We start from the raw sequence: 115,343 nt of genomic DNA, 5'->3' as shown, positions 1-115,343 counted from the left end.
CAGGGCGAGGCGTTTTTGCTGCAAGGCGGTGACTGCGCCGAGACGTTTAGCGAGTTTAACGCCAACAAAATCCGCGACACCTTTAAGGTTCTGCTGCAGATGGCCATCGTTATGACTTTCGCAGGCCAAAGCCCAGTGGTGAAAGTTGGCCGCATGGCGGGCCAATTCGCGAAGCCACGCTCATCAGATACTGAAACCAAAGATGGTATTGCGCTGCCAAGCTACCGCGGTGATATCATTAACGACATCGCGTTCACCGCGGATGCCCGCACTCCAGATCCAGAGCGCCTGCTCAAGGCCTACCATCAAGCGGCGTCGACACTCAACCTACTGCGCGCTTTTGCACAAGGTGGTTTCGCGGATCTTCATCAGGTACATCGCTGGAACCTTGGCTTTGTTGAGAAAAGTCCACTGGGCGAAAAGTACCAGCACCTATCTGACCAGATCAGCCAAACGCTTGAGTTTATGAAAGCATGCGGTATTTCATCGGATAATACGCCGCAAATTTCTGAAACCACGTTATATACCTCTCACGAAGCCTTGCTGCTTGGCTATGAAGAAGCATTGACACGCCAAGACAGCATTTCAAATGACTGGTATGACTGCTCTGCTCACATGCTGTGGATTGGTGACCGTACTCGCCAACCCGACCATGCACACGTTGAGTTCCTGCGGGGCGTGAAAAACCCTATTGGTATCAAAGTGGGCCCAACAACTCGCCCAGAAGACCTTATTCAATTGCTTGATACCCTAAATCCAAACAACTTGCCGGGCCGCATCACACTCATCGTACGTATGGGTGCTCAGAAAATTGCCGACCACTTCCCTGCTCTGCTGCGCGCAGTTCAAGCAGAGGGGCGCAACGTTGTGTGGAGTTCAGACCCGATGCACGGCAACACCATCACAGCGTCAAGTGGCTATAAAACACGTAGCGTCGAAGCGATCTTGGCTGAGATTCGTGCCTTCTTTGAGATTCATCAGGCTGAGGGTACCCACGCTGGTGGTGTACACCTAGAGATGACTGGCCACAACGTAACTGAGTGCATTGGTGGTGCATTTAAGATCACCGAAGAGGGGCTAGCGGACCAGTACGATACATTCTGCGATCCACGCCTAAACGGTGAACAAGCACTTGAGCTTGCATTCCTGATCGCTGAAACGATGAAAGCTGCAAAAGGTAAAGCATGAGTCACCACGACCAACTAAGCGGCGTACTCAGCCAAATAAAAGCGGAGATGCAAGCTAAGAAGCTGTGGCAAGCGACTCCGCCATCTGCTGAAGCGATGGCTAGCCAGCAGCCTTTCTGCGTAGACACGTTGACGTTTTGTGAGTGGGTGCAGTGGATTATGCTGCCGCGCTTTGAACAGATGCTCGCCGCAGGTATGCCATTACCGAGCAACAGCGATATCTACTCAATGGCAGAAGAGGCGCTGAAGCTTGAACCGGTTGAAACCAGCCGTTTGGCGAAACTTTTTTTAGATCTCGATAACTGTCTACGCACGCCCCACTAGACCGTATCAACCTAAAAGGCCGCGTTAAATATGCGGCCTTTTTTATTCTGGCAATTCAAGCAGCACCGCTGCTTGCTGGCTCATCGAGTGTAATGCGGCTCGCCCGTCGCGCCAGCTTTGCACGACGAATCGCATCGTAGCTAAACACCACAAAGCCGATCCATACCAAAACAAAGGTTGTGAGCCGCTCCTGATCGATAACCTCACCAAATACGAAGACAGCCAACATAAAGTAAAGTGTGGGCTCGATATACTGCAAGATGGCAATCGTTGAGAGGTTCTTCAGCCGGGCAACGCCAAAGGCAAACAACCCGAGCGGCAGTATCGTCATCGGAGCCGTTAACATCAGTAAAATCTGTGTATCAAGCTCGCTCTGCTCCCAATGCGTCTGACCGGCGTTGCCGATAAGATAGAACACCGCAAACGGCACCATGAGCAAGGACTCAGCCGCAAGCCCATTAAGTGTATCGATACGGACCTGTTTTTTGATGATGCCATAACCACCAAAAGCCACTGCGATACCGACCGTTAACCAAGGGAAGCTCGCAAGGTTCAAACAGGCGTAGAGAAAACCACCTGCACAGAACAATAAAGCCACTAGCTGCAGCCGTGTTAGTGTTTCTTTCAGGTAGAAAACACCCACTAAGATACTCACCAGCGGGGTAAGAAAGAACGCCAAGCTCACCATCAAAACTTGGCCATTAGTGGCACCCCATGTGTTCAAATACCAACTGGTCGATATACAGGCAGTCGATACAAACAACCATGCGAAGGAGCGTGGCTCCATTAGCAGCCGAAAAACACGCAGCGGTGTTGATGTTATCCACAGCAGCAGCGCCATCAGCGGTACCGACCACAACACGCGAAATGCGAAGATCTCCATCGCATCAACGCCTTTCAAATGCTGGTAGAACAGTGGGATCAAGCCCCAAACAACATAAGCGCACGTTGTCCAAGCCAATCCACCTTGGAGAAGATGGGATAGATTCATGAGCGAAAACTAGGAAAATGGTCGTAGTTAAAACAGGAACGCGCATTATCCCGATCGCCTAGAGCAGGTCAATTCAGTTTATCTAAAATAGATATAAGAACAGATTATATTGTCGAATGAGATGCTTTCACCGAAGAGGTCAAAGAGGGAGGAATTGGCAGGCGAGTACGCTTACCCACCTGCCAGAGGAGCATTACTGTAAGCCCGCTAGTACAATCTCATTGTAGCTAACAACACCCACCACTTGGCCCTGCTCGATAACCGGCGCAGTCGATAAGCCGAAGTTATCAAACAGACGCGCGCAGTAACGCACATCCATGCGCGGCTCGACGCTGATCACCGGTTTCGCCATCACCTCATACACGTTCACACGCTCTGGTGAACGGTCTTTAGCGAGCACATCTTTCGCAATATCGGATAACAAAACTAAACCAAACTCGTCATCTGCATCTCGCTTTTTCACGATTAACAAAGAGGCCTTCTCCTCCTTGAAGATACGCAACGCATCTTTTACCGACATCAGCCCATCAACCATGGCGTAGTCTTGCATCATGACATCCGCAACACGCACCAGATTACGCTCTGTACTCATATTTCGTCCTCCACAAAGGCCGTCAGTTTTTCTATTTGATGCCCAACACCTACCGCATCTTCGACATCGATCTGTATTGCCACGCCTTGCCCTGGTTCTTCATCAAACTTGGCTGCGGCGCTAATCGTCTCGAGGATCTTGCGGCTTAAATGCTCCTCAACAATAAATAGCAGCACATCACGCTGTGTCTCTAGCGAAAGACCAAAAAACGTCTTGGCTCGATTCACACCCTCACCGCGAGCGTTATTGATTATCGTCGCCCCTGTCGCACCCGCGTCCCGTGCCGCCTTCATGACAAGATCTGTCTTGCTATCTTCTACAAATACAACCAGTAGCTTAAAGTGCATTATTCACTCCCTCGTTTTCAGCCAACACGCGTTTCTGTTTTTCGCGGGCAGCTAGGTATTCTGTAATCTGCGCGTATCCCATCACCGATATCATGGGGAATAAGCTTGCAAAGGCGATAAGGCCAAAACCGTCAATTAACGCACTGCGCCCCGGTACTGTCTCCGCTAGGCCAAGACCTAACGCAGCCACTAATGGAACGGTAACCGTGGAGGTGGTCACGCCACCTGAATCATATGCCAACGGCACGATGAGCTTAGGCGCAAACGTAGTTTGGATCACCACAACGATATAACCGGCGATAATGAACCAATGGATGGGGTAACCCGTCACAATGCGCCATGTTCCTAACGCAATACCAACAGCCACACCCAGTGCTACGGCTAATCGCAGCCCCCAGACACCGATCGCACCACCTGATACCTCATTTGCCTTAATCGCCACCGCAATTAACGAAGGCTCTGCAATGGTCGTACTCGCACCAATCGCAAAGGCGAATAAAAAGACCCAGTAATAATCACTCCAATGCAGTGCAGTAGATTGATCTAAACTCCCGGACCACTCACGAATAAACTCTGGATTGGTCAACTGCTCAGCCATCAAGCGCCCTATCGGAAATAGTGCTTTTTCAAGCCCAAGTAGAAAGAGCGTTAGGCCTATCAACACATAAACAAAACCAATTAGGACTTTGCTAAACCTTGGAATCTGTCGGCGAATAACAAGCAGCTGGAAACCAAAGATGATCACAACAATCGGCAAAACATCCTGAATCGTAGCTAAGAAGACGCTAAAAAAGTCACTCAGTAGCTGGTTCATGAAATCACCATTCCATAGCCCATCACAAAGATCATCGGCGTCAATGACGCAAATGCTATCAGCCCAAATCCATCCACCATGGGGTTACGCCCTTTAATAGAGGAAGCCAGCCCAACACCCAGCGCAGTTACCAAGGGCACAGTAATCGTTGAGGTTGTAACACCGCCTGAGTCATATGCGATACCGATAATTTCGCGTGGCGCTAACGTCGTCATCAATACCACTAATACGTAACCACCAATAATCATGTACTGGATAGACCAACCTTTGAGAATCCGTAACACACCTAGCACGATGGCTAAGCCTACAGAAACGGCTACGGTTAACCGCAGACCCGTCGCATAATCCGCTTGCGCCTGCTCGGTGGTTTCAATCATGCCACCCTGCGCCGCGATACGTGCAGCTTCAGCAGCCACGGCGATGAGCGCAGGCTCTGCTACGGTCGTGCCAAAGCCTAGAGCAAACGCAAATGTCAGCAACCAAAAGACACTCCCTTTGCGCGCAAAAGCCTGCGCCATGGATTCTCCAATGGGAAAAAGCCCGAGCTCTAGGCCATAGATGAAAAAGGTTAACCCGAGTGTGACACAAGCAAGGCCTACAATGAGATTGGCGAAGTCGGGAATAGGTTGTTGCAGGACCGCAATCTGAAAGAAACCGATCACCACAACAATGGGAGCCAAGTCACGTAAGCTACCTAAAAGTGAGTGAAAAAGCGCTATCATTCGTCTCCGTTGAAATATATCTAAGCAATTGATTCTTCAATAAGTTTAGTTCACATTGCAACGATACACTCAGCTTCGTAGTGCTACTTCACACCGGCTTGATCCAAGTCACATTCCACCTGTCATGTTTTTGCAATAAACCCGACTCAAGAAGCACTGAAGCAACCTGCTAATACTGGTAAACTTAGCGTCTTTGTCTGGTTTAACTTTCTTGCTGAGGTATCGATGACGCAACTTTCCAGTATCAGTAAACTGCTCCAACAAAGTGGTGCTCAATTTCGAATCTTTGATATGGGACGACGTATCAGCAAGCTGACCACTGACCAGTTCGATAAGTTCGAGCAAGGCCTTATCCCCTACCCAACACCCTACTTACACCATGCTTGGCTCGCACTCATGTTGTGGAACCCAAAGCATAAGCAGCAAAATGTGGTTTGGTTTCTGAAGTTCCCACTGGATGAACAGGGCTTTCTTGTACAAGCGGTACGTGATGATTTCTTGGGTCGTTTAATGCAAAACATCCAGCAAATGCTGGATAACAACGCGATCTCCGAAGCTAACGACGCACTCAAGGACAACCCCTTCTCCTTCACACCCGATCAAGAGAAGATGGCGATGTTTCATGCCATCGCTGCACACATTACACAGCAGCCTGCGAGCCAGTTTTTAGCGGGTGCAAAAGCGTACTTCAGTGGTGATTTGGGCTGGGATCAGTGGTCAGGCGTGGGTTACCAGGGCATTGCCGATCTGGTCGCTGACCTAGAATCACAGCAGCAGTATCTGCTTAACGCAATACCAAACATACCTAGCGAACCCTTGGTTGCGCTAGCCACCTGTTTGGAGCACTCCAAGCCTGATCATAAGATCGCTGAAGCGCTGCTCGCCCGGCTTAAAAAAGCAATCGCTGAACCCGAGCAAGCAAGCTTAGTCGCGGCGCTACTCAGGGGGCTATCCAACACTCATAGCGATACGCTACGCTCACAAGCCCTGCAGCTGACTTTAAACTCCCAATATCAAGGAAGTGCAGAGGTGATGGCCGCTATCGCAACACGCTGCAACGAGTCACTACAGCACCCCGAACTACTGCATCTATTTCTTGAGCGGCTCGCCGTTTCGGAAGCAGGACAAGCAGGATTTTCGCGCATTCTCGCTGATCTGATGTTTATTCCGGTCATGCGTATTTTGGTACTGCAACAGTTCCGTAATGAAAACCGCAGCGAAGCACTTAGCAAGGCGGTTGGCGCCATGTTCGGAAAGAAATTCAGCTAACACGACTTAAAAGCAAAAAGGCACCGTGTCACGGTGCCCCTTTTTTACGCTTACCACTCTAATCGGGCAGCTTAACACTTAACCCTAACTCGTCTGCCTTTTGCTGTGATTTATGACGGTAATTTGCCCGCGATCTTGAGCCTTCGGGCTTCGTGAGATAGTAAAGCAGCGACGCCGCTACCTCTTGCGAGATATTGTTGCTATCACCAAATGCTTTAACGACATCACATACCGTTAGCTCGCGCTTATCTTCTAGTGCACGCGCGGAGGGTTCTTCAAGCGGCTCACCACTGTGAAAACGGCGCTTAACCATGTCGTAATGGTAGCGGAACACCGGAAACACCTCGCGCTCTTCCTGCGTACGCAATCGAAACCACTCGGTTTCTTTGCCGGCATGGTAGACCACAGGGTGCGACCAGTTCGCTGTCGTGGGCTGGCCCGCATATCGGCATGCCTCAACATAGGCGTCCCAAACCGTTGGCACACCATCGCCACCATCCAACTGGTCAATAATGGCCAGAAATTCTGAGATCGACGGCATCCACGCCAAGGTTTCTTTACAGCGGTCAACCGCAGCAACGAGCTGCGCTTCGCTAAACCCTGATAACGAGAGAGCCCATTCTCGTTTGGCTATCCGAATCTCATCTTCTGTTTCAAAGCAGCTCTTAAACTTGTGGCCGTAGATCGCCATAAATCTAGCGAAGATCATGTTGACCATCGCCTTGGTTTCAACACCAATTTGGCGCCCCGAGCCAGATGGTTGGCCCGAGTTACCAGTCGGTGTCTTTGATATCCATGATGGCTGCTGTAACCCGTTTGCGTTTCTCGCGAGTATCTCTGCGGGGGTTTTCATGCTTATTACCTGAATATCCTGAGTTATCTTTTTGCTGCTCGCGAGCATCACGGCTCTGCTTCTGAACCCACTCGCGCTTCACCCATGCTAAGAACTTCTGATCCCAGTTGCTCTCACGCCGGTCTTTATCGATATAGTAAAGGGTGAACTCGTCGATACAACCCTCAACAAACTCTGCAGGAATTTGGTGACGAGGTAACATCGAAAAAAACATCTCCGATGGCCGCCAATTTAGCTCCATCTTATGTAGCTGCTGGTTACGCTCCTCGTGGCGATCAAAAAGCTGCTGTAACTCGTCTTTTTGTCGATTCCAACCTAGGCTACCACCAAATGCTGGCGCAGGTCCCCGTTCACGCATATTGTTCCGGGAAGGCAAGGGCCTAGGCGGTGGTGGCGGGGGCACATCCACAACAGGAAGTGTATCGAGCGCTTCACGAGGAGGCTCGTTAGGCTCAGCAGGGGGGACTGACTCAGAAAAATCCGCTAGCGTCACCGAACCATTACTGTGCAATGTAATGCTCAAAGCGCGTTTATCAACCAACAGCGCGACCAATTCATGAACACGCTGAGGCTCCCAGTAAGCAGTGAGCTGCTGCCACTGAGTGGCGGGTAAAACCTGTACACGAGCGCCTAAACGGTCTGAGCGCTTAGTACTCAGCGCCTCGTAACAAAGACTGAACAGTAAAGCCCCTTCAACACCTAATAATTGAATATGCGAGGGGTAGAGCAAGTGGGGCTTTTCTGGAATAACTATCGACATACACCTACCAAAAGGCCATTAACAACAGCGGCCTCTCCCTAGCTGCTGCCTAAGCATCAGATATGTTGAGCAAACTCTTCAACAGCACGCAGCACATCGCGACGGCTGATCTGCCCAACTAACTTACCATCATTAATCACCGGTATCCTGCGACGGCCTTTATCAATGAATAGTTTTGCGACTTCAACGATATTGGCATCATGCGCCACCGTTTCAACGTCAGTTGTCATACAATCTTTAACCTGACCACCAACCTCTTCTTCATGATAGGTGAGCGTCAGAATAGCACGCAGGCAGTCAACTTCAGACAACAAGCCAACCAGCACACCGTGCTGATCGGTTACTGGCGCTCCTGAGATACGATGCTCCAGCAACAGATTGATCGCTTCAAATAGATCTGTTTCTGGGCGAAAAGTTACCAGACCTGTCGCCATATAATCTTGAACTTTTACGGACTTAAGCATGAATACTCTCCATCTTAGCGGGTGGAGTGATCACACTACGATGCGATCAGTAGCCCCACCTTTTCCATATTAGATCAATATTATTTTCGCTGATACCGGATCTTAGTTAAAGACCACTGTTTTATTGCCGTGCACGAGAATACGGTCTTCTAGGTGCCAACGCAGACCACGTGACAACACATTTTTCTCGACATCACGGCCGAGGCGAACCATCTCTTCTGGGAGATCTCGGTGGCTGATACGAATCACATCCTGATCGATAATCGGCCCGGCATCGAGATCTTCTGTCACATAGTGGCAGGTTGCTCCGATAAGCTTCACGCCCCGCTCGTGTGCCTGATGGTAAGGCTTGGCGCCCGCAAAAGATGGCAAGAAGCTATGGTGGATGTTAATCACACGGCGTGCATAAGTTTCACACACATCTGCAGGTAAAATCTGCATGTAACGAGCCAATACGATCACATCCGCTTGATAGTTCTCGATCAACTCACTGACCTTATCAAAATGCGGTTGCTTATTCTCTTTGTCCACCGGAACATGGTGGTAAGGAATGTCATGCCACTCCACCATTTTGCGCAGGTCATCATGGTTAGAGATGACACATACGATCTCACAATCGAGTTCTTTGTCGTGGTAGCGGTGCAAAAGATCCGCCAAACAATGGGATTCTTTACTCGCCATCAGAACAACGCGGCGCGGTTGCGCTGAGTCTGAGATATGCCAGTCCATGTTAAATGACTGCGCTATCGGATCGAACGCTTCGCGCAGAGCATCGATATCAAACGGTAACGATGCTGCGCCAATTTCCACACGCATGAAAAACCAACCCGTCGTTGGATCAGAGTGCTGGTTGGCATCCTTAATTGAGCCGCCGTGACTGGAAATAAAGTTACTAACCATTGCGACAATACCCACACGATCCGGGCACGATAACACCAGTCGAAAGCGACGTTCCATTTTCTTATCCACTCTTAGTCAAACTTGGACGTTTTGCTATGCGATCAGCAAAACTCAAAGCGCAACATCATAACAGCAAAAACCCTTATAACACAGGCTTTAAGCGTCGCGGCCATCAGTGACACAACCTTCCGAAGCCGCATGATATGATGGCAATATGGAAAAACCTGAACTGATCTGCGGCCCTGACCTTTCGCTCTATTTATGGCGTGACTTTTTAAACGCCGATGAGCAACAGAATCTCTTACATAGCTTACGCCATGACATTGAGTGGCGTATTGATAAGATCAAACTGTTTGGCAAAGAGCACTTTATTCCCAGACGCCAAGCCTTCATTGGCGACCATGGTCTTAGCTATCGCTACTCAAAGCTAACGCTCACTGCTGACGCATGGCCGACCCCTCTAGATAGGCTGCGTAATACCGTCAGTCGGCAATGCGACACACCTTTCAACTGTGCACTGCTCAATCACTATCGCGATGGCCAAGATAAGATGGGATGGCACAGTGATGACGAGCCCGAACTCGGCCAAAACCCTGCGGTTGCATCAATCAGCCTCGGCGAGGCTCGGCGCTTTGTTTTACGCCACAAAACGATGAAGAGCTGCGAAAAAGTGGACCTAACCCTGACCAGCGGTTCACTGCTATTGATGGCAGGAACAACGCAGCACTTTTGGCAACACTCTGTTCCCGCCTCAAAAAGAGTGCACCAAGAGCGCTACAATTTAACATTTCGCTACATTCGATAAAGGAATTGCAATGAACGCCACCATCGACCTACTCAATGCTCACCGTTCTATTCGCGCTTTTACTGATCAACCGATCGAAACATCCGACCTGCACACACTCATCCAGGCAGGCCAAGCAGCCGCGACATCGAGCTTTATCCAGGCGTGTACGGTTATCAATGTCACTGATGCTGAAAAACGCCAAGCATTAGCACAGTTCGCCGGTAACCAAGCCTATGTGGCTGCAGCTCCTGTATTTTTGGTGTTCTGCGCGGATATGAAGCGCCATCAACTGGCTTGTCAGATGCATGATGCTCCGATGCAAAGCGGCTTTACCGAGCAGTTCATCACCGCCACAACAGACTGTGCACTCTTCGCACAAAACGTTATCGTTGCTGCCGAATCACTTGAGATGGGCGGTGTTTACATCGGCGGCCTGCGCAACAATATCGCTGCGGTCAGTGAGCTATTGGAGCTTCCTGAGCTAGTTTATCCGGTATTTGGTATGTGCTTGGGTTACCCCGATCAGAACCCAGAGGTTAAGCCTCGTCTCCCCCTCCCTGTCGTGCTCAAAACAGACCGTTACACCGATACTGACGATCAAGCTCACTTAGCTGAGTATGACGAGGTGATTCGGGAGTACTACAAAACCCGAACCGGTGGCCAAAAAGATATGAGTTGGACAGAGCAAATCTCAGGCATGCTTGTAAAAGAGGCTCGCCCGCATATGCTGCCGTTCCTGAAAGAGAAGGGGTATCTTCTTAAGTAGCCTTTGCTCGGCCATAAAATGTCTATACTCTAACTTAGTAACCACAAATTTTATGGGACAACATGGAAGTAACCGAGGATCAGGTGCCATCATGGCTACCGGAACCGTCGCGCAGTAGCGATAGTCAACCCAATGTGCAGGAGCTCAATAGGCTCCTGCAACTGCAGCGCGACCAATTGGGAAATATCACCCAAAACTTGCCCATAAAAACGATACTTCACAGTATCTGTCAGGATATCGAAGCATTGATCGCTGGGAGCTACTGTTATGTGATGCTGCTACACCCGCTTACAGGCCAACTGAACCTGAAGTGTGCGCCGAGCATAGACAGCTCACATCGAGAGCTTTTTCGAGGAGTCATACCGGGGCCTAAGTCGCGAGCTTGTGGCACCGCCGTCTTCGCCGATCAACCAGTGTTTTGTTCGCACCTTAGAACGGATCCTAGATGGAAAGACTCATTAGCTATTGCTGATATCCTGGCCGTCGAATCCGCTTGGGCGTACCCACTTCATGATGCGAATCAGCACCCCTCTGGCGCGATTGGAATACTCTTTGAGACGTCAAAACAACCGTCACCGATAGAAGCGCGTACGCTAGAAACAGCCGCATATCTGTGCAGCATCGCACTGAACCAGCATATTAGTTCCCGAGACCTGAAAGCATCAGAACAACGCTTTTCTCATGTTGCGGCATCGATACCGGGAGTTGTCTTGCAAGCGGAGTTTACCCCCAAAGGTTTGCCCTACTTCTCATTTGTTAGCTCGGGAATAGAGGCGTTATGCGGCGTGACCTCAGATGAAGCCTACCGCAACTTTAATAGTGTCTGGAAACGTGTTCCCCAAGAGGATCAGCAGCGTATCTTCAAGCACTTGGAGAACCCAGCATCTGCACCTTGGTCTGTGGAGTGCCGTGTTACCGATGGGAATGACCAACTTAAATGGGTCCACCTTGCTGCAACACCCGAGTGGCGCCAAAACGGTAAGTTACACTCCCTCAATTGCATCCTGCTAGATATCTCTAGAGAGAAAGAAGCACATGCTCAGCTCGAACTTGCTGGGATCGCCTTCCAGTCCACAACTGAAGGGATCGTGGTTACAGATCATCTATGTCAAATCGTAGATGCCAATCGTGCCTTTTGCGAAATGACAGGGTACAGCCGTGCCGAGCTATTAAGAGAAACACCACACCTGCTAAGCAGTAACACCGCCTCAAAGCAGCAAATCGATGCTATCTTCAAGCACGCACGCAGCGTCGGCCATTGGCAGGGAGAGGTCTGGCATCGCCGCAAAAATGGCGCTAGTTACCCCCAGTGGATGAACATCAACGCAGTCTATAACGCGCAACAAGCAGTAACGCACTTTGTTATTGTTGCGGCGGATGTAACAGATATCAAAGAATCGGAGGCGAAACTCCGACACCTCACACACCATGACGCATTAACCGACCTCCCTAACCGCAAACTCTTTAAAAAACTCGTCGATCACGTAATTGATACGGCATCTGATGCGCAGCACTGCGCTGTATTGATGATTGATCTTGACCGCTTTAAACATGTCAACGAGACAATGGGACACCAAGAGGGCGACCAACTGCTGATCCAAGTCGCGAGGCGGCTGCAAGAAACGCTCGATGATACAGCCATTCTCGCCCGCATTGGCGGCGATGAGTTTGCGATATTTGTAGAGCAGTGCGCTCACTTCGGTGCCGCCGAAAAGATCGCAATGCAAGTCGTTGATGCGATGGAGTATACGTTTGAGCTTGGCGGGCGTAGCTTCTTTACGACGGCAAGCCTCGGTATATCCCTCTTCCCCGAGCATGGTTTTGATAGCGAAACACTGATAAAGAATGCCGATACCGCTCTACATCAGGCCAAATCCGGGGGGCGTAACAAATACGCATGCTACCAACCAGAGCAAACTGAGCGCATAGAGCAATGGGTTCGGCTAGAACCTGCGCTGCGTAACGCTCTTGAGAGTGAACAGTTCGAGGTGTACTACCAGCCGCAAATCGATGCATTAACCGGCAAGATATCAGGCGCTGAAGCGCTATTGCGCTGGAATCACCCCACAGAGGGACTGATTTCTCCGGGCCAGTTTATTCCTATCCTAGAGGAGATAGGACTTATGACACGTGTGGGAAACTGGGTGCTCGAGCAAGCTGTTAAGCAGGCGCTTGTATGGCGTCAGTCGGGATTTCCTAACTTCCGTATCGCGGTTAATATCGCAGGGCCTCAAATCTTGAGCGGCGGTTTGGTAGAACTCGTCGAGAGACTTCTAAAAGATTCACACCTAACCCGCGACCTTCTCGAATTAGAGATTGTCGAGACCATGGTGATGCAACATGCTAACGCAGCCCAACCTGTTCTGCAGAGGCTCCGTGAACTTGGCGTGCGGATAGCCCTTGATGACTTTGGCACTGGTTACTCCTCACTGAGCTACCTGAAAATGCTACCTGTGCAAAAGGTTAAAATTGATCAGTCTCTCGTTAGAGATATACCCGAAGACCCAAATGATGAAGCAATTGCTCGCGCAGTCATCGCACTGAGTCACAGCCTCAACCTCAGTGTATGTGCTGAAGGGGTTGAGACCTACGAGCAACAAGCGTTTTTACGCCGGGAAAACTGCGATCAGTTACAAGGCTATTTAATCAGCCGCCCTATGTCAGTGGCTCAAATGAATCTGTGGCTACAGCAGCAAATCAGCATCGCGTTATAGCGTATCGAGCAGGCTATTAACCCAAGGGATGATGAGTTCTTCTGGATCAGAGACCTCGGCAGCGTCGATCACCAAACGTTCAATGGCCGGCTTCATCTGCATGTCATGGAGTAACTCCTCAAGTTGTAGCGGAGCTTCGATAAAGGTCTCATACGAGCTATCTCCAAATGCAACCATCGCATAGCGCTGCCCTTCGCACTGGGGCAGCGTATCTTTCAGCTCGCAAAACAGGGGCATTAAGTTGCTGGGTATTTCGCCCATGCCGATCGTGGCACACGTAACCACCAAGCAATCAACTGCCGAATCGGTTACCGACTCGGCAGTTGGACTATGCAAACACTTAGCATCATGCCCAAGCGCGGTAAGCTCGTCGCAAATATCTAAAGCAGCCGTTTTCGCACTGCCATACGTTGACCCGTAAATCACTGTAAAAGTGGCCATTTCATTCTTCCTCAATAGCTGAGTTGCCGTTATAGCAAGAGAGCCTTAGTTGCGAAACCCTTGATGCAATCTAAACTGAAGCTAGTGCTGGATTAACATAGGATCAGACTTATGGCACATACACCTCTCGCAAAACTGCTCGAGCAATGGGAACAACAAGCCGCCACTAAAGAGGACCAACAAGCATTAACATGTACCATTAATACCGCCGATCATATTCGCTTGAAGGCGCTCGCAAGCACCTACAACTTATCTCTCGATGAAGTTATTACCGCTCTGCTCCACACCTCACTCAACGAAATAGAACAACAAATGCCTTATGTGCCTGGCACCCATGTTATTAGAGTGGAAGATGGAGAGAATATTTATGAGGATATTGGCCCAATGCCGCGTTACTTAGCCGCGCAAAAATCACTCAACAATAAATAACAAACCGTATCCTTTTAGGAACAAATAAACATTAAGTCGAGCTCACTGACGCTTACCCCTTAAGCAAATTAAAACATTCGTTTAAATTTGCTTAAGGAACACGACCCGTGGCCGTAAAGCCTACTAACTTAGACATCACCAAAGCCGCCTTTAAATAGCGTAGCTACCCGAGTTCTGGCTGTCGCAATAATGCGTAATTACCGCTAGAATGATCCAAATTTGTTTTGTAACGGACGCAAAAACACTATGAGTTCTTTTTTTAGGACAGTTAACCGCAAAGCCCTCTCCTACTCACTCACTACCGCTCTTTTAGCAGCAATGAGCACCCCGCTCCACGCAGAGCAGGAGTTTTGGGAGTATGAGATGCAACCTGGCGATAACGTCTGGAAGATTGCTCATGAAATGTTAACGGATTGGCGCGCTTGGAAAGAGATCACGCAGTTAAACAATGTAAGTAACGACCGTTTAATGGCCGCTGGTACAACACTGCGCATTCCACGCTCTTTAGTGAAAACGCGCAACGCAGAAGTCGACTTACTCACAGTTTCCGGTGAGGTCCAGATACAGCGCAATGGAAGTAGCACGCGTGAAGCTCTAACGGATTCACTCGCACTGGCCGAGGGCGATCGCCTGTTAACGAGTGCAAACTCCAGCGCACTCATTGAGTTTGAGGACAAGTCCAAAGTTTTGTTGACGCCAGATAGCGAGCTGGTGATCAAGCGCTCTTCCGTTATTGGCGCGCAACGCAAAGTTATCGATATTAATGTTGAGCTGGCAGAGGGCGAAGCAGAGATTAGAGCAAACCCGAACAAAACAGACAACTCTCGTTTTATTATCGAAACACCATCCGCTTTCGCTACCACGCGAGGTACCGTGTATCGAGTACGTGCCGCCGGTGACGAAACCGCAGCTGAGGTTACCCAAGGAAAGATCGAAGTCGGTAACGCCGTTGGTTCGCGTTATATTCCTCAGTCGTATGGTGTGATCACCCAAAAAGACGCCCCGATTCAACCGCCGAAAAAGCTTCTCGACGCGCCTCAATTACCGGCGCTGGGTACGGTTCGTTATCTGCCCGCAAAACTGCAGTGGGATAAAATCAACGGAGCTGTTGCTTACCGTTCGCAAGTATCTGAGGGCGAAACGTTTAACAGCCTAGTACTGGATTCTATTGGACCTGCAAACAAGGCTAACCTGCCTGTCGCGCTAGCAGACGGCGTATACTGGCTGCGCGTAAGAGGTGCAGACTCTGAAGGATTGCAAGGCAACGAGAGAATCGCGCAATTTACTATTGATGCGCGCCCATTTCCGCCAGTGATCCAAAAACCCCGCACGAAGGATAAGCTTTATTCTGGCCCAGTAGATTTTATCTGGACGGAGCCTGAAGGTGCTGACAACTATCGCTTCGAGTTAGCAGCCGATGAAGCCTTTACAAAGATCGTCACAACCACAACGGTTTCTGATACTTCACTGACACTTGAGCAAGTTCAAGAAGGCAATTACTTCTGGCGCGTTACCAGCATTACCGATGAGGGTAAAGTAGGCCCGGCGGGCTATAGCACAGCGATCAATGTAAAACCTGTACCAAAAACGCCCGAGCTAGCGGAGCCATCGATTGGCGAAGATCAGATCAGCCTAGCGTGGCAACCAGACCCAAATACGCAGTACTTCCAGTTGCAAATAGCCTCTGACAAAGCGTTCGAAAATATCATTGTTGATACACGCTCTGACAGTGCCGATGCCGAGATACAGAAGCCAGAACCTGGTAGCTATTACATGCGTGTTCGTGGCTTTGACAATGACAACTATGCGGGCGCTTGGACAAGCCCACAAAAGATTGATGTCCCTATCGAAAACTTCTTACCAATGATTCTGTGGGGAATCTTCTCTGTAGCCATCTTCCTCTAGGATGTACCTATACGCATGGATTTGTTGCGACATAAAGATATAGGATTCTTACTCTGTTTAGCGGTGGTTCTATTGGTGGCGTTCAGCCCCATAGGACACCGCTTAGACAACACACTGTTTGATCTATGGCCATTTGAGCAAGCCGAAAGTAACAGCGACATCATCGTCGTTGAAATCGATAATAAGAGCCTCTCCGCACTCGGGCGCTGGCCTTGGGAGCGGCACCTACATGCTGAAATGATCCACCTACTCGACCAAGCCGAAGCCAACCAAATCGGCTATAACGTCGCTTTCGTAGAGCCGGATACATCACCTAACTCGGAAGACCACCTGCTTCTTACCGCCATACGGAATAGCGGAAATGTCGTTCTCCCCGTCTTTGCTGAGGACGGCAAGACAATCATCCCATTTCGTAATAATACTGTTCCGGAAGGCGCGAGGCTTGGGCACGTGGATGTTGAGGTCGATAGCGATGGCTATGTGCGGCGGGCGTTTTTATATGCTGGCATCGATAAAGCGCGCTGGCCAAGCTTCGGTTTAGCAACCGCCGGGAGCTTGGAAACACTTGGGCAAGAGGGCCGCTTACCTGGAACACGTTCACCCGAAGCCCATATGGGCACCAAGCGTAAATGGACGCGTGATCACGAGGTATTAATGCCTGCGTTTACCGGGCCTATTGGTATTCAGCGCTATAGTTTTATTGACGTGTTAGAGTCACATATTGATCATGAGATCTTTCGAGGTAAAGATGTCTTCGTAGGTATTCAGGCCACTGGATTAGAGCCCAAGTTTTTAACACCCGGTACGCAATACCCTGAAATGTACTCTGGCACTAGCTTAGCGGCCGGGCTGCATATGTCGTTAAAATCTCGGCATATTCTGACGCCAATTTTACCCATTTGGGGCCTAACTTATGCACTAGTGATCTTAATATTAGGCTATGCCGCGATATTTCTAACAGGGTACCCTCTACTGATCCGTGCACCTATTGTTCTTACGTTAATCGGCACATTAAGTGTCCCTGCATTCGCTATTCACTTTGGCTACTGGCTCCCAACAGGCCCTGCGGCGGCAGCGATCATAGCGATGGTGACTCTTTATTTCCTAAAAACACTGTTCTTCAACGATACCCGTAAGCGCAGCGATGCGATCACAGACCTATCAAACGCGAAGATGTTCAAGGAAACATTAGAGATTGAATGGGAACAGTGCCTAATCAAACGCATTCCAGTATCGGTGATCCTTATCGAAGTCGATTACTTTAAACGCTTTGTCGATACATTTGGCGAAGAACGCGGCAACTGGGTACTGGCACGCATTGGTCCAATTTTGCAATCACATAAACGCAAGACGCGCGATTTAGTAGCACGTTACGAACATGAGAAATTTGCCGTACTGCTGCCGATCACACCCAATAATGTGGCGCTCTCGATTGCTGAAAAGATGCGCGCCGAGGTAGAGCAACTCGACATTGAGCACAGCGGTTCAGAAAGCTCAGACGTGATCACACTGAGTGTCGGTGTTGCCACCAGTACTCGGACGATGGAAAGCAAAGAGGACCTTATCGAACAAGCAAAAGCGGCTCTCGCACACGCCAAACAATCGGGCGGAAACAATGTCGTGCAAGCAGAACCCGAAACTGCCTAAACTGCTATGGCTAACGTATAGCATCGAACAGCTATAAAAAAAGCGGCATAAGCCGCTTTTTTTAGGGGAGGATGTGATTAGAGCTTCGTAGCAATAATTTCTTTCCACTTAGCCGGGCCTGTTGTGTGTACAGACTCACCGTTCGTGTCGACTGCTACGGTTACCGGCATATCTTTCACTTCAAACTCGTAGATCGCTTCCATACCCAGTTCAGGGAACGCCAACACCTCGGCGTTCGTGATCGCTTTAGATACCAAGTATGCAGCGCCACCCACAGCCATTAGGTAAACTGCCTTGTTGTCACGAATCGCATCGATCGCAATCGGACCACGCTCAGACTTACCAATCATTCCCATCAAGCCAGTGCTCTCGATCACTTGACGAGTGAACTTATCCATACGCGTGGCGGTCGTAGGTCCTGCTGGGCCTACAACTTCATCACCAACCGGATCAACAGGTCCGACGTAGTAGATAAAGCGGCCTTTGAGATCAACCGGTAACTCTTCACCGTTGTTTAGCATCTCAACCATCTTCTTGTGAGCTGCATCACGACCAGTCAGCATTTTACCGTTGAGCAATACTGTCTCGCCCGGCTGCCAGCTCTCAATCTCTTCTTGCGTCACGGTGTTTAGGTCAACACGGCGTGTTGTTTCACCCACTTCAAACGTCACTTCTGGCCATTCATCTAGGCTTGGTGGCGTCAATACTGCTGGGCCGGAGCCGTTAAGCGTAAAGTGAGCATGACGAGTTGCCGCGCAGTTTGGAATCATGCAGATTGGCAAAGATGCCGCATGTGTTGGGTAATCCTTAATCTTAATATCAAGAACTGTCGTCAGGCCACCTAGGCCTTGTGCGCCGATACCTAGCTCATTGACCGCATCCATGATCTCTAAACGCAGTTCTTCCACACGGTTCTGTGGGCCGCGTTCACGCAACTCATGAATATCGATAGGATCCATCAAGGACTCTTTAGCCATGACAGCCGCTTTCTCGGCTGTACCGCCGATACCAATACCCAGCATGCCAGGCGGACACCAACCCGCACCCATTGTTGGTACAGTCTTCTTGACCCACTCAACAATGCTATCTGAAGGATTCAGCATCACCATCTTCGACTTGTTCTCTGAGCCGCCACCTTTGGCTGCTACATGTACCTCAACTTCGTCACCCTCTACGATTTCGTAATGGATAACCGCTGGTGTGTTGTCTTTGGTATTTTGGCGCTTACCTGCAGGATCAGCCAAGATAGAAGCACGCAGAACGTTATCTGGGTGTGTGTATGCTTGTCGCACGCCTTCGTTGATCATATCAGCAACGCTCATCGTTGCATCAGACCACTGGACGTTCATGCCCACTTTGATGAATACCGTCACAATACCGGTATCTTGGCAGATTGGACGGTGTCCTTCGGCACACATGCGAGAATTAATAAGAATCTGTGCCATCGCATCTTTGGCAGCAGGGTTCTCTTCTCTTAGGTAAGCTTCGTGAACGCCTTTCACGAAGTCGATCGGGTGGTAGTAAGAAATAAACTGCAACGCATCAGCAACACTGCTGATCAGGTCGTCTTGGCGAATTACGCTCATTCGAGGCTCCACGGTTCTCTGTCGTTTCTTGTCTGACAAATCTACCGAGGATTATACAACAAATGCCCCCACAGTTCGGCACTGCAATAGCAGCAATAGTCCTAAAGTCGATGCTGATAGACCGTAAATAAGCGCATTGATATCGGCTGCGATATCACTCAAGATTCACGATCGTCGAGCGAATAGCGGCACGAGTTTTGTCAATAGAGGCCACGATTTCGTTGACCGCTTGCGTATCAACAGACATCTGCTGCCAACGCTGTGTCCAAGTGCTGTGTAGGAGCGCAGCTTGGCTCTCAACTTGGGGGCCAATCAGCATACTGAGCTCTTGGACTAAACCCACTTTCACCCAGCCAACACGAGGATTGCCGCGTACAGTATCGGCATCGTAATGGGCGGCATAAACCAGCTGCTCAAGCTCAGCAAGCTCCTTAACAACTTCAAACGCAGCGGTGCGGATCGTGTTGTTTTGCTCAGATATCTCCATCCGCCACACGTTGTAAGAGAAGCCAATCAAAGCAAAGATCACACTGAAGATTGCAGTTGCCTGATATGCTGACATACGTCGTGCCAAACTCGCTTGCGCCATGAATGCTCCCCTCTATCGATACACCCTCTTTATGATAGTCGCCAAAAAGCGCTATTCACCATGTTTCTTTTGGCGAAAGTGCGTTCACTTAGATACATTTTTCTCTAAATTAGCTATGGTTAAGTTAGTACCCAAGTATAACTGTAGGTAACGCAATGAAATTCATTACGCTACGTATCGTTGTCAATCAGGTAGTATTTGAGTTCAGCGCAAACGCTCCACGCGCGCCCAAAGATGCAGTCACCCAAGAGTTAACCACTCTGCTCGATGACGTACGCCAAAGTCAAAAGCTGGTTTCTGACCCCCATCTCGCTATGATGCAGCGCTTCTATGTTGAGTTCTGTGAACGATCATTAGCAGCATTGCAAAATGATGAGCCACTCCAGTCGATTGCATTCGACATTCCACCAGTGATTACCGAACATAGCCTGAAGATGCCGCTACGCTGCACGATACTCGAATCACCCAAGACCGAGTGCGAGCAGGTATAAAGTGCCGAAGCAGAGCAGCAAGCGGCCACACAGTGGCGGTAGCTTTTCTCTTGGCTTATCGAGTTGTGCTTGCACTAACAACGGCCTCACAAAAGGCACGCTCAGGAGCGTTACAGCCAGCAGTGGTAGCGCAAAAATCATGCTATTTAGCAACGTTAAGAGATAGCACAACGCCACCATAACAAGGAATAAGCGCCTACCAAAAGCAAAGCCACGGCGTACCGTGAGCGTCGCAATCTGATCAGCCCGATCTGCTTCATAATCACGTAGCTCGTTACTAAGCAACAGCGCTGCCACTAGGCAACTGACCGGCAAGCTCATTATGACCACCCGCCACTCAAATAAGCCGGTAAGCGCGGTATAACTACCGCTGACCATCAGAACACCCATCAACCAAAAAACAAGAACGACGCCCAACCCCTTCGCTTTATAGTTAATTGGCTGGAGCGTGTAGCCAAGCGCACCGACAAGGCCAACGATACAGAGCAGCAAAAACGGGAAGCCCACCAGAGCGGCGAAGTAAACACCCACCCCTGCTGCTGCAAGAAAACAGCCTAAGCCAGCCGCAAAGTTGCGCCGAATACGGCGACGCCTGACGACATCTAAGCCAATCAGCGAGAGATCCGCATAGTCATTGATAAGGTTGACGCCCGCCTGCAATAAGAGCCCGCCAAGCAAAATAAGCACGCCATGTTCCACCGCAACGCGACTCTGTTGGGCCGCAAGAACCCAACCTAGCCCACATGCTAACAGGGCAACAACAAATGAAAACGGACGCAATGAAGCGAGAAAACTGTAATCCTTACCCATCTTTATTTGATCCATTAAAAAAGGTGCCTAAGCACCTTTTTATCTGTAATACATAGCTTTAGCGCTGTGGAGCATTCGGTAGATCGCGCATGAGCAGACCATAGGTCATATCGGCATCAACATCGATTGGAATCTGCATAACATGGCCTGAACCCGGTGCTACATCAGCATCCTCGCCTTTCTTGTTGACCATGTTTTGCAGTTGAAACTTGCGATTGCCAGCCGGCGTCATCAGCTCCAGCGTATCACCCACAGCAAAACGGTTTTTCACGTCAACATGCATGACGCCTGCACTGCGATCGTACTCGAGTACTTCGCCCACAAACTGCTGATGCACGCCAACAGAGTTACCTGTCTCGTAGTTCTGGTACTCATCATGCACGTGGCGGCGATAAAAGCCTTCCGTGTAACCACGGCTGGCCAAATTCTCGAGTTCATCCATCAAGGACATATCAAATGGACGACCAGCAACCGCATCGTCGATCGCTTTACGATATGTCTGCGCAGTACGCGCAACATAGTAGTGCGACTTAGTACGCCCCTCGATCTTGAGCGAGTCAACACCCATCGCAGCGAGGCGGTGCACGTGCTGAATCGCGCGCAAGTCCTTTGAGTTCATGATGTACGTACCGTGCTCATCTTCAAAGGCAGGCATGTACTCACCAGGGCGAGTTTCTTCTTGCAGCAAGAAGATCTTGTCGGTTGGTTCGCCAACACCTAGATCTGGCGTCGCAGCTTGCGGATCAAAGCTCTGTACCGGAATAATATCGCCAGATTCACTCTGTGTTGCTTCGTGCGCATCATACTTCCAACGGCACGTGTTGGTGCAAGTACCCTGATTCGGATCACGCTTGTTAATGTAACCGGAGAGCAAACAGCGGCCAGAATAAGCGATACACAGCGCGCCATGCACAAACACCTCAATTTCCATCTCTGGGCAACGTTGGCGGATCTCTTCTACTTCATCCAGTGAGAGTTCACGGGACAAAATCACTCGCTCAATGCCAGCTTGGTGCCAGAATTTCACCGCCGCCCAGTTCATCGTATTGGCCTGCACCGACAGATGAATTGGCACATCAGGAAAGTGTTCTTTAACCAGCATGACGAGTCCAGGATCGGACATAATCAGCGCATCAGGACCCATCGCGATAACCGGTTTAAGATCATCAATGTAGGTTTTGAGCTTGCTATTGTGCGGCAAGATGTTACTAGCGAGGAAAAACTTTTTACCTTGCTGGTGTGCAATATCAATCCCTTCTGCCAGGTTATCCATGTTGAAATCGTTGTTACGCACACGCAAGCTATAACGGGGTTGCCCGGCGTATACAGCATCGGCACCGTATGCAAAAGCGTATTTCATATTTTTAAGTGTCCCGGCAGGGGACAAAAGTTCTGGACTTAACATATGCACTGGAATCTCGGAGATGGGTTAATCATGCAAGGTCTTGCAATTCGACTTCGAACAGAGGTGTATATACTGAGCCATGCTCGCCGCGTTTGCTCTGAAACAGAACAACTGAATCGGCCAAACTGAAGAGATCCAACTCTGGCCAGCAGCACGGATGCTCAAAGCGGTTATCAGCAGGCATTCGTCCCAACGTTATATGGGGTTTAAAGTCCCCTGCATCAGGGTTAATGCCCACCCGCTCAACCATATCAGCAACGTGCTGTTGCAAAGCAACCAGCTCTTCATTAGCTGATGGAAGCGCTGCAATCAGCGCAAGCTCTGGGTTTACTTGGTAGTAACGAATACGGTCCAAATGCACTTGCAAGGAGAACTCATCACTCAGTGCCCGCTTAGCCTCATCCTCTAGCTGGTCTACTTGCTCAAGCGTTGTATCGCCTAAGAAGCACAGCGTTAAGTGGTAAGCATCAGAGTCGACCCAGTCGACCTCTAGCTGCCGATCATGTCCACACATACCATCGGCACAGTCCGCTAGCTGCCTAACAACCTTGTCGTTTAGACGCAGCGCAAAAAAAGTTCGAATCCTCATGGGCTCCGGGCATACACCTTCTTCATTCGAAACGAGCTATTTTGCCTACCAAGGCAGCGTAGCGCAAATATTTATCAACGACGCATACGTGCAGTCACACGTTTGTTCTCTTCACTTGAAAGCATCATGCGTAACCAGCGTTCAACCGCTGGGTATGCAGAGTAATCAAACTTCGCCAGTTTCGGCCAACTGAGGACTAAAGCACCGTGAATATCTGCAAAGGTTTTCTCGCCACATAAGTAGTCTTGCTCAGCCAAACGCTGCTCCAACACAGGCAGAAAGCGCGTTAACTGCTCTGCTGCCTTTGCCAGTGCGCTCTGATCAGGAGCGTCACCGGCATACTTAACCTGCAATAACATCTCCAGCGCAGGCGCTTCCAACTGATTACTAATAAAGAGCGTCCACTGCCAGATACTTGCCTCGCCCGCTGGCGTATCAGCCCAAAGCTTGCCATTGCCGTACTGGCGCACCAAGTAATAGAGAATCGCCTGTGTTTCAAAGATAACCACATCGCCATCCACCAGCGTTGGTACTTTTCCTGTTGGATTAAGCGCCAAGTAGTCAGCGGTTTGCGTTTGCGGGCTGCGGGGCAACATCTCTTCCACCTCATACTCGAGGCCAAGGGTCTCTAACACAACCATTACCGCTGCCCCTCGGGACAATGCACTTCCATATAGCTTGATCATTATGGCTACCTATTAATTACCGATACGGGCTTGTAAGTTGTTAATGCGTTTTTTGATCGCCAACAGTTCACGATTCACATTGCGTCGGCTAGCATCAATCGCATTAATATCGTTTTCTAATGCCTTAACACGCTTGACTACCGAGCTATTGTTGGTGGCGCGAGGCTGCTTTTGTAACTGCGCAAGCTTAGTGTCTTGTTGCTTTAGGACAGTGCGTAGATCAACGAAATCATCTGCGACCGACTCTTCTACCACGGCAATATGCGTACGCAGCGCAGCAAGAGCATTCTGAATATCAGTAAGTTGCTGCTGTTGTTTGGCGTGCTTAGCGCCAGCTTGCTTGGCAGCGGCTTCTTGACTTGTTTGTAACGACACCATGGTACTTTCCGCGGTTTTCAACTGCCCTTCTAGGGCCGTTAAAGCCGCCTGCAAAGCCTGTACCTGAGTGAGCTGCTGACTTAAGTCGCTCTGTGCTTGGCTCAGCTGCTCAAGCGTACCCGCCTGGCTCTGCCCCGCTTTTATGGCCTGCGTGATAGCCTCATTCACTTCAACAATGGCACTGCTGTTACTGGCTATCTGCTTTTTCACTTGCGCAAGATCCGTGTTAACCGATTGATTAACCGCTTCCCACAACTTCGCCGTCTCGGTATCTAGTTTCGCTTGTTGCGCGGCTTGAAGATTTTCTAGCGTTTGTAGCTGAGCAACCACACTCGGGGTATCTTCAGCTGCATTGTCAGGATCTACGCTCAACATAGTTTCCAGTGCAGCAATGCGTTGCTTTGCTTGATCGAGCTCCGTTTGCAGCACAAATTCGCGAAGCTCACTTTTCTGCTGCGCGTCAAACACCAAGTAACCCAACCCACTACACGCTGCGGTAAGTAAAATTAAAACAAGCGACGTAAACCAACCGCCACGACTTGCCTCAGAAGCGGCAGGGGCAGCAGGCTTGCCACGATGGGCAGCATCAGGAGTAGCGACAGATGAAGGCTCTTTGGCGGGGCCTAGGTTGGGCACATTTAAGTGAGGGTCATGCTGGCTCATGGTTTTGTCCATCGGAAAACTCAGAGCAAAAAAGTAGCAGCTTTATTAGCGCAACAAAAGGCCTTTGCTTGGCCTCTTGCTGCACCGAGGCTCACTAGCGAAGCGCAGAAGCTGCGAACGCATCGCGTGTATAGTTCTCCGCGCCGTTGGCTTTGACACAGATGTTGTCTTCAATACGAATACCACCCCAAGGCAACAGGTGCTCAACAAGCGACCAATTCACATGCTGATGCAGCGCCGTTTCCTTGAGCTGAGCAAGCAAACTCGGAATAAAATAAAGGCCCGGCTCAATCGTGACCACCATGCCCTCTTCTAACGTGCGAGTTAGGCGCAGGAAGGGGTGCGCTTCTGGCGGCTCCACGATGGCACCGCTAGCGTCATGCTGCCAACCACCAATATCGTGGACCTGAATACCCAGCAAATGACCAAGGCCATGTGGAAAAAAGGTCCGTGTTAACGCTAAACGCTCAGCGTCGTTTTGCAGCTCGGTTGTAATCACGCCAGATAACAGCAGGATATCAAACAGTTTGGCGTGCATCTGTTCGTGCAAAGCCACAAACGATGTCCCCACCTTTGCACTGGCAACAATCTCTAGCTGCGCACGGTCCAGCTCCTCGATTAAGGCGGCAAAGGCTTGATCCCCTTGCGAGGTGGTACGGGTAATGTCTGCCACATATCCCCAGTGCGTTGCGCCTGCGTCCACCAGCATTGACCGGTGATTTCCCGGCAGGGCTGTCTCTTTGTGTTGATAGTGCAACACAGCCGCGTGTTCATTGAGGCCGATAATATTGTTGTAAGGCAGTGCCGTCTCAAGTTGCTGCGTGGCGCCCAAGTACATTTGGTGAATTTCGAACTCGGATAAGCCCTGCGAGAAGCCAAGCTGTGCAGCTTGATGCCCTAGCGCAGCAACCCGGTTCGCCTCACGAATACATCCCTGTTCAAACTCCGACTTCGTAGCACGATCATGGTGAATTGCGGCTAACAGATCTGCAGCGTTAACGGAGACATTCGGCGGCAAAGCATCAAGATGATTACCACTAACCAGCGCAGTACGACCCATGCTAGGCAATTGACTAATCAATACGTTCGCATCGGCAAACAACGTAATATCGTAGTGCTCGCACCAAAAGGCATCAGGTTGCGAAGGTGTTACATGCCAAAAATCATCCGGTGAGTAGATAAATAGCTTGGGCTTGCCCTCATTGGTTATCAGCACCCAGCTCTTAGGATGATCTGTTAAGAAAGGCATCCACTGCACAAAGTGCGGATTCGCTTTAAATGCCGGCGCATAGTCATCAAGAAAGTGGTTCTCTGTATGGCCTGAGTAGACGAGTAAACTATCAAACTCAAACTGCTCCAATATGCGGCGCGTGCGCTGCAACATGTTTGTCAGGTGGCTATCAAATAGAGACAACATATTTCTACCTTTTATACATTAATCAGTTTGAGGCGCTTGCTCAGCGGCAAGCTTACGCCAGAACGGCTCAAGTGAGGCATGATGGTTACTTCGCAGGCGATACAAACGCACCTGCAGTGGAATATTCCAGTGCTCATCGCCCGCCGCAGCTAAACGGCGATAGTTGAGGCTCTCCTCGGCCAAGCGCTTCGGTACCCAGCCAACACCAAAGCCCTCTTTAATCATCGCTTTTACACTCACCGATGCCATATTTTCGTTAATCGTCGTTAGATGCGGCGTATCAGGTGTGTTTTGTAACTTATGTTCAATCAGAGGTCTTAAGAACGAGCTTGGGTGGTAGTTGATATAGGGAAGTGGATCACGTTTGCTACCCGGTAGCTGAAAAATAGCCTCACCAGCCTCGTTGGTCGCCGATATGGGGATCAGTTCTTCATCGCATACGACGATATGCTCAAACTCATCGCTCTCCAAATCCTCGATCACGTCAATCAAGGGATGCCAATAGCAGAGTACCAAATCGCACTTCCCTTGCTGCAGAGCGTTCACAAAATCGCTCGCGCCCCAAGCGGTGGAGGTCAGATCAAGATCGATATCAACCCCATGGCGCTCTGAAGCAGGCATAAGCCAGTTGCGATAGAAGAGCAAGTACAGTGTTTGCGTTGTAGCAAAGCGCAGCCGACTCTCTTGAGCCTCTCGTATCTCGCGGCAGCGCGCTTTCGTGTCTTGGGCAATACTCGACATCTGCCGCGCGCCCAGCAGGAAAATTTCTCCGGCTGGAGTGAGCGTCAGAGGCAATGTATTACGATCAATGAGGGTAACTCCCATCTCCTCTTCAAGGAGTTTGATGCGCCGGCTCAACGTCGGCTGAGTGACGTTTCGCTCCTCCGCAGCACGCGAAAAATGCCGTGTCTGCGCCAGCGCGATAAAGTCATCTAACCAACGAAGTTCCATGCTCCCCCCGATCTAAGCCAAACTAAGTGACTTTTTCTAAGCACACTGCAACCATTCATAGATAGGGTGCAGTATAGATGCTCCAAGCGTAATGGAGCGCTGAGGAGACCAACCATATACCGGATCAGGTTTTAGATCGTAGTCTTTGAATGGCATCTCTAATGTCATCGCTGGGCAGCGGAAGTGTCCCCCCACCCAGAACGAGGCTATCGTCATCATCTCTGGACCAAACTTGCCCACTTCATAGCCGCGCTCCATCTGGAAGTCAGGATTTGCACGCATCAGGTCAAGCCGGAACTGGGTTTCCTGACGCAAGATAGCATCATCAACCGGCGCTCCTTCTTGGCCAGCAATAAAGTTCACCGGTAGTGCTTCATCGCCGTGCAGATCAAGGAACAGACTCACGCCCACCTGCTGCATTTTCTGACGCACATAATAGACCTCAGGGCTGCGCTCCAGCGTAGGGGTTTGCCACTCACGATTCAAGTTTGCACCGCAAGCGTTGGTGCGTAGATGCCCACGCACTGCGCCATCAGGGTTCATGTTCGGTACAATCCAGAAGGTTGCGTGCTCAAGCAGCGCTTTGCTCAATGCGTCGTTACCATCAAGCAACCGCTCCAGCAGCCCTTCAGCACACCACTGAGCCATGGTTTCACCGGGGTGCTGGCGTGCTGTGACCCAAATATTCGCTTTTTCAGGGGAACCATCACCCACCTGTAACAACGTAATATCGCGCCCATCTAGCGTCGCACCTAGGTCATGCTCAACCACCAGCGGTGATAGCGCACAGCGCGCTATCAGGTCTAGGTGCCGTTCATAACTGTAGGGCGCAAAGTAAGCATAATAAACGCTCTGTTGCTCAGGGGTGTGTTGAATGACTAACTCACCATCTGTGTAGTCAGTGGGCACACGAAACCAGCTTTTACGATCATACGACGCGACAGCACGATAGTCGGGCCAGCCGTCAACATACGCCGCTTCATTGGCATTGAGTAGCCGGATCTTCAGTGGCTCATTTTGCGCACCTTGTAGGCGGAAATAAAACCACTGAAAAAACGCTGACTCATTGTCCAAACGAATCTTCAGCTGGATATCTGCTGGGTTATCCACCGCAACCGTTTCGATGTTACCCGCATCGAATTGGCTTGAGACTCTGATCATTTAGATACGCCCCTCTTCAACCCCGTGGCATGCGACTTGAGAACCATCGGCTAACGGAATCAACGCGGGAATCTCTTGCTTGCAGCGCTCATTCGCATGAGGGCAGCGGCCATGGAATACACAACCTGATGGCAGGTTAACGGGTGTAGGTACCTCGCCTTGTAGGCGAATAAAATCAGGACGATCATCTTCTAAACGGGGGATCGCCGACAGCAGCGCGCGGGTATACGGATGGCGCGGTTCAGCAAATAGATTTTTCGTGCTCGCCAGCTCACATAATGTGCCTAAGTACATTACCGCAACGCGCGTACCAAAGTGCTCAACAACCGCTAAATCATGGGTGATAAAGAGGTAGGTGAGATTACGGCTCTCTTGCGCATCCATCATCAAATTGAGTACCTGAGCCTGAATCGATACATCCAATGCAGAGATCGGCTCATCAGCAACGATAAACTCAGGATCCACAGCCAGCGCACGCGCGATGCTGATCCGTTGACGCTGACCGCCAGAAAACTCATGCGGGTAACGCTCGCCCCACGAGGGATCAACCCCGACTGAGTGCATCACTTCATGAATCTTATCGCGCAGCTCAACCGCAGAGAGCGATGGATTATGGAACTGCACCGGTTCGCGCAGAGTTTCCATAATCGTCATTCGCGGGTTTAATGATGCGTACGGGTTCTGGAAGATCATCTGCATCTTCTTTCGATAGGGCAACAGCGCTTTGTCATCGAGATTATCGATACGCTCACCACGGTACGACACTTCACCTGCTGAAGGCTTCAATAGCCCCATCACGGTGCGAGCCACGGTGGATTTACCACACCCCGACTCACCTACAACACACAGCGCCTCACCCTGTATAACATCCAGGCTAACACCATTGATCGCGTGAACATGCTCCTGCTCACGCACAAGCTTGCCGCCACGGAACTTGATCTGATCGAGAAAATCCCCCGAGATCGAAAATCGCTTATACAGGTCTCGGATTTGAACAAGCGAGTTATTTGTATCTGTCATCACTACACCTCGTCTCCCATCGCTTGCTCACGCTTCATTTCTGCCACCATATGGCACGCTACACGGCAGTTACCCGACACGGTGGAGTCAGGCAGATTATGGCGGCAGATCTCCATAACGTATTCACAACGTGGGTTAAACGCACAACCAGTCGGAATACGTTGCAGCGGCGGCATAGCCCCCTTGATTTGGTTCAGCTTCTGCCCTGCTTGCGCCATTTGCGGCAGTGCATTCATCAAGCCTTGGGTATATGGGTGCTGAGGATCATTGATGATCTCTTTCGTTGGACCCCGCTCAATCACACGGCCAGCGTACATAACCATCATGTTTTGCGTGACTTCAGACACTACGCCCAGATCATGGGTAATCAGGATCAGCGCAACGTTGTTCTGCTCGCACAGGTTTAGCATGAGATCCATAATTTCAGCTTGGATCGTTACATCAAGCGCCGTCGTTGGCTCATCAGCAATAATGACATCGGGATCAAGTAACAAACCGATTGCGATAACAATACGCTGACGCATACCACCCGAAAGCTCGTGCGGGTACTGATCTAAACGCGTTTCTGGCGAAGGAATCTGGACCTGCTGTAGCTTTTGGAGCGCAATTTTACGCGCATCCGATTCCCGCATTTTACGGTGAGCTAACAAACACTCGACCATCTGCTGCCCAATCGTGAGCACCGGGTTGAGTGTCATCATCGGGTCTTGGAAGATCATCGAGATACGGTTACCGCGAATTTCACGCAGCTGGTGCGGCTTCAGATCAGCTAGGTTTTGGCCTTCAAAGTTCACCGCCCCCTTACTGATATAACCGGGACGAGAGATCAGGTTCAGAATAGAGAACCCCAGTACCGATTTACCTGCACCGGATTCACCCACAATACCAAGGCGCTCGCCGCGCTCCAGCGAAAAGTTGATCTCCCGAAGCGCCTTCACTGCACCAGAACGCAGGCCAAAGCACACCTCAAGGTCTTTTACTTCTAACAAAGCCATGTGCTTTTACCCCTTGTACAGTTTCGGATTCAATACATCACGCATCCAGTCGCCTAGCAGGTTCATCACCAACACTAGAACCACCAGCACGACGCCAGGAATGACCGTGATCCACCAAGAACCGGAGAAGATATACTCAAATCCGCTCGAGATCAGCGAACCCAGCGAAGGTTGCGATACGGGCATCCCCAAACCAAGGAACGAGAGTGACGCTTCAGAGATAATGGCGTTCGCTACCTGTACCGTCGAAATAACCAAAATAGGCGACAGCGTGTTCGGCAAAATATGGCGGAACATAATACGTAAGCGGCCAAACCCCATGACACGGGCAGCATCGACATACTCTTTCTTTTTCTCTGCCAACACCGATGCACGGATCGTACGCGCGTACTGAGGCCATTCAGCAATACCAATCACGAGTATCAGCATGATCATGGCCAGATCCTGATAAAGCTCAGTGCCGAACGTAGCCTGAAAAACTGCCAAAACAATAATGGCTACCATCATCGTGGAGAAAGAGAGCTGTATATCTGCAAAGCGCATCAACAAGCTATCGACACGGCCACCAACATAACCTGCGGTTAAACCGATCACTATCCCTAAGAAGGCCTGCAACAGCACAGCACAAATGCCAATTGTTAACGAGACCCGCGTGCCGTAAAGGATCGTCGATAACATATCGCGGCCCTGAGCATCTGTTCCTAGATAGAAGCGCTCATCCCCTTCCTCTTCCCAACTGGGTGGAATCTCAGAGTCTAAGATATCCACTTGGGACAGATCATAAGGGTCGTAAGGGGACAGTAGCGGTGCACCTAACGCTAAAATCACGTACGTGATGAAGATCAGGAAGCTCAGCTGCGCAACGCGATCTATTTTAAAACTATGAAAAAAGTGGGAATCCTTAAACCGTTGCCAAGCTGACGGCTGAGGATCCATTTGGAAGCTTGTATCACTCATGATTATCGTCCTGCCAGCTTAACGGTTGGGTTTACAAGACCGTAGATCAGGTCTACCAAAGTGTTGGTGACAACAAAGATCGCACCCACCACGATCAAATACGCGACAATCAGCGGCGTATCAACGCGGTTAACAGCCTCCAAGAACAGGAAACCCATCCCCGGCCACTGGAACACAGTCTCGGTAAGAATGGTGTAGGCCACCATGGTGCCAATCTGGACACCGCCCACAGTAATCACGGGAAGCATGGTGTTTTTTAGGGCATGCAAAAAGTAGATGCGACGTGGCGAGATACCCTTCGCCCATGCAAACTTCACATACTCCGATTGCAAAACCTCCATCATCTCCGCTCGAATCAAGCGGATAAACAGCGGTAGCATGATGGATGCCAAGGTAAAGCACGGCAAGATGAGGTGCTCTAAGCCATCTTGAGTAAAGAAGCCGCTCTCCCAAAAACCAAGAATCTCAACGGTTTCGCCACGGCCGTAAGATGGCATCCAGCCCAGCTCAATTGAAAAGAGGTAAATTAGTCCAATCGCCGTCAAGAACACGGGGATCGAAATGCCCACGATGCTAAAGCCCATAACAGCTTTTGAAAAAACACTTTGCGGCTTGATAGCGGAATAAACGCCCAAGGGTACCGAGAAGAGAACGATGATAAAGGTTGCACCGATCACCAGCTCTAACGTTGCTGGAAACTTATTGAGGATCACCTCAAGTGCCGGTTCTTTAAAAAAGTAAGACTCGCCAAGATCGCCTTGCAGAGCATTCTTCGCGAAGCGCACATATTGAACCAAAAACGGGTCATTCAACCCCATCTCATCGCGTAATGCCTGACGCTCCTCTTCAGACACCGCTTGTCCTACCAGCTCACGTAATGGATCACCGAGGTTATCCTGAATAGAGAAGCTGATAAGACTAATTACAAACATCACGACAACGGCTTGGAAGAACCGTTTAATAAAAAACGCAATCATGATAATCAGCCTTGGTTGGCAGTTTATGGCTAAACGCCGATTTGGAAGACTTGGCCGATAACGCTCGCACCCGCCATCACCCTCGTTTCTTTCTTATATTTTTGCGCCCGAAAACAAAAAGAGCCCGGCCAGTTCTTAGTCAACCGCCCAGGCTCCCTCCGGACTTAACGCTTACTCTTCGACTACCAAGTCTCCGAGGTAAGGGAAGTTCATCACATTCACAACTGGGTCGACATTCACCCCTTTACGTGCACCCCAGCTCAAGTTCTGCCAGTGCAATGGGATAAAGCCCGCTTCGTCGTAAACGATCTTTTCCATCTCTTGCATGATCTTCGTACGCTTCTCAACATCAGTTGTTGCGTTCGCTTCAGCAATCATGCTGTCAATTTTCTTATTACAGTAGTTACCGCTGTTGTACTGCCCCCAACCGGTATCCTTGTTAGGACACGCCGACAAGAACTCGAAGAAGTTGTTGGTATCTTCAGTATCTGAGTGCCAACCGATCATCATCATGTCAGCAGCACGCTTGTCGAACTCAGGCCAATACTGAGCCTTCGGCATCGTTTTCAGATCGACTTTAATGTTGATCTTAGACAGCATCGACGCAACGGCTTGTGCAATTTTGGCGTCGTTCACGTAACGGTTGTTTGGTGCCATCATCGTGATGTTGAAGCCGTTCTCGTAGCCCGCTTCTTTCATCAACTGCTTCGCTTTTTTCAGATCATAACGTGGCGTCAACGCTGGGTTATGGCCCAAGTAGCCTTTTGGCGAGAACTGAGCGCCCGGCGTTGCAAAGCCTTTCATGATCTTCTTAACGATACCCTCTTGGTTGATTGCGTATGCAATCGCCAAGCGTACTTTTGGATCTTTAAACGCCTCAACACGTTCTTGGTTCATCTGGAACGTGATAATACGCGTGCCGCCTAGCGTCACAAGATCAACTTTATCGCTGCCCTTCAAACGCTTGTGATCAGTCGGAGGTACCGGTGCGATGAAATCAACATCACCTGAAAGTAGCGCTGCAACACGTGTTGGCGCCTCTTTAATTGGCGTTAGTACGATCTTATCAACGTTGCCAGGAGACGCTGCATCCCAGTAGTCCGCAGTACGTTGGAACTCAACTTTAACGCCTTGCTGGCGCGAAGATACCGTGAATGGCCCGGTACCAGAGATATTGCGTGATGCGAAAGAGTCGCCGTGTTTAACCAACAGATCTTTCGGCTTACCGTTGGCATCTTCACCAGAGAAGAACTGGCTATCCATCGGGAAAAGGTAAGTCATGTTGTTAAGAACCAGAGGGAATGGCTCTTTCGTCACCATATCGATGGTGTGATCATCAACAACTTTGAGTTCTTTGAAAGGTGCAAAAATCCCCTTGAAGTCAGGTGAGTCTTGCAAACGCTTAAAGGTGAACGCAACGTCTTTAGCAGTAAAGTCGTTACCGCTGTGGAATTTTACGCCCTTGCGCAAGTGGAAACGCATAGTGTTGTCATCAACACGCTCCCATTTTTCAGCCAAGCGCGGTTCAAAACCTAGGTTACGATCCCAACGCAGCAGTGGGTCGTGCGTAAGATGGGAAAGCTGTAACGTACCACCAGACAGCTGCTCATATGGATCAAGAGAGACAGGGTCTGCATCGTATGCCATTTTCAACGTTGCAGCCTGTGCACTTGCAATGCTCAATGCCAGAGCAGCACCCGCCAAGATAGATGCGGTCTTTTTCATCACGGTATCCCTTTTTGATTATTGTGTTAGGGTTCTCAAGTAACAGAAAAAGACTACCGGATCGTCACAATCGCACCAATCGAAATTGTAAGTAGCACTATGCGAGATTTAAATAGGAGATAAAACCATTACAAAACAAAACGTTGGAAGTGCATAGAAAGCGGCACTAAATTGCCGCCCTCTAACATTGACTAAAAATCAACCAAGAAAAACACATTGGCGCTTCTCTTCAGCAAGCCCCAGCGCCTGATAAAAAGCATGAGTTTCCGGACGCTCAACATTGCTACGCACCCGCAAACCAAAGCCGGATTCATTCGCCCAGTCACGCACATGCTCCACAAGCTTCGTGCCGACACCTTGGCGACGAACTGAATCATCCACCACGATACCGCCAATCTCTATAAAGGGATCAGAAGCGACCCGCAGTGAAATAAAGCCATGAATCCAGCCCTTTACTTCATCATCTTGCTCAAAGACCCAAACATGATTAGTGTTGCTGGCGTTCAGCACTTTGAGTAGCCGCTCACGTGCATGCTCCTCAGAAGCCACCTCATAACCTAACGTAGCGCCTAAACGGTTAATACCTTCGAAGTCGTTGATGGTTGCCATTCTGATCATATCCCTGCCCCTTTATTGATTTCATGCTGTGTATCAATTAGTTAGGTTTCATAAGTGAACTATAGTTCAAACAAAAAGAGACTGCGTAAATGGCACGATTAGAACGCCGCAATGCTACTGATTCACGAAAACGCCTCTTGGGAATCAATAAACAAAAAGGCCCGTAAAGCTAAGCTTTACGGGCCTTCAGAAACAGCATGTGTTTCAGTGGAACAGCTACATGATGATTACATCATGCCGCCCATACCACCCATGCCGCCCATGCCGCCCATATCAGGCATTGCAGGACCGCCTTCTTGTGGCTTATCAGCAACCATTGCTTCAGTTGTGATCATCAGACCTGCAACAGACGCAGCCGCTTGCAGTGCTGAACGCGTTACTTTAGCTGGATCAAGGATACCCATCTCCATCATGTCGCCATAAGTCTCGTTACCAGCGTTGTAGCCGAATGCGCCTTCGCCGTCACGTACTTTAGAAACCACAACAGAACCTTCGCCACCAGCGTTGGATACGATTTGACGCATAGGTGCTTCCATTGCGCGGCAAGCCAGCTCGATACCAACTGTTTGGTCGTGGTTGTCACCTTCCAAACCTTCAACTTTCGCCAGAGCACGGATCAGAGCAACGCCACCGCCAGGTACAACACCTTCCTCTACCGCAGCGCGTGTCGCGTGCAATGCGTCTTCAACGCGTGCTTTCTTCTCTTTCATTTCCACTTCAGTGGCTGCACCAACTTTGATAACCGCAACACCACCTGCCAGTTTAGCTACACGCTCTTGTAGCTTCTCGCGGTCGTAGTCAGAAGAAGTTTCTTCGATCTGCGCACGGATCTGTGCAACACGGCCATTGATTGCGTCAGCTGCACCAATACCATCAACAATGGTTGTGTTCTCTTTCGTGATCGTTACACGCTTAGCTTGACCCAACTGCTCCAGAGACGCTGTCTCTAGGTTCAAGCCAACCTCTTCAGAGATCACAGTTCCGCCTGTCAAGATAGCGATATCTTCTAGCATCGCTTTACGACGATCACCAAAACCTGGTGCTTTAACAGCAGCTACTTTAACGATGCCGCGCATATTGTTCACAACCAACGTTGCCAGCGCTTCGCCTTCCACGTCTTCTGCGATGATCAACAACGGACGAGATGCTTTTGCCACTTGCTCTAGGATTGGCAATAGATCGCGGATGTTAGAGATCTTTTTATCAACCAACAGAATGAATGGCTGCTCAACTTCAGCAGACATGTTGTCTTGGTTGTTTACGAAGTATGGTGACAGGTAACCACGGTCGAACTGCATACCTTCAACAACAGATAGTTCGTTCTCAAGGCCCGAACCTTCTTCTACCGTGATAACACCTTCTTTACCTACTTTTTCCATCGCTTCAGCGATGATTTGACCCACAACTTCGTCAGAGTTAGCAGAGATCGTACCAACCTGCGCAATAGCTTTAGAGTCTGCACATGGAACCGCCATACCACGCAGTTGCTCAACAACAGCAGCTGTCGCTTTGTCGATACCACGCTTAAGATCCATTGGGTTCATACCCGCTGCAACAGACTTAAGGCCTTCGTTTACAATCGCTTGCGCCAAAACTGTTGCTGTTGTTGTACCGTCACCGGCTACATCGTTTGCCTGAGATGCAACTTCTTTGACCATCTGCGCGCCCATGTTCTCGAACTTGTCTTCTAGCTCGATCTCTTTCGCTACAGATACGCCATCCTTTGTTACCGTAGGAGCACCAAATGCTTTATCTAGAACAACATTACGGCCTTTAGGACCTAGTGTTGTTTTTACTGCGTTAGCAAGAATGTTTACACCTTCCAGCATGCGCTGGCGAGCATCATCTCCAAAACGTACGTCTTTAGCAGCCATGATTTCTTATCCTTTACCTTAAAAATTCGTTAACTTGAGGATGTCTAAGTCGTGCGCTGGATTAAGCTTCCAGAACGCCATAAATTTCGCTTTCGCTCATGATCAATAGTTCTTCACCGTCGATTTTAACAACGTTAGAACCTGCATACTGACCAAATAGAACTGTATCGCCGACTTTAACTGTAAGTGGCTGTAGATCACCGTTGTTTGAAATACGGCCTTCACCGACAGCAACGACTTCACCTTGATTCGGCTTTTCCGCAGCAGAACCTGGCAGAACGATACCACCTGCAGTTTTAGTTTCTTCTTCACTGCGGCGGACAACGACTCGGTCGTGAAGTGGACGAATTTTCATCTGATCTCTCTCCTGATGGTTTGATCAAAAAGTGGTATTAACTATTTGATTAAGTCAAAGACCGTAACCATCTGGTTACCGGTTCTTCGATTAATGTGGGCGGGGTTTATGAATTCAATAGCCCCACTTAAAAAAAATCTATTTTTTTTCGTCATCGCGGGTAAAGTCACCCTCGAACACATCACCTGCCCGCGGGCTATCTTGATCATTGTGAAAAGGTGAACGATCCGAACGCGTTTGATGCTCAAAATTAGAGTCGTGCGATTGAGGTTGAGCGCCAAAAGGGCCAGAGCCTGAGTGCTGTGAAAAACCCGCTTGGTTCATCGTCACCACTTTTGCTCGCGCCATTACGCCACGCACAAACGCTTGACGGGTAAACGGGATTAAACAGCAAAACCCAACTGCGTCTGTGACGAAACCCGGTGTCACTAGCAACGCACCACCAACCGCTAATACAAGACCTTCTATCATCTCCTGCCCTGGCATCTCGCCGCTTTGCATACGCTGCTGTGCCCGTGCTAGCGTGGAAATCCCTTGATAACGCAACATGTTAACGCCGATAAAAGCAGAGAGCAGCACCAGCGCCACGGTGTACCAAGCACCAATCGCTTCACCCACGTTAATTAGTATGGTGATCTCGATAATCGGGACGATAATAAAAAGAAGAAACAAAAACGGCATGGCAACCTACCTCTGCAGGGTATTAGCACGCGGCTATATGAGCGCCTAAACGCTCACATAGCCGCCAGTTTGCTAATAAAATTCGATACACAGCGGCATCTCGATACGCTTAGATCCACCGCCTTATGCCCTATTCTTTGGGGCAAATTCACTCATTTCAAGCATAGCCGTCAGAGAGACGACCTTAGTCGCGTCTTAAAAATATCATTGGACAGGTAGCGCTTGGCTAATATATGTTTGCTGCACCGCAACATGCTGCATTGCAGCATTTTTTGAACGAGATAAGGTAAAGAGAGATGAAGCTAAATAATAAAGTCATCGTCATTACTGGTGGCGGCCGCGGCCTTGGTCGCTCTATGGCACTAGAACTGGCAAGCCAAGGTGCACAGCTAGCACTCGCAGATCTCAACGCAGAAGATCTAGATGAGACAATTAACTTGTGCGCAGAGAAAGGCGTTGTCGCGCGCGGCTACGTTGCCAATGTTGCAGACGAAGCTAGCGTAGAGAAGCTGTTCGATGATGTGATCAACGACTTTGGCGAGCTCCACGGTTTAGTGAACAACGCTGGTATTACGCGTGATGGTTTGTTCGTAAAAGTGGACCGTGAGACCGGCAAAGTGACGAAGAAGATGTCACTGGAGCAGTGGAATCTTGTGATGGACGTTAACCTAACCGGCTCGTTCTTGTGTGGTCGCGAAGCTGCGATTCGCATGATCGATGGTGGAACGCAGGGTTGCATCATCAATATATCTTCAGTTTCACGCTCAGGTAACATGGGGCAAACGAACTACACTGCAACCAAAGCAGGCGTTCAGGCTATGGCTGTGACTTGGTCTAAAGAGCTAGCTCGCTATGGCATTCGCGCAGCATCTATCGCACCAGGCTATATCGGTACTGAAATGGTTATGAGCATGAAGCCAGAAGCGTTGGATAAAATTGCTGCCGGTATTCCAGCGAAGCGCCTTGGTACCCCTGAAGAGATCGCGCGCACTGTGACCTTCATTTTTGAAAACGACTATATCAATGGTCGCTGCATTGAAGTGGATGGAGCTCTGCGCATCTAACGGCTTGATACCCCATCAGAGGCCTCTGCGTAGGCCTCTCTCGCTTTTCAGCGCGAATTCAGCGTCACTTATCGATAGTAGCGGTTTCGATCAGGTGAGTTTTTACACGCAAAGCATGATTTTCAGCGCCCTTTCACGTAAAATTTCGTCTGAATTTATCCACAAACTCAAAGGTATCAACTCCAATGCAACTGCTTAGCCAGTTTCTACGTCGTAACGAAACCGACGAACAACTGTCCGACCTAATCGCTACTCTAATGGTCGCCTGTAAAGAGATCGCACTTAAGCTTCGCCAAGGTGCACTTGCAGGGATTCATGGCTCAACTGACAACACAAATGTTCAGGGCGAGACCCAGAAGAAGTTGGACGTAATCTCCAACGAGATTTTAAAAACTGTGCTGCTAAACCACTCTTTGGTTGCCGGTGTTGCATCAGAAGAAGAGAGTAATCCGGTTCCGGGTAATAAAGATGGCCGCTTCTTGGTTATCTTCGACCCACTGGATGGCTCTTCAAATATCGATATCAATGTGTCTGTTGGTACAATCTTCTCTATTTTAGAAGCACCTGCTGGGGAAGATTTTGCGAATGAAGCGGCATACCTGCAAAGTGGCCGTAAGCAGTTAGCATCTGGCTATGTATTGTATGGTCCATCCGCAACTCTCGTGCTGACAACAGGCCATGGCGTTAACATGTTTACGCTATCTCATACAGGTGACTTCCTATTAAGCCGTGAAAACGTCTTGATCCCTGAAGAGACAAAAGAGTTTGCTATCAACATGTCTAACCGTCGCTTCTGGGAACCTGCGATGCGTAACTACGTTGATGACCTGCTCGAAGGCGCTGAAGGCCCACGTGGTAAAAACTTCAATATGCGCTGGGTCGCTTCCATGGTAGCCGAGGTTCACCGCGTTCTCACTCGTGGCGGTATCTTTACCTACCCGTGGGACGAGCGCGCTCCCAAGAAGCCTGGCAAACTGCGCCTAATGTACGAAGGCAACCCAATGAGTATGCTGGTTGAGCAAGCAGGCGGCCTGGCAACAAACTGCTACCGCGACATTATGGATGTTGAGCCAGACGATATTCACGAGCGTGTTTCTGTCGCGCTTGGCTCCAAGAAAGAGGTTGAGGCGCTGATGAGCTACCACACAGGCGAAGAGCCTACTCAGGTAGACTAATAGCGTATAGTCGTATTCATTGCACTGGATACGACTTCTATAATCGAACAATCTATTCCCTTATATTTCAGCATAGGAAGAAAACGCATGAGCTTTGCAAAAGTGCCTGCAGGTAAAGACCTACCAAACGACATCTACGTAATCATCGAGATTCCAGCAGAGAGCTCGCCGGTTAAGTACGAGATCGAAAAAGAGGAAGATGCACTTTTCGTTGACCGTTTCATGGCAGCGCCAATGTTCTATCCTGCAAACTATGGCTACATCAACAACACGCTTGCTGATGATGGCGACGCGGTAGACGTGCTCGTACTGACACCTTACCCAGTTGTGCCGGGCTCTGTTATTCGTTGCCGTCCTGTTGGCGTTCTCAACATGACTGATGAAGCGGGTGTTGATGCGAAACTGGTTGCTGTACCACACGACAAGCTGACTAAGATTTACAAAGACGTTCATGACGTAACAGATCTGCCAGAGCTGACTCTTGCACGTATTAAGCACTTCTTCGAAAACTACAAAGGTTTGGAAGAAGGTAAGTGGGTTAAGGTTGAAAACTGGGAAGGCGCTGAAGCCGCTAAAGCGGTTATCGAAGCAGGCGCAAAAGCGTACGAAGCAGCTAAGTAATCCCTTTGTTGTTTATAAAGCCCCCATTAGGGGGCTTTTTTATTGCTTGCCATATGGCCCTTAGAGGGGCTAACGCAGTGAAAGCAAATATCGTCGGGATGCTGGTTAACTATTGAAAGTGCACCAATAAAAAAGCCACCCTTTCGAGTGGCTTTTTAGTATGGAACCTAACTAAACCTTGAACTTACCGAGAGTACGATCTTGGTCAGACGTTTGCTCAACCATACTGTTGCAGAGCATTGCTTGATCTTGAGCACTCTCAGAAACCATCTGACTGATATCGCGAATATTCGACGTATTGCGATTGATCTCGTCTGATGTTGCGCTTTGCTCCTCGGCGGCAGTCGCTATTTGAATTGTCATTTCGCTAATATGGCGAATACCATCGCGAATATTCTCAAGTGACTGATTTGCATTTTGCGCAATACTACAAGCTTCATTAGCGACATCTCGACCACGGCTGATAGTCTGCTCTGCTTTGGTCACACCACCTTGCAACTGCCCTATCATCTTCTGAATCTCTTCAGTCGACTGCTGAGTTCGTGACGCCAACGCACGGACTTCATCCGCAACCACCGCAAAGCCTCGACCTGCGTCACCCGCACGTGCCGCTTCAATAGCAGCGTTTAGAGCGAGCAAGTTGGTTTGCTCCGCAATACCCGTGATCACTGTAAGAATAGATTCGATGTTATTGCTGTAGCTTGCTAGTTCGCTAACAGTTGATACAGCACCGTCCATGTCACCGACAAGCGACTCCATCGCCGTGGTTGTCCGGCTGACAACACTCGCACCTTCCATCGCAGCATCATCAGCACTTTGGGCCGCCGATGCTGTTTGTTGCGCACTGCTAGCAACCTCGGTTGCCGTCGCTGACATCTCATGCATCGCCGCAGCCAACTGGTCGAGCTCATTAAGCTGTTCATTGAGCTGATTTGATGCGCTATTCGCAGCGTGTGCCGTTTGGTCTGTACTGCTGCGGATGTTCCGCGACGCTTCCTTAACATCGTGAATAATCTTTTGCAGGAAGTCTAAGAACTCGTTGAACTCGTTCGACAGCGCGCCAAACTCATCTTTCGTTTCAACAGAGAGGCGGTGCGTTAAATCCCCATCACCGGAGTTCAACTCACGAATTGACTCCCGCAGCGATAGCATCGGTTGTAACAGCTTGGTTGATACTAAATACAGCGCTAACGAGGTCAGAATAATGCTGACAATTGTGCCGACAACCGCACTTATGCCGAATTTAGTCGCTGGCGCCATCACCATGTCTTTATTCAGCACTGCAGCCACATACCAGTTACTCCCCGGCAAACCCTGCAGCTCTTTAAACGTGACAAATACGTCTTCACCCCCGATTGATGAAGGCTGGAAGCCTCCTGTAAAGCTCGGCTGCTTGCCGTTAATCAACTCACCGATCGCTTTACCATTAAAGGCTTCGTCAGGGTGTGAGATGATCTTTCCTGATGCATCCAGCAAGAAGGCATACCCTGCTCCATCGAAGTTCATTGTGTTTAGCGCATCAGCAACGGTTGCTAGACTTAAATCTCCACCGAAGGCGCCTTTGAAACTTCCTTTGTCTTTAAATTTCGCTACAGCAGAGATCAGTATCTCACCCGTAGCGGCATCGGGATAAGGCTCAGTTAGCACCGCCTGATCGTGACCACGTGCATAGGGATACCAAGGACGCTTACGCGCATCCCAGTTCGCGGGATTCCAGCTCGGGTCATTCGTGATGCGTGCACCATCAGTGTCTAGGCCGCCGAATATCAGAATAAACTCATCTTTCAACAAGGGTGTATCGAAAGTTTGCTGAATAGTCTGTCCAGAGAAATCAGCGTCAATGGTTTCTGCCATCATATTGATCAGAGCCAGCTTGCCATTCAGCCAGTTAGTGATCTGATGAGAAAGCACCACCATACTCTCTTGGGTGCTGCTCTCGGCTGCATCAACCAATGAGTTTTTTACCGACTGGTATTGAATCCAAGAAAATAGACTAAATACCAATACCACGACAGTGGAGGCCACTAAGGCCAGTTTGTGAGAGACTTTCATCACTACCTCATCTTTGTGTGACGTAACATAGACTGTCCCTGTCGAAGTAAAACAGAGCCTTATCACTCTGCTTGCTAAGCGAACTTAACGTATTCTTCAGTGTAGCTATGATTCAAATTTGCATAGCCCTTACTAGGCTAACCACCAGACTTAAGTACTGATATAAATCAAATAACCGTAAGTCTTTAGTTTAATAATTAAAGCCTAACTTTGTGAGATTGCGAGTTTTTTTTCCAACTAAGATGCACTTTTAAAAAGTGTTCATTTAGCTCATTATTGCAGTCTCTTTTCCGGTACTAAGGTGTTCCTAAAATGTTACGATTTTTCGCAAAAGTCATAGCTATCTTCTGCATAGCTACCCATCTTTACGCAGCTAACCCGCAAGTCGAAATGACGACCAATAAGGGAACGATTGTTTTAGAATTATTTGCTGAGGAAGCGCCTATTACAGTCGACAACTTCTTGCGCTACGTCGACGATAACTTCTATGCAGGCACAACCTTCCACCGGATCATTGACGGTTTTATGATTCAGGGCGGCGGCTTTACTGAAGACTTCAGCCGCAAAGAGACACTCGCGCCTATCCAGAATGAGTCAGCCAACGGCGTTGGCAACGATCGTGGTACGATTTCAATGGCGCGTACACGCAACCCACACAGCGCCACCAGCCAGTTCTTTATCAACCTTGTCGATAACTTCAACCTCAATGCAGCGGGTAACCGCCCAGGCTATGCAGTATTTGGTAAGGTAGTGTCAGGCATGGATGTTGTAGATAACATCGCAAAAGTAGAGACGGGTGCGAAAGGCGGCCACCGTAACGTGCCGAATACACCCGTGGTAATTCAAAGCGTTAAACGCTTAGCGAACTAATTACTGCCTTTATTGCGGGGCACTGCGGGCAATTGCCACGTAGTTGCCCTGCATCTCCAATGTGGTCTCACCTTCGCAGATAATCTGGATAGTAAGGGCCAGCCTAGCACGGCCTTTTTCGCTCAGGCGCTGCAAAAATTGATCGATACTCGGCTGCTCAGGCACCACGACCTGTGAAGCAAACGCCGCTTTCACAGGTGCTAGATAGCTCATATTGCAATCGCGAATCATCACATCACAGTCGTAATCATGATCTCTCAGTAACAGCGTTGTTAGACACCAGCCAGAGATCGTTGCTAACGTCGCTAGCGAACCACCAAATCCTGTTCCCTTATCGTTGATATTAGGCTCAAGCGCGGCGGGAATTGTGAGCACCTTCCCATCATAAGCTAGCGCCCCTAACCCCATATGATTAAGAAGTGGAATTTGCGTTTTCAGCCAAATTAGAAACTGTTCCGTGTCTTGTTGCGTTGCCATAAACCCCTCTATACCTTTGGCTGCCATTGGGTAACGTTCTCGGCCCATTGCGCTGCAGGAACACCTTTTTGAGCCATTGGCGTACCAATATAGATAAAGCCAATCAGCTTCTCATGGCTCGCCAATCCCAGTGCGTCCATCACGTGCTGATTGAAAGCAAGGTCGCCGGTACGCCACATCGCACCCAATCCTTGAGCATACGCTGCTTGAACAACCGCCTGCGCGGCGCAACCGGCCGTAATAACCTGCTCAATTTCTGGGACCTTTGGATGAGTATGCAAAGTAGCAACGGCAACAATGATCATTGGCGCACGATGGGGCATACGCCGCATCTTGGCTGCTTTTTCATCGCTCAGGCCGCCATCACAAACAGCGGCGCTAGCAGCGACGAAAACCTCCCCAAGTGCATCCAAATCATCACCAGCAACCTCAATGAAGCGCCAAGGCCGCAAACAGGCATGATCAGGCGCACGCAACGCCGCTCGATACATAACATCGAGCTGCTCCGGCGTTGGCGCAGGTGCTTGTAGAGCGGGTGTTGAAGTACGGTTGTGAAGCAGTGTCAGAGCATCCATAGCCTATCCTATTGTCTGCCTAAACGGCGATTATGAGGCGCACTTTCCAAATGGCTACTGCGGAATGGATTGATATCCAAACCACCACGGCGCAAGTAGCGCGCATAAACCGATAGCTTTTCAGGTTCACAGCGCTCCCAAATATCCATAAAGATATTTTCTACGCATTGCTCGTGAAAGTCGCCGTGCTCGCGATAAGAGATGACATACTGTAAAAGCCCTTCGCGGGAGATGGGCTTACCTTTATAGGCCACCACAATTGATGCCCAATCAGGCTGCCCTGTCACTGGGCAGTTAGACTTAAGCAGATGGCTATACAACGTTTCCTCAACCGGCTGATCAGCAGTGGTCGTTAATAAGCTTGCGTCCGGAGCATAGTGCTCCACTTCAATATCCAACTCATCGATGCAGACACCTTCAAGTGGCTTAATCTCTTCAAGCGCATCAGGATGCTGTAAAAAAACCGCCACTGGCGCGCCCGCAGCAGATGACAGGTCTCGCGTCATCGCATCGATCACCAACTGCTCTGTTTCGAACCGGCTGAGGTTGAATGAGTTGAGGTAGAGCTTAAAAGACTTTGACTCAATGATATTGTGTGACGAAGCAGGAATATGGAAGCGCGCTACGCGCACAACCGGTTTTCCCTTGGTATTCAACCAAGAGACCTCATAGCCATTCCAAATATCCTCACCTTTGATCGGTAATGCACCGCGCTCTATACCACGAGTTTGCCAGTTCAACTGACGCGCAATGGGGAAAAGCAATGAGGCATCGTATTCATTAACGTATGCCGTATCGCTACCTAATGGTGAAGCCTCTAGGGTTTGTTCTTCATTCATTAATGTCTAATACCTTTACCAGCACTCAACAGTTTAAGTGCGACCGTAAACAGAATGATATTGAAAAGCACTATCATACCAAATGCGACACCAATATTGATGTCACTCACCCCTAAAATCCCGTATCTGAATGCGTTGACCATGTAGAGAATCGGGTTCAACTGGGATACACCCTGCCAAAACTCGGGGAGTAGCTGGATCGAGTAAAACACACCACCCAAGTAGGTCAGTGGCGTGAGAATAAAGGTCGGGATAATGGAGATGTCATCGAATGAGTTGGCAAACATCGCATTAATAAATCCACCCAGCGAAAACAGCGTTGAAGTCAGTACGACGACCGCAACCATCACCGCGAGGTTATGGACCTGCAATGACGTAAAAAACAACGATAGCAGGGTTACGATCACACCTACTGCCAGTCCACGAGAGACGCCACCGACAACATAGCCAGATAAGATCACCCAGTTCGGCGTGGGCGACACTAGCAACTCTTCAATATTGCGCTGAAACTTCGTGCTGTAAAACGACGAAACGACATTGCCATAAGAGTTAGTAATGACAGACATCATGATCAATCCTGGCACGATAAACTCCATGTAATCGAAGCCGCCCATCTCACCGATTCGGCTACCAATCAAATTGCCGAAAATGATGAAATATAGCGTCATCGTAATAGCTGGCGGCAGCAACGTTTGCGCCCAAATACGCGTAAAGCGGCGCACCTCTTTGATGACAATAGTTAAAAACGAGACCCAAAGCTCTTGCGCTTTCATTAAGACGCCGCCTCCAAGTTTTTCTCTACCATGTTCACAAACAACTCCTCTAGACGGTTGGCCTTGTTACGCATACTCACTACCTCAATCTGCTGTGTTTGTAACTGCGCAAATAACGAGGTTAACCCTTGAGACTTCTCCACCTCAACGATCAAAGTGTGCGCATCCTCTAGACGCGCTTTGTACCCTGAAAGTACCGGGAGCTCTGAAATATCTTGCGCAAGATCGAGAATAAACGTCTCGCTATTGAGCTCCTGAAGTAGCGCTTTAATCGAGGTATCCTTAACAATCTGCCCCTTATCGATGATAGCGATATTTCGGCACAGGCTTTCCGCCTCTTCCAAGTAATGGGTGGTCAAAATGATGGTCGTGCCAGCAGCATTTATCTCCTGCAAAAATGCCCACATCGAGCGGCGTAGCTCGATGTCGACCCCTGCCGTGGGCTCATCTAAGATCAGCAGCTTGGGCTCATGTACCAGTGCACGCGCTATCATTAAACGCCTTTTCATACCACCTGATAGCATGCGCGCTGCGTCATTGCGCTTATCCCAAAGACCCAGCTTTCTTAAATATCGCTCTGCACGCTCTGCAGCGACAGAAGATGGGATGCCATAGTAGCCCGCTTGAGTCGTGACAATATCAATCACCTTCTCAAACATATTAAAGTTGAACTCTTGCGGCACGACACCCAACGAGCGCTTAGCGGCTGCGGCATCTGTATCCAAGTCGTGGCCAAACACCGAAACTCGGCCATCAGTTTTGTTAACAAGTGAAGACACGATACCCAGCGTCGTTGATTTACCTGCTCCGTTTGGGCCAAGCAACGCGAAGAAGTCACCTTGCTCCACACTGAAATCGATCCCTTTAAGGGCTTCAAATTGATTGTCATAGACTTTACGCAAACCCGATACTACGAGCGCTTTGGTCATAGCGAAATCCTGCCTAAGCTTTAGTTTGTAGAGAGTTGATGAGGATGAGAGAGATTATTTCAACCGTTAAGCTAGTCTATCAGGTAATATATACGCCTTTAGACTAGCAACAGAGTTATTCCAGATGGGAAACAGTTACCTTCAGTTTCATATCGAGCTACTCAAGCAGACACACAACCAACTGCTTACCTATCCGCCGTTCAAAGATGCAGAGAACCCTGACGATGAGGCATTTTTGGACGCCCTCGTCGCCGTTATCACGCTGACCGAGAACCAAGAGGCCGATTATCTATCACATGGCCAAGACCTTTTAACACAGTGGATACGCCGCTATCCCGATACGGCCCCACTTATTCCGCGCGACCTTTTTTGGTTTTACGGCGGAGACTGCCTGCACTTTATGCCTGACGAAGAGATCAACCTGTTTCAGCAGCTAGACGAAGCGCGCTGGGAAGCTGAGCAAACGAATGAGCCCTACGACTACGCTCCGATGCGTGCACGTATTCTAGGTCTGACAGCACTCCATTAAATGCTCGCTGGGTACTAGTACACATAACCGCTGACTAACGATAAAAGCGATATTGATTAGTACCCTCGCGTTGCGCGAGATGCAAAGCGTCTTCAGCGCAATCTAACAAGTTCGCCACATCGCCACCGTGGTTTGGCCAGATACTTATCCCGACTGATATGGACGCCACTTGCTCCTCCCCGTTGACATAGAAAGGAACGCTGAAGGACATCATCACCTTTTCACACACCCGTTCAACCTGAGAAGCGTTCTGAAACCCTTTCATCAATACAACAAATTGATTTTCCGTAATACGAGCCAACACATCATTCCCGCGTAAGCTAGCAGATATACGCTCAACCACCGCCCCTACTAAATCATCATGCTCGCGAATTCCAAGAATAAGCCGCTTACCAAACGGGTCCCGAACCTCGCAGTAAAGTAATGCCAGGAGGTGCTCATGCTTTTCACAGTCTTTAAGCATCTCGGGCAAGGCGTCGAGTAACTTTTGCCGGTTTTCACTGGCAGCAAGCGGGTCATGGTATTCGAGCCATGACAACCGCTCTTCAGAACGTTTCTGATCTGTGATATCAACACCCATCGACAACACAACAGCGCCTTGATCAGACCAACCATCCATATAGGAGTGAATCCACGACATATGGCATAACCTGCCATCGCTATCGATAAACTGGCTCTGGGAGCGGATCAAGTTAGCTTGTCCCAAATAGAGCTGGTTAACGCTATCCACGATACCGTCAGGGTCATCACATACATGGAACAGATCAAAAAAACTCAAGCCGCTCGATAACGATAACCCCTGCTGCTCGAGCATGCGGCTACCTAAATCATTAACAGAGTGAACGCGGCCCCCTGGCCCATGCGTTACAATGATGCTGGCAGAGCTGTTAAGGAGCCCATCCACAACATGCCTTTCCAATCGCAAAGCACTCGCCATCTGGTCGTACTGCTCACTGACCTTCCGTTCATCGATCAAATACTTCTTAAGTTGCCCAAAAACCCCGAGGCTAGCGCTGTAGAGCCCCTCCAACTCACCGGCTTTAGCGGCGTCATAGCTGGGCTCAGTATCTAAACGTGCACTGAGATATAAAAAATCTCGAAAGCTCGCCAAGCGAGCTGCTAGCCGACCAACAAGCATAGCTGCCAAAAGAGAGACGGCCGTGAAGCTTATCACTAGAGCCCACAATAGCTGATCCTTACGTTGCGCCAAACGCAACTGTGACGTTGTCATATCTGAGATCGTAACCCAAAGCGCTCCTAGCACATCGGATGGATCTAACTTCGAGAAAACAACTTCGTTAATTCGACCGAACGCTTCGATTTGGTAGGGCTGATTAAGCTCGACCTGCGGCTCACGCGATAGTAATAACTTAATAACCTGCGAGTTCTGGCTACGCTGAGTTAAAATGGGAAAGTCTAGTTGTTCGCTGTTAAGCTCTCCATCCCCTTGCTCTCCTGTTGGCGGGGCAACACCAATATCGGTCCCTGTGGACGTTTTATATGCCAATATCATGTCTTGAATATTCAAGCCAATTACCAGCACAGAGTGCACCTGTCCGCCGCTAAGCAACGGAATAGCCAAATAACGTGAACACGTTTTGCTACAGTGTAACTGACTGACGGGCCGCTCGTTCTCGAACGCGCGATTTACCATGACAGGGTACCGGGCCTCTGCGGCGCCCCAACTCTCAGTTAAATTGAGGGTTTTATCGAACAAGGCTGCGCTATCTAGTAACCCCTGAAACTCAAACTGCTGAAAGCTAGCATCCATAACGGCAGACACAGCAGATATATCCTGCCCTTGAGCCGTAGATACTAATGACAGAGTTTGTGCAATATCCAACAGCTTATGATAAGAGTTAGAAAGCGCACCATTGAGGGCACGCTGATTTAGCTCTCTTAGCTGCTGCTGACTACTGTCTAACTGCAGTTCATACTCATTAGATAACCAAGTGTAGATCGCAGTGTGAGATACCAATAAGAAGACAAGCACGGGTATTAAAGTCGTCCGGTAGACGCTTTTAGCTAACCACATAGTATCTCCTTAGAAACGATAAGCGAGCTGCAGCAGATAGAGAGACCAGTCCTCTTTCGTTTTGCTTGCGTCAGTGTTTTCACGCCTAGGCAGCCAAGCAGTACCGTTGAGACGATGTACCTCTGCTCGGAGACTTAAGCGCTCTGATATCTGCCACCCCAAACCCACAGTAAAGTCTTTAGTCCACTGAGAATGAGCGGGCAACCCCAACACGGCTGGAAGCTCAGATCCGTCTCGATCGTTTCGGTCATAGAAAAACTGATCATAGCGCAGCAAAAGCTCCCAGCGCTCTGTAAAACGGTAAACCCACTGAAGATAATATGACTCTAGGTCCGTTTCCGGCTTAACGCTAAAGATCCCTCCTAAATCAGACCAATCAATCTGCTGCCTCGCGTACTCAGCAGTTAGAGACCAACGCTCAGTATTATACTCCGCCCCAATGGTCGCTAATTTGATGTCCAACTGGCCTTTTTGCAGGCCAAGCTCGCGGGCGCTGCCGGGGCGGTAGTCTAGTGCAATATGACCGAGCGTCGAGGTCAGTCGCCAACGATCTCGCATGTCAGAGAAGTCGAGCTTTGAAACAACGCCCAGTGCGCGCGAAAAATGCCCAGATAACCCGGCTCCCAGATAGATATACTCTACGTTGTCATCTTTCTCAGGCTGACCAATCAGGAGGCTGTAATCTAAACGATGCTCTTCAAATGGCACCGACACATAGCCCATAACGCCGTCGGCTGACAGCATGAGATCGCGAGCCTGATCAAAATAGATTGACTGCGGAAGAACGATTGAAGGCCGTGTAAATGGCACGTCACGTGTGTCATTGTAGAAGCCATAAGGAATCTTTAAACGACCAACTCGCGCACCCGCTGAGATGCACTCACAGCTATCAAAGCGAAAGTCCGCCAATAGATAATCAATTCGCGGCGAGCCATCACTCAATGACCCAGACCGGCGCGACATCAACTGTCCCGACACATGCAATCTCGAACTTGGTCGCCACGTACCGTATACGGCCATTTCGCGTAACGAGGTACTGATATCCCCATCACTCCCGCCAGCAAAGGTATTCTCTTGCGTGGTCGTTACAACCCCCTGTGAAACAAAACCACCCCAGTAAAAATCAGTTGCTGTGTCAGCCCAAACAGACATCGAGCTAAACAAACCTGCAGCGAGCAAGCTACCTTTACTTAACTTCGACAATCTCAACCCCTTTGAGTATCGGTTTACTGGCGTCGTCAACATAACCGATGGCTCCTTCCACTTTTTGAACTTGATTAATCATCTCGGTAATGGATACCACCTCTATCGGTGGATAACCCGTTCCACTGAACGCAGCGCGATCCCACACCATTCTTAATTGATAGGGAAACATCTCTAAATCCTGCTTCACAAAGGACTTGTGAACAGCATGTTTATCAGACAGCACAAAGACGCGCATCGGCTTTTGGTCTGGCCAACGCGTTGTTCGCATCGTAAAAATTGAACGGAGGTAATTTGCTGAAAACAGCGTCGTATCTGTCCCGGGATGGACAATAACGACCTCTGCCTTGCTAAGTTGCGAAAACAACAGCAAGCAAGTAAATAAGAAAGTTCTAAAACTTAGCGCCACTACATTCCCTCGCAATGAAATCCATCTTAACGCTGTGCGCTTAACATGCGGATATTATAAAAGAGAAGGTACTGATAAGAATAGCAGAAATGGCGTCCCATAGGGGGTTCGAACCCCTGTTACCGCCGTGAAAGGGCGGTGTCCTAGACCACTAGACGAATGGGACATCTAATCAAGAAGCGCGCATTTTATAGCTATCAGAATCTTCCGTCAACAAATTAAAACTGTTTTTGATAGATCACACGGTCGTGACTACGGTAGCGGCCGAATATCGCCTCGGCAGAAACCTCCGTATCGTCAGCTCCATCACCATCCCAGTCAAACTGCAAGTAGGGGGCACCAGAAAGATCCACATCAATCGCCACCGTACCTACTTGGCCAGCGCCCGGCGCGGCTAAACTTGCTCCTGCATCACCATCGATAACTTTAAAATCACTGGCTGCATGGGCAAAGGAGATCGACGTCAGCCCTCCCCCAACTAAACCACCCGCAACATCACGCAGAGAAACCTCACTATTTAGCCACTGCGAGCAACTATCCAGTGTATTAGTGACAAACGCAGAACCATCGTAATACTGCGTTAGCCATGACAGCGGCAGCGCTGCCGTCTCAGGCCCGTATGCATTCGCTAAGTAGAGACGGCCATAGCGCACTTCAGGGCCAGCAATATGATCGACCCACTCATAAGACAAACATGACGAATCAACAACACTGTCGCCATCCGTATCGACCCGGTAGCACACGCCATCCGTATCGGTAAGATCTGCTTCATCGAACTCAAGTCCAACAAGCATATCGAACGGAGCTTCCAAACCATTTTTCACGTAAGTCACTGCGTCATCCGCTAGACTAAGCACCCCTTGGCCATTAAAGCTCTGATTCGTGCCATTCCAGCTAGGAGTACCCAAACTCGGCACCAGCGAAGCCAGAGAACTCGTTTGATTAGTATACGTACGGCCTAATGCATCTTCAGCAAGTTTCCAATCCGCACCGCTATAGTTATTCACCACCTGCCCATTTGCCCCATGCGCTGTCACAGTCAACTCCGGATGTACCGAGAAACCAATCGCGCGATTCTGATAAGCAAACTGATCTGCCGAACAATGCCCCTCCCAGCGCGGGCCGGATAGCGCTGCATTCTGAGCTAAGGAGAAATAGCTCGGAATAAAACGCCCCACACTCTCTTCGCTCTCAGCGATGCTATAACCCATATAATCGGTATCACGCGCCAAAACGAATAGCGTTCCCACCTCCGAGTAGGTCACATCGCTGCGCGTCATAACGCCACCGGAAAAGAGCGATGAGATATCACGCCACTGCTTATCATCAGATACCGTAACAGACGACTCCACAACCCACTCACCACCCTTTGCGCCTTCAGCCTTGGTGGGTGTTTGCATATAGACACCAAGATCAGCATTTGAAGGTTCGTAATTCGGCGTAACCGTCCCGTTGCTGCATTGTGCTGTAACAGATAGCGTAAACGGAGCAGACGCAACATGTGTGGCGCTCGCACCGAGCAATGAAGTATTACTCGAGTTCAGTGCCGAGATGGCCAGCTTGGCGGGATAAGCAATAAACGTATCGCTGCCAGAGATCGTCTTGCCGTCCAATACAACACTAATATCAAGCTGAACCTCCCCAGCATCAGCATAGCTGGCAGAGAATGTCGCTTCGCCACTTGAATTAAAGGTTGCCGGCACCGTTTGAGGTGCAGCACTAATGGCATAACTGGAACCTTGTGAGTTCAATAGCACGGAGCGGCTTCCACTCGCCGGCGAGATATAACTCGATGTAACTGATAGATTACGCTGCCCTACTACCGCAGCTTCACACACCCGCTGGTTATCTGTCGCTCTCACAATCGACACGGTGAAGTTTGGTGTGACTTCGCACGACTGCGTATCAGGCACATCAAACAAAAGACCGACGTCCGAAACCACCAAATCGCGATCTTCAGGACCTCCATCCCGTCGGTCAGTGACCACACCGTCAGTGACATCGAAATTAATTGTTTCAGAGGAGCCAACCAGATCTGGATAGCGGAACGATAATGTTACAGACGACTCGCCATTGTTAGGAAAACGATACGTTGCTCTACCTCCCGATAAAGCCGTGAGTACTCCACTTCCCTGAACAACCCCCTCCCACGAGCCTTTGCCCGAGGATGTACTGATCGTGATGGTTCGGTCCTCAGCATCCTCAGCACCGTTTTGGTCGTTTCGAGCCGTAATGGTGACCTGCTCCGTCAAGCAGCTCACCAAACTCCCACTATGGCTGATAGAGTAATGATCGATGGTTACTGGAGCCGTGCAATTACAGCTGCGTGCAGTACCGTCATAATTGCGCTCAGCAAGTTCATTGGCATAAATCTGCTCAACCTCTTGGGGTAGCAAGTCCACATCAAACAGTTTTACCTCATCAATATCGCCCGGAAAGAAACGACTGCTCACCCCTTGATCTTGGCCAATTTGTAATGGGTTGCTATTTGTAATTAGCTCACCCTCAAAGGTACCCGTCGCAACTGCGTTTCCATCAAGGTAAATCACCTGCTTACCGTCCATGTAGGTGATGGCAATGTGGTGCCACTGATTTAAGTTAACCCGCGCAGAGGAGGTCAGGGTTCTTACCGTCCCGGTATTGTCATTCCACCACCAGTAAACACTGCCATTGGCAGTGATGTGGTACTCGTAGTTGGTATCTTTCGAGACAACTGTGCTGAGCGATGACGGCAGGCGCTCCAATCGAATCCAAGAGGTAACCGAAAAGCGCTCGGTTGGGCTCACCAAACTATTGCTAGGTAAGCGAATATAGTCATCGAGGCTATCAAAGTGGGCCAGCCCGCAAACTTTACCGTCGATTGTCGAAAGTACGCCGTTTTCAGCATATGCATCCAGCCCATTCGGGCCGGAGTCCACAACATCTCGGCCATCACTCCAGTTGCAGCTATCGAAGCGATAATCAAAGACGGGAGCGGGTATTTCACAGCGCCGTTCTGAACCGTCATAGTTCTTTTTCGCTAACTGATTGTTGTATATCTCACGTACGTGCGACGCACCAAGCTCCTTATTGAAGAGTAAGGGCTCATCGATATACCCATCCCAATCTTGTCCCGAATCGAAACCACCTTGCAGCGTGTCTTGCTCTTGTCCGAGTATCACACCGCCTGGCGAAAAGTTAAGCGCTCCCGAATCAAGCCCGTAGCGACAGCCCTGCAAAACACCATCAATATACAGGCAGTTTTTTGAGCCATTGCGAGTATAAACGAAGTGATGCCACTGATTATCCGCGATATCCGGTGTCGTAATCAGATTTTGCTGTGAAAACGAGTTGCGCTTTATTAATGGCTCAAAGCGCTGACTATTCCAAAAGAACAGTAGCAACTCGTTATTGAACTGAGGGCCAAAGCCAGAGAACAACGCCTGCGTTTGATTACGCTGGGAGGTTTTACCCCATACGGAAAAGGACATTTCCGTAAGCCCCTGAAATGCTTGATAATCCAGCGAGATAAAATCATCTAACGCAGTGGGCGTGAAATCAGCAGCTCGGCATACCGCTCCCTCCTCGACAGTTGGCATCGCCTTGCTCGCCTGACCGTGATAACTGTTACCACTATAGTCTGTTATCTCATCTGCAATCCCCGCCCATTGCGACTCATCCAGATGCCAGTCGCCTATCGGCTCAGGTAGGTCACCGCTCGGAGGTCCTCCAGCACAAGCACGCGTTGAACCGTCCCAGTTAAGCTGATTTAACTGGTTGGTATAGATAGACTGCACTTCGCCATCATTCAGCGTGCTGCGAAAGATTAACAACTCATCGAGTAAACCATCCCAATCTTGCGACGATGTGAAGCTCCCCCCTAATGAATCTTGCTCTTGGGCAATATACAGCCCTCCATCGGAAATACGCGGCGCTCCGCCATCTGATCGACTGCAGGTTTGTCGAACACCGTCCAAATAGAAACAGTTATTACTGCTCGATCTTGTCCATACAAAATGATGCCACTGGTCATCATTGATCGGTGCGATGTTCGCCGATAAAAAGTTACGCTGAGCGTAGTAAAGATTAACTCGCCGAGGATTGCTGAAAAACAGCAAAACACTATTATCCCAAGCTCGCCTATTGTCGCGATATGCGCCGGAAAGAATAGTTTGTGACTGCGTTGCGGAGGTCGGTAGTTTACCCCAAACAGAAATAGAGAAGTTATTCTCTCGATCGAGAACATCAGCATCTAAAATAACGCCATCGGTTGTTGAGTTCTCGGAGAAGTCCGCGGCGCCACACACAACGCCCTCGCTTGAATTGACTATCGACTTTGTTGCTCGTCCATCAAAGCCATTCCCGCTTGAGTCGATAACCTCGCCCGCAACACCAGACCATTGAGCTTCATCAAAGTACCAGGCGGCCTGCAGCGTCGTTTGGCCATAGCTCACGCCCGATAGACTTAGCGACAAAAGCAATAGTGCAAAGCGAACATTCGCAGCAAAAGAGAGAACAAACTTCATAAGAGAAACCAGCAAAACTTAACAACCCGTACAGTGTAGTGGCTTATCAAATTTTTTGCGTATTAGTGGCTAAAAAACTAGCAAATACAACGAGAAGGGATAGAGAGAAGAGATGGCGTCCCATAGGGGGTTCGAACCCCTGTTACCGCCGTGAAAGGGCGGTGTCCTAGACCACTAGACGAATGGGACGTATAAATTTTTGGAGCGGGAAACGAGACTCGAACTCGCGACCCCAACCTTGGCAAGGTTGTGCTCTACCAACTGAGCTATTCCCGCACATTCCTAAATAGGAAATGGCGTCCCATAGGGGGTTCGAACCCCTGTTACCGCCGTGAAAGGGCGGTGTCCTAGACCACTAGACGAATGGGACGTATAAATTTTGGAGCGGGAAACGAGACTCGAACTCGCGACCCCAACCTTGGCAAGGTTGTGCTCTACCAACTGAGCTATTCCCGCCCAATTCCTAAAAGGAAATGGCGTCCCATAGGGGGTTCGAACCCCTGTTACCGCCGTGAAAGGGCGGTGTCCTAGACCACTAGACGAATGGGACGTTGCACATATGAAGCGTTGCCTCAAATGCGGGGCGTATCTTATGCTCCATAACGATTGGCGTCAAGCGTTTTTTTTAAAGGCTTTTCCTATAAAATCAAATACTTCAAATTGGCTAGGATTTGCACACCATGACTCCCGCCGAAACAGGCTTTGTTATCATTATTGTTGTAATAACGCTGGCAGGCGCCGCTTTTGTCGTGCAGTCATTAGAGAATCAGCGCCAACAGAAACGCTCTGCTCTACGTGCATTGCGCGCCGATATTCGCTACGCAGAACAGATTCGCGATGGTTTCCCCAGCGAGCTTATGTCGCCGCAGTTAGCTGAGTTTTTATCTCACTACCTCACTGCTCAATGGCGCAAACTTTTAACACTGGATAACTCAGCAGCTATGCAAAATGCTGCCAAAGCATCAGTGTCACAACAACCCTCCCCGCCCACTCCATATAAAGCGGGTTCGCTAACGCGCTTACATGATAAAGATCAAGCCCTCAAAGCCGCAGCGATGAGCAAAGAGCTCGCAGCGTGGTTAAAGAACTTAGCCAATCGCAACCGTCAATCAACATCAACCATTAGTGAGCTGCTCAAATACTGCCACTACTGTGTTCAGCAAGTTGCCGTTGACGGGCTGGTTTTCGATGCGCTGGAGTACCAAGCCGTTAAAGGCCCGAAGCCCGCATTGCACCAGTTCAAAAATTGCCTGCACACGCTTGAGCGCATTGATCACCGCCACTTTACTGACCGCCAAATCTATGAACTGCGCACCTATGTAACCGAGCTTGAAGCATCACTTCAAGATGCAAAAGACCCAGCCTCTCCCGATAACATTGAAGAACAAGAAGGATAAACAATGACCCCTACACTACACGGAGCCCCACTCTCACCGTTCGTTCGCAAAGTGCGTTTTGTACTGGAGCACAAGCAGCAACCTTATGAGTCCAAGATGGTCGTACCCTACGCAACGCCCGAGGAGTACAAAGCGCTCAACCCGCTACGACGTGTTCCTGCTCTAACCATCGGAGACGATATTACGCTGGCAGATTCAGCAGTGATTTGTCACTTTTTGGATGACTACTTCCCCGAAGCGCCCACGTTACCCGACACCCCGTACCTGAGCGCACGCTGCAAATGGCTTGAGAAATACGCCGACTATGAGCTAGCGCCTCACACGACATTTAGTATCTTTTTCCAAAATATCGTGGCACCACTCAGCGGGAAAACGCCCGATCATGAGAGGATCAAAGCTGCGATTAATGAGAAATTGCCGCCGCATTTTGACTATCTCGAAGGCGAGCTTAAAAACGCGTTCTTTCTGGGTGATAAACCATGCCTTGCCGATTTCGCCATTTGCTCACAACTTATTAGCATGGCACATGGCGGGGAATACATTGACGCCGAACGTTGGCCGAACTTAGCTGACTGGTATACGCGTATGACAGCTATGCCCTTTATCGCTGCGATGATCGACCAAGAGAAGGCAGCGATCACCAAGCTTCAGGGTCAGCAGTAGCTTAGTTGGCTGGTGCTGCGTGATTAGGTAAACGCACATACCGAGACCAAAGGGAGCGGCGATCCGCCCCCCACTCTCGGTCAACGAGTGCATCAGTTGCCGCAGCACCGGCCCACATCGCCGCAAGCGCCACCCAAGCGGTAATCGAAAACGCTGACCCTCCGGTTAGGCCAGCACCCACCGCGCAACCTCCTGCTAACATGCCTCCCATTCCCATAAAAACAGCGCCGAGAATATAGCGCACCATACTGCTACCATCTTTAAAGCCTTGCAGTTTCAAGTTGCGCGACAGTAAAGCGGCCATAAAAGAGCCAAGAAACACGCCCGGTACCAAGCCCACATCAAAGTCGAGCTCCGCACCACTGGGCAACAAGAAGTACATTAAGGTATCAGCTGAGGGCCCCGTAAACGTCATACTTTCCACTTGGGTTGGATCAAAGGTTTGGTAAGAGAGATGATAGGTAAACCACCAGCCGCCAACCACCATAGAGCCAACACCTAGGGCACCTAGCCACGCCCAAAATCCTAGACGGTTCCGGATACCAAAATAGATAGCGATAGCAAAACACGCGACACCCAAGTAGATGCCTGTGTATGAGCCTAGCCCAAGGAAAGAGATCAGCTCTAACCCACCATCATTGTGCAGCAACCACGCATTCACCACGCCCTCGCGAACAGGTGCAAGTACACCACGCAATGATGCCTGCGCGACCGCGGCAAATAGCAACCCAGAAAACAGCGCACGTAAATTACCGGTGGCCGCCAGCACTAAAAGCCGCGCACCACACCCACGCGCCAGCACCATCCCAGCACCAAATAAAAGTCCACCCACAATAGCGCCAGAAAGGCTGCCATAACTTGCGAGCATTCGAGAGTCGGATATATCTAGCGCCCCATAAGTGATCAGTGCTTGAGTACCCCCAACAGCCGCAGCGAAGGTGAGTAGCCAAATGGCTACCTTGGGGCCAATTTGACCGCGAGCAAACTCAACAACAGCAGCACGTAAACAAAATTGGCTCTTCTGGGCGAAAACCCCAAACATAATCCCAAGAACCAGCCCCCCTAACGCGGTTGTGCCAGCTTCACCAAAACGCTCGATTAGAAAGTCAAAATCCATACACTAACCACACATTTAAGAATTAGGATATATCAATTAGATATATAAAATATGAAGCACAAAAAAGGGCTACTCTCATAAGCAGCCCCAACAACCCGCGCTTTAACTGATCATAGTTTAACCAAGCAGCCTCTTTTGCTGTTATGCGCTATATCAAGGTTCTAAACACTCTTCGTGACGAATCGCCAATGAAACTTCAATACACACACCATGATCCCCACTAATTTTCAGCTCAGCGCCCATGTATTCGCAGCGCTCTTTTATGCCGAGCAAGCCAAAGCCGCCAAATTGCTCAATCCCCTTCGATTCGTCAAATCCTGCCCCGTCGTCACAAATCCGCAGCAGCACATGAGTCTCTTCTTGCTTGAGCACGACATTAGTGCAACTGGCATGTGCATGCTTTAAGACATTGGTCAGCGCCTCTTGAATAATGCGATACAGGTGAATATCAGCATCCCCAGGCAGCACAACGTCCTCGATATCTAGAAACACCTCGACGCCCGTCTGTTGCAAACTTTTCAATGCTGCAATCTGACGAATCGATTCACTTAACCCCATATCGTCTAATTCAGCTGGGCGCAGCGCCATAATGCGGTCGTAGACGGTTTCATACATATCTGCGACAAGGTGTTTAATCTTATCGATATGCTCCAATGCTTTGTCTTTTGCATCCACGTCGTACTCTAGCAGTACGGTCTCAACACGCACTGCCGTTAGCAACTGCCCCAGCTCATCGTGAAGTTCATGAGCAAGGTGGTTGCGCTCTTGCTCTTGGCTGTGGATAAGCTGATGAAGGATGGCGCGCTTTTCACGCAAAGCCTGCTCCAAACGCTCATTCGCCACGTGCAGCTCGCTGCGATGGGACGTTAACGCTTGCACCATCGTATCGATCTCTTTACCTAAATGATTAAACTCGGCGATTGTGCCGGCATTCCACTCACCTTTGCTGCTCGAATCAACCGTATCGCGCACATGCCGGAGCAGCTTTTGCAGTTGCTTGTCTAGCGCACCTGATAAAATTAGCGCGATAAACGCACTCACCAATAAACCGACTAGCACACCGCCAGCGATTAGACGTAACATCTGCTTACCGAGCACGCCAATCTGGTCCGCATTGACATCCAGTTGTAGCCCCAAGCTACTGCCTAAGTTAGGCAACGACAGCATGTGCGAGGTTAACTGGTTGGTTGATACCGCCTGATTTGGGTCGTATTGACTGATTGCAACACCATCGAATAACAGCTGGGCACCATGGATCTGAGCCGCAGACCTGTTCACCAATTGACTTAAGAAAAGGCGGTTATCCGATAACTTAATGCCTCCGATCACCCGACCGACAACACGGTTATCGGTATCAGTAATCAGGTAATCTTTCCCAAGCAAAACGTGAGTACCACTACGGAAGCTACTCCAACCCTCGGTTAGCGCCTGCGAATAGGCGCGGTATATCTGTTCACACGAGCCAGAGCCGATCTCCAGCAGGCGGCTCTTTAAGACATAACAACGCTCGTAGTTGAATGAAGAAACCACCAAGAAGTGGTGGCTCTTGATCTCAGCACCGTGTAAGCCAGAGCCCTCGATACTCCGCTGTAACTGCAACGCAGAGCCGGTGGTAACCGCTTCACGCATCACATCGGTCATGGCTAATGCTGCCAACTCTTGATCCAGCAGCCGTAACTGTGCTTCTAGCTCGCGCTGTATCGCGGCAGCACTTTGCTGCATCGATGTTTTCGCCTCTTCACGCAAGATACTCTCTGCGGCACTGAAAAAGTTGAGCGAAAAGATCGCCAGAAAACCGGACAAAATAATCAGGAATAGAAAGAAGATCAGCGTACGAAAGCGCAGCACCATCACGGCATCCCTCCCGAGTAACGAAACGCACGCTCCAGCAAATGTTCTAAAGCGCCCTCTTCCATACTCTGGGTTAACACCTCAAACTCCCCCGAGAAGACCAATGGAATCTGATAGCCCAATCGATCTAGGCGTATCGCTTCTGCCATCGCGATGCCGTTTTGATCATTCATACGCATCAACACGACACCAAGCTTTTGCTGACGAAACATCTCTAGCTCAGCTTCACCGCCTCCCCACCCATTCACAGTAATGGGCGGATCACCTAGCTCACGCAACGCATCAAGGGCCCCCAAAGAGACATCGGTGGCACAGGCGTAGATATAGCGAATGTCTGGGTATTCACGAAGCATTTTCAGCGCGGCATGTTTAGCGGAGATACGGCTAGCGTCAGTAAAGTAACTGGCTTTCAATTGGTGAGTTCGCTCTACCTCTTTGAGAAACACATCACCCCGCTGTTCACTCACCACGCCTTTATCCCAATAGAGAAGACCAAAGGGTGTACCCTTGGGATATCTCCTTTTATAGAACTGCGCTAATTTTCGCGCGCCCGCAGCATGGTCAAAGCCGATATACATGAGCGGCTGCACATCAAACCACTGAGCAACGGGCTGCGTCAGATTTTGAATGATAACTTTGGGGCGTTCGCGCTGCAGCAGGTACTCAACCACGCGACGCTGGCGGTCCGAATTGATGGTGTACACAAGGTAATCAGGATCATTCTGAAGAACCTCTAATAACTGGCTCTCTTGCAAGTCTTGCTGGATATAGGGGCGCGAAAAACGCACATCAAGCTCGTACGCCAAGCCGTGATCATCCAACCGCCCTTGCAGCGCTTTAATACTGCGTAGCCAATAATCAGACGTTTGTAAGCCCGGGTAGACGATGGCAATTTTAATCGGCTTTTTGTTAGCGCCACTCGGCGCATCTACAGACCGTTCGACATACTCACGAAAGCGATCCAGTGACACACTATCTTCTGCCTGCACCGTCAGAGGCAGGCTACCCAGTGCCAAAAGTACACTAAATAGCAGTAAACGAGCCCAACCGCTCAGATTCACATACCACCCCGCCAAACTATGATGCCGATGCCAACTGAGTTTCATCTCGGATAGGCAAGATAATAATAAATTGACTTCCTTTACCCAGCTCACTTTTCACTTTTATCTCACCGCCATGATCTTTGGCGATTCCATAGGCCATCGCTAAACCTAAACCTGTACCCTCACCCACAGCCCGCGTGGTGAAGAATGGATCAAACACCTTATCAAGTTCCTCAGCGGCAATACCGGTGCCTGAGTCACGTATCGATACGATCAAGCGCCCAGACTGCTCTTTGGTAACGATATCAACACTGCCCTGCTCGCCGACAGCTTGCAGGGCATTTTGAATCACATTCAACAGCGCCTGATTCAGCTGCGCGGCGGCGCCATACGTTAAGCTCAAAATACCAAGACTCGTGCGTACTTTGCACCCAGACGGGATACGCCCCTGCAGAAGCTGCAAGGTGACTTGAATACACTCGTTGAGATCAACCATGCCCCAGCTGTCATCTTGGTTAAGCTGTGCAAACTCCGATAAACCAACCACAATATCGCGCACCCTTTGAGTGCCCTGTGCTGAATCCTTTAAGAGATCTTCAACATCCTCTTTGACAAATTCATAGTCTAGCTGATCTAGCTTCGCCTCAATCTGTTCCAACTTGGCTTGGCGGGCCGCATCGTCAGGTTCATCCTTGAGCGTATGATAGTTATCAATCAGAGCTTCATAGTCGTTAATATATCCTGATAGCGACTCTAAGTTACTCATCACAAAAGCAATTGGATTATTAATTTCATGAGCAACCCCGGCCGCTAGAACCCCCACGGATGCCAATTTTTCTGATTGCAGCAACTTTGCTTGAGTATCCTTGAGGGACTGATAGGTCTCTTGCAGCTCAACATGCTTCGCTTGTAATGCTCGCGTCCGTTTGAGCACACGCTCTTCAAGCGATTGGTTCAGCTCCAATAACTCACTCTCATATTGGTCGCGCTGAGTCTGCGCCGACTTTAGGCTCGTAACCATGCGGTTAAAAGCGGAAGAAACCTCTCCAATCTCGTCCCGCGTTTTGACCTCAACTTGCACATCAAAGTCACCATCGGTCACTTTACGGGCCGTTTTTCGTAGCACGTCTAATTGCTTAGTGAGGTAGCCACCTAAAACAAATGAAAAGAGCGCCACCAACACCATCTCGAACGATGCGAGCGCAATCCCCCAGCGATTAATTGCCGCAATAGACGCATTGATTGCACCTATATCTAAACCCACCTGCACATACCCGTATACTTCACCTCCCTCAGCAATACTGCCCGAGATGTCGTATACGTTGTCATCAACGTTTGCAACCTCTGTATCGGCAGCGAATTTGCCTGCCACAAAGTGGCTTATTTCACCGCTCTGAGCGAAAACTTCGCCATCCGGCGTCACTATGCGGGCGTAGCGCAGATCTTCGTTGCGCAAAACTTCCGAAACAAAGGCTTCGAGCGAAGCCAAGTCATAGGAGAGCACCGCGTCTTTGGTCATGGTAGAAAACAACGTGACCGTGGACTCAGCACGTTTTCGCAATGCTTCATAGTTCGAATCTCGGATAAAATCCATCATCGTAATAAGAAGCACCAACAAGAGCGCACCTTCGATCAGTGCGATACCGAGTATGGTTTTAAGCCGTAGTGACATAAATGGTCTTGTTACTCACTCAACAAGTGATCAAGCAGCTTAATGTTGAGAGCTCTTACATCGTCCCAGTCACCATCGCCAGCTGCTTCTAACTGTTTAAAGTTGAGCGATTTCAACAGTGTGACCCCTTCGGGATCGCTCGCCATTTCAATCAATGCCGTTTGAATCGCTTCGCTTGCTGATGACGACACTCTAGGATGCACAGCCAGCGCGTGAGGCGTATAGCCGGGCGTTGTCCATAACACACGCAACTGCGCTTTAACCTCCGGCGCAGTGTTATTAAACGTCCTCATAACGCCGCCACCTGCTTTAAAGAACCCCTTGGCAACGTTTCGGTAGACTGAATCATGGGACGAGACATACTTAGGCTCGTAAGCAATTTGCTCTTTATCAAGCTGCGCGCGCGGAATAACACTGGCAGCAAATGCCGCTGGCGATGGAAAGGCCAACTTTTGTCCACTTAGCTCATTCAGGGACTGAATGGGACTATCGTTACGAACGACAAAGATCCCTTTTATCTGTTTGTTTTTTTGCTTCGCAATGGCTCGGTAGCCCGGCTTTTGGCTGAAAACGGTATAATGGTATGGGTTCATATAAGCGATGTCATACTCACCTTCCACAACCCGTTTTTCAAACGTGGGAATATCGCGCGCGGTCGCAAAACGTATTGCCAACCCCGTTTTGCTAGACAGGTATTGAGTCACTGGCGTCCATAAGCGCGCCAGCTTCTTCGCCGATTGCTGAGGAACAACACCCAAGGTGTAAACCTGCTCGCTCGCATGAGCAAAATTAAGCAAGGAAAAAGCCAAGGCAAGTACTAAAACTAGACGTTTCATATATCTCCTCCAAACGGTATATGGCAAAGCGGCATACACCCCACGTGCCGTTTATGGGCGCGCGTCCTTAAGCCAAGCAACAATTTGTACATCGATACCATGAGCTGCCACCAAGGGCTTGTCCAATGATAGCAGCGGGTCCACTTGGTTTTGCTGACAAGAAACCGCTAACTGAGCTACATAGAGTATGGTACAAAGTTCGTTCGGCTGCGGCATATTTTGCGGCTGATTGCTAAAACAAACCGCATCAACCACCGCGGCAGGAAATCCCCACAAACTCAGCAGATAACCACCAGCAACGGAGTAATCTCCCTGACTAAGGTCAAACTCATCAGCCGTAGAGCGCGAGTCCTGGACCTCCAAAATACCGCCTAAAATTTCACCGACATTATGCAGCAGCCCAGCGATATACGCGCGTTCAGTCTGTTTTCTATCGCGTCCAAGATAACGGGATAGTTCAGCAGCCCGATCTGCAACCAAAAAAGCATTATTTGCCAAGCGCTGCTGATCGGCTGCCGACAGGCCACGCCGCCCGGCATAAACGCCTAAGACCAATACAAGCGATTTTAATAGATCGATACCCAAACGAAGCGCGGCATCAAAGGCGCTGTCCACAGGGCTAGAGAAACCAAAAAAGGCAGAGTTTGCGATATGCAGCACTTTAGCGAGCAAAGCTGGGTCCTGCTCCACTAATCGAGCGACTTGCGAGAGCGAGGCGTCAGGATCGTCTAGTACTCGGCACAGTTGCAGATAACTGCTAGGTAATAGTGGCAGTGCATCAATCCGCCCTAGCGAACTGCGCAGGCTGTCATTTAGTTTCAAGCGCTGCATCGTTTGAGCGCGAGTAACAATATCCGCCAAGGTCTCACAGCTCAGCGGCTGAGGCATAACCAGATGCACCGCCGCAATACTGTCGGTCATCACCTCATCATGAAAGTCTTCAGTAAAGAGTACGCGTACCGCTTCGGGTTGCAACTGTTTAGCCAGCGCCAAAAATTCAGCACCGCCGTATGTTGTAAAGCTGTGACTAACAACCACATTGGGGGCGCTATCACGCAACGCTTGGAGCGCACTATCCAAGCTATCAGCTTCATAAACGCGCCATTGGCTATCGGTGATCTCAGCCATTGCAGCTTGAAACGCTGACCGCACCTCCTCGTTCGGTTCAAAGATAAGCAACAACGGGCTTTCCATAGTCAGGTCCTCAACAAGCAGAAATACAGAGGCTGCACCCCAAAGCATACCTGCCTTGCATTGGCGCACCTCTTCTTATTGTTATACTGCCTCTTAGCATAGGGTAGAGAGGCCTATTTGCACAAATCAGGAAAGTGCACACATAAACGCTCATAATCGTCGGGCGTATCCACGTCCCATAACTGAGCCACCTCCAACCAACGCAGCTGCAATTTATGCAAGCGCTCAACAGTTTTTGGCATAACTTGCGCGCTGCTCCAAGGAATGCCAGCAAAAAGCTCATCGAAAGGTTGATGTAGCCCGATCAGAGCGTAACCGCCATCCTCAGCACTCACAAATACCGCATCATGATGTTGTAGCGCTAGCGCACAACGGACAAGCAACGCAGCGTCGATATTGGGGCAATCTGTGCCGATCAACAGCGCTGGCCCAACTCTAGCAAAAGCATCCTGCATCCGAGCGCCGAGATCGCCATCAACTTGCGGCAACAGCGTAATAGCGTACCGGCTCTGCAGGTCGATGAACGCCTCGTGCTCATGCTCCATTGCGGTAAAAAGATAGACAGTTTGCGACGCCTTCACGGCGGTTTGTATCGTCTGTTCCAGCAAACGCGCATGCAACTGAGCGGCTCCGGTTTCACCCAGCGCGGGTATAAGGCGCGTTTTAGCGACACCCGCTACCGGAGGCTTTGCGAAAACGATGATAGGATAATCAGTCATCGGTAGTCCTTTTCAGTAACGACATAGCCATACTCTTTAGCAAGCTGAAACGGGGAAGCGCCCAGCCAGTAACGCAAGCGCCACAGCCACATACGCAAGATAGTTTTTAACACGCCATGCTTGCGCCAACGGCGCCCGGATGTACACACTTTGGCAGACAGGGGGAAAAAGGTTATTGGCTGCGCTCGCAACAGACGACTGAGCGCAATATCTTCCATCAAAGGCTGCTTGGGATAACCACCTACGTGTTCAAAAACGGACTTGGTCACAAACAACGCTTGATCCCCGGTACAGACCTTCGTCAACCGTGAGCGTACGTTCATTCCCAATGCCACCCAGCGGCACCAGCTCTTGCCGTTATCAATCTGAACATCGAACCGCCCCCAACAGGGCGGCTGGTGTAACAGCACACGCAGCGTTTCTAACGATGCTGGCAATCGGGTATCAATGTGCAGAAAGAGCAAAAGAGAACCGGTCGCCTTTGCAGCGCCAGCGTTCATCTGCAAAGCACGCCCTGCGGGCGAGACAACCACCTTATCAACCCAAGGCCGAGCAACCTGAGCGGTTTCATCCTCGCTACCGCCGTCTACAAGAATCAACTCCAGCCAATCCCGATACGGTTGCAACGGCTGCAAGCATGCTTCTATCTGAGCAGATTCATTCAGTGTCGGAATGATACAGCTGACCTTCGGTATCACTCGACGCCCCGCCATGGTTGCACTAGTAGCTTCGGCAGCGTCAATTGATCGGACTGGCGATACTCCTTAAGGCCAAGCGGCATCGTCAGGTGGTCATCTTTGGCACTGACTCGATAGGTTTCAAATAACCGGTCCCACCAAGAGAGGAAAAATCCGTAGTTGGAGTTGGTTTCGTTTGGTTCAACCGAGTGATGAATACGATGCATATCCGGCGTGACGATAACCCAACGCAACACCCTATCGACAGCTTTTGGTAAGCGAATATTGGCGTGATTAAACAGCGCACTCGCACTGAGCAGTGCTTCAAATACGATCACGACCCACACATCGATACCGAGCGCAATCACTAATATCGCTTTAAAGAGGAGCGAGAGTAGAATTTCCACCGGATGAAAGCGCAAGGCGGTGGTCACATCGAGCTCAAGGTCAGTGTGGTGGACCCGATGTAAACGCCACAAAGGCGTCCAGCGATGCGTCAACCAGTGCTGAAACCAGATGGCTAGATCCAGTGCCAGCAGCGCAAACAGCACCGCTAACGCTTGTCCGAACACACTTTGTGGCGCTAACCATTGGAGCAGGCCAAAGCCGCTACTTTGTGCCCATAATGCGGCAGCAACGGCCACGGCTCCGACAGTAAAACGCGTTACCAAGGTGTTGATCAGCATTAAACCGAGATTGGTTGCCCAATGCTTGATACGTGGATGATACCAACGGCGCTGCGGCCGAGCGGCTTCCCACACAGCACACGCTACGAATACACCAAAAAAAGCGGTTAGCCGCATGATCGCTTCAAGTGTCATTTACTCTCTCCGAATCAGGAGCGACGCCAGCGCTGAAACTTAGCTAACCACGCCATGACGCGCGCAGAGACTTGGCTACGCTTCCAAACACCCGCAACATACTTATTGGCTTCCGCATACGTTGGATAGATATGAATAGTACCCAGCACTTTGTTGAGACCTAAATTGTGTTTCATCGCCATCACAAACTCTGCAATCAGCTCAGCCGAGTGGCTACCAACGATGGTAACGCCCAAAATCCGATCTTTACCGGGCACCGTTAACACCTTCACAAAACCATGATTCTCACCGTCGGCAATCGCTCGATCTAGCTCTTCAAGCGAGTAGGTTGAGACATCGTATGCTATGCCTTGCACTTTAGCGTCAGTTTCAGATAGCCCGACACGAGCTACTTCTGGGTCAGTGAATGTTGCCCAAGGGATCACCCGATAATCCGTTTTAAAGCGCCACAGACCATCCAACAACCCGTTGACAGAGGCATACCATGCTTGGTGGGACGCCACATGCGTGAACTGATAATCGCTCATCACATCGCCACAAAAATAGATATGGCTGAGCGGGCTGGCTTGGTAGGCATCTAAAATCGGCCGCTGCTGTGCATCCAGAGAAATCCCCAGCGCTTCAAGCCCTAAATTTTCTGTATTCGGCTGGCGCCCCAGTGCCACCAGCACCTCATCAAAGGGTATCTCTACCTCACCTGCAGCTGATTCCGCGAGCAGTAGCTTCGAGCCATCGCGGTTTTCAAAGCTTAGCGCTTGCGTTGCTAAATGCAGCTCTACGCCATCGTCCAGCAGCGCCGCTTGAACAAGCGCTTGAACATCCTGATCCTCCCTCGGTAGCAGCCCAGCTTGGCGCTGCACCAAGATAACCTGACTTCCTAACCGCGCAAACGCCTGCGCAAGTTCACAGCCAATCGGCCCACCGCCAATCACAAGCAAACGCTTCGGCAGTGCCTCTAAGCCCCAAATAGTGTCGGATGTAAGCGCATCAACGTGCTCGATGCCGGGTAGCTCAGGGACACGTGGGCGCGCGCCGGTGGCGATCACGATGCTGCGCGAGGAGATCCGTTCACTGGTACCATCATTTTTGGTGACTTCTACCTCCCAAGGTGTGATTAAGCGAGCACTGCCTTGAATAACATCAACACCCAGATCAGTGTAACGCTCTACGGAATCGTGCGGCTCGATGCGAGAGATCGCGTTCTGTACATAGCGTTTAACTGCCGAAAAATCGACCTGCGGTTCCGCGACGGTAATACCAAAACGCCCACTCTGGGTTATCGTTTTAGCTTGGCGAGCACAACGCAGCAGCGCTTTTGAAGGCACGCAACCGGTATTCAAACAATCACCGCCCATCTGGTGACGCTCTATCAAAGTCACCTTAGCTTTGGTGGCCACCGCGATATAGGCCGATACCAGCCCACCGCTGCCCGCGCCAATCACCAGCAAGTTATTATCGAACTGCGTCGGTTTTTGCCATTGGCGTGCTAACTGGCGCCGCTTACTCCACGCGAGCACGATACGAGCAATCCATGGGAAGAGTCCAAGCAAGACGAATGCACCGAGTAAGCTGGGCGACAAAATATCAGATAGCTGGCTTATCTGCGCAAGCTCTGTACCTGCATTCACATAAACGATAGTGGCAGGCAGCATCCCTAATTGGCTCACCCACCAGTAGGTGGCGATACGGATTTTCGTTAACCCCATCACTACATTGATCAGGAAAAACGGTACAGCAGGAATCAGGCGCAACGAGAAAAGATAGAATGGTCCTTCACGCTCAATACCGCTGTCTAGCTGTTTGAAGCGGCTACCAAAACGCTGCCGCACCCAATCACTGGCCAGATAGCGTGCAAGCAACATCGCCAACGTAGCACCCAGTGTGGATGCAAAGGAGATCAGCACCACACCCCAGACTAAACCAAAAATCGCGCCGCCAGCGAGCGTCATGATCGCCGCACCGGGAATCGATAGCGCGGTAACAGCGACGTAAAGAGTAAAGAACAACGCACTACTAAAAAGTGGATTCGCATCACGATAGTTGAGTAACGCCGCTCGCTCGGCTTGCAAACGCTCTAATGTGAGCAACTCTGCGCCACCCAACGCCCAGAACAAAAAGAGCAACGCGCCGATCAGCGCGACAAGTAGAATGCGTGATCTGTTCATATTAATCAGCCAACGCTCCGCCACAGCTAGATCCCTGCCCAGCGGTACAACCATAACAGTGCTCTGCCACGCGAATTGGCGCCCCCGCCACATTATCTGCCAGCTGCGCAATATGCACAGGTTTTGACGCGCCACCCAGTGGCATCTCAAGCTGCTGGTTAAAGTCACAATCGTATAAGTAGCCCTGCCAATCCACAGAGATCAACGACTTGCACATCAGTCCAGGTAAAGTCTGCGCGTTAAACGACCCTTTCAGAAGCGCCATATAATCGTCAAATTCGCCTTTTGATATCAACGTGCTGCCAAAGCGTTTAATCGGCATATTTGCCAGCGTAAAGAGCTGCGTAAACTCCACACCAAACGCGTCTTTGAGATGGGTTTTATAGGCGGCCTCTAAGCTGCTCTGCTCTGGCGGCAACACAGGGCCTTGAGGATTAAAAACTAGACTTAGCGAAAGCGCTTTTGTGCGCCCGTAGCCCAGCTCATTGAGTTGTTTAAGCCCTTCGATACTGCGCTGAAATACGCCCTTGCCCCGCTGTTTATCGACGTTATCTTCTAGGTAACAAGGCAATGAAGCCACCACTTCAACTTGGTTCTCTGCCAAGAAATCTGCTAGCCACTCATAACCCGGCTCGTTGAGAATCGTTAAGTTGCAGCGGTCCATAACATGAACGCCTTGTGCTCGTGCAGCTTGCACCAACGGCCGAAAGTGAGGATTCATCTCAGGGGCTCCACCGGTCATATCCAGTGTTGTCACCTGATGTTGCTCCATCACGCGCAGCATCATTTCCATGGTTTCCCAGCTCATCTCCTCAGTACGATGCGGGCTGGACCCAACATGGCAATGTACACATGTCTGGTTGCAACGATAACCAAGGTTGGCTTGCATCGTATCGAGTGAGGATCGAATCAGCGGGGGAAAATCGGTCGCGATGAGGTGGGGGCGCATTTCGTGCATAGGTCAGTCCTATCGTGTGAGGTGTAACACCTTGATCTATATAAATATAGACGAGTATTGGCTGATTTTGTTACGCACTTTTACGCAAAAACTGTATGAAAAGATTGCCTTAACGAGCGCCCTGTCCAAAAGTGCCAGGGCGCTCTGGGCAATTTAAGCCGGAAGACTGTCGAGCTGATAAAAGCGCGTCAGCACCTCGACCGTCGCCTCAACATCCTGTACCCCTGCGGTCTCGCGAATCGAATGCATACCAAACTGCGGCACACCGATATCCAGTGTTTTAACACCCAGTTCCGCTGATGTAATCGGACCAATGGTGCTGCCGCATGCCATGTCAGAACGCACAACAAACTCCTGCACACTCACACCAGCATCACGCGCTAAAAGTTTAAAGATGGCGCTGGTCACATCAGTCGATGCGTAACGCTGGTTGGCATTAAGTTTAATCACCGGGCCCGCATTCAACAGGGGGCCATGGTTCGCATCATGACGATCAGCAAAGTTGGGATGGATACCATGGGCGTTGTCAGCTGAGATCATCATAGAGCGCGTCAGCATACAGATACGCTGCTCAGCATCCGGCAGCATACGCATCAAAACGTTTTCTAGCATCGGGCCTTGCGCACCCGTGGCACTCATACTGCCGACCTCTTCGTGATCATTGCACACCAACAACATACCGGTTTTGGCATCCGCATTGAGCAGCGCTTCCAGCCCCATAAAACAGCTCAACAAATTATCAAGGCGTGCAGACATGAAAAGCTCATTATTCAGCCCGACCGTTTCAGCGCCTTGCGTATCGTAGAACGACAATTCGTAATCAATGACCTCGCTAACCACAACCCCTTGGCGCGCTAGCTCTTCACGAAGCAAGGCACGAAAATCGAGCGCCTGATCTGACTGCCCTAAAATAGGTGGCAGCATGGTTTGAGCGTTAATGGCGCGACCGCTGTTAGCCTCACGGTCAAGATGAATAGCAAGATTTGGAATAACGGCAATGGCACGCTTGAAGTCGATCAAGTGGTGGCACAACGCACCGCCCTCATCAAGGCACGTTAAGCGCCCCGCCAAAGCAAGCCCTCGATCAAACCAAGGATTCAGTAAAACGCCACCGTAAACTTCGACACCCAACTGCCAGTAGCCTTGTTGGTGCAGTTCTGGTTTTGGTTTGACCTTAAGACAGGGTGAATCGGTATGCGCACCGACCATTCGCAGCCCTGACTCAGCCAAGGCGTCTGCTGGCATCTGCCAAGCCACGATAGAAGCGCCGTTGCGCGTTGTAAAATATCGCTGAGCCGCCTTCAGATCCCAGGCATCAGCTTCATTTAACTCTTGAAATCCAGCACTGAGTAACGCCGCGCGCATATTCTCTACGGCGTGAAAAGGCGTTGGAGAAGCATCCAAAAACTGCGCCAAACGGTTAACAACGGTCATCTCTTGGGTTACTCCTCAGGGGTTTGCTTATCCAGCAGATCAATCTTGAATATCAGCGTTGAGTTTGCTGGAATTTTAGTGTTCGGGCTGGTTGCACCATAGGCTTGTTCTGGAGGTAATACAACTTCCCACTGGCTACCTACCGGCATCTTTGTTAGCACCTTTTGCCACCCGCGAATAACGCCTTTCAGTGGGAGAGTAGAAGGCTTTTCGCGTTCATAGGAGCTATCAAAAACCTCACCATCAACACGGGTGCCTTCATAATGAACAACCACACTATCTTGCAGCACTGGTACCTCTCCATTGCCGTCGCGCAGCACACGATAGAGTATTCCTGCTTCTAGCTCTTTAACATCGGGCTGATCACGATACGACGCTTGAAAGGCATCTCCAGCCTTGCGGGTTTCATCATTAAGCGCCTTGTCGATCAATGATTGTCGAAACGCTTCTTTTTCAGGATCTTCTCCGCAACCTGCGACCAAAAGCGCCAAAGACAGGAGCAAAACAGAGCGTTGCCACATAAAAACCTCTTCATTTTTGCCGAGTAAACTATTGATTTTACATTATTGAGGGCGATAGCTACACTCACTTAAGTCGCTCGGAGGAACAACCTACAGCCGCACTGGTCATACGTTTATCTGAACCGGAAGCAGAAAGAGATTATGAAAAAAGCGTTACGTACAACACTTGCAAGCTTAGTACTCATCCCTTCCTTAAGCTGGGCGAGCGCGGATCTTTCCACGCTACTTCCTCAAGAGGTTCATCGCAGTACACTGAAAGATATTGTTAACTCCCTGCAGAGCGGACATTACAACAAAATTCAGATAAACGACGAGCTATCTAGCCGCTTACTTGATAGCTATATAAAGAGCCTCGACCCAAACCGTTTAGCTTTCTATCAATCCGATATCACCGAGTTCGATGCCTATCGTTATACGCTCGATGATGAGGTTGAAGCGGGCAATCTAGAGCATGCCTACCAGATTTTTAATCGCGCTCAACAGCGTATTAAGCAGCAGCTTGATTGGTTCATCGCACGCTTAAACGACGATACCGCTTTTGATTTCACCAAAGATGAAACGCTCGACACTGACCGCTCTGATAACGAGTGGGCAATGAACAAGAAAGAGCTCGAAGATTTATGGCGAAAACGCTTGAAGAGCGCCCTTTTGAATCTTCGTCTAGCCGACAAAACTGGCGAAGACGCTCGCGAGGCGTTGATCAAGCGCTACCAAAACCAGTTGAAGCGGATCTCACAAACCAACAGCGAAGACGTATTCCAGCAGTTTGTTAACGTTTTCACGAAAAAATTTGACCCTCATACCTCCTACTTCTCGCCACGTAACTCCGAGAACTTTAAGATCAATATGAGCCTCTCGCTTGAGGGCATCGGCGCGGTGCTGCAGAGCGAAAATGAGCACACAAAAATTGTACGCCTCGTCCCAGCAGGCCCTGCGGATAAAACAGGTCAACTAAAGCCCTCTGACCTTATCGTTGGCGTTGGCCAAGGGGCTGAGGGGACAATTGAGGACGTTGTTGGGCTACGGCTTGACGATGTAGTTGATAAGATTCGCGGCCCAAAAGGATCCATTGTGCGCCTTGAGGTGATTCCGTCTGGCAGTGCCGATCAAACCGCGCGCAAGGTCGTTTTAATCGAACGTAATAAGGTCCGTCTAGAAGAGCAGGCTGCGCACAAAGAGATTATTGATATTGAGCACAAAGGGCGTAACTACAAGCTTGGCGTGATCGACATTCCCGCCTTTTATATTGATTTTGCTGCCCTACAGCGCGGCGATGCTGACTATAAGAGCACCACCCGTGATGTTGAACAGCTAGTCAAAGAGCTGAAAACAGACAATATCGACGGTCTGATCATCGACCTGCGCAACAATGGTGGGGGTTCGCTACGCGAAGCCAATGAGCTGGTTGGCCTGTTTATCGACCGCGGTCCTACCGTGCAGATCAGAGACCCACAAGGGCGCGTTGATATTCTCGGCGATTTCAACCCGAAAATTGCTTACACAGGCCCAATGGCCGTGCTAGTTAATCGGTTAAGTGCGTCAGCTTCTGAGATTTTTGCCGGAGCTATTCAAGACTACCGTCGCGGCTTAGTGATTGGGGATCAAACGTTCGGTAAAGGCACCGTACAAACTCTCCAACCATTGGATCACGGCCAGCTAAAGCTCACTCACGCAAAATTCTACCGCATCTCTGGCGAAAGCACTCAGAACAAAGGGGTTATCCCTGATGTGACCATGCCAAGCCTATTTGATAAAGAGGAGATTGGCGAGAGTGCACTTGAAGGAGCCCTCCCTTGGGATGAGGTCAAACAAGCCAAACATGGCATGTACAGCGGCTTTTCTCCTTTCTTAGATAAGCTACTAGCTCGTCACAATGCCCGCGTGTCGACTCAGCCTGACTTTATGTTCATGCGAGAGCAAATTGCACGCCAGCAGGAGGACAAAGCGAACGATCTGGTGCCACTCAACGAGTCAGCACTTAAGCTCAAGCGCGAGGAAGCAGAAAATTGGCAACTTGAAGCGGAAAACCGCCGCCGTGTCGCCAAAGGTGAAGCCCCAATCAAACAACTTTCAGAACTGGACGACCTACTGAAAAAAGATGAGCAAGGCACACCGATTTCGGAGGAATCTCGCGCAGTCTTAACCGAGAGCGGCCGCATTCTGATCGACTTGATGGAGCTCTCTACACACTATGCAGCTAGCAACTGAGCGATAAGATGAGTAAATCCAAAGCGTTCTCTACCCTCGTGTTGCTGCTCGTGCCCGTGATTTTAGTCGCGTTAGGTGTGGGCGGTTACTTTGCGTACCAACGCATCGACGCTCAACATAAGCGTAATGAGAAAGAGCTTGAGCGCTTTGGATATGAAATGGTAGCTAGCTCAACTAGCTTTGAAACAACCGGGGAGCTTGGTGCCAAGCAACTCCCACCCACATTTGATGAAAACAAGCTAACACCAACGCAAAAGGTGATTAAGAGCCTCATCAACGATAAAGAGCAGCTCATTACAGAAACCCAAGTGCTCAAATCCGAGATAGAAAAACTACAAGCGCAAATTAATGAACTTGAAGACTACAAGCGCCTTAACGAACACTTTGCGCCTGACCGCTTGGAGGACGAACTCAAATCCGTTGAGCGCCAACTCAAAGCGTTTCTTATCCGATCACCAGATGCGGAGCGCTTTACCACCCTGCAAATTGAGATTATGGCAGCGGCTGGAGCCGCTGAGTACAAAGCTTACATTACGCGTAATCGCCTGATGTTATCTGAAGATAAAAAACAAACGCTGATTAGCGATTACCTGCCAGGTTATGCGTTTTGCGTCGGAGATGCTGTTGAAGTTGCAGCAAACTCGGCATCAGAGGAGCGCCGCTTAGCAACATTTTTCCGCACTGATGACACGTCCGATTTACCCCAAGCTCTTTATCAAGACCTGTCAATGGTGCTCGAACCTTGCCAACTCAGCGTTCGCCAACGCTTAGAGGAAGACGAGCTTTAACCCTACCTTATAGTCCTATTCTGCTGTATAATGCGCGCTCATATTTTTATGATGCGCGTGCACTCACCAGTAGGTATGCGCGTATTTAATCAAACTGACCCTATAGGCTGGTGCTATGGGATACGCGCCGAAGATCGCTTGCGGTAAACCAACCGCCGATATCGGCCAAAATATAGGACATTTTCATGAGCGAAAGCTTTGCTGAACTATTTGAAGAATCTTTGCAAAACCTAGACATGACACCGGGTAAGCTGGTGACAGGTGAGGTTATCGATATCGACAGCGACTGGGTAACAGTCAACGCTGGCCTGAAATCTGAAGCAGTGATTCCTCGCGCTCAGTTCCTTAACGATGCTGGCGAACTAGAAATCGAAGTTGGCCAAGAAGTTAAAGTTTCTCTAGAAGCAGTAGAAGACGGCTTCGGTGAAACTAAACTGTCTCGCGAAAAAGCGAAACGCGCTGAAGCTTGGGAAGTTCTTCAAGCTAAATTTGACGCAGAAGAAACTGTTAACGGTTTCATCAGCGGCAAAGTTAAAGGTGGCTTCACTGTTAGCATCAACAACATTCAAGGTTTCTTGCCAGGTTCTTTGGTAGACGTTCGCCCTGTTCGCGACATCGACCACCTAGAAGGCAAAGAGCTTGAGTTCAAACTGATCAAGCTAGACCAAAAGCGTAACAACGTTGTTGTTTCTCGTCGTGCTGTTCTTCAAGAAGCTAACAGCGCACAACGTGATGAGATCCTAGCGACTCTGGAAGAAGGCCAAGTAGCTAAAGGTTTCGTTAAGAACCTGACTAACTACGGTGCGTTCATCGACCTAGGCGGCGTTGACGGTCTATTGCACATCACAGATATGGCGTGGAAGCGTATCTCTCACCCAAGCGAAATGCTGAACCCAGGTGACGAGATCTCTGTGAAGATCATCAAGTTCGACAAAGAAACTGGCCGTATTTCTCTGGGTCTGAAGCAGCTTTCAGAAGATCCATGGGAAGCGATCAAGAACCGTTACCCAGCAGGCACTAAGTGCAATGCACGCATCACTAACCTGACAGACTACGGCTGCTTCGCATCTATCGAAGACGGCGTAGAAGGTCTGGTACACGTGTCTGAAATGTCTTGGACTAACAAAAACATCCACCCATCTAAAGTTGTTCAGATCGGTGACGAAGTTGAAGTTATGATCCTAGACGTTGATGAAGAGCGTCGTCGTATCTCCTTGGGTATCAAACAGTGCACAGTTAACCCTTGGGTTGCTTTCGCTGAGCAATACTCTACTGGCGATAAAGTATCTGGTCAGATCAAAACGATCACTGACTTCGGTATCTTCGTTGGTCTGGAAAACGACCTTGACGGTCTGGTTCACATGTCTGACATCAGCTGGGAAGGCGATGCTGAAGCAGCACTACGTCAGTTCAAGAAGAGCGACGAAGTTGAAGCTGTTATCTTGTCTATCGATGCAGAGAAAGAGCGTATCTCTCTGGGCATCAAGCAGCTAGATAGCGATCCATTCGCTGAGTACGTAACAGCTAACGACAAAGGCACAATCGTGAACGGCGTTGTTAAGTCTGTAGACGCTAAAGCAGCGGTTGTTGAGCTTGCAGAAGGCATCGAAGGTACACTGAAAGCGTCTGAAATCAGCGCTGACCGTGTTGACGACGCGACAACTGTCTTCAAAGAAGGCGATGCTGTTGAAGCGAAGATCACTAACGTTGACCGCCGTAACCGCGTAATCAGCCTGTCTATCCGTGCGAAAGACCAGGAAGAAGAGAAAGCGGCTATCGCTGCAGTTCGCAACCAAGAAGTTGAAACTGCCGGCCCAACAACTATCGGTGACCTGATCAAGGCGCAGATGGCTAACCAAAACAACTAATTCTGGTTGTTTTAAAAAGGGCGCTTAATGCGCCCTTTTTTGTGTCTGCACTTTGCAAACCATCCACTCAAAGCAAAAGACTTGAACGCCTGAACGCCACGATTGAGCCACGACTAACAGTGTACAACCTAATATTCACGCATAAAAAAACCGCCCGAAGGCGGCTTTATTCTCTCAGCAGAAAGCCAATATTACGGTTGCTCAATACCCACGATAAACCAGTTTGCGTTCTCTTGCTGCATATCGCGGCTTAGGTGCCAAATCTCGCTAAACTCTGTTGCTTGTGCGTCTTGGCTCTCTTTAATCCAGCCGTAGAAGTGGATGCTGGCAATCACATGATCTTGCTTATCAATAAAGTTAATCAGTTCAGCCATTACCGAAACAACGTCAGTTTTTTGGTCAGCAGGTAGCTTTTCGCGCTCTGCTTTTAAAAGCCCCAACAGCTCCGCATCAGTGTAGGTCTCGATATCGGTCCAATCTTGGCGATCCCATGCATCTTGCAAGTGCACAAAGTGCTGCTTTGCCCCCTCGAGGAAGCTAACTTTATTGAACCACTGCGGCAAAACCAGCTCAGCTTCTTGCAACTGTGTATTCGCAGCAGACATCGGCGTGAAGTGATGCTCTGGCTGTTGTGGTGCTGGCTGCACAGGCTCTGGCGTGCTGCGATATTGGTTACCTGCACCTGCTGCCGCATACTGAGGCCCAGCTTGCGAGCGTTTCCATCTTGCTACCAGCATAAAGACACCAAAAGCTAATAACGCTAACAGCAAGATATCCATAAATTGGATACCTTCAAACGCCCCACCAAAGAACAATGCTGCTAGCAATCCACCAGCGAGCAGACCGCCCAGCATACCACCAAAGCCTTTTTTCTTAGCAGGGGCTGTGGCCGTCTTTTGTGCTGCGTTTTGGCCCGCGGGTGCAGCCGCAGGCTTGACCTTTTTAGGGGCACTAAAGCTCTTGCCAAGTGATGAACCACCACCTAAACGCTTTGCCTCAACTTCGGGTGCAACGCCCATCCCAAACGTTACAACCACCATCATTAAGGACAATACTAACTTTCTCATTGATTACCTCAGTTTGTTTTTCTAATACGCTTCATTACATCTGCTACCACGGCTAAGTAGATACCAGTAAAAATCAGTACCATACCTGCAATATGATAGGTTTGAATCTGCTCTTCAAGAAAAATCGACGCCAGCAGAACGCCAAATATCGGCATTAGGTGAATAAACAAGCCTGCTTTCGCCGCCCCGACTTCTGCCACACCACGATTCCAGAAAAGGTAGGCAAGGATCGATGGGAACACGGCCATGTAAAGAATGGCGAACACGGCGTCTCCATTCCAATGGATAGGCGCGGCTGCCGACATCTCCCACAGAGAAAATGGCAGTAGCGCCAACACGCCCAACACAACGGTTACACCAAAAAACGTAAATCCGTCTAGTTCAGCGGGCTTAAAGCGCAGCATAATCGAGTATACAGCCCAGCACATCACCGCAGCTAAGATCCACGCATCTCCGGTATTTAAGCTCAACTCCAGCAGCTGCGCTAAGTTACCTTGACTAATCAGCGCCAAGACCCCAGCCAGGGAGATCAGCACGCCAACCCACTGCTTCATTTTAACCGGCTCACGAAACACGAGAGCACTTATAATTAAGATAATAATCGGAATGATCGACTGCATGATGGTTGCATTCGTTACGTTGGTGCCCGTCAGGCCGAGATAAACGAGCGTGTTAAAGCTCGCGACACTCAGCACACTGAGTACAACGAGTATCTTCCAGTTCGCCTTGATGGCAGGCCATTGCGTTTTCAAGCGCGGCACTAAAAATGGCAAAATCATGAGCAGCGCGATACTCCAGCGAAACTCAGCCATTGAGATGGGGGGTAATACACCGTTCATCGCTCGCCCAAGAACAAAGTTTCCTGCCCAAAATAGCGGCGTCAAAGCTAAAAACAGATAAGCCATTATGATTCCTTGTTCAGATAGCGTCCTAACCAGCTGCTACTCTCTTTACCAGAAAGCACATACTGCAATACGTTATAATTATTGACTGCCCACTCGACCTGTTTAAATGCAGGCGCAAGCCCACAAAACAGTATCTCGTCTCCCTCGGCAAGCTCTTTAAGCTCACCCGGCAACATTTTAATCTCCCCTTCACGCCTAAACATCAGCGGAAATGCGTCTAACATCTCTTTACGGTTGCGCGGGTCTTTGAGGAGCGCATTAAGCTTTACAACCTCACCATCCTCTAACGCCATCATGATGGCAGGTGTCTCCTCAACGCCGATGACAAAAGACCAGCTATCTAGCTCATCTTCTTTCACGGTATTACTCATTCTGTTCAACAACGTATGCGCCCATACATCGTCTTGCTTTTTCAGCTCTTCGATAAAGCTTGGCAGCATCGGCGTTTTAATCTGCGCGAGAATTTGATTCGCGATGATCCTTCCCGGCGCCATGACAAAATCAGCCCCCGAACGGTCGAAAATTAGCTGGTTTGCGTCCAAGTTCTGGCGCACCACTGTCACCAATTTTTTATTAATTTCGCGGGCCGTTAGGATAATTGAAAGGTTATCTGCATCGTTATCTGTACCGGCAACAATACCCACTGCATCGTTGATTCCCGCCTCGATCAATGTGTTAGCTTCTGTACCGATGCCCCAAATCTGCCCTTCGCTAGCGTTCAGGTTTTTAGGGTTCGCATCAATAATAGTGACCTCAATATCATCCATGCGGAACGCTTGGTGCAAGGCACGACCGAAACGCCCAAAACCACAGATAATCCAGCGCCCACGGGTTTGCTGGTAGGCGCTTGATAAAGGACGATGTGTTGGATTGATCAGCCAATCGTAAACCAGATGTTTATAGGGCGAGCTAACCGCCATGGAAAGGTACGCGGCATAGGCTTTGAATGGATCAACCACAAGGTCGGTCCCGAACGATAGCAAGTTCGACGTTGTCACGTCTGCTTCTGTCCGGCTGATGACCATGCGATTTGGCACCAACAGTTTACTTGCGATCGCTATGGATAGATTCGTGGTGTCGTTGTTGGTCAGTGCGAGCACACCGATACAACTTGGCTGCTGTAAGCCTGCATCATCTAATACATCGGGCAAGGCTGCATCCGCGCAAAGCCCAGGGACACGCAATTGAAGATTGTCCATCTCAAGATCGTCGATACGATCCTGCCGAACATCGACAACAACAACGCGGATATCACGTGTGACTAGCTTACGAGTCACTAAGCGGCCCGTCACTCCATAGCCGCACACCAAGTAAAAGGGTTCGGTGAAGTTGCCAACCTCTCCTGTAAAGGAGCGGCGCCTCAGCAACCTGCCAAATACCGGCTCTTGCAGCAAAGCGAGGGTTGAACCAATCCCGTACAACCAAGCAACGACCGTGGCGTAAATCATTAGCAGCGTCCACATGCGCTGCGCACTGGTAAACTCGTAAGGGATCTCACCAAAGCCGATCGTCGAGCCCATAAAAGAGACAAAATAAACCGCATGAAAGAAATCCATGCGCCATACGTTGCCATCATTGTCTTGGCCAGGGATCAGCACGAATCCCAGTATCGAGATGGCATAAACAACGATCAGCGTGATTAGCGGCACACGCAAGCGCCGCAATAGCAAATAAAGAACGTTGTTCATGGTTAGCGACGAACGATGATTGTCTCAATCACCAGCAGCACCACCGACATAATGTTGGCCAGCAAAGCACCGCCCGAAAGTGACACGATACTCGCCATCATCGCTTGCGTCATACCGCCGCTGATCTGCTCCGCGAAGCCCCACAAAATTGCCGCGATGATCAGCTGTAGATCAGCAACCAAGCTTGTTGCCAGCATCAGCGCGCCTAGGTGAGTACGGTCGCCGAACTTAAGTACCGTACAAATCATGCTGACAACCAGCGCCGCGAATAACTCAAACTCGTTATGATGGGCAGCAACATCAATCTCACCGAGAAAAAAACCAAAATTGAGCGTCAGCGCCAAAACGATAAAAAAAGCAAAAATGACTTTTTCTCGGTTCATAGTGAATCCCTACACACTTTAATAAGATAATGTTGATTGTATCGGTTGTATCATGGTTTAGCCATGGAACAAGAGGAACTCAGCCGCCAAAGTTCAGTCTACAGGCTACACATCCGTATCGATTTTAGTTGTTGTTTATTAAGCTTTTTAAGGGGACGTTATGCAACTTTCACAGGCTCGATCATTTCAGTGCCTACTCGCACTGATCGTGCTTTTCTGCAGTACGATTAGCATAGCTGGCGAGATTATCAAAAGCCCAAATGATAGCCGCGAATACCGCAGCATTACGCTCAAAAACGGGCTACAAGCTCTGCTTATCTCAGATCCACAAGCAGACAAAGCCGCAGCATCGCTCGATGTTGGCGTTGGCTCTAATGCAAACCCAGATGAGCGCTTGGGTTTGGCTCATTTTTTAGAGCACATGCTTTTCTTAGGCACAAAAAAATACCCTGAAGCTGGCGAATATCAGGCGTTTATCCAATCCCATGGCGGCAATCACAACGCTTTCACCGCTAACCACACCACCAATTACTATTTCGATATTGATAGCAGCCACCTCGCCCCGGCGCTTGATCGCTTTTCGCAGTTTTTTATCGCTCCCCTGTTTGAAGAGCAGTACACAGACCGCGAACGTCATGCTGTCCACTCAGAGTACAGCTCGAAGATTCGCGATGATGGCCGCAGAGCTTATGCCGTTACCAAGCAAGTGATGAACCCAGACCACCCAGGTAACCGATTTGCCGTGGGCAGCCTTGAGACACTGAGCAATGAACCCGCCGGTGCACTTCGCGAGGATATGATCGCGTTCTATAACACCCACTACTCAGCGAACCTGATGAAACTAGTGGTTCTTGGCAAAGAGCCACTCGCTGAATTGGAACAGTGGGTAACCCGTTATTTCAGCGCGATCCCTGATCGAGCACTCCCACCCTTCGAGGTTAAAGTACCTGCTTATCGTGCGTCAGACCTTCCGATGGAGGTGCTGATTGAGCCGGTCAAAGACATTCGCCAACTCTCTATGACCTTCCCACTACCACCATCAAAAGCCTCTTGGCCCAACAAGCCGGCGCAACTTATCGCAGGCGTGATTGGCTATGAGGGCGATGGTAGCTTGCTCGCTTACTTAAAAGAGCAAGGTTGGGCAACGGGGCTAGGCGCCTACAGTGATAGCTCATCCGCAGTGGAGACGCTCTTAACAACAAGTATCTCGCTGACTAAAGAGGGACTTCAGCACAGAGATGACGTGGTTGCTGCTTTCTTCTCGTTTATGCGAGCTTTCCAAACAACCGGATTAGCACAGTCGCTCTTCGATGAAGAGCAAACACTCGCGGCGAATGACTTTCGCTTCTTGGCTAAACAAGAGCCTATCCACTACGTGAGCCAACTGTCGCAGCAGATGCGTGACTATCCAGAGCGCCACTGGATTGATGCGCCTTATCGTTTAGAAACGCTTGATCAAACACAGATCTCGCAGCTCTTGAGCGCAATCACTCCGGCTAACATGGTGTTGAAAGTGCAAGCCAAAGGGCTGGAAACAAACCAGACTGAGCCACACTTTAAAGCCCCCTTTGCGAAACAAAAGATCTCAGCTGACCGTATCGCAACATGGCAGGCAGCCGATACACAAACGGCACTCTATGTTCGCCATAACAATCCGTTTGTGCCCAGCGACTTAAATATCGCTGAAATTGGCAGCCAGAAGGTGCCAACAGAGCTTGAAAACACACCGCACGTCGAGTCTTGGTATCTGCCTGATACCACGTTCAAACTACCAAAAGCGGACCTATACTTTACCCTGCTCTCACCTTTTTCCCGCACAGGTGCCAAAGCCTCAGTCGCTATGGATCTGTACGTGGATATGCTTAATGAGCAACTAAACCCGGTACTCTACGATGCAGCGATTGCTGGGCTCTCAGCTAATATCTATGCTCATAGCCGCGGTATTACTGTGCGCGTATCCGGTTACAACGACAAAGTCGGTGTACTTATCGATACCATCGCGGCGGCTATGCGCCACCCAACACTGCCAGCAAAACGCTTTAACGTCGTGAAGCAAAGCTACTTAGATGGATTACAAAACGCAGCGAAAGATAAACCTTTCCAACAGCTGTTCCGAGTAGGCTACGAAACACTGCTGAACAACCCTGCGCTGGCAGAGCTGAATACCGCAGCGCAAGATATCACGCTCAAAGATATCCAAGAGGTTCCCGACGCGCTCTTTGCCACTCCTTTTGTGCGACTCTTTGCGCACGGCAATCTCACAGCAGAACAAACGGAGCAGATTGCCCGAAAGATCGCCGAGACACTGCAACTGGAAAACACCGCTAGCACCCCTTTAGAGATCGCGGTCAAGCGCCTAGACACGCAAGCACTGACGAAAACAGTGCCCGTTGAGCATAACGACACCGCTTTGGCGCTCTACCTGCAAGGCAGCAGCACCGGCATTGCTGAACGAGCTCAAACGGCGCTACTTGCAGAGATTCTCTCAGCACCCTTTTATAGTGAGCTACGCACAGAACAGCAGCTTGGCTACATCGTTTTTGCCTCACCGATGTCGCTACGCGACCTACCAGGGTTGAGTTTTGTAGTGCAGTCACCTACTGCGTCTGCCGAGCTTATCGAAACGCGCATCAACGCCTTCTTAGACCGCCAGAGTGCAGCCTTACGAGCGTTAACTCCTGATGATCTAGAGCGCTTTAAAAACAGTCTTATTTCTCGATTGACCACCGAAGATAAGAACCGAAAGGAGCGTACGAATCGCTTCTGGCAACTGCTCGACAAAGCCAATATCGACTTTGCCGACCGTGACAAGTTAGTTGCCGCGATCAAGCAGCTCGACAATGCCCAACTGATAAAGGCGCTTGAGAGCTTGCAGCAACGCCGCTTAACGCTAAGGACGATGCAGCCGCCAGAATAGCGGCTAATCGTTAGGTAGGAACTGTCTCCGCTGCTGTGATGGCGGCGGAGGCTCACAACTTTCGGGATCCCAGATACATTTCTCTTTCTCGATATCATCGTAGATAGTTTGAAAGATGCGGTCCTCGCCCTTTAAGTCGTTGATCGATAAAACTTTACCCGCTTTAAACTCCTTCACCATCGGCACGGGCGATGGCGCAACCACGGTTGGCGGAGGCAAGTCTGATGGCCGATCTTTGTGCTCTACCTCTACCATGGTTTCACGGTCGAAATCACCGCGCTTCTTGCGATAGTAGGCATTTTTGGCATCTAGCTCGCCCCCCGAAAAGCCATCAGGTTGCGTCACCACATATGGGATAGGTTTATCTACAGCTAGCGCCGCCGTTGCAAGTAGCAACGCTGCACAGCCTATCCCTGTGCGCATCACCACACCTCATCCATGGGATAGATCGACTCAGCATAGATAGCGAGTTCTTCTAAAATCGCGCGCCCACCCTGATCAACTTCAGGGTCTTGATAAAGCTTATTCAACGCTTCATAGAATGGTTTCATAGTGAGCAGTCCACGCTTATCTTCAACGAGCAAACGGTCACGCCGATACTGCTCCCATTGCGCCTGCTCCTCTGAAGAGAGCGTCGCTGGGTAGTTACGCGCGCGGTAGCGGAACAGCATCTCTTCAAGGCGCGGATCCTGAAACGCAAAGCTCATCTCAGCGAGCTCTTCTGGGTGAGCTGCCCGAATCTGATCCATGAACTGCTTGTCATGATCAGAGAAGAAACCACCCGAGTAGAGCATATGATCAGGATCACCATCTTGCGGAGGCGCATCTGCATTCATTATAGCGGCAATCTTCTCGGGTAGCCCTTGAGCCTCGCGTAATATCGCTAGGTGCGCCCGACATACGCCGCCGTCGATCGCGAAGCGCTCTGCCTCTTCGGTGTTAAGCATACCGGCCGGCGCTAGAATGGGGCATTTATTCGCATGTACCTGCTTAAGCGCTATTTTCGGGTCATGCTCAGAGCGCTGCGCTGCTGGCAGATACATCAGCCGACAGATCTCTTCTACCGGGAGTGTTAGTAACGGTTCGGGGTTGTGGCGCAGATCCCACACTAACGTACTGTTTTTATTGGTCGGATGCTGAGCAATTGGCGCAACAACTGCCAAATTTCCTTGCTCAACGGGGTAACGAGATGAGGCGTGTAAGACTGGCTTCATCGTGGTGACATCCAGCATCTTATGCGCGGCGGCTTTGGAGCGGCTTCCTATCACATAGTCGTAAAGCTTGGGTTGTTTCTCACGAATCAGCTTCGCCATGGCGATCGTGGCGTACACATCAGATAACGCATCGTGCGCCTTGCCATGATCGATACCATTGGCCTTGGTCAAATCTTCGAGGCGCAAACTTGGAGTGCCATCTTCATACTCGGGCCAAACGATACCTTCAGGGCGTAAAGCGCGCGTGAGACGCAGCATATCGATGATATCCCAACGCGAGCAGCCGTTTTGCCACTCTCGAGCATAAGGGTCGAAAAAGTTGCGATACAAGGTATACCGCGTCACTTCATCATCAAAACGGATACTGTTATATCCCACACTGCAGGTTTCAGGCTGAGACATCTCTTCGTTGATCAGACGGATAAATTCCGCTTCACACACCCCTTCACGCACAGCCTCTTGTGGCGTAATCCCTGTGATTAGGCACGCTTCGGGGTGGGGTAGAAAGTCATCCGCAGGTTTGCAATACAGCAGAACAGGCTCCCCAATGACATTAAAGTCTTCATCTGTACGAACACCGGCGAACTGCACAGGACGATCCCGCTTAGGATCAGCCCCGAAGGTTTCATAGTCGTGCCAAAAGAAAGTTTTTTCTGGAGCCATCAAATTCTTATCCGTGATCAATGAACAGAAAGAGGAGTATACTGTAAATTGTTATGTTATCAGGCCAAGCAGGGAGTAGGATATATGCTGTCGAACCAATCGATGACTCAGGGATGTCCATGTGACTCAGGCAAACCTTTTGCCTTTTGTTGTAAGCCGTTTATCGAAGGCACTAAGACCCCTACTTCCGCGGAGCAACTGATGCGCAGCCGCTACAGCGCGTTCGTTGTGGGTGCGGTTGACTACTTGATCAACACCACAGCTGAAGAGAAGCGTAAGCTTATCGATCCCAGCATTATCGAAGAGCAAGTAAAGTACACCAACTGGATCGGCTTATCGATCTTACATACCAGTCATGGACAGCCAGACGACAGCACCGGTATCGTGGAGTTCGAAGCCGCGTTTGATACCGGCGAGGAACAACTGGTCCTACACGAGGTTTCTAACTTCATCCATCATGACAACCGCTGGCTTTATGTCGATGGTGAAGTTGAGATCAAACCGCTGATCCAGTAACGGCGTCACTCCCGTAACAACCCCAGCAAAACATTTTCGTACACGAATGCGCCTGTCAAGACGTTTCCTTGCCGCGTGCTGACCGGTAGAATACCGGCTCTTTGTATTTTCAAAGCTGAACTGAACCGTTTTATAACTCAAGAAAGCCTTAGATGTTAGCGAACTTATTCAAACCCAAATGGCAACATACCAACCCTTCGACCCGTGCAAATGCGGCACTTAAGCTTCGTGAAGATAACCCGGAGCAGTTTCGCATTTTGTCGAAGCTTGCCACTTCAGACCCGAGCCAAGAGGTTCGGGAGGCAGCGCTTTCACAGATCGAACAGTTCGACCATCTGATTGAGCTTCTTAATCACGACACTCAAGACAGTATTCACTTTGAAAACAAAATCGCTCAGCAACTGAATGAGTCAAGCAGCCCTGAGTCATTGATCGAACGGTTGCGCGCAACCACCAGTGAAGAAAATGCGATGCGTATTGTTGCCAATAGCGCACATGCAACGCTATTAGGCACATTGGTTGGCCAAATTCAGTCCGAACAACAATTAGCCGCATTAGCAACATCCAGCGCACCAATCGCAATTCGTAAGCATGCCGCGCAAAAAATTCAATCGACGACGGTCATTGAGTCGCTTCTCAAAGATACCCGTCAGAGCGATAAAGCGATCTACAGAATCATCAAGGATAAGCTAGCCGCGGCAAAAGAGGCCGAAAGGCACGCAACAGAGCAAACAGAGAAAGCCCAGCACATCGCCGAGCAGATGCATACGGTGGCACATGGGGAGTGGTTCCCACTCTTTGGTGCGACCTGTGAAAACCTCTCAAACGAGTGGCAAGATATCGCGGCAGAATATTGCAGCGCAAGCACAGATCTGTACGAGGCAGCCGAGTCACTGGCTCAGCAACGTATAGAAGAGCACCAAGCGGCACAATTAGCCGAGCAACGCGAACGCCAAGACAAAGAAGCGGCAACGAAGCAGGCGGAGCAGCTTATTGGTGATATTCAGGCACTACTATCAGCGTGTGATCCGCAGCAACTACTAAATCATGCAAACCTACGCTCCGAGCTCAATGAACAGCTAAATAATATCGAAGCCCGCTGGGCCGATGCGCAACTATCGGGCAAAACACAACTGCACAAAGCCTTTAACCAAGAGTTAGAGGATGCTCGTCAAGAACTTGCCAAACTAGCTGAATGCAACGAGAAGCACGAGCAACTGCGCGCCTTCTTGGCACAGACTCAAACACCCGAGTTCCAGGAGCAAAGCGAACAGGAGCGCTTACGACAAGCGAAAAAAGCACTCGCCTCCGCTGCATGGCCAAACAGCCTGCCTGCGCCTAATGAAGTGGAACAGCTCAATACGCTGATCACTGAGCTACAACGCTCGCGTGAGGCATTAGCGAAAAGTAAGGCAGCGGTTACCAAAGAGATCAACAGTAAACTCACTGCTTTTGAAAAAGCGATTGAGACTGGTGAGATAAAAACCGCTAACAAGCTTTCACGTTCTGCCCAAGAGATGTTAAGCAAGTTGAATGGCGATGCAGATGCACATTTGCACCAACGCTATCGCGGCTTACAAGGGCAACTCCAAGAACTAAAGGACTGGCAAGGCTTTGCAGTAACACCAAAAAAAGAGCAGCTATGCGCTGAGATGGAAGCACTTGCCCAGCAAGACTTACCCCCTCAGCAAAAAGCGAAGCAGATCAAGAAACTACAGCAACAGTGGCGCGTTTTAGACGCCACAGACCCAGTGCACTCCCAAGCGATTTGGAAGCGCTTCAAAGCAGCCGCAGATCTTGCGTATGCGCCGTGCGAAGAGCACTTCGCCAACCAAGGCAAAGTCAGGGCATACAACCTAGCGCAACGCCAAACGATTTTTGACCAAGTTACCACTTACCTCGAAGCGACCGACTGGCAGAATACGGACTGGCGCAATGTAGAAAAAGTTGTGCAGACTGCAAAAGAGGAGTGGCGGCGCTTCATTCCCGTGGATAGAAACCCTGGGCAGAAACTCCAAGATGCGTTCAATGTTCTACTCGCGCCTGTTGAGGCTCATCTTAAGTCAATCAAAGAAGAGGCCAAGCAACGTAAGCTCGAGCTCATTGAGCAAGCTGCAGCCCTCACCACTTACGATGACGTTTCAGCTGCTGCTCAAGAGGCAAAAGCGCTACAACAACATTGGAAAGAGGCTGGCCCAACCTTCCATAGCCAAGAGCGCAAGCTATGGAGAGCATTTCGTGATCATTGCGATGTGATTTTTGCCCGCTTACAGGATTCCCTGCCATCGGTAGCGGAGCAGCAGTCAGCTAAAAGCGCCATTCAAAATACACTAGCAAGCCTTGAAGCCAGCTTAGAGAAGCCACGCCACTTGGAGCTAGTGTTGGCTGAAGCAAATAATTTACTTAGCACGCTAATCGACGAAGAAAACATAACCCCCAAAGATCAGCAGCGCTTAGCGCGAGCCATCAACCAGTTGGATAACGAACGGGACCGACTAGCGCGCGCATTTGCGCAAAACAATGATCATCGTGTGCTAGCAGCGCCCCTTGATGAGGCCGAAGAAGCCGTTCTTAGTGATAACCCAGTCGACCTACAAGCGATCCCTGAAGAGCTTGGTTCCATTGAACCAATGAACTTACGCCGTGAGAAGCTGCTTGCGATCATCGATAACCGTGCACTACTGGAAGATGAACTCACGCAAACAGGTGTTCAAGCACGTGAACTATGTATCCGCCTCGAAATACTTTTGAATGAACCTTCACCTGAGAGCGACGAAGCACTGCGTATGGAGTATCAAATGCAACGCCTCCAACAAGCGCTAGAAAGGCAGAGCCGCTCAACAGATTTAACGGATTTAGTCGCACTCGAAGCCGAATGGCTGGCGCTTCCTTTCAAGGGGGCATACCCAGAATATCAAGTACGCTTTGAAGGCCTGTTTAGCAGTTTACTCAACTGATTTCTTGGATTCAGGCATAAAAAAACCGCACAAACGTGCGGTTTTTTTGAATCGACGTGCTTAGTGCATGTGTAGACCGCCGTTAATCGACATATCTGCACCCGTGATATAGCCGGACTCTTCCTCAGCAAGGAAAGTGACAATGCGGCCGATCTCTTCTGGCGTACCAAAACGACCAACAGGGATAGTTGAGCAGATCTTTTGCTGAACTTCTTCTGCAATTTTAGCCACCATTGGCGTCATCACATAACCCGGTGATACTGTATTGACCGTGACGCCTTTCGCTGCCACCTCTTGCGCAAGCGCTTTGGTGAAACCATGGATGCCCGCTTTTGCAGCCGAGTAGTTACACTGACCAAATTGGCCCTTTTGAGCATTAACGGAGGAGATGTTGATGATGCGGCCGAAACCTTTTTCGATCATTGGATTGATCACCAGTCGCGTCATATGGAACATGGAATCAAGGTTGGCTGTTAGTACCTCGTCCCACTGCTCCCAGCTCATCTTCTTGAACTGACCATCACGAGTGATACCGGCATTGTTAATCAGTACATCGACTGAACCGCCTGTTATCTCCTCAACCGCTTTGATGCACGCTTCACAAGACGCTGTATCAGTAACGTCTCCGTAAGCGACATGAATGTCATAGCCATCTTCTTTTTGCTGTGCTTGCCACGCTTTCGCTTTTTCGTGGTTGCCTCCGCTGTTATAACCTGCCACAACGGTAAATCCTTTATCCACCAAGCTACGGCAAATTGCTGCACCCAATCCGCCCGTTCCGCCGGTTACAAGAGCAACTTTTTTACTCATGTTCACATCCCCTATTTCATTCTCTTTTTGATTTTATTAGACACACTTTATATTTATTTTTAATGCCTATTCATCCGATCATAGACCCAAGGTCACTATTTAAAATATGACTTTGGTTGCAGGTGAATAAGATAACAAAAGAGTATGAAAGTTCTGTGATAATAAAAACCACAAACAGACTATTGATTTACAACAGCTTTTCTTTTTAGCAAACGAGAAACTCTAAAGTAAGCGATCACTGCGGTCAGAGCATTAGCTACGACGAAGGAACTAAACATAGCCTCTAACCCCGCAAAGTAATTTGCTATCCAAGCCAGTGGGATGAAAAACACAAACAAACGAATCACACTTATTCTCATGGCTTGCATCGGTTGGTGAAGCGCATTTAACGTTGAAGCGCTGAGAAAAATCACCGCCTGCATCCCAAAACCTAACGGTACGACCGAGATCCAAAGTGACAGAGGCTCCTCTACTGCTGACGAGTCAGCAAAAGCACCGGCAATAACGTCCTGCAAAAGAAACAACACAACGAATACAATTAACTGCCACCCCAGTGCAAATTTGATGGCGCCTTTATAAGCAGCCTCAACCCGTGCGATTTGATTGGCTCCAAAGTTCTGGCTCACAAAGGGCGGTAATGTCATCGAAAGTGCTAAACAAGCCAGCAGAGACAGCGATTCCAAGCGATTCCCGACCCCAAATGCAGCCACGGCTTCAGCACCATGCTGAGCGACCAGTGCTGTTAATACGCCCCCGGCTATCGGCGTTAGCATATTAGAAACAGCGGCTGGGATACCGATTTTCATCACCTGCACCCAGTGGGACAAAATACGTTTCAACTGCGGAGGCTGAACCACCAGCAGCTGGTATTTATGAAATAGGATATAAACCACATAGACAAAAACGCCCATCCAAGCGGTGACGCTCGCAAGCGCAGCACCTTGAATACCCATACCCGGAACAGGGCCCCAGCCAAAAATAAACAGAGGATCTAAAATCAAGTTCGCAGCAGAAGAGACCGCCATAACCAGTGCAGGAGTTTTTGTATCACCTTTGGCACGTAAAGAGCTGTTGGCAACCATATTGGATACCACAAAGGCCGCACCAAACCACCACATATCCATATAGTCTAAGATAAATGGCATTTGCGCTTCGCTAGCCCCTAATAGGTTAAACAGCGGCACCATAAAGAAACGGGCAACGACACTGATGAACACCACCAGTAAAAACGTCATCATTAGATTGTCGGTGGCCAACTTTGCAGCTTGGCTCGTTTTACCGCCGCCGATTAACTTAGCTAACGTCGCTGATGTCCCGATACCAAAACCGATGGCCAAACTAATCACGGCAAAAGTCACGGGGAAGGTAAACGCAAGCGATGCCATCTCGCGCGTGCCAAGCTGGGAAACAAAGTAGACATCAGCAAGATTGAAGAGCATCAGGCTAACAATCCCCATCATCATGGGAAGCGTCATACGGACAAGCGTGGGCCGGATAGCCCCGCGGATAAGATCAAGATCAGCCATAAATACTCAAAGCGATTAAAAGAAACCTATGCTAACGGGAGAACACGTAAAGAAAAACCGCCATAATAAGAAGTCTTTGTTCCCAACGCGACTATAAACCCGATGAACTTGGTTTTACTCAACGAAAACGACTTCACCTCTACTGATAGAGTGACTTTAACGGATCGCCGTTTCCATCATATTAAAAACGTTCACAAAGTGTCCCTAGGCGACACCTTACGGGTGGGCTTACTCGATGGATTTTTAGGTGAAGCTGTTGTCGAAGCGATCAGCGAGCACGAGGTACTCCTGCGCGTTAACCTGACAGAACCACCCGTACCGGCTCTACCAGCGACACTTATTCTGGCGCTGCCACGGCCCAAAATGCTGAAAAGAATCTTGGAAACTGTCGCAGCTATGGGTGTTAAAGAGATCTATCTCATCAATAGTTATCGGGTAGATAAAAGTTACTGGTCGACGCCTTGGTTAAAGCCTGAAAAGGTCGATGAGCTATTTCGCTTAGGGCTGGAGCAAAGCGGAGACACAAGGCTGCCTAAGCTACACTTGCGTAAGCGCTTTAAACCCTTCGTCGAGGACGAGCTACCCGCCATTGCAGCAGATACACGCGCACTGATTGCGCACCCCTACAATGCATCCGCCTGCCCTGCTGCGACGGACGAACCCACCACCCTAGCTATAGGGCCCGAGGGCGGTTTTATAGCCTATGAAGTTGAGAAATTAGAGGCCATAGGATTCACAGCATTTCATTTAGGCCGACGCATTCTGCGGGTAGAAACAGCGATTCCAGCAACGCTCTCGCGCCTATTCCCAGCGTATTAGTACGGCTTTATATCATTAAAAACTAATAGCTAATGATAATAGTTATTAATTGTGTTACTCATTTGCCTATGATAGCGTTAACCCAAATTAACAGGCACCCACGGAACGGCGCTCCAAACGGTGCTGACAGCCTAAGTTTTGACTGATAATTAAAGGGTTTTATTGTGAAACGTACACGTCTTGGATTGGCAATTGCTTTAGTATCCTCCTCGCTCTCTATGCCTGCTTTAGCACACAGTGACGCGTCCTATTCTGGATTCCCGATCACAGTAAAAGACTACAAAGGAGATAAGAAAAGCTCCGTCGCATACAGCGGCCAAATTGCTCGTCACGCGCTCCATGACTCTCTGAAAAAACTATCAGCACGTGGTAACGGTATGCCAAATGCCGAGCTAAAAGCACAAATGATGGCTTACTACGCAGGTAAGGATGCAGGCCGCAAGATTATTGCTCCAGCAACCAAAGGCGACTTTGTGGTTAAGCAAAGCACGGTTGATGAGCTATCCAAAGGCAAAAACCTTAAAGGTAAAACCTACGGTGGTGCCGTGTCTGCGTGGCCAGGCAACATGACGGGCAGCGAAGTGATCGAGTTCTGGATCGATAAAGCCTCTGCAGCAAACAAAGGTTTTGATCCGCTAACAGGCCTTGACTACACACAGCTGATCTCCAAATTCTTGATGGGTGCCGTTTTCTACAACCAAGCAGTCGATAACTACTTAGACGAGAAGCTAGACGCTGGCACCAAGCCCAATGGTAAGCCATACAAAGATGGCACACCTTACACCGGCAAAGAGCACGTATGGGATGAAGCCTTCGGCTACTTCGGCGTGCCAGCTCACGCACTGTCATTGGATGCAAAAACCGTCTACAGCATCGCTAAGCAAAAGCCAGAGAGCGTTAAGTCAGCTGATGCAAATGGCGACAAGATGATCGACCTCAAGTCTGAGATGGTGTTCGCGCACGGTTACTACGCAGCCGGCGCTGATAAATCTGGCAACAGCAACTACATGCACACCATCACCGAAGCATTCATCGACGGCCGCCAACTGATCACTAAAGCTAACGGCAAAAATCTGACTGACCAGCAGCGTGAAGAGCTAAAAGCCTACGCTGATGTGATCCGCACAAACTGGGAAAAGGTTATCGCTGAAGCGGCATTCAAATATGCAGGCTCCGTCTACAAAGATGCGCTGGCGTTGCAAGACGCAGTTGATAACAACGGCGATCTACAGAAAACATTCCGCACATACGCGAAGCACTGGGGCGAGCTAAAAGGTTTCGCGATGGCGCTGCAAGTCAGCGGCAAAGATCTCGGCGTTACTGCTGTTAAGCTGAATCGCTTAATCGGCGCTAGCCCCGTTCTTTTGGGGAATACTCAAGTTTCCGGTATCGATAACGATGGTAACTATATCCAGTCACCGTCTGTTTCGTTGGAAGAGTACGCACTGAACATGATTGAAGTGCAAAAGCTACTGAACGATACATTTGGCTTGCAGGCAAAAGCGAACGATCAGCTGGATAAACTATCCAAACTGGCCGAAAAGCTTAGCAACACTAGCAGCGCAGAGAACGACTAGTATTCGTCAAGCGGGTGGCGGAAACGCCACTCGCAACGATGGCAACAGATGATCGAATCCTTCCAAATAGACGCTATCCCGTTTGTCAGCGAACTCTTCCTCGACCCGCGCAAGCGGCTGTTTATCGGATATCTATTCGCCGCCATTTTAGTGGCATTAGCCTTTCTTACCCTGCGGGGTATGGCTCTACCCCAAGCTTTTCGTACGCTTTTTAGCCGCAAGGTTTGGTTCTCTAAATCAGCTCGTGCTGATTATGGGCTACTGGTCGTCAATAGTGCCCTGTTCAGCATGTTAGCTCCGGTACTGCTTGCCAAGCTAACCGTAGCCACTCTGATCTATCAGTTATTGCAAACAACATGGGGTGCCAGTGGCCTACAACTCGGATGGCCAAGCGCAGCGATCGCTGTGAGCTTCACACTGTTTCTTTTTCTGCTCGATGACTTCGCAAGATACCTCCTCCACCGACTGCTTCACACAGTACCGTGGCTTTGGGCGTTTCATAAAGTCCACCACAGCGCCGAGACAATGACACCGCTCACGGTGCTGCGCACACATCCGATCGAAGGAGTTTTGTTCTCATTACGGGGCGCACTGGTTCAGGGCCTTTGCATTGCGCTGTTCATTTACCTGTTTGATGATCAGGTTGACCTAGTAACTGTACTTGGCGCCAGCGTCATTGTCTTTGCTTTCAATGTTGCTGGATCAAACTTGCGCCACTCTCACATTGCGCTGTTTTACTGGCCTTGGCTGGAGCGCATTTTTATCTCACCGGCACAGCACCAGATTCACCATTCGGTTGAGCCTCGCCATTTTGATAAAAATTTCGGCGCCATTCTTGCGATATGGGATCGATTGGGTGGCAGCCTACACCTGTCAGAGCCTACAACTGAGCTACAGTTCGGCATCAGCCGCGAACAGAAAGCAGACCATAGGCTCAGCACGCTATACCTGACCCCTTTTATCGAAAGTTACCGGCTGATCAAGCAACGCTTTCTCGCAAAGGCCATACCAAAAAAGCAGAATAAACCTGATCTGACGCAAAAAACGATATACAAATAATAACTGTTATCATTTATAATCAGGCTTTCGTATCGAATACAAAGAGAGCTAACTGATGTTTCAATCGCTGCGTAGTGCTGGTTTTTTATCGACCTCTTTACTGATCGCTTTATCTATCGCCACACCGGTTAATGCTGAGTCCGATTTTGTGAATGTTTACTCGGCGCGCAAAGAAGCACTTATCAAGCCTTTGCTAGATAAGTTTTCCGACCAGACAGGCATCACAGTCAACCTGATCACAGGTAAAGCAGACGCACTGCTCAAGCGCTTGCAAGTTGAGGGAAGCGCCAGCCCTGCGGATATTTTCCTAACGGTTGATGCAGGCCGCCTACAGCGAGCGAAAGATGCCAACGTGCTGCAGCCAATTCAAAACAGCGTTTTGGAGCAAACAATTCCGGCCAATCTACGCGATAAAGACAACCAATGGTTTGGCCTTTCACAGCGTGCGCGCACCATCTTTTTTGCGAAAGACAAAGTAAAGCCAAGCGAACTCTCCACCTATGAAGACCTAGCCTCTGACAAATGGAAAGGCCGCCTTTGCATCCGCTCATCCGATAACATCTACAACCAGTCCCTGGTTGCTTCTATGATCGAAGCAAACGGTGCGCAAGCGACTGAAACGTGGGCAAAAGGCCTCGTTGCTAACTTCGCAAAACCACCTGCTGGCGGCGATACAGATCAACTTCGTGCAGCTGCTGCAGGCGTCTGTGACGTAACGTTAGCAAACACTTACTACTTCGGACGTTTGGCGAACAGCCAGAAAGCCGCAGACCAAGCTATTGTTGAGAAGCTCGGCGTGTTTTGGCCAAACCAACAAGATCGCGGTGTGCATATGAACGTTAGTGGCGCAGGTGTGACAAAATCCGCACGCAATAAAGACAACGCCATGAAATTGCTTGAGTTCTTAGTATCTCATGATTCCCAAGAGTGGTACGCGCAGGTTAACAATGAGTATCCTGTAGTACCCGGCACCGGCGTATCTGCAACGTTAACTCAGTTTGGTGACTTCAAAGCCGATACCGTCAAGCTGAGCAAGCTTGGTGAAAACAATCGTGCAGCGGTTGAGCTAATGGACCGAGCGGGATGGAAATAATTACTTCTCTCGTTCTCAATGGTAAGATTGTCCCGACAGCGCCTTAAGGCGCTGTCATCGTTTTAGTCAGGACTATCAACGCCCTATGATCGCGAGCGCTATTCAAACTCTACCTTTTAGACGCATCAACTGGCTGAGCAACCTTGCTGTTTTGGTTGCAGCCATCCTCGCGCTACCCATCTTAGTTATCGCAGCCTATGTACTTACAGGCTCTGCCGAGGTTTGGCGCCATCTTGCTGACACGGTGCTCAGCGATTACGTGATCAACTCACTGTTGCTAGTGGTTGGGGTTTCCATCGGCAGTTTATTGCTCGGCGTTCCAACCGCATGGCTCACCAGTGTTTGCGCCTTTCCGGGCCGCCGCGTGCTCACCTGGGGCCTGCTACTACCGATGGCCGTGCCAGCCTATATCATTGCCTACACTTACACAGGCTTGCTCGATTTCGCAGGCCCCGTGCAGACTGCACTTAGGGAAATCACGGGATTAGGTTATGGTGAGTACTGGTTTTTTGAGATCCGCTCCATTGAAGGTGCGGCCATTATGCTGGCGCTTGTACTCTACCCCTACGTGTACCTGATGAGCCGAGCTGCATTTTTGGAGCAATCGCAAAGCACGTTGGAAGTCAGCCGCACATTGGGCTACAGCTACAAACAATCGTTTTTTCGCCTAGCTTTACCCCTAGCCCGTCCCTCAATTATGGCTGGCTTAACACTGGTGCTCATGGAAACACTGGCTGACTACGGCACAGTTAAATATTTTGGAGTTACCACGTTCACAACCGGTATTTTTCGCACCTTTTATGGCTTGGGTGATGCAGCAGCGGCTGCACAACTAGCCGCCATGTTGCTTGGTTTTGTCTCAATTTTAATCTTGTTAGAGCGTTATTCACGCCGCAAATCCCGCTACCACGGTGGTAACTCCCAAGGTAAACAAGCGCGTCTCATCAAGCTTGAAGGCGCTGCAGCTTGGGGGGCTACGCTCTACTGTTTTACTCCTGTATTGGTCGGCTTTTTACTGCCTGCGGGCGTCTTACTCTACTGGGCTTTAACACAAGCAGACTTTACCGCTGCGGAGTTTATTTCACTCTCGTGGAACTCCTTTTATCTAGCGACAACGGCTGCGATCATTGCTGTGGTACTGGCACTGCTGCTTTGTTACGCGAAGCGGCTCAGTACTCGCCACCATGTTAAAACAGCTGTAACTATTGCAGGCCTAGGCTACGCGCTTCCGGGCACCATTATTGCCATCGGCGTTTTGATCCCGCTCGCTTGGCTAGACCACCGTTTGATAGCGTTTGCCAAAAATACGTTTGGCATCGATATCGGCTTGGTGCTCTCGGGTACGTTGGTGGCGCTGTTATTTGCCTATACCGTGCGCTTTCTGGCTGTCTCCTTAGGGGCGGTGCAAAGCGGCCTCGATAAGATTAAGCCAAGCATCGATTTTGCCGGGCGCTCACTCGGCTGCACGCCCACTCAAGTACTGAAACGCATCCATGTGCCCCTAATGAGAAGCTCGGTGCTAACCGCGCTATTGATTGTCTTTGTTGATGTTTTGAAAGAGCTACCTGCCACACTGATTTTGCGGCCTTTCAACTTTAATACCCTTGCTGTTCGCGCTTTTGAGCTGGCGTCCGATGAACGTCTCGTGGACGCAGCGCCCGCATCATTGATGATTGTCTTGGTGGGGCTGGCACCTGTGATACTATTAAGCCGTTCTATTGCACGCGGCAAACATACGATTTGAGAGGCTTATGAACGCGCAACCACACACGCTCGTAACACCACTACTGACCCTCACAGATATCAGTATTGCCTACGGTGACCATCTCGCGGTTTCGCACGCTCAAATGCAACTCGCCGACGGTGAAATTGGCTGCCTACTCGGCCCAAGTGGCTGCGGTAAATCCACATTACTGCGTGCTATTGCAGGCTTTGAGCCTTTGCAAAGTGGTCAACTCTCTATGGGTGGGCGCATCCTAGCCACAAACCAGCAGATGCTACCGCCTGAAAAACGTAATATCGGCATGGTATTTCAAGATGTGGCTCTATTCCCACATCTAAACATTGCCGATAACATCGCTTTCGGATTACAAAAACTATCACGCAAAGAGCGCACTGCACGCATCACTGAACTACTTAAGCTGGTTGGGCTTCCCGGTGTTGAGCAGCGCTTCCCACACTCATTGTCCGGCGGCCAGCAGCAGCGTATCGCACTGGCCAGAGCGCTCGCGCCACGCCCGCAGCTACTTCTGCTAGATGAGCCCTTCTCTGGTTTAGACGCTAAGCTGCGTGAAAGCCTCGTTCCAGAAGTGCGCAGCATTCTTAAAACGCTAGGTATTAGCGCCTTAATGGTTAGCCACGATCAGCATGAAGCCTTTGCTATTGCCGATAAGATTGGTGTGATGAATGATGGTCAAGTGTTGCAGTGGGCCAGCGCCGAAGAGGTTTACAACCAGCCAAGCACCCACTTCGTCGCTGAGTTTATTGGCCATGGGGATTTCATACACGGTACGGTGCACTGCCCCAACTGTGTTGACTCCGCACTAGGACGTTTGCGCTCCGAAATCCCCCATGGGTTCAACGCAGGTGAGCAGGTTGAAGTGCTGGTTCGGCTACAAAACGTGCAGTATGACGCTGGCAGCCCGTACAGTGCTCAGATACAGCAGCGCACCTTTCGCGGCGCGAATATTCTTTACAGCTTGCTACTCAGTAATGGTGATAAGCTTGCCTGCTTAACAGACCCATCTGTTGATATTCCGGTTGGCGCCGCCATGCCCATTCGACCCGAGTTACAAAACTTGGTCGCATTCCCAGCAAGCCACTAAGCGCTGAGGTCAGCTTTAAAACGCTGCCAGTCAAAGCAGGGACCTGGATCAGTTTTGCGCCCCGGCGCAATATCAGAGTGGCCAGTAATACGTTGCGCACTGATGCAGGGATAAGCCCGACAAATCGCTCTTGTGACAGCCACTAGGCTCTCATATTGCGCGTCACTAAAAGGGTGTTGATCTGTCCCCTCTAGCTCAATCCCGATCGAGAAATCATTACACGCGTCGCGCCCATCAAAACAGGAAACGCCCGCATGCCAAGCACGGTGATCGAGGTTTACAAACTGCACCACCTCTCCACAGCGACGAATCAGCAAGTGCGCCGACACCTGCAAATTGGCAATCTCGGTAAAATACGGATGAGCCGTGGGGTCTAAGCGGTTTTGGAAAAACTGTTCAATGTAATCACCACCAAACACAGCCGGTGGCAAACTAATATTGTGGATAACCAATAGATCCACGGCCTCACCTGCTGGCCGCTCATTAAAGTTGGGCGAAGACACCCAACGCGCGCCATCCACGCGCCCCGCTTTAATATCAAACTCAGATTTCATGACTTGCTGCTACTCGTAACCCACGGATTCATATAGAATCGAGCCATCATATCACGCGAAACAAACGATAGAGCCGAAACCACTATGCTGACTCTTGCTGACCTACAGCCCACCATCAAAGCCAACGTAGCCGCCGCCCTTCAGGAAGATATTGGTGCCGGTGATATTACCGCGCAACTGATCCCCGCCAGCGAGCAAGCAACAGCTCGGGTTATCAGCCGTCAAGATGCGGTGATCAGTGGCGTAGCGTGGGCCAACGAAGTGTTTCAGCAAGTAGACCCTAGTTTAACGATTGAGTGGCAAGTGCAAGATGGCGACTGCGTTAGCCGCGACCAAGTCCTATTTTTAGCAACCGGCTCTGCGCGCTCATTACTCACTGCAGAGCGGTGTGCGCTCAACTTTTTACAAACGCTTTCTGGCACAGCCACAGTGAGCAGCAGCTACGCCGAGAAAGTTAAAGATACCCAAGTAAAATTACTGGATACCCGTAAAACCCTGCCCGGCCTGCGCCAAGCACAAAAGTACGCGGTGACTTGCGGCGGCTGCTATAACCACCGCGTTGGGCTGTACGATGCGTTTTTAATTAAAGAGAACCATATTATGGCCTGTGGCGGGATCGCTGAAGCGATTGAAACGGCGCAGCTTTCAGCCCCCGGCAAACCGGTCGAGATCGAGGTCGAAACCTTAGATCAGCTGCAACTCGCGCTTGATGCACGGGCGGATATTGTGATGCTGGATAACTTCTCTTTGGAAACGATGCGCGAAGCAGTCAAACTTACGGCTGGCAGAGCAAAACTGGAAGCCTCTGGCAATGTGACTGACGCAACCCTACTGCCGATTGCTGAAACCGGCGTTGATTACATCTCGATCGGGGCGCTCACTAAGCACTGCCAAGCCGTTGATTTGTCGATGCGCTTGATCTAGCACAAAGAGTGTTAACAATCTGGCGCCTAGCCAATTAAAAAAGCGAGCTATAAGCTCGCTTTTTTGTACAGGTAAACAGACTAAAGGAGTTAACCTAATTAGCGTTACACACCGCTTTACCAATCAGCGTCCACTCATCATTACGCTGAATCTCTAGGATGTCGTACACTTCGATACGCAAACCACCCACCGGCAAGTTTTCAGCAGTAAGCAGCTCACACGCTTTACGCGCTGCTTGCTCACCATTGGTACGTTCGGCCACCACACCCAAAGCTAAAATTTTATCATCTTCCCACCACACCGGGCGCGCGGGGAACAGTGCATCGGCCAGCAGTGTGTCTTCGGCTTGTTGCTTAACCGCATCAGGTAAGCGCTTAGTTTGGGAGTTGATATAGAGGGTCACGCCAACACAGGCGGCGATAAGCAGAATAATAATGTTACGTTTCATAAAGCACTGATCTGTTGGGTTTTTTCCTATCCTAACAGCAATCAGAGACAAGCAAAGCGATAAATTAGTCGCAGAAACAAAAAAGAGCGCCGAAGCGCTCTTTTTTCAACTAACCGTAGAATTAACGGCAGTTAGAAGGACGGTATTTATCATCTAAACCACCACCAGTACAATCCCATAGGATAGAACCAGATGGAGGCGTACCTGTTGCTAGCGCGGCACCGCCAGACGTTGGAACTAGAGTAATTGTGTTTCCGCCCGCAGCCGCAGTGTACGTAATAGTGATCGTACCTACACCAGCTGCACCACCGTCGATAGCCACGCTAGTCACACTTGGAGTGGGTGCTGGTGGGTTCCAACCTGCGTCAAATTGGGCGCCTGAGGCAGCATTCTCAGCCACAGCAGTTTTCGCAGCCGCCGCCAATGTTAAACCTTCTGTTACACGCGCACGCACCGTGTAATCCTGATACGCAGGCAGAGCGATGGCTGCCAAAATACCGATGATCGCAACAACGATCATCAATTCAATCAATGTAAAGCCTTGTTGCTTTTTCATACGTTCTCTCCAGCGAGTATAAATAACGAATTAGGTAAAGCGTCTTCCTTGGTTGGCAGCGCTGCACTTAGTGTAGACAACTCCCTAAAATAATCCAATTTCCATGGGAACTTTTTACAAATATTTTGCGCCCCTTTCCCAGTGCTTTAGCAAGTGCTATTTTATGCCTACGAAACACAGACTTATGTCCCGCACCAGCGCAAGGAGAGAACGTGGTACACCAGCAACCCTTAAGTGGTCTCGCTCGTCGGCTTGTAAAAGATGGTGTTTTTTCTGCCGATGTGGCCCGCGATGCTATTGATAAAGCCCGCGCCTCACAAAAGCCTTTTATCTCCCATATTATTGATGAGCGCTTGGTTAGCGCACACCGTGCCGCCAGCGCCGCATCGGATGAGTTTGGTTTACCACTGCTAGATCTTTCGGCCTTTGATGCATCAATGGTGCCGCAAGGTATTGTCTCTGAGCAGCTGATTAATAAGCACCACGCTATTCCGCTGATCAAACGGGATAACCGTATCTATGTGGCGCTCTCTGATCCAACCAATATCCAAGCGCTGGATGAGATCAAATTTCACACCGGAACAACCACCGAAGGCGTTATTGTCGAAGACGATAAATTGAAGCAGTTTATCGCCACGTTCTTAGAAGGTAGCGACTCAGCCCTAGACGATCTAGAAGATGCCGACCTCGATGCGCTTGACGATGGCTCAAATGCTGAAGAGGAGGAAGAGGAAAGCAGCGAAGACGCAGCAAAAGACGCACCCATTGTGCGTTTTGTTAACAAAATCCTGCTAGATTGTATTAAAAAAGGCGCATCGGATATTCACTTTGAGCCTTATGAAAAGTCATACCGTATCCGCAGCCGGATCGATGGTATTTTGCAAGAGATTGCCAAACCACCAAGCAACCTCGCATCACGTCTTTCAACGCGTTTGAAGGTCATGTCCAAGATCGACATCTCAGAGAAACGCCTACCGCAAGATGGCCGTATCAAGATGCGTATTTCAAAAAACCGCTCCATCGATTTTCGTGTCAATACACTGCCCACTCTTTGGGGTGAAAAGATCGTACTGCGTATTTTGGATCCATCCAGTGCCAAGATGGGGGTAGACGCACTGGGGTTTGATGCCGTGCAAAAAGAGCTATACATGGGCACGCTGCACAAGCCACAGGGGATGATTCTTGTTACCGGCCCAACGGGTAGTGGTAAAACCGTCTCGCTCTACACGGGTTTGAATACCCTCAACACGCCAGAGCGCAATATCTCTACCGCCGAAGACCCGGTCGAGATTAACTTGGAAGGGATCAACCAAGTCCACGTAAACCATAAGGTCGGGCTTACCTTTGCCGAGGCGCTGCGCTCCTTCCTCCGTCAAGACCCAGATGTTGTGATGGTGGGTGAGATTCGTGACTTAGAAACAGCCGAAATCGCTATTAAAGCTGCGCAAACAGGCCACATGGTGCTATCAACGTTGCACACCAACAGTGCTGCCGAAACGTTAACCCGTTTACGCAATATGGGGGTGCCTTCGTTCAATATTGCAACCTCTGTCAGCTTAATTATCGCTCAGCGTTTGGCACGCCGCTTATGTGAAAGCTGTAAAAAGCCACTGAATCTTCCAGAAGCTGCCATACTAGAAGAGGGCTTTGAGCAGAGCCAAATGAACGAGATGCAGCTCTTTGAGGCTAACCCAGAGGGTTGCCCAAAATGTACCCGTGGCTTTAAGGGCCGAGTGGGTATTTATGAGATGCTACCCATGACCCCTGAAGTTGCAGAGGTCATTATGAACAATGGTAACTCGTTAGATATTATTCGCGTGGCCAGCGGCCAGAGCTTTAGAACACTGCGGCAAACGGGCCTCGATAAAGTAGCGCAAGGTATTACCAGCCTTGAAGAGATGAACCGCGTTATCAAAACTTAGTAGGGATCGATGTAAGGCATGGCGGCGAAAGAGCAAAAAATTATTACCTTCGCGTGGCAAGGTAAAGATAAAAGCGGCAACTTAAGTAAAGGCAAAATTGACGCACCGGATATCGCAACTGCGAAGGCAAACCTGCGCAAGCAAGGCATCCTGCCTAAACGCGTGGCCAAAGATTCTAGCTTTTCGTTATTAGGCGAGAAGAACAAACCGATCAAACCGGTGGATATCGCCTACTTTACGCGCCAACTGGCTACTATGCTCAAATCGGGCGTTCCGCTGTTACAGGGGATGGAAATCGTTGGTAACGGCACTGAGAAAGTCGCCCTCAAACGTTTGATCAACCAGATCCGCCAGTCAGTGAGCGGCGGTTCGGATCTTGGCCAATCGTTACGTGCACACCCCAAGTTTTTCGACGACTTGTTCTGTAGCCTTGTAGAAGCGGGCGAAGAGTCAGGTGCGCTCGAGCAGATGCTCGACCGTATCGCTACTTACAAAGAGAAAACAGAATCACTTAAGGCAAAAATCAAAAAAGCGATGACCTACCCAGCCGCAGTGCTTGTTGTTGGCTTAATCGTCTCGGCTATTTTGCTGGTAAAAGTAGTCCCAACGTTCCAAGGTATTTTTGCATCTTTTGGTGCAGAGCTCCCTGCCTTTACAATGTTTGTTATTGGCCTATCTGAAGTTGCGCAAGCCTATTGGTATATCGCGTTGTTCGCCATCATTATCGGCAGTTTTGTTTTTGTGCGGCTTAAGCGCAATTCCCAAGCCTTTGCTGACTTCGTTGACCGCGCAGTACTGAAAGTTCCTGTTATTGGTGGCATTTTACATAAAGGCGCTATCGCCCGTTTTGCTCGCACACTCGCAACGACCTTTGCTGCCGGTGTGCCACTGGTTGAGGCGCTGGACTCTGCAGCGGGGGCATCAGGTAATGTGGTCTATCGCAACGCGATTATCCAAATACGTAATGGCGTATCCACCGGTCAATCATTGCAGAATGCCGTTAACATGACCGGGGTTTTCCCAAATATGACGGCCCAAATGATCGCTATCGGTGAAGAGGCAGGCTCTTTAGATATGATGCTCGACAAAGTGGCAACCTTCTATGAAGAGGAGGTCGACAACGCCGTTGATAACCTTTCGAGCTTAATCGAGCCTCTCATCATGGCGATTCTTGGCGTACTCGTCGGTGGCTTGGTTATCGCGATGTACTTGCCGATCTTCCAGCTGGGTAATGTGGTTTAACTTAGCTAAGCCAAATTGCTTATATTGCTTTGTTCATCTAAGTTGCTAAACCGCGACTGAGTTTTTTCTTCTAGTTAAAAGTGTTACTTAAATCATGGCCGAGCTTTACACGTTTTTTGCAGCAAATATCTATGCGGGCCTCGGCCTTACCTTTGTTTTCTCATTACTGGTTGGGAGCTTTCTAAACGTAGTGATCTACCGCATCCCCGTTATGATGGAACATGAATGGGAAGATAACCTTGCAGAGGCGCAGGGGAAAGAGGTGGAACGCGAGACTTTCAACCTATCCGTACCTCGTTCTCGATGTGGCAACTGCCAGCACCAAATCCGCTGGTATGAGAACATTCCTGTTATCAGTTACCTGATACTGAAGGGCAAATGTAGCCAGTGTAAAACGGCCATCTCGTTGCGCTACCCTGCAATTGAGCTGCTAACGGCTTTGCTGAGCGTACTAGTAATTTATACGTTAGGTTTTAACGGCTTCGGTTTAGCGGCTGTTGTTTTTACGTGGTTACTGATCGCGCTTACCTTTATAGATCTCGACCACTACCTCCTGCCCGACCGTATCACACTGCCGCTGTTATGGCTTGGCTTGCTTATAAACACACGAGAGATGTTCACTAACCTTTCCTCAGCCGTTTGGGGAGCCGCAATTGGATACCTTACTCTTTGGTCGATCTATTGGTTATTCAAACTACTGACCGGCAAAGAGGGCATGGGATATGGCGACTTCAAACTACTGGCAGCGTTAGGAGCATGGTGCGGGGCGACGAGCTTGCCACTGATTATTTTGCTCTCCTCCGTCACAGGGGTTGTTCTCGCGATAGTTATGGTCGCGTTTAAACGCCACGAAGCCCAAAAACCACTTCCTTTTGGCCCTTACCTTGCGATAGCAGGCTGGATTGCTTTACTCTGGGGCCAACAGATCACAAATGCTTATCTCGGTATGCTATAAGGTTTAAAACATGCTAGTGGTTGGATTAACAGGCGGTATCGGTAGTGGTAAAAGTGCGGCGTCAGAGGCTTTTGCTAAGCTAGGGCGCCCCATCATCGATGCTGATGTGGTAGCAAGAGAGGTTGTAGAGCCCGGTGAAGAGGCTCTGGCGAAAATAGCTGAGCATTTCGGCGAAGCGGTACTGCAGGACGATGGACACCTAAATCGAGCCATGTTGCGTGATATTGTTTTCCAAGAGTCCAAACACCGCGAATGGCTAGAGCAATTGCTACACCCTATTATTCGTACACGCATTATGGATAAGCTAGAGAGCTATCAAGGCCAAGAAGCTTACGCCATTCTCGCCTCGCCGCTTCTATTAGAAACGGATCAACACAAGCTTGTTGATCATATTGTCGTCGTGGATATAGAAGAGGCATTGCAAATTAAGCGCACATCTGAGCGCGATGGTAATACACCTGATCAAGTAGAGCGCATCATGGCGGCGCAGCTAAGCCGAGCAGAGCGGGCGGCAAAAGCGGATTCTTTGCTAGACAACAACACAACCCGAGAAGCCCTTGAGCAACAAGTTGCTACGCTAGATAAGAAGCTTCGCAGCTTAGCTGCTGAGGAGTACCAAGCATGAGTAAATCGGTTAAGGTGGCTTGTCCACAATGCCAGAAGAAAGCGGCATGGGATAGCAAAAACCCATATCGCCCTTTCTGTAGTGAGCGCTGTAAACTGATCGATTTAGGCGCTTGGGCCAGCGAAAGCTACCAGATTCCAAGCTCCCCATCTGAAGAGGAATATGGTGAGTACAGCACAGGGCTAGATGCTAACGAGAAGCCCTTTACTCCGACCATGCACTGATAGCAGCGATACCTTGTGCCCCTATCGCTAACGCATGTGGCAACTCCTCTTCCGACATTCCACCCAACAGATATACCGGCAAAGGCGCTTGGGCGATAAGCTGCCGCGCGGCATCAAAGCCTAACGTAGGCGAGCCTGGATGGCTATTGGTCGGTAAGATGGGCGAGAGGGTAATGTAATCACAACCAATCCTGACTGCTGTCTCGATCTCTTCCAGATTATGACATGAAGCCCCTAAAAGACTGCTGTCAGGATTAGACTCGGTCGCCTGCAGCTCTTTACTGCTTAGGTGGCGGGAAAGATGACTAGACGCAGCGCCAGATTTTGGGTGATTAAGCGTAACCTCCACACCTTCATCCAAAGCTTGCATAAGAGCAAGACGCCAAGACAGCGCCTCATCCAATGTCAGCTGCTTCTGACGCAGCATAACCCAGGAGATTGGCGCTCGTTTACAAGCACTGAGAGTATTCTCTATACACGCCTCTAGCGTCTCAGCTTGCGGAGTAATGAAAATACGCTGCGGTAAACGTATTGCGTTTAAGATTGGCTTGTTTGCAGCAGGAAACTCATAATCACCGAGGTCCGCTTCACTTACCCACGCTGTCTTCTGCCCCTCTTTGCCGTGGGCTTCACCTGAAAACTCAGTGACGCGATAAACATCTAGCAGTACAGATTTATCAGGGTAGTGGTGCGGAATTTGGATTAACGGCTCACAAGCCAGCACCTCAATACCGACCTCTTCATGCAGTTCACGGTAGAGTGCTTGTTCAGCACTCTCACCGGGTTCTACCTTCCCGCCAGGAAACTCCCACAACCCACCTTGATGCTTGTCTTGGGGACGGCGGGCAAGAAAAATCGCGCCACAGCCATCCTCAATGACAGCTGCAGCCACATGTATAAGACAGCTCACAACCTCTCCTAACTACGGTAGTCAGCGTTGATCGACACGTATTCCTGCGACAAGTCTGTAGTCCATACAGTTTCTGACACAGCGCCACGGTTTAGTACTATTTTGATCAAGATATTCTCTTGGTTCATCACCGCTTGGCCCGCCTCTTCTGTATAACTTGCAGCGCGCCCGCCGTTTTCAACAATGCAGACATCGTCGAGGTAGATCTTAAGGGCATCAAGGTCAAAGTTTTCAATACCCGCACGTCCAACAGCGGCTAAAATACGGCCCCAGTTCGGATCGCTAGCAAACAGCGCTGTTTTCACCAACGGTGAGTGAGCCACGGTATAGGCGGTATCCAGCGCCTCTTTTTGTGACGCTGCCGACTCTACATGGATAGTGACCAACTTCGTTGCACCCTCGCCATCTTTAACGATCGCCAGCGCCAGTTCCAACATGACTTGTTCGAGCGCATCAGCAAACAACTTATAAAGTGGCTCGTTATCTTGTGTTACTTCAAGATCCAGCGCTCCAGTCGCGACCAACATGCACGAGTCGTTGGTTGATGTATCGCCATCTACTGTAATCCGATTAAATGACTTATCAGACTTCTCAGCCAGCAGCGCTTGTAGTAATTCGCGATCAACCTGCACATCCGTAGCAACATAACCCAGCATGGTCGCCATGTTAGGCATAATCATCCCTGAGCCTTTGGAAATGCCCGTCACCGTGACGGTTTGGCCTTCGTAGGTAAACTGTACACTGAACCCTTTAGGGCGCGTATCCGTGGTAAGAATACCCTCAGCTGCGCTCGCCCAGTTATCTTCATCAAGATTCGCGAGTGCTTCAGGAACAACCTGCACAATTTTATCAACCGGTAGTTTCTCACCGATCACACCTGTTGAGAATGGCAGCACATCTTCTCGTTTCACGTTAGCCGCATCCGCTAGGGCTTGGCAGCACGTGTATGCATCCGCCATGCCTTCAGCGCCCGTGCCTGCATTCGCATTGCCGGTGTTAACCAGCAGATAGCGGTTACGGCCTGTCGCAAGGTGATCTTTCGAGATCACCACAGGTGCGGCGCAGAAGGCATTCTTGGTGAACACGCCGGCTACCGTTGCTTTCTCTGCAATTTCCATAACAACAACATCTTTGCGCCCAGGCGTTTTTACACCTGCAGATGCAACACCTAACCGAAACCCTTTTACCGGATGCAACGCCGGTAGCGTTGAGGCTCCTACTGCCATGACTTTTATCCCTCGCACAGAAAAAGAAAGCAGCCGAAGCTGCTTTCATATCAATAGATAATAATTAATCTAACTTACCGCAGCACTGCTTGTACTTCTTGCCCGAACCACACGGGCAAGGTTCATTACGACCTACTTTTCGGCCATCGCGCGTGAAGGTTTCGCCAGCACTTGGGGCTGCTTCTTCACCACCTTCTTGCGCAAAGCCAGAATCGTCTTTGTGCTCAAAGTTCATTTGTTGGCGTTCTGCTTGCTCACGACGCTGCTGCTCCATCGCTTCTACCTCTTCAGGCATCTGCACTTGAACGTGTGAAAGCACTTTTACGACATCACGCTTAATGTTTTCCAATAGGTTTTGGAACAACTCAAACGACTCGCGCTTATACTCTTGTTTCGGGTTCTTCTGCGCATAGCCACGCAAGTGGATACCTTGACGCAGATGATCCATCGTTTGAAGGTGCTCTTTCCATAGCGTATCGAGCACTTGCAACATGACCTGCTTCTCAAACAGGCGCATACTCGGCGCTCCCACTACTGCTTCTTTAGCCTGGTAAGCAGAAACAACTTCGGCCAAAATCTTGTCGCGCAAGTTATCTTCGTGCAACGAGTTGTCTTCATCCAACCACGCTTGAACTGGCAGCTGAACTCCAAATTCAGCTTCCAATGCACGCTCTAGCCCCGGCACATCCCACTGTTCCTCTAGACTCTGTGGAGGGATATAGTTGCTAATTGCATTATCAACCACTTCAGCTCGTACAGCTTCAACTGTTTCCGAGATATCATCCGCAGCCATCAGCTCATTACGTTGTGTATAGATAACCGTACGCTGATCGTTAGCCACATCGTCATATTCAAGCAGCGCTTTACGAATATCGAAGTTACGCCCTTCCACTTTACGCTGCGCTTTTTCGATGGCGTTAGTCACCATCTTATGCTCAATCGCCTCGCCCTTCTCCATACCTAGTGCTTGCATAAAGGTACGTACACGCTCGGATGCGAAGATACGCATCAAGTCATCTTCAAGAGAGAGGAAGAAACGTGACGAGCCCGGATCGCCCTGACGACCAGAACGACCACGTAGCTGGTTATCGATACGGCGCGATTCATGACGTTCTGTACCGATGATATGCAAACCACCCGCCTCAAGCACTTTCTTGTGACGCTCTTCCCAATCAGCGCGGGCCGCAGCCTCTTGCTCAGGAGTTGGGTTATCTAAGGCAGCCAGCTCAAGTTCCAGCTTACCGCCTAGCATGATGTCAGTACCACGACCGGCCATGTTAGTGGCGATTGTTACAGCACCAGGGCGGCCAGCTTCAGCGATAATTGTTGCTTCACGCTCGTGGTTTTTAGCGTTCAGTACGTTGTGCGCTACCTTCTCTTTTTTAAGGTAGTTGGAAAGCAGCTCAGATGACTCAACTGAGGCCGTACCCACCAGTACAGGCTGACCACGCTCTTGGCAGTCGCGAATCTCTTTCACAATCGCAACATACTTCTCTTCCATTGTGAGGAAGATAATGTCGTTGAGATCATTACGCGCAACATCGCGGTTGGTTGGGATAACGATAACGTCCAAACCATAAATCTGGCGCAGCTCAAAAGCTTCCGTATCTGCTGTGCCGGTCATACCGGATAGCTTGTTGTATAAACGGAAATAGTTCTGGAATGTAGTCGAAGCCAGCGTTTGGCTCTCTTGTTGGATCGAGACACCCTCTTTAGCTTCAACAGCTTGGTGTAAACCTTCAGACCAACGACGCCCCGGCATGATACGGCCAGTGTGTTCATCAACGATAACGACCTGACCGTCTTGAACGATGTAGTCTTTATCTTTTACAAACAGGTTGTGTGCACGTAAAGCGGCTAGCACGTGGTGCAGGAGATTAAGGTTTTGCGGCGCATAGAGGCTTTCACCCTCTTCCAGCACGCCCTCTTTAGCCAGCAGCTCTTCGACCACTTGGTGGCCGGCCTCTGTCATTTCAACAGTGCGATTTTTTTCATCAACAACGAAGTGCTCGTTGATCACCTGCTCTGTATCTTTCGGGTCGATCTCACCTTCGAAGCGCTGTAAGTGCGGGATCAACGTGTTGATCTTCTGGTACATCGCGGAGCTGTCTTCCGCAGGCCCAGAGATGATCAAAGGAGTACGCGCTTCATCGATTAGAATCGAGTCAACCTCATCGACTACAGCAAAGTTAAAGTCGCGCTGTACCTTCTCTTCAAGACTGAAGGCCATGTTGTCACGCAGGTAGTCAAAGCCAAACTCATTGTTCGTGCCGTAAGTGATATCTGCAGCATAAGCTTGACGCTTCACCTCTGGATCTTGGCGCGATAGAACGATACCAACGCTCATGCCGAGTGCTTCATACAGTGGGCGCATCCACTCTGCATCACGTTTCGCGAGGTAGTCGTTGACAGTGACAACATGCACACCCTTACCAGAGAGGGCATTTAGATAAACAGGCAAAGTTCCAACCAGCGTTTTACCTTCACCGGTGCGCATCTCAGCTACACATCCTTCATGAAGGGTAATACCACCGATCAGCTGAACATCAAAGTGGCGCAAGCCTAGCGTACGTTTTGAGGCTTCACGCACAACAGCAAAGGCTTCAGGTAGCAAAGCGTCTAGAGCAACACCCTCTTCTAGACGAGCGCGAAACTCAGCAGTTTTTCCTTTTAGCTCCTCATCGCTGAGTTTTTCAATCTCTTCTTCTAGCGCGTTCACAAGCTTGACGAGCTTGCCCATACGCTTCAACTCGCGATCATTCTTGCTACCAAAAATCTTTTTAAACATTGAGGTCAGCATATTTTGAATTCTTTCCGTACGTCTCGGTAACGAAGGCTACCGAATTAATGAAACAGATTTTATCTGTTTATAAGGTCAAGATGTGAAATCTCAACCATCCTATTGATATAAACTAAATAATTTTCCGCATTAAAAATGCCGGGAAGGACCCGGCATTTTTTATTTGAGCAATGACTTATACAGCAACAGGCTTTTGATAAGAGATCGGAGCGACCTGATCCTGCTCTTCAAACGTAACTAACTCCCATGCACCTTCTGTGCTCAGCAGCTTACGCGACAACAAGTTGTTTAATTGATGCCCCGACTTAAATCCGTAAAACTCGCCAATCAAGCTTTTACCAAGAAGATAAAGGTCACCCACTGCATCCAAAACTTTATGCTTTACGAACTCATCATCATAACGCAAGCCATCATCATTCAATACACGGTAGTCATCAACGACGATTGCATTCTCTAAGCTGCCGCCAAGCGCTAAGTTTTGTGAGCGTAAATACTCGAAGTCGCTCATAAAACCAAAGGTACGAGCACGACTCACTTCTTTCACGAAAGAGGTGCTTGAAAAGTCTAAGCAGGTCTCTTTATTTCGGCCTTCAAAAGCAGGGTGTTCAAACTCGATTTTGAAACCAACTTTAAATCCATCAAATGGCTTAAATGTCGCTGTTTTACCATCAACTTCGATCGAGATCTCTCGCGTCACGCGAATAAACTCTTTCGGTGCATTTTGCTCTGCAATGCCTGCAGACTGAATCAGGAAGACAAACGGCGCAGCGCTGCCATCCATGATAGGGACTTCTTCTGCGCTCAGTTCAACAACGGCGTTATCGATACCCAAACCAGCTAACGCGGACATAAGATGCTCGACGGTACCTACACGCACACCCTCTTTACCTAAGTTCGTTGAGAGAACGGTGTCTACTACATTTAGCGCGTGGGCTGGAATCTCGACAACAGGGTCAAGATCGATACGGCGAAAAACGATACCACTATTGATTGCAGCAGGCTTCAGCGTCAGGTAAACCTTCTGCCCGGTATGCAAACCAATACCCGTGGCTCGAATACTATTTTTAAGTGTACGTTGTTTGATCATTTCATCGCCGAAAAATTTGCCAAGTTAACCAATTATTATAATAAATTCGTCATATCACAGCAACTCACCCACTCTATGCCTAGTCGACCTGGCGACGGATATAGGTTGGGATGTCCAATGTCTCTACATCTTCTTTACGCTGCTCTGTCTTAGGTTCCGTACTGCGATTTGGTTCCACTAATGCTTCAGCTTTTTGGCGACGCAATACCGTGGGTAACTCAATTTTTTCAAGATCAAGCGATCCATCTTTTTTCTGATGAGTCGGCTTTGGCTGCTGAGGCACGGCGGCTTGCGCTTCCGATTTAGCAAACCCCGTTGCTACGACAGTCACCTTCATATCGTCAACCATGTCTGGATCGATGACAGTTCCCACAACAACTGTCGCATCCTCTGAGGCGTACTCTTCCACGATCGCTCCCACCTCGGAGAACTCGCCCAAGCTGAGATCCAGGCCAGCAGTGATATTCACCAGCACACCACTTGCACCTTTTAGGTCAACATCTTCCAGCAATGGGCTGTTAATAGCAGCTTCTGCAGCTTCTGTTGCACGGCCTTCACCACGAGCAACACCAGTACCCATCATCGCCATGCCCATTTCAGACATTACGGTACGTACATCAGCAAAGTCGACGTTGATCATACCTGGACGTGTGATCAGATCAGCAATACCCTGTACAGCGCCGCGCAATACATCGTTCGCGGTATTAAACGCATTCAGTAAGCTACAGTTACGGCCTAGCACCTGCATCAGCTTTTCGTTAGGAATCACGATTAACGAATCCACGTGCTCTTGCAGCTCTTTCATGCCTTCAACCGCAATTTTCATACGCTTGCGGCCTTCAAACGGGAATGGTTTAGTCACCACGGCAACTGTTAAAATACCAAGCTCCCGCGCGACTTCCGCAACGACAGGCGCAGCACCAGTGCCGGTACCGCCGCCCATACCTGCGGTGATGAACACCATATCGGCACCTTGCAAGGTTTCAACGATACGATCTCGGTCCTCAATGGCTGCTTGGCGACCCACCTCTGGATTCGCACCTGCACCCAACCCCTTGGTTGCGCCGCCAAATTGCAACAAGGTTTTTGCGGACATATTACCCAGCGCCTGAGCATCTGTGTTCGCACAGATGAACTCGACACCTTCTACGTCTTTGTTCACCATATGTTCGACGGCGTTTCCACCGCCACCGCCGACACCAATTACCTTAATCACGGCATTTTGTGACACGCTGTCTATTAGCTCAAACATGACATTCTCCTGGCTCTTTTGTCACCCACCCTGCTTTGTGGGCGGCATCATACGGCATCGTCCGAAACACCGGTAATTAAAAATTTCCTTTAAACCAATCTTTTACCCGACTGATCATGCCCGGCCCCTGGGGCACGGGTAGTTCTTCCACTTCGCTAGAGCGATCTTCGCTCACCAGACCGCTACTGGATGCTGCCGTCGGTAGTGGCGCCGTCGACGCGCCTCCGAGTTGCTCCCCCTCCGCGGCATAATGCAACAGACCAATACTGGTGGCGAAAATCGGGTTTTGCAGGATGTCATCCATCCCGCGAACACCGTGCGGCATCGCGAGTCGAACCGGCATATGGAAAATCTCCTCCGCCAGTTCAACAACCCCTTCCATCTTCGCGGTGCCGCCGGTTAGTACGATGCCTGCAGCCACCAGATCTTCAAACCCACTGCGGCGTAGTTCCGCTTGCACGAGGGTAAAGAGTTCGTCGTAGCGCGGTTCCACCACCTCAGCCAAGGATTGGCGCGACAAGTCGCGCGGTGGTCGGTCGCCCACGCTTGGGACCTTGATGGTCTCGTCGGCGCTGGCGAGCTGCGCAAGGGCGCAGGCATACTTAATTTTGAGTTGTTCTGCATGTTGCGTGGGGGTGCGCAAAGCCATGGCAATATCACTGGTGACTTGGTCGCCAGCAATCGGTATCACCCCGGTGTGACGAATGGAACCGGCGGTAAAGACCGCGATATCGGTGGTGCCGCCGCCAATATCAACCATACAGACCCCGA

General features: G+C 49.8%; 103 protein-coding genes, 6 tRNA genes and 1 pseudogene (1 of these 110 running past the window's edge). 35 read left to right on the top strand and 75 right to left on the bottom strand.

All coding sequences use genetic code 11. The annotated features are described in order from the left end of the window. Positions 1 to 1,188 carry the 3' portion of a class II 3-deoxy-7-phosphoheptulonate synthase gene (locus EOE65_RS00550; RefSeq protein WP_127692347.1) on the top strand. The gene continues 168 nt to the left of window position 1, outside the view, so only the last 1,188 of its 1,356 coding nucleotides appear in the window; its start codon lies off the left edge, out of view; it ends in the stop codon at positions 1,186 to 1,188. Next, the gene (locus tag EOE65_RS00545) at positions 1,185 to 1,511 is read left to right on the top strand and encodes a YqcC family protein (RefSeq protein ID WP_127692346.1); all 327 of its coding nucleotides are present in this window, start codon (positions 1,185 to 1,187) and stop codon (positions 1,509 to 1,511) included. Before EOE65_RS00550 ends, EOE65_RS00545 begins: the two co-directional genes overlap by 4 nt. A 55-nt stretch (positions 1,512 to 1,566) precedes the next feature. Here the strand turns inward: EOE65_RS00545 and rarD are convergent, their stop codons facing one another. From rarD to EOE65_RS00520, 5 genes are all read right to left on the bottom strand, one after another. Beyond that, entirely contained in the window at positions 1,567 to 2,502 is a 936-nt protein-coding gene (rarD, locus tag EOE65_RS00540) for an EamA family transporter RarD (protein ID WP_127692345.1), read from the bottom strand. 193 nt (positions 2,503 to 2,695) lie between these two features. Then, on the bottom strand, positions 2,696 to 3,094 hold the full coding sequence (locus EOE65_RS00535) for a CBS domain-containing protein (RefSeq protein WP_127692344.1): 399 nt from the start codon (positions 3,092 to 3,094) through the stop codon (positions 2,696 to 2,698). Continuing rightward, positions 3,091 to 3,441: a P-II family nitrogen regulator gene (locus EOE65_RS00530; RefSeq protein WP_127692343.1), complete on the bottom strand. Its 351-nt coding sequence runs from the start codon at positions 3,439 to 3,441 to the stop codon at positions 3,091 to 3,093. Before EOE65_RS00530 ends, EOE65_RS00535 begins: the two co-directional genes overlap by 4 nt. Continuing rightward, a complete protein-coding gene (locus tag EOE65_RS00525; protein WP_127692342.1) occupies positions 3,431 to 4,255 on the bottom strand; it encodes a DUF1538 domain-containing protein in 825 nt (274 codons plus the stop codon). Before EOE65_RS00525 ends, EOE65_RS00530 begins: the two co-directional genes overlap by 11 nt. After that, a complete protein-coding gene (locus EOE65_RS00520; protein ID WP_127692341.1) occupies positions 4,252 to 4,977 on the bottom strand; it encodes a DUF1538 domain-containing protein in 726 nt (241 codons plus the stop codon). The genes EOE65_RS00525 and EOE65_RS00520 overlap by 4 nt, the downstream gene beginning before the upstream one ends. Before the next feature lie 225 nt (positions 4,978 to 5,202). Between EOE65_RS00520 and EOE65_RS00515 the strand changes: the two genes are divergently transcribed. Continuing rightward, positions 5,203 to 6,246: a DUF3549 family protein gene (locus EOE65_RS00515; protein WP_127692340.1), complete on the top strand. Its 1,044-nt coding sequence runs from the start codon at positions 5,203 to 5,205 to the stop codon at positions 6,244 to 6,246. A gap of 58 nt (positions 6,247 to 6,304) precedes the next feature. On the opposite strand, the gene EOE65_RS00510 is transcribed toward EOE65_RS00515, so the two are convergent. The 4 genes from EOE65_RS00510 to purU all read right to left on the bottom strand — a co-directional run bounded on the left by EOE65_RS00510 (position 6,305) and on the right by purU (position 9,280). Then, on the bottom strand, positions 6,305 to 6,955 hold the full coding sequence (locus EOE65_RS00510) for a replication protein P (RefSeq protein WP_127692339.1): 651 nt from the start codon (positions 6,953 to 6,955) through the stop codon (positions 6,305 to 6,307). A gap of 61 nt (positions 6,956 to 7,016) precedes the next feature. After that, a complete protein-coding gene (locus tag EOE65_RS00505) occupies positions 7,017 to 7,859 on the bottom strand; it encodes a DnaT-like ssDNA-binding domain-containing protein (protein WP_127692338.1) in 843 nt (280 codons plus the stop codon). Positions 7,860 to 7,915: 56 nt separating this feature from the next. Then, complete coding sequence (locus tag EOE65_RS00500; RefSeq protein ID WP_127692337.1) at positions 7,916 to 8,323, bottom strand: CBS domain-containing protein; 408 nt, start codon at positions 8,321 to 8,323, stop codon at positions 7,916 to 7,918. A gap of 102 nt (positions 8,324 to 8,425) precedes the next feature. After that, positions 8,426 to 9,280, bottom strand: a complete 855-nt coding sequence (gene purU, locus EOE65_RS00495; protein ID WP_127692336.1) for a formyltetrahydrofolate deformylase — start codon at positions 9,278 to 9,280, stop codon at positions 8,426 to 8,428. 157 nt (positions 9,281 to 9,437) lie between these two features. On the opposite strand from purU, the gene EOE65_RS00490 reads away from it, so the two are divergent. The 3 genes from EOE65_RS00490 (at position 9,438) to EOE65_RS00480 (ending at position 13,490) form a co-directional block, all read left to right on the top strand. Next, positions 9,438 to 10,028, top strand: a complete 591-nt coding sequence (locus EOE65_RS00490; protein WP_127692335.1) for an alpha-ketoglutarate-dependent dioxygenase AlkB family protein — start codon at positions 9,438 to 9,440, stop codon at positions 10,026 to 10,028. Between the two features lie 10 nt (positions 10,029 to 10,038). Continuing rightward, positions 10,039 to 10,776, top strand: coding sequence for an oxygen-insensitive NADPH nitroreductase (gene nfsA, locus EOE65_RS00485; RefSeq protein WP_127692334.1), 738 nt, complete (start codon positions 10,039 to 10,041; stop codon positions 10,774 to 10,776). Between the two features lie 62 nt (positions 10,777 to 10,838). Then, the gene (locus EOE65_RS00480) at positions 10,839 to 13,490 is read left to right on the top strand and encodes a bifunctional diguanylate cyclase/phosphodiesterase (RefSeq protein WP_127692333.1); all 2,652 of its coding nucleotides are present in this window, start codon (positions 10,839 to 10,841) and stop codon (positions 13,488 to 13,490) included. Here EOE65_RS00480 and EOE65_RS00475 read toward each other — a convergent pair. Continuing rightward, entirely contained in the window at positions 13,485 to 13,931 is a 447-nt protein-coding gene (locus EOE65_RS00475) for a flavodoxin domain-containing protein (RefSeq protein ID WP_127692332.1), read from the bottom strand. The genes EOE65_RS00480 and EOE65_RS00475 overlap by 6 nt on opposite strands. A 111-nt stretch (positions 13,932 to 14,042) precedes the next feature. Between EOE65_RS00475 and EOE65_RS00470 the strand changes: the two genes are divergently transcribed. The 3 genes from EOE65_RS00470 to EOE65_RS00460 all read left to right on the top strand — a co-directional run bounded on the left by EOE65_RS00470 (position 14,043) and on the right by EOE65_RS00460 (position 17,912). Next, entirely contained in the window at positions 14,043 to 14,360 is a 318-nt protein-coding gene (locus tag EOE65_RS00470) for a hypothetical protein (protein WP_127692331.1), read from the top strand. Positions 14,361 to 14,606: 246 nt separating this feature from the next. Then, a complete protein-coding gene (locus EOE65_RS00465; protein ID WP_127692330.1) occupies positions 14,607 to 16,265 on the top strand; it encodes a FecR family protein in 1,659 nt (552 codons plus the stop codon). A 15-nt stretch (positions 16,266 to 16,280) separates the two neighbouring features. Then, complete coding sequence (locus tag EOE65_RS00460; protein ID WP_127692329.1) at positions 16,281 to 17,912, top strand: CHASE2 domain-containing protein; 1,632 nt, start codon at positions 16,281 to 16,283, stop codon at positions 17,910 to 17,912. Between the two features lie 77 nt (positions 17,913 to 17,989). Here EOE65_RS00460 and EOE65_RS00455 read toward each other — a convergent pair whose 3' ends face one another. Both EOE65_RS00455 and EOE65_RS00450 read right to left on the bottom strand, forming a co-directional pair. Beyond that, the gene (locus tag EOE65_RS00455) at positions 17,990 to 19,498 is read right to left on the bottom strand and encodes a fumarate hydratase (RefSeq protein WP_127692328.1); all 1,509 of its coding nucleotides are present in this window, start codon (positions 19,496 to 19,498) and stop codon (positions 17,990 to 17,992) included. Between the two features lie 154 nt (positions 19,499 to 19,652). Continuing rightward, positions 19,653 to 20,087: a hypothetical protein gene (locus tag EOE65_RS00450; protein WP_127692327.1), complete on the bottom strand. Its 435-nt coding sequence runs from the start codon at positions 20,085 to 20,087 to the stop codon at positions 19,653 to 19,655. Positions 20,088 to 20,242: 155 nt separating this feature from the next. Between EOE65_RS00450 and EOE65_RS00445 the strand changes: the two genes are divergently transcribed. Next, the gene (locus tag EOE65_RS00445) at positions 20,243 to 20,578 is read left to right on the top strand and encodes a hypothetical protein (RefSeq protein WP_127692326.1); all 336 of its coding nucleotides are present in this window, start codon (positions 20,243 to 20,245) and stop codon (positions 20,576 to 20,578) included. Here the strand turns inward: EOE65_RS00445 and EOE65_RS00440 are convergent. The 17 genes from EOE65_RS00440 to EOE65_RS00360 all read right to left on the bottom strand — a co-directional run bounded on the left by EOE65_RS00440 (position 20,549) and on the right by EOE65_RS00360 (position 37,840). After that, positions 20,549 to 21,403: a prenyltransferase gene (locus EOE65_RS00440; RefSeq protein WP_127692325.1), complete on the bottom strand. Its 855-nt coding sequence runs from the start codon at positions 21,401 to 21,403 to the stop codon at positions 20,549 to 20,551. The genes EOE65_RS00445 and EOE65_RS00440 overlap by 30 nt on opposite strands. A gap of 43 nt (positions 21,404 to 21,446) precedes the next feature. Then, positions 21,447 to 22,793, bottom strand: a complete 1,347-nt coding sequence (trhP, locus tag EOE65_RS00435; RefSeq protein WP_127692324.1) for a prephenate-dependent tRNA uridine(34) hydroxylase TrhP — start codon at positions 22,791 to 22,793, stop codon at positions 21,447 to 21,449. A gap of 28 nt (positions 22,794 to 22,821) precedes the next feature. Next, a complete protein-coding gene (thpR, locus tag EOE65_RS00430) occupies positions 22,822 to 23,382 on the bottom strand; it encodes an RNA 2',3'-cyclic phosphodiesterase (protein ID WP_127692323.1) in 561 nt (186 codons plus the stop codon). A 74-nt stretch (positions 23,383 to 23,456) separates the two neighbouring features. Beyond that, positions 23,457 to 24,068 carry a glutathione S-transferase family protein gene (locus tag EOE65_RS00425; protein ID WP_127692322.1) on the bottom strand — a complete coding sequence of 204 codons (612 nt, stop codon included), beginning with the start codon at positions 24,066 to 24,068 and terminating at the stop codon, positions 23,457 to 23,459. A 12-nt stretch (positions 24,069 to 24,080) separates the two neighbouring features. Beyond that, entirely contained in the window at positions 24,081 to 25,109 is a 1,029-nt protein-coding gene (locus tag EOE65_RS00420; protein ID WP_127692321.1) for a hypothetical protein, read from the bottom strand. A 94-nt stretch (positions 25,110 to 25,203) separates the two neighbouring features. Continuing rightward, the gene (pepQ, locus tag EOE65_RS00415) at positions 25,204 to 26,526 is read right to left on the bottom strand and encodes a Xaa-Pro dipeptidase (RefSeq protein ID WP_127692320.1); all 1,323 of its coding nucleotides are present in this window, start codon (positions 26,524 to 26,526) and stop codon (positions 25,204 to 25,206) included. A gap of 18 nt (positions 26,527 to 26,544) precedes the next feature. Then, entirely contained in the window at positions 26,545 to 27,477 is a 933-nt protein-coding gene (locus EOE65_RS00410; protein ID WP_127692319.1) for a LysR family transcriptional regulator, read from the bottom strand. A gap of 36 nt (positions 27,478 to 27,513) precedes the next feature. Next, positions 27,514 to 28,638 carry a M14 family metallopeptidase gene (locus EOE65_RS00405; RefSeq protein WP_127692318.1) on the bottom strand — a complete coding sequence of 375 codons (1,125 nt, stop codon included), beginning with the start codon at positions 28,636 to 28,638 and terminating at the stop codon, positions 27,514 to 27,516. Further along, positions 28,639 to 29,658, bottom strand: coding sequence for an ABC transporter ATP-binding protein (locus EOE65_RS00400; protein ID WP_127692317.1), 1,020 nt, complete (start codon positions 29,656 to 29,658; stop codon positions 28,639 to 28,641). Between the two features lie 2 nt (positions 29,659 to 29,660). Further along, positions 29,661 to 30,653 (bottom strand): ABC transporter ATP-binding protein, encoded by a 993-nt coding sequence (locus tag EOE65_RS00395; RefSeq protein ID WP_127692316.1) that lies wholly within the window; start codon positions 30,651 to 30,653, stop codon positions 29,661 to 29,663. A gap of 6 nt (positions 30,654 to 30,659) precedes the next feature. Further along, positions 30,660 to 31,610 carry an ABC transporter permease gene (locus tag EOE65_RS00390; protein ID WP_127692315.1) on the bottom strand — a complete coding sequence of 317 codons (951 nt, stop codon included), beginning with the start codon at positions 31,608 to 31,610 and terminating at the stop codon, positions 30,660 to 30,662. 2 nt (positions 31,611 to 31,612) lie between these two features. Then, positions 31,613 to 32,587, bottom strand: a complete 975-nt coding sequence (locus tag EOE65_RS00385; RefSeq protein ID WP_127692314.1) for an ABC transporter permease — start codon at positions 32,585 to 32,587, stop codon at positions 31,613 to 31,615. 171 nt (positions 32,588 to 32,758) lie between these two features. After that, the gene (locus EOE65_RS00380) at positions 32,759 to 34,312 is read right to left on the bottom strand and encodes an ABC transporter substrate-binding protein (RefSeq protein ID WP_127692313.1); all 1,554 of its coding nucleotides are present in this window, start codon (positions 34,310 to 34,312) and stop codon (positions 32,759 to 32,761) included. Between the two features lie 198 nt (positions 34,313 to 34,510). Continuing rightward, the gene (locus EOE65_RS00375; protein ID WP_127692312.1) at positions 34,511 to 34,930 is read right to left on the bottom strand and encodes a GNAT family N-acetyltransferase; all 420 of its coding nucleotides are present in this window, start codon (positions 34,928 to 34,930) and stop codon (positions 34,511 to 34,513) included. 227 nt (positions 34,931 to 35,157) lie between these two features. Continuing rightward, positions 35,158 to 36,804 (bottom strand): chaperonin GroEL, encoded by a 1,647-nt coding sequence (groL, locus tag EOE65_RS00370; protein ID WP_127692311.1) that lies wholly within the window; start codon positions 36,802 to 36,804, stop codon positions 35,158 to 35,160. A 61-nt stretch (positions 36,805 to 36,865) separates the two neighbouring features. Then, complete coding sequence (locus EOE65_RS00365; protein ID WP_127692310.1) at positions 36,866 to 37,159, bottom strand: co-chaperone GroES; 294 nt, start codon at positions 37,157 to 37,159, stop codon at positions 36,866 to 36,868. A 138-nt stretch (positions 37,160 to 37,297) separates the two neighbouring features. Further along, the gene (locus tag EOE65_RS00360; RefSeq protein ID WP_127692309.1) at positions 37,298 to 37,840 is read right to left on the bottom strand and encodes an FxsA family protein; all 543 of its coding nucleotides are present in this window, start codon (positions 37,838 to 37,840) and stop codon (positions 37,298 to 37,300) included. Between the two features lie 296 nt (positions 37,841 to 38,136). On the opposite strand from EOE65_RS00360, the gene EOE65_RS00355 reads away from it, so the two are divergent. From EOE65_RS00355 to ppa, 3 genes are all read left to right on the top strand, one after another. After that, positions 38,137 to 38,904: an SDR family oxidoreductase gene (locus EOE65_RS00355; RefSeq protein WP_127692308.1), complete on the top strand. Its 768-nt coding sequence runs from the start codon at positions 38,137 to 38,139 to the stop codon at positions 38,902 to 38,904. Positions 38,905 to 39,089: 185 nt separating this feature from the next. Beyond that, positions 39,090 to 40,079, top strand: coding sequence for a class 1 fructose-bisphosphatase (locus EOE65_RS00350; RefSeq protein ID WP_127692307.1), 990 nt, complete (start codon positions 39,090 to 39,092; stop codon positions 40,077 to 40,079). Between the two features lie 87 nt (positions 40,080 to 40,166). Next, complete coding sequence (gene ppa, locus EOE65_RS00345) at positions 40,167 to 40,700, top strand: inorganic diphosphatase (protein WP_127692306.1); 534 nt, start codon at positions 40,167 to 40,169, stop codon at positions 40,698 to 40,700. A 171-nt stretch (positions 40,701 to 40,871) separates the two neighbouring features. Here ppa and EOE65_RS00340 read toward each other — a convergent pair whose 3' ends face one another. Beyond that, on the bottom strand, positions 40,872 to 42,752 hold the full coding sequence (locus EOE65_RS00340; protein WP_127692305.1) for a methyl-accepting chemotaxis protein: 1,881 nt from the start codon (positions 42,750 to 42,752) through the stop codon (positions 40,872 to 40,874). A 312-nt stretch (positions 42,753 to 43,064) separates the two neighbouring features. On the opposite strand from EOE65_RS00340, the gene EOE65_RS00335 reads away from it, so the two are divergent. Then, on the top strand, positions 43,065 to 43,622 hold the full coding sequence (locus EOE65_RS00335) for a peptidylprolyl isomerase (RefSeq protein WP_127692304.1): 558 nt from the start codon (positions 43,065 to 43,067) through the stop codon (positions 43,620 to 43,622). Between the two features lie 9 nt (positions 43,623 to 43,631). Here EOE65_RS00335 and EOE65_RS00330 read toward each other — a convergent pair whose 3' ends face one another. Genes EOE65_RS00330 through EOE65_RS00310 form a run of 5 tightly spaced genes read right to left on the bottom strand, consistent with a single transcriptional unit; the run spans position 43,632 to position 47,215 of the window. After that, positions 43,632 to 44,099: a YiiD C-terminal domain-containing protein gene (locus EOE65_RS00330; protein ID WP_127692303.1), complete on the bottom strand. Its 468-nt coding sequence runs from the start codon at positions 44,097 to 44,099 to the stop codon at positions 43,632 to 43,634. Positions 44,100 to 44,107: 8 nt separating this feature from the next. Then, the gene (locus tag EOE65_RS00325) at positions 44,108 to 44,674 is read right to left on the bottom strand and encodes a nitroreductase family protein (protein ID WP_127692302.1); all 567 of its coding nucleotides are present in this window, start codon (positions 44,672 to 44,674) and stop codon (positions 44,108 to 44,110) included. Positions 44,675 to 44,682: 8 nt separating this feature from the next. Further along, positions 44,683 to 45,513: an NADPH-dependent 7-cyano-7-deazaguanine reductase QueF gene (gene queF, locus EOE65_RS00320; RefSeq protein ID WP_127692301.1), complete on the bottom strand. Its 831-nt coding sequence runs from the start codon at positions 45,511 to 45,513 to the stop codon at positions 44,683 to 44,685. Beyond that, positions 45,513 to 46,286 (bottom strand): ABC transporter permease, encoded by a 774-nt coding sequence (locus EOE65_RS00315; RefSeq protein ID WP_127692300.1) that lies wholly within the window; start codon positions 46,284 to 46,286, stop codon positions 45,513 to 45,515. Before EOE65_RS00315 ends, queF begins: the two co-directional genes overlap by 1 nt. Then, positions 46,286 to 47,215: an ABC transporter ATP-binding protein gene (locus EOE65_RS00310; protein ID WP_127692299.1), complete on the bottom strand. Its 930-nt coding sequence runs from the start codon at positions 47,213 to 47,215 to the stop codon at positions 46,286 to 46,288. The genes EOE65_RS00315 and EOE65_RS00310 overlap by 1 nt, the downstream gene beginning before the upstream one ends. A 124-nt stretch (positions 47,216 to 47,339) precedes the next feature. Here EOE65_RS00310 and EOE65_RS00305 point away from each other — a divergent pair, with 124 nt between their 5' ends. After that, positions 47,340 to 47,744, top strand: coding sequence for a PA2817 family protein (locus EOE65_RS00305; RefSeq protein ID WP_127692298.1), 405 nt, complete (start codon positions 47,340 to 47,342; stop codon positions 47,742 to 47,744). Positions 47,745 to 47,778: 34 nt separating this feature from the next. Here the strand turns inward: EOE65_RS00305 and EOE65_RS00300 are convergent, their stop codons facing one another. The 10 genes from EOE65_RS00300 to EOE65_RS00255 all read right to left on the bottom strand — a co-directional run bounded on the left by EOE65_RS00300 (position 47,779) and on the right by EOE65_RS00255 (position 56,446). Further along, positions 47,779 to 49,779, bottom strand: coding sequence for a diguanylate cyclase domain-containing protein (locus tag EOE65_RS00300; RefSeq protein WP_127692297.1), 2,001 nt, complete (start codon positions 49,777 to 49,779; stop codon positions 47,779 to 47,781). Between the two features lie 9 nt (positions 49,780 to 49,788). Further along, positions 49,789 to 50,982 (bottom strand): TonB-dependent receptor, encoded by a 1,194-nt coding sequence (locus EOE65_RS00295; protein ID WP_164846980.1) that lies wholly within the window; start codon positions 50,980 to 50,982, stop codon positions 49,789 to 49,791. Continuing rightward, on the bottom strand, positions 50,966 to 51,253 hold the full coding sequence (locus EOE65_RS00290; protein WP_127692295.1) for a hypothetical protein: 288 nt from the start codon (positions 51,251 to 51,253) through the stop codon (positions 50,966 to 50,968). Before EOE65_RS00290 ends, EOE65_RS00295 begins: the two co-directional genes overlap by 17 nt. A 228-nt stretch (positions 51,254 to 51,481) precedes the next feature. Continuing rightward, positions 51,482 to 51,557, bottom strand: a tRNA-Glu gene (locus EOE65_RS00285). Between the two features lie 52 nt (positions 51,558 to 51,609). Beyond that, positions 51,610 to 55,896, bottom strand: coding sequence for a LamG domain-containing protein (locus tag EOE65_RS00280; protein WP_127692294.1), 4,287 nt, complete (start codon positions 55,894 to 55,896; stop codon positions 51,610 to 51,612). A gap of 113 nt (positions 55,897 to 56,009) precedes the next feature. Next, positions 56,010 to 56,085 (bottom strand) — tRNA-Glu (locus tag EOE65_RS00275). An 11-nt stretch (positions 56,086 to 56,096) separates the two neighbouring features. Then, a tRNA-Gly gene (locus EOE65_RS00270) sits at positions 56,097 to 56,172 on the bottom strand. A gap of 18 nt (positions 56,173 to 56,190) precedes the next feature. Beyond that, positions 56,191 to 56,266, bottom strand: a tRNA-Glu gene (locus EOE65_RS00265). Positions 56,267 to 56,276: 10 nt separating this feature from the next. After that, positions 56,277 to 56,352, bottom strand: a tRNA-Gly gene (locus tag EOE65_RS00260). A gap of 18 nt (positions 56,353 to 56,370) precedes the next feature. After that, positions 56,371 to 56,446 (bottom strand) — tRNA-Glu (locus tag EOE65_RS00255). Between the two features lie 130 nt (positions 56,447 to 56,576). On the opposite strand from EOE65_RS00255, the gene EOE65_RS00250 reads away from it, so the two are divergent. Beyond that, positions 56,577 to 57,293 carry a hypothetical protein gene (locus EOE65_RS00250; protein ID WP_127692293.1) on the top strand — a complete coding sequence of 239 codons (717 nt, stop codon included), beginning with the start codon at positions 56,577 to 56,579 and terminating at the stop codon, positions 57,291 to 57,293. Positions 57,294 to 57,296: 3 nt separating this feature from the next. Then, a complete protein-coding gene (locus EOE65_RS00245; protein ID WP_127692292.1) occupies positions 57,297 to 57,956 on the top strand; it encodes a glutathione S-transferase family protein in 660 nt (219 codons plus the stop codon). Between the two features lies 1 nt (position 57,957). Here the strand turns inward: EOE65_RS00245 and EOE65_RS00240 are convergent, their stop codons facing one another. The 13 genes from EOE65_RS00240 to EOE65_RS00180 form a co-directional block, all read right to left on the bottom strand. Next, complete coding sequence (locus tag EOE65_RS00240) at positions 57,958 to 59,073, bottom strand: YeeE/YedE family protein (RefSeq protein ID WP_127692291.1); 1,116 nt, start codon at positions 59,071 to 59,073, stop codon at positions 57,958 to 57,960. 153 nt (positions 59,074 to 59,226) lie between these two features. Then, positions 59,227 to 60,924: a sensor histidine kinase gene (locus EOE65_RS00235; RefSeq protein WP_127692290.1), complete on the bottom strand. Its 1,698-nt coding sequence runs from the start codon at positions 60,922 to 60,924 to the stop codon at positions 59,227 to 59,229. Further along, the gene (locus EOE65_RS00230; RefSeq protein WP_127692289.1) at positions 60,924 to 61,985 is read right to left on the bottom strand and encodes a type 1 periplasmic-binding domain-containing protein; all 1,062 of its coding nucleotides are present in this window, start codon (positions 61,983 to 61,985) and stop codon (positions 60,924 to 60,926) included. The genes EOE65_RS00235 and EOE65_RS00230 overlap by 1 nt, the downstream gene beginning before the upstream one ends. A 16-nt stretch (positions 61,986 to 62,001) precedes the next feature. Beyond that, positions 62,002 to 63,639, bottom strand: coding sequence for a sensor histidine kinase (locus EOE65_RS00225; RefSeq protein WP_127692288.1), 1,638 nt, complete (start codon positions 63,637 to 63,639; stop codon positions 62,002 to 62,004). An 11-nt stretch (positions 63,640 to 63,650) separates the two neighbouring features. Then, positions 63,651 to 64,475 carry a phosphate/phosphite/phosphonate ABC transporter substrate-binding protein gene (locus EOE65_RS00220; protein WP_127692287.1) on the bottom strand — a complete coding sequence of 275 codons (825 nt, stop codon included), beginning with the start codon at positions 64,473 to 64,475 and terminating at the stop codon, positions 63,651 to 63,653. A 51-nt stretch (positions 64,476 to 64,526) separates the two neighbouring features. Continuing rightward, positions 64,527 to 65,669: an HDOD domain-containing protein gene (locus EOE65_RS00215; protein ID WP_164846979.1), complete on the bottom strand. Its 1,143-nt coding sequence runs from the start codon at positions 65,667 to 65,669 to the stop codon at positions 64,527 to 64,529. Between the two features lie 113 nt (positions 65,670 to 65,782). Next, positions 65,783 to 66,388 carry a TIGR04282 family arsenosugar biosynthesis glycosyltransferase gene (locus tag EOE65_RS00210; protein ID WP_127692285.1) on the bottom strand — a complete coding sequence of 202 codons (606 nt, stop codon included), beginning with the start codon at positions 66,386 to 66,388 and terminating at the stop codon, positions 65,783 to 65,785. Then, the gene (locus EOE65_RS00205) at positions 66,385 to 67,101 is read right to left on the bottom strand and encodes a TIGR04283 family arsenosugar biosynthesis glycosyltransferase (RefSeq protein WP_127692284.1); all 717 of its coding nucleotides are present in this window, start codon (positions 67,099 to 67,101) and stop codon (positions 66,385 to 66,387) included. Before EOE65_RS00205 ends, EOE65_RS00210 begins: the two co-directional genes overlap by 4 nt. Further along, positions 67,083 to 67,886: a sterol desaturase family protein gene (locus EOE65_RS00200; protein ID WP_127692283.1), complete on the bottom strand. Its 804-nt coding sequence runs from the start codon at positions 67,884 to 67,886 to the stop codon at positions 67,083 to 67,085. The genes EOE65_RS00205 and EOE65_RS00200 overlap by 19 nt, the downstream gene beginning before the upstream one ends. A 14-nt stretch (positions 67,887 to 67,900) precedes the next feature. Further along, a complete protein-coding gene (locus EOE65_RS00195; protein WP_127692282.1) occupies positions 67,901 to 70,051 on the bottom strand; it encodes an FAD-dependent oxidoreductase in 2,151 nt (716 codons plus the stop codon). 1 nt (position 70,052) lies between these two features. Beyond that, complete coding sequence (gene arsS, locus EOE65_RS00190; protein WP_127692281.1) at positions 70,053 to 71,009, bottom strand: arsenosugar biosynthesis radical SAM (seleno)protein ArsS; 957 nt, start codon at positions 71,007 to 71,009, stop codon at positions 70,053 to 70,055. Positions 71,010 to 71,162: 153 nt separating this feature from the next. Then, positions 71,163 to 72,443 (bottom strand): M18 family aminopeptidase, encoded by a 1,281-nt coding sequence (locus EOE65_RS00185; protein ID WP_127692280.1) that lies wholly within the window; start codon positions 72,441 to 72,443, stop codon positions 71,163 to 71,165. A gap of 8 nt (positions 72,444 to 72,451) precedes the next feature. Next, positions 72,452 to 72,964, bottom strand: a complete 513-nt coding sequence (locus tag EOE65_RS00180; RefSeq protein ID WP_127692279.1) for a BamJ family beta-barrel-assembly machinery protein — start codon at positions 72,962 to 72,964, stop codon at positions 72,452 to 72,454. Positions 72,965 to 73,105: 141 nt separating this feature from the next. Between EOE65_RS00180 and EOE65_RS00175 the strand changes: the two genes are divergently transcribed. From EOE65_RS00175 to rpsA, 3 genes are all read left to right on the top strand, one after another. Beyond that, positions 73,106 to 75,172, top strand: a complete 2,067-nt coding sequence (locus EOE65_RS00175) for a carboxy terminal-processing peptidase (RefSeq protein ID WP_127692278.1) — start codon at positions 73,106 to 73,108, stop codon at positions 75,170 to 75,172. An 8-nt stretch (positions 75,173 to 75,180) separates the two neighbouring features. Next, complete coding sequence (locus EOE65_RS00170) at positions 75,181 to 75,960, top strand: hypothetical protein (protein ID WP_127692277.1); 780 nt, start codon at positions 75,181 to 75,183, stop codon at positions 75,958 to 75,960. A 185-nt stretch (positions 75,961 to 76,145) separates the two neighbouring features. Then, positions 76,146 to 77,828, top strand: coding sequence for a 30S ribosomal protein S1 (gene rpsA / locus EOE65_RS00165; RefSeq protein WP_127692276.1), 1,683 nt, complete (start codon positions 76,146 to 76,148; stop codon positions 77,826 to 77,828). A 191-nt stretch (positions 77,829 to 78,019) separates the two neighbouring features. Here the strand turns inward: rpsA and EOE65_RS00160 are convergent, their stop codons facing one another. From EOE65_RS00160 to EOE65_RS00145, 4 genes are read right to left on the bottom strand one after another with little or no spacing between them, the layout of a single operon-like run. Beyond that, positions 78,020 to 78,895 (bottom strand): Tim44 domain-containing protein, encoded by an 876-nt coding sequence (locus EOE65_RS00160; RefSeq protein WP_127692275.1) that lies wholly within the window; start codon positions 78,893 to 78,895, stop codon positions 78,020 to 78,022. An 8-nt stretch (positions 78,896 to 78,903) separates the two neighbouring features. Continuing rightward, complete coding sequence (locus tag EOE65_RS00155) at positions 78,904 to 79,800, bottom strand: DMT family transporter (RefSeq protein WP_127692274.1); 897 nt, start codon at positions 79,798 to 79,800, stop codon at positions 78,904 to 78,906. Then, positions 79,800 to 81,488, bottom strand: coding sequence for an NAD-binding protein (locus EOE65_RS00150; protein WP_127692273.1), 1,689 nt, complete (start codon positions 81,486 to 81,488; stop codon positions 79,800 to 79,802). The genes EOE65_RS00155 and EOE65_RS00150 overlap by 1 nt, the downstream gene beginning before the upstream one ends. 2 nt (positions 81,489 to 81,490) lie before the next feature. Then, positions 81,491 to 81,871: a DUF6394 family protein gene (locus EOE65_RS00145; RefSeq protein ID WP_127692272.1), complete on the bottom strand. Its 381-nt coding sequence runs from the start codon at positions 81,869 to 81,871 to the stop codon at positions 81,491 to 81,493. Between the two features lie 160 nt (positions 81,872 to 82,031). On the opposite strand from EOE65_RS00145, the gene EOE65_RS00140 reads away from it, so the two are divergent. Next, positions 82,032 to 84,788, top strand: coding sequence for an insulinase family protein (locus tag EOE65_RS00140; protein ID WP_127692271.1), 2,757 nt, complete (start codon positions 82,032 to 82,034; stop codon positions 84,786 to 84,788). Positions 84,789 to 84,791: 3 nt separating this feature from the next. On the opposite strand, the gene EOE65_RS00135 is transcribed toward EOE65_RS00140, so the two are convergent. Both EOE65_RS00135 and sbcB read right to left on the bottom strand, forming a co-directional pair. Next, positions 84,792 to 85,211 carry a hypothetical protein gene (locus tag EOE65_RS00135; protein WP_127692270.1) on the bottom strand — a complete coding sequence of 140 codons (420 nt, stop codon included), beginning with the start codon at positions 85,209 to 85,211 and terminating at the stop codon, positions 84,792 to 84,794. After that, a complete protein-coding gene (gene sbcB, locus EOE65_RS00130) occupies positions 85,211 to 86,665 on the bottom strand; it encodes an exodeoxyribonuclease I (protein WP_127692269.1) in 1,455 nt (484 codons plus the stop codon). The genes EOE65_RS00135 and sbcB overlap by 1 nt, the downstream gene beginning before the upstream one ends. Before the next feature lie 84 nt (positions 86,666 to 86,749). Between sbcB and EOE65_RS00125 the strand changes: the two genes are divergently transcribed. Together EOE65_RS00125 and EOE65_RS00120 are read left to right on the top strand one after the other, a co-directional pair. Then, entirely contained in the window at positions 86,750 to 87,181 is a 432-nt protein-coding gene (locus EOE65_RS00125; protein ID WP_127692268.1) for a YchJ family protein, read from the top strand. A 152-nt stretch (positions 87,182 to 87,333) separates the two neighbouring features. After that, positions 87,334 to 90,138, top strand: coding sequence for a DUF349 domain-containing protein (locus EOE65_RS00120; protein WP_127692267.1), 2,805 nt, complete (start codon positions 87,334 to 87,336; stop codon positions 90,136 to 90,138). A gap of 60 nt (positions 90,139 to 90,198) precedes the next feature. Here EOE65_RS00120 and phbB read toward each other — a convergent pair whose 3' ends face one another. Next, a complete protein-coding gene (gene phbB / locus EOE65_RS00115; RefSeq protein ID WP_127692266.1) occupies positions 90,199 to 90,948 on the bottom strand; it encodes an acetoacetyl-CoA reductase in 750 nt (249 codons plus the stop codon). 179 nt (positions 90,949 to 91,127) lie between these two features. After that, on the bottom strand, positions 91,128 to 92,474 hold the full coding sequence (locus EOE65_RS00110) for an MATE family efflux transporter (RefSeq protein ID WP_127692265.1): 1,347 nt from the start codon (positions 92,472 to 92,474) through the stop codon (positions 91,128 to 91,130). Positions 92,475 to 92,576: 102 nt separating this feature from the next. On the opposite strand from EOE65_RS00110, the gene EOE65_RS00105 reads away from it, so the two are divergent. From EOE65_RS00105 to EOE65_RS00080, 6 genes are all read left to right on the top strand, one after another. Next, positions 92,577 to 93,293, top strand: a complete 717-nt coding sequence (locus tag EOE65_RS00105; RefSeq protein WP_127692264.1) for a 16S rRNA (uracil(1498)-N(3))-methyltransferase — start codon at positions 92,577 to 92,579, stop codon at positions 93,291 to 93,293. 164 nt (positions 93,294 to 93,457) lie between these two features. Beyond that, on the top strand, positions 93,458 to 94,870 hold the full coding sequence (locus tag EOE65_RS00100; RefSeq protein WP_240656884.1) for a DUF4856 domain-containing protein: 1,413 nt from the start codon (positions 93,458 to 93,460) through the stop codon (positions 94,868 to 94,870). A gap of 48 nt (positions 94,871 to 94,918) precedes the next feature. After that, complete coding sequence (locus EOE65_RS00095; protein WP_127692263.1) at positions 94,919 to 95,929, top strand: sterol desaturase family protein; 1,011 nt, start codon at positions 94,919 to 94,921, stop codon at positions 95,927 to 95,929. A 55-nt stretch (positions 95,930 to 95,984) separates the two neighbouring features. Beyond that, entirely contained in the window at positions 95,985 to 97,022 is a 1,038-nt protein-coding gene (locus tag EOE65_RS00090) for a Fe(3+) ABC transporter substrate-binding protein (protein ID WP_127692262.1), read from the top strand. A gap of 85 nt (positions 97,023 to 97,107) precedes the next feature. Continuing rightward, positions 97,108 to 98,766 carry an ABC transporter permease gene (locus EOE65_RS00085; RefSeq protein ID WP_127692261.1) on the top strand — a complete coding sequence of 553 codons (1,659 nt, stop codon included), beginning with the start codon at positions 97,108 to 97,110 and terminating at the stop codon, positions 98,764 to 98,766. A gap of 7 nt (positions 98,767 to 98,773) precedes the next feature. Beyond that, entirely contained in the window at positions 98,774 to 99,847 is a 1,074-nt protein-coding gene (locus EOE65_RS00080; RefSeq protein ID WP_127692260.1) for an ABC transporter ATP-binding protein, read from the top strand. Here the strand turns inward: EOE65_RS00080 and ampD are convergent. After that, complete coding sequence (gene ampD / locus EOE65_RS00075) at positions 99,844 to 100,401, bottom strand: 1,6-anhydro-N-acetylmuramyl-L-alanine amidase AmpD (RefSeq protein ID WP_127692259.1); 558 nt, start codon at positions 100,399 to 100,401, stop codon at positions 99,844 to 99,846. The genes EOE65_RS00080 and ampD overlap by 4 nt on opposite strands. A gap of 84 nt (positions 100,402 to 100,485) precedes the next feature. Between ampD and nadC the strand changes: the two genes are divergently transcribed. Continuing rightward, a complete protein-coding gene (gene nadC / locus EOE65_RS00070) occupies positions 100,486 to 101,325 on the top strand; it encodes a carboxylating nicotinate-nucleotide diphosphorylase (protein WP_127692258.1) in 840 nt (279 codons plus the stop codon). Positions 101,326 to 101,419: 94 nt separating this feature from the next. Here nadC and EOE65_RS00065 read toward each other — a convergent pair whose 3' ends face one another. Together EOE65_RS00065 and EOE65_RS18275 are read right to left on the bottom strand one after the other, a co-directional pair. Then, a complete protein-coding gene (locus EOE65_RS00065) occupies positions 101,420 to 101,773 on the bottom strand; it encodes a hypothetical protein (RefSeq protein WP_127692257.1) in 354 nt (117 codons plus the stop codon). 121 nt (positions 101,774 to 101,894) lie between these two features. Then, positions 101,895 to 102,329 (bottom strand): pilin, encoded by a 435-nt coding sequence (locus EOE65_RS18275; RefSeq protein WP_127692256.1) that lies wholly within the window; start codon positions 102,327 to 102,329, stop codon positions 101,895 to 101,897. Positions 102,330 to 102,541: 212 nt separating this feature from the next. Here EOE65_RS18275 and pilB point away from each other — a divergent pair, with 212 nt between their 5' ends. The 5 genes from pilB to yacG all read left to right on the top strand — a co-directional run bounded on the left by pilB (position 102,542) and on the right by yacG (position 107,297). Continuing rightward, the gene (gene pilB / locus EOE65_RS00055) at positions 102,542 to 104,251 is read left to right on the top strand and encodes a type IV-A pilus assembly ATPase PilB (protein WP_127692255.1); all 1,710 of its coding nucleotides are present in this window, start codon (positions 102,542 to 102,544) and stop codon (positions 104,249 to 104,251) included. An 18-nt stretch (positions 104,252 to 104,269) separates the two neighbouring features. Continuing rightward, entirely contained in the window at positions 104,270 to 105,493 is a 1,224-nt protein-coding gene (locus tag EOE65_RS00050; protein WP_127692254.1) for a type II secretion system F family protein, read from the top strand. Between the two features lie 94 nt (positions 105,494 to 105,587). Continuing rightward, on the top strand, positions 105,588 to 106,448 hold the full coding sequence (locus tag EOE65_RS00045; protein ID WP_127692253.1) for a prepilin peptidase: 861 nt from the start codon (positions 105,588 to 105,590) through the stop codon (positions 106,446 to 106,448). Positions 106,449 to 106,458: 10 nt separating this feature from the next. Next, on the top strand, positions 106,459 to 107,073 hold the full coding sequence (gene coaE, locus EOE65_RS00040; RefSeq protein ID WP_127692252.1) for a dephospho-CoA kinase: 615 nt from the start codon (positions 106,459 to 106,461) through the stop codon (positions 107,071 to 107,073). Beyond that, positions 107,070 to 107,297 (top strand): DNA gyrase inhibitor YacG, encoded by a 228-nt coding sequence (gene yacG / locus EOE65_RS00035; protein ID WP_127692251.1) that lies wholly within the window; start codon positions 107,070 to 107,072, stop codon positions 107,295 to 107,297. Before coaE ends, yacG begins: the two co-directional genes overlap by 4 nt. Here the strand turns inward: yacG and EOE65_RS00030 are convergent. From EOE65_RS00030 to ftsA, 6 genes and pseudogenes are all read right to left on the bottom strand, one after another. Then, positions 107,278 to 108,207, bottom strand: coding sequence for a Nudix family hydrolase (locus EOE65_RS00030; protein WP_127692250.1), 930 nt, complete (start codon positions 108,205 to 108,207; stop codon positions 107,278 to 107,280). The genes yacG and EOE65_RS00030 overlap by 20 nt on opposite strands. 8 nt (positions 108,208 to 108,215) lie before the next feature. Then, positions 108,216 to 109,433, bottom strand: coding sequence for a bifunctional glutamate N-acetyltransferase/amino-acid acetyltransferase ArgJ (gene argJ, locus EOE65_RS00025; RefSeq protein WP_127692249.1), 1,218 nt, complete (start codon positions 109,431 to 109,433; stop codon positions 108,216 to 108,218). Between the two features lie 64 nt (positions 109,434 to 109,497). Then, positions 109,498 to 112,233: a preprotein translocase subunit SecA gene (secA, locus tag EOE65_RS00020; protein ID WP_127692248.1), complete on the bottom strand. Its 2,736-nt coding sequence runs from the start codon at positions 112,231 to 112,233 to the stop codon at positions 109,498 to 109,500. A gap of 175 nt (positions 112,234 to 112,408) precedes the next feature. After that, positions 112,409 to 113,320 (bottom strand): UDP-3-O-acyl-N-acetylglucosamine deacetylase, encoded by a 912-nt coding sequence (gene lpxC / locus EOE65_RS00015; protein WP_127692247.1) that lies wholly within the window; start codon positions 113,318 to 113,320, stop codon positions 112,409 to 112,411. Positions 113,321 to 113,399: 79 nt separating this feature from the next. Beyond that, positions 113,400 to 114,572: a cell division protein FtsZ gene (ftsZ, locus tag EOE65_RS00010; protein WP_127692246.1), complete on the bottom strand. Its 1,173-nt coding sequence runs from the start codon at positions 114,570 to 114,572 to the stop codon at positions 113,400 to 113,402. Positions 114,573 to 114,812: 240 nt separating this feature from the next. Next, a pseudogene (gene ftsA, locus EOE65_RS00005) lies at positions 114,813 to 115,343 on the bottom strand (cell division protein FtsA); the annotation flags it as partial.

Source organism: Neptunomonas marina, assembly GCF_004005935.1.
Lineage (GTDB): Bacteria > Pseudomonadota > Gammaproteobacteria > Pseudomonadales > Balneatricaceae > Neptunomonas > Neptunomonas marina.
Note: the sequence above shows the minus strand (reverse complement) of the source record. Positions and strands in the feature narration are given on the sequence as shown.

Excerpts from the sequence above, each read along its gene's own strand:
- EOE65_RS00220 (WP_127692287.1), bottom strand. The coding sequence starts at position 64,475 with ATGAAACGTCTAGTTTTAGTACTTGCCTTGGCTTTTTCCTTGCTTAAT.
- EOE65_RS00085 (WP_127692261.1), top strand. The coding sequence starts at position 97,108 with ATGATCGCGAGCGCTATTCAAACTCTACCTTTTAGACGCATCAACTGG.
- EOE65_RS00155 (WP_127692274.1), bottom strand. The coding sequence starts at position 79,800 with ATGGCTTATCTGTTTTTAGCTTTGACGCCGCTATTTTGGGCAGGAAAC.
- EOE65_RS00065 (WP_127692257.1), bottom strand. The coding sequence starts at position 101,773 with ATGAAACGTAACATTATTATTCTGCTTATCGCCGCCTGTGTTGGCGTG.
- EOE65_RS00340 (WP_127692305.1), bottom strand. The coding sequence starts at position 42,752 with ATGAAAGTCTCTCACAAACTGGCCTTAGTGGCCTCCACTGTCGTGGTA.
- EOE65_RS00210 (WP_127692285.1), bottom strand. The coding sequence starts at position 66,388 with ATGACTGATTATCCTATCATCGTTTTCGCAAAGCCTCCGGTAGCGGGT.
- EOE65_RS00515 (WP_127692340.1), top strand. The coding sequence starts at position 5,203 with ATGACGCAACTTTCCAGTATCAGTAAACTGCTCCAACAAAGTGGTGCT.
- EOE65_RS00350 (WP_127692307.1), top strand. The coding sequence starts at position 39,090 with ATGCAACTGCTTAGCCAGTTTCTACGTCGTAACGAAACCGACGAACAA.
- EOE65_RS00410 (WP_127692319.1), bottom strand. The coding sequence starts at position 27,477 with ATGGAACTTCGTTGGTTAGATGACTTTATCGCGCTGGCGCAGACACGG.
- EOE65_RS18275 (WP_127692256.1), bottom strand. The coding sequence starts at position 102,329 with ATGAAAAAGCAACAAGGCTTTACATTGATTGAATTGATGATCGTTGTT.
- EOE65_RS00305 (WP_127692298.1), top strand. The coding sequence starts at position 47,340 with ATGGGAAACAGTTACCTTCAGTTTCATATCGAGCTACTCAAGCAGACA.
- EOE65_RS00385 (WP_127692314.1), bottom strand. The coding sequence starts at position 32,587 with ATGATTGCGTTTTTTATTAAACGGTTCTTCCAAGCCGTTGTCGTGATG.
- EOE65_RS00405 (WP_127692318.1), bottom strand. The coding sequence starts at position 28,638 with ATGATCAGAGTCTCAAGCCAATTCGATGCGGGTAACATCGAAACGGTT.
- groL (WP_127692311.1), bottom strand. The coding sequence starts at position 36,804 with ATGGCTGCTAAAGACGTACGTTTTGGAGATGATGCTCGCCAGCGCATG.
- argJ (WP_127692249.1), bottom strand. The coding sequence starts at position 109,433 with ATGGCAGTAGGAGCCTCAACGCTACCGGCGTTGCATCCGGTAAAAGGG.
- EOE65_RS00300 (WP_127692297.1), bottom strand. The coding sequence starts at position 49,779 with ATGTGGTTAGCTAAAAGCGTCTACCGGACGACTTTAATACCCGTGCTT.
- rpsA (WP_127692276.1), top strand. The coding sequence starts at position 76,146 with ATGAGCGAAAGCTTTGCTGAACTATTTGAAGAATCTTTGCAAAACCTA.
- EOE65_RS00080 (WP_127692260.1), top strand. The coding sequence starts at position 98,774 with ATGAACGCGCAACCACACACGCTCGTAACACCACTACTGACCCTCACA.
- EOE65_RS00050 (WP_127692254.1), top strand. The coding sequence starts at position 104,270 with ATGGCGGCGAAAGAGCAAAAAATTATTACCTTCGCGTGGCAAGGTAAA.
- EOE65_RS00225 (WP_127692288.1), bottom strand. The coding sequence starts at position 63,639 with ATGTCACTACGGCTTAAAACCATACTCGGTATCGCACTGATCGAAGGT.
- EOE65_RS00380 (WP_127692313.1), bottom strand. The coding sequence starts at position 34,312 with ATGAAAAAGACCGCATCTATCTTGGCGGGTGCTGCTCTGGCATTGAGC.
- EOE65_RS00125 (WP_127692268.1), top strand. The coding sequence starts at position 86,750 with ATGCTGTCGAACCAATCGATGACTCAGGGATGTCCATGTGACTCAGGC.
- EOE65_RS00510 (WP_127692339.1), bottom strand. The coding sequence starts at position 6,955 with ATGATCTTCGCTAGATTTATGGCGATCTACGGCCACAAGTTTAAGAGC.
- ampD (WP_127692259.1), bottom strand. The coding sequence starts at position 100,401 with ATGAAATCTGAGTTTGATATTAAAGCGGGGCGCGTGGATGGCGCGCGT.
- EOE65_RS00250 (WP_127692293.1), top strand. The coding sequence starts at position 56,577 with ATGACTCCCGCCGAAACAGGCTTTGTTATCATTATTGTTGTAATAACG.
- EOE65_RS00160 (WP_127692275.1), bottom strand. The coding sequence starts at position 78,895 with ATGAGAAAGTTAGTATTGTCCTTAATGATGGTGGTTGTAACGTTTGGG.
- EOE65_RS00140 (WP_127692271.1), top strand. The coding sequence starts at position 82,032 with ATGCAACTTTCACAGGCTCGATCATTTCAGTGCCTACTCGCACTGATC.
- EOE65_RS00480 (WP_127692333.1), top strand. The coding sequence starts at position 10,839 with ATGGAAGTAACCGAGGATCAGGTGCCATCATGGCTACCGGAACCGTCG.
- EOE65_RS00120 (WP_127692267.1), top strand. The coding sequence starts at position 87,334 with ATGTTAGCGAACTTATTCAAACCCAAATGGCAACATACCAACCCTTCG.
- EOE65_RS00425 (WP_127692322.1), bottom strand. The coding sequence starts at position 24,068 with ATGATCAAGCTATATGGAAGTGCATTGTCCCGAGGGGCAGCGGTAATG.
- EOE65_RS00245 (WP_127692292.1), top strand. The coding sequence starts at position 57,297 with ATGACCCCTACACTACACGGAGCCCCACTCTCACCGTTCGTTCGCAAA.
- purU (WP_127692336.1), bottom strand. The coding sequence starts at position 9,280 with ATGGAACGTCGCTTTCGACTGGTGTTATCGTGCCCGGATCGTGTGGGT.
- nfsA (WP_127692334.1), top strand. The coding sequence starts at position 10,039 with ATGAACGCCACCATCGACCTACTCAATGCTCACCGTTCTATTCGCGCT.
- EOE65_RS00325 (WP_127692302.1), bottom strand. The coding sequence starts at position 44,674 with ATGGATGCTCTGACACTGCTTCACAACCGTACTTCAACACCCGCTCTA.
- yacG (WP_127692251.1), top strand. The coding sequence starts at position 107,070 with ATGAGTAAATCGGTTAAGGTGGCTTGTCCACAATGCCAGAAGAAAGCG.
- EOE65_RS00315 (WP_127692300.1), bottom strand. The coding sequence starts at position 46,286 with ATGAAAGCGCAAGAGCTTTGGGTCTCGTTTTTAACTATTGTCATCAAA.
- EOE65_RS00170 (WP_127692277.1), top strand. The coding sequence starts at position 75,181 with ATGAGTAAATCCAAAGCGTTCTCTACCCTCGTGTTGCTGCTCGTGCCC.
- EOE65_RS00500 (WP_127692337.1), bottom strand. The coding sequence starts at position 8,323 with ATGCTTAAGTCCGTAAAAGTTCAAGATTATATGGCGACAGGTCTGGTA.
- EOE65_RS00280 (WP_127692294.1), bottom strand. The coding sequence starts at position 55,896 with ATGAAGTTTGTTCTCTCTTTTGCTGCGAATGTTCGCTTTGCACTATTG.
- EOE65_RS00490 (WP_127692335.1), top strand. The coding sequence starts at position 9,438 with ATGGAAAAACCTGAACTGATCTGCGGCCCTGACCTTTCGCTCTATTTA.
- EOE65_RS00440 (WP_127692325.1), bottom strand. The coding sequence starts at position 21,403 with ATGGATCAAATAAAGATGGGTAAGGATTACAGTTTTCTCGCTTCATTG.
- EOE65_RS00455 (WP_127692328.1), bottom strand. The coding sequence starts at position 19,498 with ATGAGCGTAATTCGCCAAGACGACCTGATCAGCAGTGTTGCTGATGCG.
- EOE65_RS00110 (WP_127692265.1), bottom strand. The coding sequence starts at position 92,474 with ATGGCTGATCTTGATCTTATCCGCGGGGCTATCCGGCCCACGCTTGTC.
- nadC (WP_127692258.1), top strand. The coding sequence starts at position 100,486 with ATGCTGACTCTTGCTGACCTACAGCCCACCATCAAAGCCAACGTAGCC.
- EOE65_RS00465 (WP_127692330.1), top strand. The coding sequence starts at position 14,607 with ATGAGTTCTTTTTTTAGGACAGTTAACCGCAAAGCCCTCTCCTACTCA.
- EOE65_RS00450 (WP_127692327.1), bottom strand. The coding sequence starts at position 20,087 with ATGGCGCAAGCGAGTTTGGCACGACGTATGTCAGCATATCAGGCAACT.
- EOE65_RS00460 (WP_127692329.1), top strand. The coding sequence starts at position 16,281 with ATGGATTTGTTGCGACATAAAGATATAGGATTCTTACTCTGTTTAGCG.
- EOE65_RS00505 (WP_127692338.1), bottom strand. The coding sequence starts at position 7,859 with ATGTCGATAGTTATTCCAGAAAAGCCCCACTTGCTCTACCCCTCGCAT.
- EOE65_RS00290 (WP_127692295.1), bottom strand. The coding sequence starts at position 51,253 with ATGCGAACAACGCGTTGGCCAGACCAAAAGCCGATGCGCGTCTTTGTG.
- EOE65_RS00445 (WP_127692326.1), top strand. The coding sequence starts at position 20,243 with ATGAAATTCATTACGCTACGTATCGTTGTCAATCAGGTAGTATTTGAG.
- EOE65_RS00335 (WP_127692304.1), top strand. The coding sequence starts at position 43,065 with ATGTTACGATTTTTCGCAAAAGTCATAGCTATCTTCTGCATAGCTACC.
- EOE65_RS00525 (WP_127692342.1), bottom strand. The coding sequence starts at position 4,255 with ATGAACCAGCTACTGAGTGACTTTTTTAGCGTCTTCTTAGCTACGATT.
- lpxC (WP_127692247.1), bottom strand. The coding sequence starts at position 113,320 with ATGATCAAACAACGTACACTTAAAAATAGTATTCGAGCCACGGGTATT.
- pepQ (WP_127692320.1), bottom strand. The coding sequence starts at position 26,526 with ATGTTGTCTCTATTTGATAGCCACCTGACAAACATGTTGCAGCGCACG.
- trhP (WP_127692324.1), bottom strand. The coding sequence starts at position 22,793 with ATGTTAAGTCCAGAACTTTTGTCCCCTGCCGGGACACTTAAAAATATG.
- EOE65_RS00310 (WP_127692299.1), bottom strand. The coding sequence starts at position 47,215 with ATGACCAAAGCGCTCGTAGTATCGGGTTTGCGTAAAGTCTATGACAAT.
- thpR (WP_127692323.1), bottom strand. The coding sequence starts at position 23,382 with ATGAGGATTCGAACTTTTTTTGCGCTGCGTCTAAACGACAAGGTTGTT.
- rarD (WP_127692345.1), bottom strand. The coding sequence starts at position 2,502 with ATGAATCTATCCCATCTTCTCCAAGGTGGATTGGCTTGGACAACGTGC.
- EOE65_RS00470 (WP_127692331.1), top strand. The coding sequence starts at position 14,043 with ATGGCACATACACCTCTCGCAAAACTGCTCGAGCAATGGGAACAACAA.
- EOE65_RS00215 (WP_164846979.1), bottom strand. The coding sequence starts at position 65,669 with ATGGAAAGCCCGTTGTTGCTTATCTTTGAACCGAACGAGGAGGTGCGG.
- EOE65_RS00045 (WP_127692253.1), top strand. The coding sequence starts at position 105,588 with ATGGCCGAGCTTTACACGTTTTTTGCAGCAAATATCTATGCGGGCCTC.
- EOE65_RS00355 (WP_127692308.1), top strand. The coding sequence starts at position 38,137 with ATGAAGCTAAATAATAAAGTCATCGTCATTACTGGTGGCGGCCGCGGC.
- EOE65_RS00395 (WP_127692316.1), bottom strand. The coding sequence starts at position 30,653 with ATGGCTTTGTTAGAAGTAAAAGACCTTGAGGTGTGCTTTGGCCTGCGT.
- EOE65_RS00360 (WP_127692309.1), bottom strand. The coding sequence starts at position 37,840 with ATGCCGTTTTTGTTTCTTCTTTTTATTATCGTCCCGATTATCGAGATC.
- EOE65_RS00375 (WP_127692312.1), bottom strand. The coding sequence starts at position 34,930 with ATGATCAGAATGGCAACCATCAACGACTTCGAAGGTATTAACCGTTTA.
- EOE65_RS00400 (WP_127692317.1), bottom strand. The coding sequence starts at position 29,658 with ATGACAGATACAAATAACTCGCTTGTTCAAATCCGAGACCTGTATAAG.
- EOE65_RS00195 (WP_127692282.1), bottom strand. The coding sequence starts at position 70,051 with ATGAACAGATCACGCATTCTACTTGTCGCGCTGATCGGCGCGTTGCTC.
- EOE65_RS00365 (WP_127692310.1), bottom strand. The coding sequence starts at position 37,159 with ATGAAAATTCGTCCACTTCACGACCGAGTCGTTGTCCGCCGCAGTGAA.
- EOE65_RS00135 (WP_127692270.1), bottom strand. The coding sequence starts at position 85,211 with ATGCGCACAGGGATAGGCTGTGCAGCGTTGCTACTTGCAACGGCGGCG.
- EOE65_RS00235 (WP_127692290.1), bottom strand. The coding sequence starts at position 60,924 with ATGGTGCTGCGCTTTCGTACGCTGATCTTCTTTCTATTCCTGATTATT.
- sbcB (WP_127692269.1), bottom strand. The coding sequence starts at position 86,665 with ATGGCTCCAGAAAAAACTTTCTTTTGGCACGACTATGAAACCTTCGGG.
- EOE65_RS00205 (WP_127692284.1), bottom strand. The coding sequence starts at position 67,101 with ATGGCGGGGCGTCGAGTGATACCGAAGGTCAGCTGTATCATTCCGACA.
- EOE65_RS00240 (WP_127692291.1), bottom strand. The coding sequence starts at position 59,073 with ATGGATTTTGACTTTCTAATCGAGCGTTTTGGTGAAGCTGGCACAACC.
- phbB (WP_127692266.1), bottom strand. The coding sequence starts at position 90,948 with ATGAGTAAAAAAGTTGCTCTTGTAACCGGCGGAACGGGCGGATTGGGT.
- EOE65_RS00105 (WP_127692264.1), top strand. The coding sequence starts at position 92,577 with ATGAACTTGGTTTTACTCAACGAAAACGACTTCACCTCTACTGATAGA.
- EOE65_RS00095 (WP_127692263.1), top strand. The coding sequence starts at position 94,919 with ATGATCGAATCCTTCCAAATAGACGCTATCCCGTTTGTCAGCGAACTC.
- EOE65_RS00200 (WP_127692283.1), bottom strand. The coding sequence starts at position 67,886 with ATGACACTTGAAGCGATCATGCGGCTAACCGCTTTTTTTGGTGTATTC.
- EOE65_RS00150 (WP_127692273.1), bottom strand. The coding sequence starts at position 81,488 with ATGAACAACGTTCTTTATTTGCTATTGCGGCGCTTGCGTGTGCCGCTA.
- EOE65_RS00090 (WP_127692262.1), top strand. The coding sequence starts at position 95,985 with ATGTTTCAATCGCTGCGTAGTGCTGGTTTTTTATCGACCTCTTTACTG.
- EOE65_RS00475 (WP_127692332.1), bottom strand. The coding sequence starts at position 13,931 with ATGGCCACTTTTACAGTGATTTACGGGTCAACGTATGGCAGTGCGAAA.
- EOE65_RS00180 (WP_127692279.1), bottom strand. The coding sequence starts at position 72,964 with ATGTGGCAACGCTCTGTTTTGCTCCTGTCTTTGGCGCTTTTGGTCGCA.
- secA (WP_127692248.1), bottom strand. The coding sequence starts at position 112,233 with ATGCTGACCTCAATGTTTAAAAAGATTTTTGGTAGCAAGAATGATCGC.
- EOE65_RS00145 (WP_127692272.1), bottom strand. The coding sequence starts at position 81,871 with ATGAACCGAGAAAAAGTCATTTTTGCTTTTTTTATCGTTTTGGCGCTG.
- ftsZ (WP_127692246.1), bottom strand. The coding sequence starts at position 114,572 with ATGTTTGAGCTAATAGACAGCGTGTCACAAAATGCCGTGATTAAGGTA.
- ppa (WP_127692306.1), top strand. The coding sequence starts at position 40,167 with ATGAGCTTTGCAAAAGTGCCTGCAGGTAAAGACCTACCAAACGACATC.
- EOE65_RS00530 (WP_127692343.1), bottom strand. The coding sequence starts at position 3,441 with ATGCACTTTAAGCTACTGGTTGTATTTGTAGAAGATAGCAAGACAGAT.
- queF (WP_127692301.1), bottom strand. The coding sequence starts at position 45,513 with ATGAATGAAGAACAAACCCTAGAGGCTTCACCATTAGGTAGCGATACG.
- EOE65_RS00420 (WP_127692321.1), bottom strand. The coding sequence starts at position 25,109 with ATGAGCCAGCATGACCCTCACTTAAATGTGCCCAACCTAGGCCCCGCC.
- EOE65_RS00330 (WP_127692303.1), bottom strand. The coding sequence starts at position 44,099 with ATGGCAACGCAACAAGACACGGAACAGTTTCTAATTTGGCTGAAAACG.
- EOE65_RS00390 (WP_127692315.1), bottom strand. The coding sequence starts at position 31,610 with ATGAGTGATACAAGCTTCCAAATGGATCCTCAGCCGTCAGCTTGGCAA.
- EOE65_RS00175 (WP_127692278.1), top strand. The coding sequence starts at position 73,106 with ATGAAAAAAGCGTTACGTACAACACTTGCAAGCTTAGTACTCATCCCT.
- EOE65_RS00545 (WP_127692346.1), top strand. The coding sequence starts at position 1,185 with ATGAGTCACCACGACCAACTAAGCGGCGTACTCAGCCAAATAAAAGCG.
- coaE (WP_127692252.1), top strand. The coding sequence starts at position 106,459 with ATGCTAGTGGTTGGATTAACAGGCGGTATCGGTAGTGGTAAAAGTGCG.
- arsS (WP_127692281.1), bottom strand. The coding sequence starts at position 71,009 with ATGCACGAAATGCGCCCCCACCTCATCGCGACCGATTTTCCCCCGCTG.
- EOE65_RS00185 (WP_127692280.1), bottom strand. The coding sequence starts at position 72,443 with ATGACCGTTGTTAACCGTTTGGCGCAGTTTTTGGATGCTTCTCCAACG.
- EOE65_RS00520 (WP_127692341.1), bottom strand. The coding sequence starts at position 4,977 with ATGATAGCGCTTTTTCACTCACTTTTAGGTAGCTTACGTGACTTGGCT.
- EOE65_RS00535 (WP_127692344.1), bottom strand. The coding sequence starts at position 3,094 with ATGAGTACAGAGCGTAATCTGGTGCGTGTTGCGGATGTCATGATGCAA.